Genomic DNA, 96403 nt, shown 5'->3' with positions numbered 1-96403 from the left:
GAGTGCTGCTTGTAGTCAGGCAGCGTGTGCTGATGAAATTGACCGTTGCGATCCCGAGGCACTTGCACTTCAATTGGGCCAAATTGCGTATCAACTTTGCGGAAATAAGCACCATTTCTAGAGTTGCCAGTATTCCAGCCATTTCTGGCATAGGGATCATAGCCCAGAAAGGCAGTCAATTCAGCTTCTAACAAGTTATTAACAGCCTGTTGTAGCTCTTTGCGCAATAAATCATTTATTTTGTCTGGATTGAATAGAGCTTGAGCAAAATCTTTGGTAAAATCATTCATGAAGGAGTTCTTCTTTCTGTATGTTTTTTTTTGTTCAAACCAATCATACGAGAAAGGAACTCCTTTTTCTAATGTTTAAAGAAATAAATTTAAGGAATCAGTCATCCTTACACAAACTATTTTACAGTCTCTAGTTCTCGCAATAAATCAGGATGAAGATAATTTTCTACATCATATTCATAAATATTATAGTTTTTAGTATGAAAAATTCGTTTGCGACTAAAGGGTGCTTTTTCGTGCAAGAGCGCGGTAAGCTCTTGTTCAATGCGAATGTTTTTGTGTGGATCAACTAAAATAATAATAGGTAATGCACCAGCAGGTTGAATCTCGGTATTATGTAAGACAATTTTGCGAATTTCAATTGCACCACCACCGATAGAGCATCCAGCCAATTCCACTTTCTTTTTATCATTAGACATATTTAAAATAGCAGTATTAGGGTGACCAATTGGGCTAGGACCATCTTCTTCAACAAAACGTAAATCTACGCCGCGCTGGCGTGCAATCTCAGGTGCCTTTGGTACGCGTAGATCGTCTGAGTCAAAGCCTAAAATACCTGTCGCAATAGCATAGTCTGTTCCATGACCACGGTGAGTTTGGGCGAAAGAGTCGTAATAATGAACGGTAACTTTACTCGGGGTACCGCCAAAAAGTTTGTAACCAGCGCGTCCAATAGCGACGGCTCCGGCCGTATGTGAACTTGATGGTCCCACCATTACGGGGCCAATAATGTCAAAAACACTTTTATACCGATTAGTCATTTTAATCCCTGCTTTGTAAGTTATTCTGTTTTTAATTATAACGAATAATAAAGAAGATTAAGAAAGTTTTTTGCAATTTTAGCCGAAGTTTTGTCATAATAATATGAAAAGTGAAAGAGGTTGGTTAAATGACTAAAGAAAAAGCAGAATTAAAACAAAATTTGGAGCATCTAGCTGAGCAAAAGGGCAGCCAGCAGGCAGTTTCTTACCAAGACTTGTTTACACCACAATTGATGCAAAAGTATACTAGATTTGCTACTATTGACTTTTTTGTCAGAGAATTGGGCGTGAAAGACTTTACGCAAATTGAGCAGATGGCGATAGATCAAGTCGATGAATTTGTTAAAAAAGAGACCAAGTTTGCTAGCTGGGAAGAAATGCAACAAAAGGCAGTTAGCGAGTACATGATGAAGTTATTTTAGCAACAAAAAGCGAGTTAGTATTAACTTTAAAACTAACTCGCTCTTTTATTTACTATGTTAGGTGAATGACTTGAGCACCTAATTCATCAATAAAGCGCTGATCATGTTCAATTACTAGCATAGTAGGATGATATTTTTTAATTAATTGAATAATTTGTTCTTGGTTAAAGACATCTAAATAGTTCAAAGGCTCATCCCAAAGATACAAATTTGCTGGTTCAAGTAAGGACTTGGCTAAGTAGACCTTTTTTTGTTGGCCTGAAGACATTTGATTAATTGAATTAGTGAATATATCACGTTCAGTACCTAATTTGTGTAAGATATTGAGAAAATCGGCATAGTTAAGGTGATGCTTTTGGGCAAAATCTTTTAATGATAGGTTATTAGATTGTTCAATCTGTGATAAATAGGAGATTGAAATCTTATCAGCTGAATGCAATTTGCCAGTAATTGTTCCAGCAAAAGTATTAGTAATTGCCTTAAACAAACTAGATTTTCCTATACCGTTTTTACCAGTAATCACAATTTGGTAACCACGCATTAAATCAAAGGTAGTAGGTTGGAAAAGGGGAAGCTTGTCATAAGCAAGGCTAACTCCTTTAGCAGTAATTAGATGTTTATGATGGTCGGGGACAAAATTCATGGCTAGGTCATTGTCTGCTTCAATATTTTTTAAAAGACCTTTTCTTTCTTCGATATTTTTATCTAATCTTGCTTCTACATTTTTGGCAAGTTTCATTTTTTTGGCGGCTTTGTGTCCCATGAATCCTTTATCGTAAACTGTACTTCTATGTCGAATATCGCCTTTCATCTTGGCTCCCGCATTTTTGTTGCTTTCGGAACGCTGGGCAAAAGTTTGCATCTTTTGTTGACTGGCATGGAGATTTTTAATTTGCTTTTCTAACTTTGCATTATAAGCGATATTAGATTCATCCTCTAATTCCTTTTGTTTTTCATAACGAGTATAGTTTCCTTGTTCCAGCCTAATTTTTTGCATTTCAATTGCTAGAGTGTGATCGACAACTTTATCTACAAAATTTCGATCATGGCTGATTACAATTAATCCCTGTTTTTTATTATGCAGATATTGTGCTACTTGATTTCGTGTATCTTCATCGAGGTGATTCGTTGGTTCATCTAGTAGGGCAAAAGAATGTTGATTAATAAAACAAAGCGCCAGTAAAATTTTTGTTTGTTCACCGCCACTAAGTGTTGAAAAGGGCTGCCAAATGATATTTTCTTTAGCATGAAGCAGATTTAATTCTCGTTTTAACTCCCATTCCTCAAAATTAAACTGTTCTTGTAAAGCATAAATAGTAAGGTTATCGGGATCATTAATTACCTGAGGATAGTAATTGAATTCTAAATCACTTTGAATAGTTCCTTGATATTCGACCTGTTTTAGCAGCATTTTCATAAAAGTGGTTTTGCCGCGACCATTACGACCGATTAAGCCAAGTTTCCAATTAGAATCGAGATTTAGGTTTAAATTATCAAAAATTTTATCCTGACCGTCATAGGCAAATGAAACGTTTTTTAGTGAAATTGTAGACATAAAAAAGCACCGTCCTCTCAAACTGTGCTTATGATCTGAGAAAATGGTGCCTGATAGATTAGTCCAAGTTGGCTAATCTATAATTATTCTTAATTTAAATTAAAGAAAATCACGCAGACTAATTTCTGATCACAAGCAAAAAGTACATCCTTAAACTGATAGAATGCATTATTTTTTACTTAACGAAAATCAAAAATTAAAAACGCATCGGCGTGAGTCCTCCTATTACTTGAATTGATTAATCTGGTAATACTTTACCATCAAATATAATTATTTGTCAATATTTTTATGATAATTCATTTGCAAGCGTAAGGCCTCGTAAATTGGTTTTCCACCTAAAATGTCCAGAATGTAGTAAGCAACGAAAGTAACAATAATCATTGGCAATACTTGCTGGACAGTTCCAATCATTTCAGTCAGCAGCATAATTGCTGTGAATGGTGCTTTTTCTATTGCACCAAAATATGCGGCCATGGAAATCACTAGGATATGAGGGAAGTACGTTGGCAAAATAATCTGCGATTTTATCATAATATTGGCGCAAATTATTCCCAATAATGCCCCAAGAACTAGGATAGGCATGAAAATACCACCAGGTACGGAAGAACCATATGAAAGCATTGAAAAGACAAACCGAATTATCAAGAATAAGATCGGTAGTAAAAGAAAGTCCCATGATCCAAAGGCTTTGACATTCCAATTCAAATTAAATAAATTATCAATTAACACATGTGAACCACCGAGTAAGTGGGCATTAAATAGACCAACTGGAATAATTAAAATTAAAGGAATGATACTGTGATAGGCAATGTCATTAAGTTAAGCTAATGACATTGTCAAACTGAAACTGGTCTTTATTTTGGCTTAATTATTTTTCGAATTGTTTGCCCCAAGCCCATGGATCTTCGTGCCAGGTCTTCAAGACATCATATTGCGAGCTAGAAATATGACCTGACTCATTTTCCTTTTTGAGTAATTCAGGGTAGGAAAGAAGCGGAGCATATTTAACATTAGCTTTAGCAAAGTTTTCTTTTGCATCTGGCAAGTAGTAGGTGAAAATTGAAGAAACGCCAATGACGTTGCCGCCATCTTTTTCAGTTGCTTTAACTGCATTTAAAACGGAACCACCAGTGGTGATTAAATCATCGATTAAAACGATCTTATCATCTTTGCTGAAACGGCCTTCAATTTGGCGGCCTTTGCCATGATCCTTTGGCTTAGGACGAACATAGATCATTGGTAAGTGCAGTTTATCTGCAACCCATGCGGCATGGGGAATACCGGCGGTAGCGACGCCACCAATAATAGTAGCCTCAGGGAATTCTTTGGCGATTAAATTAGCTAAATCACCAGCAATCATATCGCGTAATTCTGGATATGAAACCGTTAACCTAAGGTCGGTGTAAATTGGAGAAAGCATCCCACTTGCGTAAGTGAATGGTTTGTCAGGTGAGATAGTGATAATTTTTTCTTGAATAAGTTGACTGATAATTTGATCCTTATGCATTTTAGTTAAACTCCTTTTTAATTGCTTCATATGCAGCTTCTGGGTCACTGGCTAAAGTAATTGGCCGTCCAACAACAATAGCGCTTGAGCCCCATTCTTTGGCTTGCGCTGGTGTGGCCACGCGAGATTGATCGTCTTTAGCATTGCCAGCAGGCCGAATTCCCGGTGTGACATATAAAAAGTCATTGCCAACTTTTTCGTGTAATTCTTTTACTTCAAGTGGTGAACAAATAACCCCATCTGCTCCAGAGTGCTTAGCCATTTTTGCTAGCGAAAGAACTTGCTCTTTCATTGACAGTGCGCAATTTTGTTCATGTGCCAATACTTCATCAGAAATCGAAGTTAATTCGGTTACTGCTAGTAACTTAGGCACGCTTTTGCCAGCAGGTGTACCCGCGATTAAACCGTCTTTAGCTGATTTGATCATTTGACTTCCGCCTAAAGCATGAACGGTAGTAAAAGTAATTCCTAACTTAGCTAATTGTTTAGCCCCGTTATAAACGGTATTAGGGATATCATGCAATTTTAGATCCAAGAAAATCTTATAACCTTGCTCAGCTAAGTCTTTAACCACTTGGTTGCCAGCGTGATAGAATAATTCCATACCGACTTTGATAAAGACGTTTTCTGGTTTGCCTAATTTAGACAAAATCTTATGCAGTTGCTCTTCATTGTCAATATCTAATGCAACAATTACAGGTTTCATTTTTCCTCCACAAAAAAAGTCTATCTTAGCGCAGAGAGACACCAAGGATAGACTTTTCCTAGATAATTTAAGTCAATATTTTGAACTTGCGGTCTCTCTGTACCGTTTAAAGTTTGATCAAGGTGAAGTTTAACACCTCAAAAGTAAAAATACAAATAAAATTTTTGCTTGGAAAAAATTATAATCACGTGTAGAATCATTTCTTGAAAAAATAAAGAGTGTCCGTGAGCATTCATTTTGGAGGAAAATTATGGTTAATACACATGTAAAATTACCAGGTTTAGATTTGAAAAATCCAGTTATGCCAGCAAGTGGAACTTTTGGCTTCGGCGATGTGCCTGCAGCTAAGAAGTTTGATTTAAATGATCTTGGAGCAATGGTTATTAAGACAACTACGCCACATGCAACCATAGGTAATCCGCAACCACAGATTGCCGTTTTAGATGATGGGATTTTGAATTCGGTTGGTCTTACTAATCCTGGTGTGGACAAGGTGATTAGTGAAAAGTTAGAACCATTGAGAAAACAATATCCAGAATTACCGATCGTGGCTAGCGTTGGCGGTGATAGTGAAGCAGATTATGTTGAAGTAGCAAAAAAGCTGTCAAATTCTGGCTTGGTTAATGCTTTAGAAATTAATGTTTCTTGTCCTAATGTGGCCCAAGGTGGAATGAGCTTTGGCGTGCATGCCGATGTGGTTGAAGAATTGACTAGAAAAATTAAAGCAGTTGTCAATATTCCAATTTATGTGAAGTTAACACCAAATGTGACTGATATCACTGTAATTGCTAAAGCTGCCGAAAAGGGTGGTGCCGATGGCTTATCGATGATCAATACATTGCTAGGGATGCGAATTGACGTGAAAAAACGCAGACCACTGTTAGGCCATAATATGGGCGGTTTATCAGGTGAGGCTGTTAAGCCAATAGCTATTAGAATGATTAGTCAAGTGCGTCAAATTACTTCTTTGCCAATTATTGGCATGGGTGGCATTGCTTCGGCCAAAGATGTGGTGGAATTTATGTTAGCAGGTGCTAATGCCGTAGCGGTTGGTACTGCTCATTTTAAAGATAGTATTGCTTCTAAGCATATTGCAGATGCCTTGCCGCAAGAACTTGAAAAATTAGGCATTGAAGATATCAATGAATTAGTTGGTCAAGTAAAATTTAATTAGAGCTTGACAAACGTTTTTAATTACAGTAACTTTAAAGCAATGAATGTCCTTTAAAATTAGTCCCGTGAGGCTAGCAAGGCAGGCTTAACTTAAGTTTCGACTTTACTAAAGCTCCTAGTCTCAGTTGAGATTGGGAGCTTTTTTCATGGGCAGAATTAGGAGGCTATAATGGCAAAAGAAATCTGGGATGCACTAGCAATGAAGCGTGCTTTAACCCGTATTACTTACGAGATCATTGAACAAAATAAAGGAACCGATGATTTGGTTTTGGTAGGGATTAAAACGCGAGGCGTTTACTTGGCTAAACGAATTCATGACCGTATTCAGAAATTGGAAGGCGTTGATGTACCAGTTGGTGAATTGGACATTACCTTATATCGGGATGATCGTCATGATGCTAGTTTAAAGCAAGATCCAGTTGTCAATTCTGATCAAGTTGATGTTAATATTGATGACAAGCATGTTGTTTTGGTTGATGATGTTATCTATACTGGACGAACAATCAGAGCGGCGATGGATGCTTTGATGCACGTTGGTCGCCCAAGTTCAATCAGAGTCGCAGTGCTAGTTGATCGTGGTCACCGTGAATTGCCAATTCGTGCTGATTTTGTTGGTAAAAATATTCCAACTTCTGCCAATGAACAGGTTGCTGTTAATGTAATTGAGAAGGACGGCAAAGATTCAGTTGAACTGAAGGCTTTACCAAAATAAAAAGAAGATAGTTAAATATCCAACCATTTAATTGACTCCAGAGAGGGCCAGAAGGGTTGATTTCTTTTCGTGTACACGGGAAGACTCTAGGCCTGGAGCAATTAAATGCTTCAGGCTTTTTTGTATAGAAAGAATAGAAAATGGAAAATTTAAATCTTGTTAATTTACCACATTTTGTGAGTGTTGAAAATTTGGATAGTAATGAAGTAGAGGCCTTAATCAGGAGAGCTGAGTACTTCAAAAAAGGCGGTGCAACACCACGTTTAACTAAGCCAGTTTATGTAACTAATATGTTTTTTGAAGATTCATCTAGAACACATACGAGCTTTGAAATAGCTGAAAGAAAACTAGGTTTGACAGTTATTCCTTTTGATCCGGCTCATTCGTCTGTTAATAAGGGTGAAACCTTATATGACACTTCATTAATTATGAACGCCTTAGGTGTCAACTTAGAAGTGATTCGTCACTCACAGAATGAGTATTACAATGATTTGATTAACTTAAAAGAACATCAACATTTAAATATTGGTGTGATTAACGCTGGAGATGGTAGCGGTCAACATCCTAGCCAATGTATGCTCGATATGATGACTATTCATGAACATTTTGGTCACTTTAAAGGCTTAAAGGTTGCAATTGTTGGTGATATTACTAATTCTAGGGTTGCAAAAAGTGACATGGAACTTTTGACTAGGTTGGGCGCTGAAGTTTACTTCTCAGGTCCAAGTTACTGGTATGATAAAGAATTCGATCAATATGGTAAGTATGAAGAAATTGATCAATTAGTTTCAAATATGGACGTGATGATGCTCTTACGGGTTCAACATGAACGTCATGCAGGCGATCCTAATGAAAAGACTTTTAATGCTAAAGCATATCATGAAAAATATGGTATTAATCATCAACGCTATAGTGCATTGAAGCCCGACACCATCATCATGCATCCGGGTCCAATTAACCATGATGTTGAACTTAGCGGTGATTTAGTTGAAAGCGATAAGTGCATGTTTGTCAGACAAATGCAAAATGGTGTGTTCATGCGTATGGCAATGATCGAGGCAGTATTGCGCGGTAGACGACTTGGAGGATTAGAATAATGGCAACAGTAATTAAGAATGGCACAGTTTATCAAAATGGTCGTCTAATTAAAGCAGATGTTTTAATTGAAGATCAAAAGATTAAAGCAATAGGGACTAACTTAACGGCAGATAAAGAGATTGATGCAAGTGGCAAGCTAGTTAGTCCTGGACTGGTTGATGTCCACGTTCATTATCGTGATCCCGGACAAACTTACAAGGAAGATATTAAAACCGGTAGTGAAGCCGCTGCTCATGGTGGTTTTACTATGGTAGGGGCAATGCCTAATGTAACGCCTGTACCTAATACGCCTGAGCTAATGCAAAAAATGGTACAAGAAAACAATGAAAAAGGTGTGGTTCATATTTTTCAATATGGACCAATCACTAATGATGAAACTACTGATGTCATTCCTGATTATGCAGCATTGAAAAAGGCTGGTGCTTTTGCCTTAAGTAATGATGGTCATGGAGTCCAAACTGCTCAAACGATGTATTTGGCAATGCAAAAAGCCAAGGAAAATAATTTGATCATTGCTACTCATGCACAAGACGATTCGCTTTTTAATAAAGGGATCGTGAATGAAGGACCTAAAGCCAAGGAATTAAACTTGCCGCCAGTAACTGAATTAGCAGAAACAACGCAAATTGCTAGAGACTTGCTTTTAGCACAAAAAACGGGCGTCCATTATCATATTTGCCATGTATCAACTAAAACTAGTGTAGAACTGGTTCGAATGGCTAAGGCGCGTGGAATCAATGTTACCTGTGAAGTAGCGCCACACCATATTTTATTAACAGATGACGATATTCCTAAGGACAACGGTTATTATAAGATGAATCCGCCATTGAGAAATAAGGAAGATCAAGCGGCGTTACTAGTGGGACTACTAGACGGTACAATCGATTTAATTGCGACTGATCATGCTCCTCATGCTCGCAATGAAAAAGAAGGTGGCATGAAGGGCGCAGCCTTTGGTATTACTGGTAGTGAAACAGCATTTTCTACTTTATATACTAAATTTGTCAAAGAAGAAAAAGTCTTCACCTTGGAGCAGCTTTTATCATGGCTCTCCGATAAACCAGCTAAAACGTTTGGCTTAAAAAATGCCGGGGTACTTGAACCAGGTAAGCCAGCTGATATTGCGATTTTTGACTTAGACCATGAAACTGAATTAAAAGAAGAAGACTATAAGTCAAAAGGCGTTAATACACCATTTACGGGCGACAAGGTGTATGGTGAAACTGTAATGACCATGGTTGATGGTCAGGTTGTATACAGAAGGGATGAACAATAATGCGGTATTTAATCCTAGAAGATGGTAGCATCTATGCTGGCGAGGGTTTTGGCGCTGATTGCGAAACAGTTGGTGAAGTTGTATTTACAACAGGGATGACTGGTTATCAAGAAGCAATTACCGACCAATCTTATGCCGATCAGATTTTGGTTTTCACTAATCCTTTAATTGGAAACTATGGTATTACCTTGGCAGATTATGAGTCACTTGAGCCAAGGATCAAAGGCGTAATTTGTCACCAGGTTGCCCGTCATCCTGATAATTGGCGAATGCAGACAACCTTACCAAAGTTTTTGGAGCATTTGAACATTCCAGGTATTCAGGGAATTGACACGCGTGAATTAGTTAAAAAATTGAGAGTTCACGGTACATTACGTGGTAAGATTGCAGATTCAAAAGAAAATGCAGAAAAAATTGCGGCAGAATTAAAGATTAAGAATGTAACTCAAGGTGTAATTAGCCGAGTATCAACCAAGTCACCATATCCAGTTCCTGGTTCGAAACGCAATATTGTGGTTATCGACTTTGGAATTAAACACAGTATTTTGCGTGAACTAGCAGAACGTGATTGTAATTGTATTGTTTTACCATATACAGCTACTGCCCAAGAAGTATTAAACCTTCATCCAGATGGTGTTCTTTTGAGTAACGGCCCTGGTGATCCAGAAGAAATGGTAGAGGCAACTAAAATGGTGCGTGAAGTAGAAAAGCATGTTCCTTTGATGGGAATTTGTATGGGACACCAAGTCTTTGCTTTAGCTAATGGGGCTAAAACTTACAAGATGAAATTTGGGCACCGCGGTTTTAATCACCCTGTACGAGAGATTGCAACTGGTAATATTGGTTTTACTTCACAAAACCATGGTTATGCTGTGTCTGCAGATTCAATTGACAAGGATAACTTAATGATTACCCACGTTGAAGTCAATGATGGGACGGTTGAAGGGTTACGTCATAAGAAATATCCTGCATTTTCAGTGCAATTTCACCCTGATGCAACACCGGGTCCTCATGATGAGGTTTCATTATTCGACGACTTTATGTCAATGATTGATCAGAGAAAGGAAGAAGAGCGTCATGCCTAAAAGAACAGATATTCATAAGATTATGGTGATTGGCTCAGGTCCAATTATTATTGGTCAAGCTGCAGAATTTGATTATTCTGGTACACAGGCATGCTTGGCTCTGCGCGAAGAAGGCTATGAAGTAGTTTTAGTTAATTCCAACCCAGCTACGATCATGACTGATACAACAATTGCAGATAAGGTGTACATTGAACCTCTGACAGTTGAATCGATTTCACGAATTATTCGTCAAGAATATCCTGATGCTATTTTGCCAACACTTGGCGGTCAAGTGGGCTTAAACATGGCTATGGAACTTGCCAAAACAGGAATTTTGGATGAATTACACATCGAGCTTCTAGGTACTAAGCTGCAATCTATTGAACAAGCCGAAGACCGTGAAAAATTTAAGGAATTATGTAAGTCATTAGGTGAACCAGTTCCACCTTCTAAGACAGTTAATACAGTCGAAGATGCCTTAGCTTTTGGAGATGAGATTGGCTATCCGATCATTGTTCGTCCTGCCTTTACGATGGGTGGTACCGGTGGTGGTATCTGTAATAATCATGAAGAATTAGCAGAGATTGCCAAAAATGGATTGGAACTTTCTCCTGTAACTGAATGTTTGATTGAAAAATCAATTGCGGGCTATAAAGAAGTAGAATTTGAAGTAATGCGCGACCATGATGACAATGCAATGATTGTCTGCTGCATGGAAAACTTTGATCCGGTAGGGATTCACACTGGTGATTCAATTGTCTTTTCACCAAGTCAAACTTTATCTGATAAGGAATATCAGATGCTTCGTGATTGTTCACTGCGTTTGATTAGGGCTTTGAAAATTGAAGGGGGATGCAACGTTCAACTTGCTCTTGACCCAAATAGCTTTAATTATGATGTAATTGAAGTAAATCCGCGTGTTTCAAGATCATCTGCTTTAGCTTCTAAGGCAACTGGTTATCCAATTGCTAAGATGGCTGCCAAGATTGCCGTTGGTATGACTTTGGACGAAATCAAGAACCCTGTAACTGGTACTACTTATGCCGAATTTGAACCAGCTCTTGATTACGTTGTCTGCAAGATCCCTCGCTGGCCATTCGATAAGTTCCCTAAGGCTGACAGAGTTTTAGGTACTCAAATGAAGGCTACCGGTGAAGTTATGGCCATCGGTAGAACTGCAGAAGAAGCTATGCAAAAAGCGGTAAGATCACTAGAAATTGATGAAAAAGATCTTTACTCACCAGAAGCACACGTAGCTAGTGATGACCAATTAGAGCAAAAATTAGTCAAAGCTCAAGATGATCGTCTCTTCTATTTAGCTGAGGCATTTAGACGTGGTTATTCAGCTGAAGATATTCATGAATTAACGAAGATTAATTTCTACTTTTTAGATATCGTGCAACATATGGTTGAATTGGAAAAGACACTTGAGGAAAATAAAGATGATGTTGATGTATTGCGCTTAGCTAAGAAATATGGCTTTAGTGATCCAACGATTGCCTCTTTGTGGAATGAAACTGCAGATGAGGTAAGAGCATTTCGGAAAAAGCATGGCATCATCCCAGTCTACAAGATGGTTGATACATGTGCTGCTGAGTTTGAATCAAAGACACCATACTTTTATTCAACTTATGATGCTGAAAATGAATCACATAAGACTGGTAAGAAGTCGGTGATCGTTATTGGCTCAGGTCCAATCAGAATCGGTCAAGGTGTTGAATTCGATTATGCGACTGTTCACTGTGTCAAGGCCTTGCAAAAGATGGGCTACGAAGCAATTGTTATCAATTCTAATCCTGAAACTGTTTCAACTGACTTCTCTATCTCAGATAAATTATACTTTGAACCATTAACTTTGGAAGATGTCTTGAATGTCTGCGACTTGGAAAAGCCAGAAGGCGTGATTGTTCAATTTGGTGGTCAAACCTCAATCAATTTGGCTCATGGCTTAGAAGAACATGGCGTCAAGATTTTAGGCACTAAAGTAGCTGATGTTAACCGTGCAGAAGACCGTGAACTGTTTGATCAAATCATTAAGCAACTTCATTTGAATCAGCCTCAAGGTTTAACTGCAACTACTCATGAAGGCGTACTTGAAGCTGCTGATAAGCTAGGCTATCCAGTTTTAGTCCGTCCAAGTTATGTTTTGGGTGGTAAGGCGATGGAAATTGTCTACACCAAGGCAGAGTTAGAAGAATACTTGCAAGACCACGTTGATATTGCAGCAGACCACCCAATCTTGGTTGATGATTATCTTGATGGTCGTGAATGTGATGTTGATGCAATTAGTGATGGTAAGGAAGTTCTTTTGCCAGGAATCATGGAACATATTGAGCATGCCGGTGTCCACTCTGGTGACTCAATGGCTGTTTATCCACCACAAACCTTCTCTGATGAAGTTAAAGAAAAGATTACTGATGTCACTAGAAAGCTTGCTTTGACTTTGAACTGTGTCGGCATTATGAACATTCAATTCATTGTCAGAGATGGTGAAGTTTACGTAATTGAAGTTAACCCTCGGGCAAGTAGAACAGTGCCATTTTTAAGCAAGATCACGGGTATTGAAATGGCTCAGGTCGCTACCCGAGTAATTATGGGCGAAAGTTTGGCTGAACAGGGCTACGGTGATGGTCTTGCCCCAGAGCCAGACATGATCTCTGTTAAAGCACCAGTCTTCTCCTTCAGCAAATTATCGGACGTTGATGCATATCTCGGGCCAGAAATGAAATCGACAGGTGAAGTAATGGGGAGTGATCACACTTTTGCCAAAGCTCTCTACAAAGCTTTTGCAGGTGCTAAGATGCAATTGCCTGAAAATGGTAATGTATTACTTACCATCGAAGATCGAGACAAAGAAAAGATTTTACCAATTGCCAAGAGATTTGCGCGGATTGGCTACAGAATCTTTGCTACTAAGGGTACAGCTGATTTCTTGCGTAGTCATGATTTGCATGTTGATCCAGTAACTAAAGTGCATGAAGATGAAGACGCCAAGGATAATATCTTGAATGAATTAAGAAATGGCAAGATTGACTTGGTTATCAATACGATGGGTCACGATATTGAAAAGAATTCTGATGGCTTCATCATTAGACAGGTTGCCATTGGTCAAAATGTACCATTGATTACAGCACTTGATACTGCAGATGCTTTGCTTACTAGCTTGGAGAATAGATCATTTGCTACTGATGCTTTGAAGTAGGATAGTTGAATAGATAAAAATAATGCATTTCTCTATTGAAGTAGGAGAATGCATTATTTTTTATGCAAAAAATAATTTTCACAAGTGAGCTAATAATTCTGAGATAAATAAACGATAGATAGCATTCAATCAAGATATTGTGAAAAAAATATGTATCACAAACTTTATTATAGAGCCATGATTAAGAATATTTCACTATCTTTTGTAAGCGAATACATTTATAATCTGAGATAAGGAAGTGAAGTGTTTAGGGGGAAATAAAAATGTGGATTTCGTTTTTATTGGCTTTAATTCCAATTATTTGGCTTATTTACTCTTTGGCAATTCGAAAAATGCCTGCTATTAAAGCATGCAGCATTGGACTATTAATTACTATCGTATTGGCTATACTGGGATTTAACCTCTCTATAGTTGACATTTTGACGGGTGCTTTAGAGGGCATTCTGATGGGGCTATGGCCAATTGTTTATGTAATCGTGGCTGCACTGTTTACTTATAATGTAAGCAATTATTCAGGTGGAATTAAAATTATTCAAGATACTTTGTCGTCAATCACTACTGATCAGCGTATTTTAGTTTTGATTATCGCATGGGGATTTGGCGGATTCTTAGAAGCAATTGCAGGTTTTGGGACAGCAGTTGCAATTCCCGCTGGGATATTAATTGGATTTGGTCTTAATCCGATTAATGCCGCCATAATTTGTTTAATTGCTAATACTACACCAACTGCCTTTGGTGCAATTGGATTACCAGTGATTACACTGAGTGACGTAACTAATTTGCCCGTTACTCCATTATCATTTGTTATTACTTTACAACTTGCATTATTAATTATTATAATTCCGTTTTTATTGGTGATTCTAACAGGTGGCGGAGTTAAAGCTATCAAAGGAGTGGGATTAATTACCCTGATGTCTGGTTTGTCATTTTCAATTCCGCAAATTTTGGTAGCAAAATTTGTTGGTCCAGAGTTACCAGCAATTGTTGGTTCAATTTGTTGTATTTTGACTACAGTTCTGATGGCAAAATTATATCATCATCAAGATAATGACATAAAAGAGAATATTGAGAAGCACAGCGCTATCGAAATTTTGCGTGCAAGTTCACCATTTATTTTAGTGTTCGTATTTGTGGTTCTTGCTTCATCACTGTTTCCAAATATTCAGCATCTATTGGGAAAAGTGACTTCTTATATTAAGGTATATACTGGGAAAGATACAGAACTGTTTAAGATTAATTGGCTTTCTTCACCAGGAACATTAATTTTGCTAGCTACTTTTATTGGTGGATTAATTCAAAAAGTTAGTTTCAAGAAATTAGGACAAATCTTAAAATCAACAATTTTTGGATTATGGAAAACATTAATTACAATTTGTTCTATTGTGGCTTTAGCCAAGGTAATGGGCTACGCAGGAATGACTTCAGCAATTGCGGCAGCATTAGTAGTTCTAATGGGACCAATATATCCATTAGTTGCACCGTTAATTGGTGCTTTGGGTACGTTTATTACAGGATCTGATACCTCAGCTAATGTTCTTTTTGGTAACCTGCAATTGTCTTCAGCTAAGGCTTTAGGCGTAAATAGTAATTGGGTAGTTGGTTCAAATATGGTGGGAGCAACTGCTGGAAAGATGATCTCACCTCAGAGTATAGCTGTTGCTTCAGCTGCAATTGGACAAGATGGATCTGAATCAATAATTTTGAAGCAAGTGGCTAAATGGTGCTTACTGTATTTGGGAATAATTTGTATATTCCTATATGGAATAGGCTTTGCCGTAGGATTTTTATAAAAATAATTTAAATAACTCTTGGTGTTCTGATATATATTGATTTGCACTTGTCATCCATTAATAGTAAATCGCTTGCATTAAAAGCGCTTTCGTTGATAGAATGCTTTTTGTAACTTTTTTACATTAATAAGGGAGACAAAACGAATGAGTTATTTATTTCTGTTTATTCCGGCAATAGGATGGGGTCTTATGCCCATGTTTGTTGCTGGTGTCAAGAAGAGTAACATTTACCACCAAATTTTAGGTACCGTTCTTGGTGCATTTATCTTTGGTGCTGCAGTTACTCTCATTAAGCGTCCATCTTTTAATGCGACTACTTTTATTTTAGCAATGTTAGCTGGTGCTGCTTGGGTTATTGGTCAAGTTGGTCAGTATTACAGTTATTCCAAGGTTGGGGTTTCTGAAACTATGCCAATTTCAACTGGTTTGCAGTTGATCGGTGTGCCACTTGTAGGTGTGTTGATCTTTGGTGAATGGGCAAGCACTCAAGCTAAATTGTTTGGATTTTTAGGGATCTTAGCTTTAATTATTGGTGTAGCATTTACATCATTGACTGACAAAGGTACATCTGAGGGTGGAAAAAAGAATCAGACCACTACAATGATTGTGCTGGTATTGACTACACTTGGTTACATTACTTCAAGTTCCATTCCAAAGGCCTTGAAGGGTGACAGCGTAATGATTTTCTTTGCTGAAACCATTGGAATGTTGGTTGCAGCAATTGTTTATTTAATTGCAACTAAGCAAACACAAGTCTTTAAGGAAAAAGAAAGTTATCAAGTAATTCCTGCCGGTGTGATTTACGCAATTGCTGCTCTTGCATACATTGTTTCAGTTAAGATGAACGGTGTAAACCTAGCCTTTGTTATGTCACAACTTTGTGTTGTTATTTCTACTCTTGGTGGTATCCTTTTCTTACACGAAAAGAAGACACAAAAAGGTCTTATTTATACTGTGATCGGTTTAATATTAATTGTTGCCGGTGCAGTTTTGACCTCAGTATTTTAATGAATTTTAAATAAATATTGAATGAACTCCAACATGATAATTGTTGGAGTTTTTGAGTAAAAAAGTCATGAATAAATATAAAATGAATTAAAATATAAGTAGAAGCCAAAGAGAGGATGATTTCTATGAGTGATAATACAGTATACGTGATCGACGGTCGTCGGTATGCACGTAATGGAGAAATTGTCGAGCATAATGTGCATGTTTATAGTTCTTATCAAAATCTGATTGCTGCATTTAAGCCATTTTTGGAAGTTTCAAATAAAGAAGTGCATATGAATGGCAAAAATGAGATGCTTCAGGTTAGAATATATGATCCATCAAATCAATTTTTGACAAAATATAAATTTGATATTTATGAAAAGAAAATAGATAATTTCTTTCCAAGTACTACTGAACATATTTAGCAAAGGAATGATCCAATGACTTTTAACAAAGAAGAAAAAGAGCAAGCTTTAAAGCGGCTAACTGATGAGGAATATAACGTAACTCAAAAGGCCGCTACAGAATATCCTTTTACCGGAAAATATGATGATTTTTATGAAAAGGGGATTTACGTTGATGTAGTGTCAGGTGAGCCACTTTTTTCAAGCTTAGATAAGTATAATGCAGGCTGTGGTTGGCCTAGTTTTACTAAGCCAATTAAGAAATTAACTTACCACCGCGATCAATCGCACGGAATGGAGAGAACAGAAGTTAAAAGTCCCGAAGCTGATTCTCACTTAGGTCATGTTTTTACTGACGGCCCAGTGGATCAAGGTGGTTTACGTTACTGCATTAATTCCGCAGCATTGAGATTTATTCCATATGATCAGTTGGAACAGGCTGGCTATGGTGAATATAAGAAAATATTTGAATAAAAAATACGGCAGATACTTAAAATAAATATCTGCCGTATTAGTTTATATATTAAAAATTATTTCTCATAGAACTTAATTTCAGTATTGGCCAAATCAACTGTATAAGTTTCTTCTTCAAGTGGTCGTTTAGTCATTCCTTCATCAGTTGAGTAGATGATCAAGGCCAACTTACTACCAGATGGAAGAGTGTAGTAGGTAGGTTGAAGCAAGAAGTCTAAATCGTAGAACTTGTCAGCATCAATCTTCTCAGGTCTTTTCATGTCCTTATAGTTTTGTAAGTTCATGTGAGCCTTAGTGATCAACTTAGCCTTAGTCTTCTTGTCCGGCACAAATTCTTGCAAAGTATCAGTGCCAAATCTATAGCCAAGTTCTTGACCGCCGCGCATTAAGAACTTAGGTGTAGCGGTTAAGCGTCTTCTTTCTCCCAATTCAACTAAAGCAACAGAAATTTGTCCCTTAGGTAAGCTGCCTTTAACTCTAACTTTTACTTCAGGACGACCGACAATCGTAGTTGGGTGAATAAATTCGTCTGTTTTAAAACGCAAACTTGGTTTAGCCCATTTTTCATCACCACAGATGAACTTGTATAGCCAGTCGCTTTCTGAGATGTCAGCCTTCTTAAATTCAATGCCACCTTCATCGACAAATGATTGTTGTGCTTTGCCATTGCCATCTTGGAAAAGCTCGCCGTCATCAGTTGGGTAGTAGGTCTTCTTTTGACCTAATTCATTTGACCAATCCTTTTCTTCGTGCCACTTGTCAGCTTGCAAGTTGTCCTGGATCATGACGGTTGGCCATTGCTTGTAAGCATTGTTTTCAATCCCTAGTAATTCATGTACAAACCAAAGGTTCATCAAGTCAGTAAAATCAATAGAAACAAAGTTGTTCATATTGTAGTGAGGACCTTGGTGTAGGAAAAGATGATGCTTCATTGGCATTTTTTTGACTAGTTGCCAAATTTTATAAACATTCTTTGGCTTAACGTTCCAGTCATTTAAACCGTGAACAGAAATCCAAGAACATTTGATGCCGTCAGCGTGATGGCGGTAGTTTCTTGCTTCCCAAAAGTTGGAATATTGACCGGTTTCACGGTCTTCTTTTGTTAAAAGCTCTTTTTGCATCTTGTCGTATTCTGGTTTGATCTTTAAGTAAGAACCTGCATCCCACAAGTTTGATTGACAAGTTTCAGCCAGTAAATCAAGGTCTTCACCTTGGCAGGCTTCGGGTGCGATTACCAAACCGTGTTCACGGTAATAGTCATACCAAGAAGAAATAGCGGCTTCAGAAACCACAGTTTTCAAGCCTTTAACCCCAGTAGTGGCAATAGCAATTTGCAAAGTGCCTAAATATGAACGACCAGTCATTCCGATATTGCCATTGCACCAGTCAGCTTTAGTTTGAACAGATCTAGTACGGTCAGTGTAAGCGATACGATCGCCGTGGAGCCATTCGATAACTGCAGCAGCTGATTCAGTTTCTTCAGGTGCACCAGTAATACGAACTCCATCACTACCGCGGGTACCAATTGCTCCAGCAAAAACACTGGCAAAACCACGAGCAAGCATATACTCATTTAATGGATAAGAAGATTTATGTACTGCTTCTTCGGTAGCTGGGTGGTTAGAGTCGTCTGGCTGCTTTGCTTTAACTATTGGTGAATGAACATATTGTGGATCATTCCAATCGGCGGCATCAGATAAATTTTCGTCAACATTATGGTTACGCTTTTCATTAGCGATAATTCCGCCGAAATATGGTGAAGCAGTATAAAGGGCAGGCACTTTTAAGCCTTTGTTAGTTTCAGCTGGTCGGAAAACAGTAACTTGAATCAAGTCACTCTTACCATCATGATCAGTATCAAGATCAGTTTCAACGTAAACAACTTCACGAATTACTTTGTTGGTATCGAAGACAGGAATAGCTTTGCCATTGAAAAATTTAAACTTATTTTGTCCCCAGAATTGAGTAAAGTACCCCTTACCAGCCATTACATCGAGCAAAATTTGACCGTTTTTGGCGCGAGTATTGAGCAAACGATAAAAAGCAGAGATTAACCTTTTGACATCAGAAATGTCTTGGACAAAAGGTAAAGCATTCTTTTGCATAAAGCCGGTTGGATCGGCTAATTCGTAGTCATAATGAACATGATAGCCAAGTAATTGTAAGGCTACATTATAGAATTGAGCAGTACCAATTGATTCAGGCTTTCCTTTTAAAAAGTCAGCTAAAGTTTGCTCATTTGAAACAGCAAATTCAGATAATTTTGTTGTCTTAGCAGCGTCAGTTTTTGCTTCAGCAATTGTCATTTTAACGAGCTTGCCCAGCAAATCGTTAAAATTCCAGTCTGCATAATTTTTAGGTAAGAAATTGATGTCGATTAATTCTTTTACTTGTTGATCGAAGTCAGTTTCGACATAAGCGTATTGATTATATTTCATATTTTTCTCCTTTGCAGTTTAATTACTTTCTATTTTACTTTTAATTGTGGCTATAACCAATAGATATGAAAATTAATAAGTAAGAAATATTTTTTTAAATTGAATTCTGCCGGAAAACCGAACAAAATGAATGCTAGCTATCGGAAAATGACGGGTGTAAGAGAAACATATCCGAAAAATAAAGTTCGTGTTTTAAACATCATTGGTGATATTGGTGGTCAAACCGATGGAACAGTACCCAATGTATCATCTTTGTCATTAAAATATTTAGTGGCAGATCGTGCTAAAAGCTATCAGGTAGTGAAGTTTACTGGAAAAAATTCACGTCACTCCAAGTTGCATGAGAATCCAAAAGTAGATAAAGTATTAATCAAATTCCTGTGGAATAAATAAAGTTAATAATAGGCATGCGAACGTATGTCTATTTTTTGTGCCTTTTCTTAATCCAATTACTTGAATTATAAAATAATGCGTGTATAATATTTATCTAATTAATAAAGAAAGGGCATGGTTTTATGAAGCTATTAAAGACTAAAATCTTAACAATTCTGTGTGGCTTGCTAACATTGAACGGCTTAGCCATGTTGTTTTCAGGATTGATTATCCAAATGGACGAAGTTGCTGATTTTGATTCAGCCCAAAGTTTAGCAGTTGCTAATTCGACTAATGCCATTATTTTGGCAGGAATTATTATGATTTTGCTTTTTGGGGCATTGTTTTTCGATGGTTGGGCTAAGCTCAAGAACAGGCATGCTAAGCACGTTAAGTTAGTTTAATAGAATAGATAAGACTAGCTCTGAAGTGAGCTGGTCTTTTTTTGCCCAAAATTAAAGTCTTCTTTACCGTTTTTTTACTTTTGCATGTGATAATGAGCCAAAATTAATCAGGGGGATAGTTATGGGATTCTGGTATTATTATGTTTTGCCATTAGTGACGGCTATTTTATTCGTTTGGCTAGGAAACCGAGTTATGGTGACTAAAAAATGGATTAGCATAATTTTTTACTCATTAGCTGGAGTAGGCTATTTAATTGCATCGGTTTTTGCTGTTTTTTATATCTATGCAACAGTAGAAGAAATTTTAACGCCAGATATTTTAACAAAAATAGGTTGGCATTATTTTTGGAGTGATAATTTTATTTTTCTTCTTACCAGCACTGTTCTATTAACAATTAGCTATTTTGTACTAAAACGTGGTAGATTACGCAGATTACGGATGAAATAGGATGCTCAAAAATGATAAGATTATTTTTGGAAAAAATAGAATAATGATGGGGTGAAAAAATGACTTTACCATTTAAGGCAGTTGCTGTAGATATGGACGGCACGTTTTTAGATGATCGTAAGCAGTTTAATCACAAGGAATTTGATCAAATTTTGACTGAATTTGAAAAACGAGGAGTACATTTTATCGTGGCTTCAGGGCGTCCTTATGTTAGATTGAAGCAGGACTTTGGCAAGTTTGCCAGCAGAATGGATTTCGTAACTTTGAATGGCTCGAGATTAATCATCAAGGGTCAAGAAGCTGGCAGTTATTTGCTTAATCGCGATGACGTTTTAAAGCTAATTCATGATGTACATGTGAAATATGGTGAAATGGCTACAATGGTTTTTGGCCGAGATATTGCATATTTGCATAGCAATGTTGAAAAAGATGAACGCGACTTTTTGGCTTACTTTGCTGGTAATAGTACCGTGATTGATGACTGGAATGATTTGCCAGAACAGATTTATCAGATAACCTTTGGCATGGATAGTTCCAAGGCAGCGGAGATTGAACGTGATTTTAATTTTGAACATAATAACCAGATCTCTGCTTTTGCTTCCGCAACTTTTGCCATTGATGTTAACACACAAGGCGTTAATAAGGGTGCCGGATTAAAGCATCTCCTAGAAAAGATGGGGATGACAGGGGATGACCTGATTGCCTTTGGCGATGGGGGTAATGACATCGATATGTTGAAATTTGCCAAATATTCTTATGCAATGGCAAACGGTATGGACAAGGTAAAAAAGCAGGCGAAATATATTGCACCGGCCAATACGGAGAACGGTGTTTTCAAAGTTTTGCAAAAATATTTAGCTGAAGATAAAAAATAGCTTGTAAAATTAAATTAATATGATATAATTTTAATTAACTTATAGAAATAGAGGAAATTGCCATATGATTCGTTTACTGAATCTCTAATATTTGATTTGTTGTTTAGCAAAATACTGTCTTTGCACCTTGTTTAGTGCACCCATTTTTTGCTTGCATACCAAGTATTAGCAGTAGATGAATTGAGGGTGGTTTTCTTTATCGAAATCAACCTTTATTTGTTGCACTGTTAATAGGATGTGAGCATCCAGAACAGTGCTTTTTCTTTGCGACAAATCATGTTAGAGATTTTTTTGCTGATTATACGTTTTTGTCAAAAAAGAATGAGGAAAATAATGGGTTTAAGAGATTATATTAAAGCTAACCGTCAGCGGGCAATGTTAGTTCTGTTTTTGATTACGCTAACGCAACTGACAACTACAATGTACACCTACTTAACTAGTCCGCAGTTAAATGCAATTGCAAGTGGTAAATTCGAACTGTTTTTGGAATTAATCTTTGTACAATTTTTAATTGGACAGGTCTGCAATGTCAGTTTTAATTGGGGAAGTTTACAAAATACCAAACAAACACAGACACTTTTTCATCAGGTAAGACAGCGAATTATACGACATTATTATCAGCAGCCTGAAGACAAAGTTTCAGAGATGGAAAATCATTTGGGAAATGACTTGCAGTTAGTGCAAGAGAGTTACTATAATGTTTACTTCTATTTTGTTTGTGACTTAATTTATATTATTTTAACTATTGGTACGCTGTTTACCTTTCATTGGATATTGGTTGTCTATACGTTATTAGTTACTTTGCTTGCAGTAGTAGTGCCGAAATTGACTGAAAAATATACCAATCGAGCAACTAAAGCTGTTTCTATCCAAAATAAGCAATTTTTGCAGTTGTTAGAAAAATGGTTCAAGGGTTTAGATGAGCTGCGACGCTACCAGAATAAAGTTGTTTTGAAAAAGGTGGTGGGACAACAGAGTCAGAAACTAGAGCAGAGTGAATATCAGCGAGATAAATTGCTACATTATACTAGCTTAGTGTCTGCGATATTTAATATAGCTGGTCGTGTTGGTGTTCCATTTATTGCTGGAATTTTGTTTTTCAATCATCAGGTAAATTTAGGAGCGATTCTGACAGCGGGATATTTTGCCAATGGAATTTTTTATAGTGTAGATAGTTGCGTGAACAGATATACGCAATTAAAATCAACGAAAACTTTGCGGGATGATCTGGCTAAATTGCAAAAGTGTTTACCAGAAAAAGGGTATGATTCTTTAAAACAAATCGCTACCGTTCAAATAAAAAGCTTGTCAGTACAATATCCAAATGGTGAAAGAATTACTTATCCTGACTTTGAACTGAAGAATGGTGAAAAGGTTCTATTGACTGGTGATTCAGGTACAGGAAAATCAACTTTATTAAAAGTTTTGTTAGGGCAAATTAAGCCAAGTACGGGTGAAGTAATCTATTGCGATAAAACAGGAAAAAAGATCAAACCTGATTTACGTCAATTAGGTTATTTGGCACAGGACTTATTGATCTTTCCTGGCAGTATTCAAGAAAATATTACTATGTTTAAGCCTAAGCTTAATAAAAAAGCTGTACAAGTGATTCATAAGACGGTTTTTGATAGTGATCAAGCGCGTTTGAAAAATGGGATAGAGACACAGCTTGATCCACAACAGGAATTGCTGTCTGGTGGACAGAAACAAAAGGTAGTTTTAATGCGGGCGTTGTTGCATGAGAAGCCGATTCTGTACTTAGATGAAGCAACTAGTGCAATTGATCAACAAGCAACGACAAAAATCTTCCAAAACTTAATGCAAAGTAGAGCAACAATTTTGGCCGTTGCACACAATTTAACCGTAGAACAACGAGCATTGTTTGATCGTGAAGTTCACTTGGAGGGAAAATAATGAGTAGCAAAGAATTATTTAAACTTAATCCAATTAAATTCTGTCTGGCTATGGGACTACAGATTATTGCAGCAGTTGGCGAAGTAGTTGTAGCTTATGTGTTAACTTTGCAATTTGATGCTGCCAAAAATAGAAACTTGAGTTTATTTTTAACTTGGACATTAATCCAGCTGTCTAGCTATGTCATGGTATTCTTATTCTATAATTTGGCGGGAATCATTTGGCAAAAGTTGATTCAAAATTACCTGCATTTAATTCGGCAAGAACTAACAGATCATTATTTTGCCGATAGTCAAAAGCATGCGGTTAGTGCAGTGCAAAATCGGATGACTAATGATTTGAAACTGTTACATAATGACTATTTAGATTCGTTCCGCTATGTAGTAGGGATGCTAGCCGGTATTGTCGGTGTAGCCTTTAGCTTGGTGACTTTTCAGTGGAGTTTGTTAGTTGCTTGTTTAATTTTTGCCGCAATTCAGATTTATTTACCTAAATTACTGGATAAGCCATTACAAAAAGCTACTGAAAAGGTATCAGTAGCTAATCGAAAGTATTTGAAGACTTTAGGTGATTGGTTAATTGGCTTATCAGAAGTTCGTCGCTATTTGGCTAGCGATAAGCTTTTTAAGACTATTGCTGAAAATTCAGGACGCTTGGAAGCAGCAAATATTGAGAAGGAAAAAGTAGATCAGGAATTAGATTATCTGAATCAATTGGCTTATTCATTAGGAGATGTGCTAATCTTTCTTTTAACTGGATTTTTGGTAGTGAATAATTGGGCTGCTTTTGGTTTGATTGCCAGCATTGGCAACTTCAATGGAGCACTATTTGGTTCTTTGCAAGGAGTTGCTAATTATGGTGGAAGAATGCGAGCAACGAAGAAATTGCGAGAAGAGATTTTTGTAGCTAGAAAGAAAATTCAGTCTGAACAGAAAAGTAATTTAGAACAAGCGGTTAGTTTTTCAATCCATAATTTAGCTATCGATTTTAGAAACGGTGAGGCCGTGACTTTCCCAGATTTCCAAGTTAAAGCTGGAGAAAAAATTTTACTAACAGGTGATTCAGGTACAGGAAAATCAACTTTACTCAAATTGATTTTAGGTGAATTGCAAGCCAGTCGCGGCAAGATTCAATACTTTAATCAAAAGGGTGAAAAGATTCAACCTGATTTAGCTGAAATTGGCTATTTGCCGCAAGATCCAGTGTTATTCCCAGTAACGATTGTTGAAAATATTACGATGTTCAATTCAAAATTGCTAAGTCGAGTTAAATCAGCCATTGAAAAAGTTCAATTTGCAGGAGATATTGCTAAGTTTTCGGCCGGCATTGAGACTAAGATTGACCTTGATCAATTGAATATTTCTGGTGGTCAGAGGCAGAAAATTGTTTTAGCTAGAAGCATGGTACACCAGAGTAAGTTGATTTTGATTGATGAGGCGACAAGTGCAATTGATCAGGCGGCTACGATGAAAATTTTGCGTCAGTTGACTAAGACGGATGCAACGATTGTATTCATTGCTCACAACTTTAATCAAGAAATGCATCAATTGTTTGATCGTGAAATTCATTTAAAGAAATAAAAACAAGCTCATAACCTTAAAGTTACAGGTTATGGGCTTGTTTTATTATAGCCAAATTTGTTCGAAAATATCTTCTTTAAAACCGCAAGTTAAATTACTGTCATCAACGACTAATGGCCGCTTGATTAACTTACCATTTTTTGACATCATATCTGCAGCTTCTTCAATCGTCATTGTTGGCACTTTTTCTTTCAAATTTTCTCTGCGGTAATCTTGACCGTGTGTATTGAAGAAATATTTTAGACCACGATCTTGATATTTGGTCATCCATTTTACCAAGTCTTCTTTTTTCGGTGGCTGTTCAACTAAATCTTGAAATTCGTAGTTGACCTGATGGTCATCCATCCACTTGCGTGCTTTGCGTGAGGTAGAGCAACGTTTATAACCATAAAATTTAATCATTATTTTCCGTCCTTATTTTTGTAAAAATTTTCTAAAAAATTCAATTTCTTCATCATTTGCGATATCAGCTAGCTCGTCTTTTTGATCAACAAAGAACACATGACCGCGAGGATTGTCTTCATCACCATAGGACTTGCAGATGGCGTGAACACCGCGACCGAGCAAGAAGCCAAAGAGGGTAAATTGCATGTCATGCAAAAAATCCTTGTTAGCCGTGATTAAAAAAGTCGGCAAGAAATTGTGATTGATATATTTTTCAACGTCGAGTTGTTCATGATACTTGTTAACTGCATTTTTAGTGAAGTAGGCGCTAGCCATGCCATCTAAATTGCTTGGGGTTAACATGAAGGAAGCAGCACAATTCAAGCCGACAGCCCTAAATTTTAAGTTCAATGGTTTGTAAGAAAATAACTTGGCATAATCTGGATTAGTCAAAATAGTGACATACTGCTCAGCCATTTGACCACCGGCGCTGTCGCCAACGATAAAAACGTTGTTGCGATCTAGACGATATTCTTCAGCGTGCTCATCAACCCAATGCATGTAGCGATCAACATCGTCTAATTCATCAGGGAATTCCGCGTTTTCTGGTGCAAGACGATAGTTGGGATTGATGAAAGCAAAACCGCGCTTAGCTAAACCCATTCCATAATATTGGTAGATTTCTTTAGTACCATAAACCCAACCACCGCCGTGAATATTGATGATGACAGGGAAGGGAGCTTCGTGCTTTTTGGGTAAATAAACATCTAAAGTATGCCACTTTTCATCTGGACCATAAGGCAGATTATCAAGACGTTCAACTTCAGGGATGTCGTGAGGTAAGCCACTGTCACGTTTGGTGTCATGCTGATATGCACCATCTCTAAAGTCAGTAACAAACTTTTTGATTTTATCTTTAAGTTCCATAATTGTTCTCTTTTCTAGTAATTATCTATGTTAACTCAATTATACTTTAATTGAATTTGAAAAAATAAAAACTTTTTTCAAAAATCCTCTTGCATTTTAATTAACGTTTCCCTATAATAGTTTATGTTCTGTTGAGGACATACAAACATACAAGATGGTCTGGTAGCTCAGCTGGATAGAGCAACAGTCTTCTAAACTGTGGGTCGTGGGTTCGAATCTCACCCGGATCATAAATTAAGCCTGTAAGCATTGGTCTTACAGGCTTTTTACATACCTTAGGTATCTATGTGCTAAATTTTACTACAAAGACAATATTTTTTTGCATTTGATATTGTATGATACAAATATATGACAATTATTAACTTAATCTTACATTATTAGTGAATCAGTTGACTAAAGTTTGGAACGAGCTTATCCTAAAATTGATTTCCAAAAAATAGGATCGACAAGTGTGAACGACAACTATTTTTAACATTATCGGAGGAATTAAGATTGACTACAACCAAAAAAATCATTGTTAGATTGGCATGCGCGACTGTTCTTGGTACGGCAGGGGTAGCGCTGACACAAGTAAGTAGACCACAAACTGCAGTTGTGAACGCTGCAACTACCTCTGTTGCAGCCCGCGCACTTGGAGTTGATGTTGCTAGTTATCAAAACGCTGACTTGTCAAGTCATGCGCAAGCTGGAGCACAATTTGCAATTGTTAAAGTTAGCGAAGGTACTTCCTATCGTAACCCTAAGGCATCAAGTCAAATTTCAACGGCTTTATCAAATAATATGATGCCAATGGCATATCACTTTGCTACTTTTAGTTCAAATGCAAGTGCTGCTGCTGCAGAAGCAAATTATGCAATTCAAACTGCACAAGCATTTGGACTACCTAAGGGCTCATATATTGCTTGTGACTATGAAACGGGCTCAGGCAATAACATTTATGGTGGTAAAACGCCAACGGCTAATGCAATTATTGCTTTTATGGACACTATAAAAAATGCAGGCTATAAGCCACTTCTTTATGCTAGTTCATCAGTTTTACAAAATAATATTGATACTAATAGTGTAATTGCCAAGTATCCTAACTCATTGTGGGTCGCTTCATACGCTATTTCAGGTAGAATTGATAGTCCAAACTTCAATTACTTCCCATCAATGAATGGCGTTTCAATTTGGCAATTTACTGATAATTGGAAGGGATTAAGCGTTGATGGAAATATTGCTGTTTTACCATTATCAATTGACGGTAATGTAACTTCCAACAATGGCGCAATTTCACAAGCTCCAGCTACCAGCAACACCAATTCTGCTAGCTCTTCAAATGCTTCATCAAATACTTCGAATAAGAGTACTTCATCAGATGATGATAAGGGTTCAGCAACTGCTGGCTATGTGATGAAGAAATCATATATCTATAATAAAAAGGGTGAGCGTCAAAGCGGCTACTATGCAGCTTATACTAATATTACTCATTATGGTGTAGTGACTCTTGATAATGGTAAGACTGCCTTAAACATGGGCAATGGTCGTTACATTATGGCAAGTAATGTTTTAGGTAATTCACGTGTACTTAAGCACAATGCTTATGTATATAATAACAAGGGAAACCGCGCTAACTGGAGAGTGCTTAGAAAAGGTACGCCAATTAAGACCTATGGTTCACGGATGCGCGTTAATGGTAAAAGCTGTTACCGAATCGGACGTAACATGTACGTTAAGGCGGCTAACTTTTAATTAAAAAATTGAATTTATCAAGAAGGAATTAAGCTTAAAGGTTTAATTCCTTTTTTCATGCCGTTTTTTGTATAATTAAAAGTATTCAGGAAACGCCTGAATTAATTAACTAATAGGGATGAAATAAACTTGAAAAAAAGAGTTATAGCAATAATATTGATGCTACTGACTTTAACGGGTTGTACTATAAAAAGTACTACGCCTAAGAAGGCTAAGTCGTCAGTTAAAACGGTTAAAGTCGATAAACAGCAATCTAAGGAAAAACAGGCTAAGTATCAAGTGATAGACCAAGTTTGGCGAATTCAACAAGATGGCGTTGATATTTATGGTCATATATATCTACCACAGGGTTTAGCTGGTAAGAAGAAAGCAGTAATTTTGGCTCACGGATTGGCAGGAAATTACCGTGATCTAACCAGTTATGCTAAATATTTAGCTAGTCGTGGCTATGTTGCCTATACTTTTGATTTTCCTGGTGGAGCTAAGAATGGTCAAAGTAGTGGTGTAGATCAATTAAAGATGTCAATTTTTACAGAAGAAAAGAATCTACAGCTGGTATTAAATACAATTAAAAATAGGACTGATGTTGACCATAAACAAGTGTCTTTGCTAGGCGAGAGTCAAGGTGGAGCAGTTGCCGCAATGCTCGCAAGTAAATATCCGCAAGAAGTAAAGTCATTGATTTTGCTTTACCCTGCCTTTTCGATCACTGATTATGCGCAAGCGGCTTTTAAATCAGAAAAACAAGTGCCAGACAAGCTCAACCTATTTGGCTTCACAATTGGTAAGGCCTATTTTGAAAACTTGTTCAAGTATAACTTGTTAAAAGAAGCAACTAAGTATCATGGTCCAGTTTTAATAATGCATGGTACAAGTGACATGATTATTCCAGATTCTTATTCAATTAAGGCTAATAAAAAATTTAAGCACTCGAAATTATACTTATTTAAGGGTGCAGGTCATGATTTTAAAGGTAAATATCATAGTCGAGCAGATACTTTAATTGATAAATTTTTGCAGAAAAATGGGAAATAAATAATGAAGAAGAAATACCTTGGTTTAGTGGCTTTATTAAGCCTATTGAGCGTTTTTGCTATTTGGGGTCAAAGCGTTAGAGCTGATGTTGATTATGATATTGATAATGTTAGAGCCATAGCAAGAGTTAATAAAGATGGTTCACTGACAATGCATCGAACAATTAAGTATTCATTTGATAGTGATGCTCGCGGCGTTTATTATAAGCAAAATCTGGCTGTAAAACAGAAGTTGAGCAACATTCAGGTTAAGGTCGATGGACAAAATATAAAGGCCGCAACAACGGGCAAAAATAATACGTATAAATTGCAAAAGCAGGGCAATTCTTATAATTTTAAGGTTTATCATCGAATTAAGGAAAATGATAAGGTTAAAGTTGAGTATTCTTATCTAATTCACCGGGCAATTACTAATTATCTTGATACAGCTGAGCTGAACTTTAAAATAGTTGGTAATGGTTGGGATACTGACTTAGATCATGTGCGTGCTGAAGTGATTTTTCCTGGGGCAGTTAAGGGGCTAAAAGCTTGGGCTCATGGGCCACTAAGTGGTTACACTCAGGTTTTGCCAAAAGAGGGCAAAATTATTATGACTGCTGATGATGTTGCAGGAGATAGTGGTGTCGAAGTACGTGCGATTTTTCCAACTACGGTAACTAGTGCTAATCAGAATATTGTTAAAGAAAATAAGAAAAGAGCAATTGAAAAACAAGAAGCAGCATTAGCAAAAGAAGCTAATCAGAAGCGTCAGCGTAAGCAGATGCTTAGTATAGGATTGATAATCATTTCAGTACTTGTCGGTTTTGTGGTGGTAATTAGAGGCTTTTTTATTAAAAAAGTTGGGGTTAAGCCAAAAATAGAGCGCGATTTAGTACATAATTATGAAATTCCAGATATATCACCTACTACTGCGCAAATTTTGGATAAAGCTGATAAACCAAATGTTAAAGCATTTGCAGCTTATTTGATGCAATTAGCTGGTAAAAATAAAATTAAGATCGAAAAATATCAAACTAAACATTTAAAGCGGACTAATTATCGAATTACTTTAGTAGATGATAGTGTTTTGACTGATGACCTGTTAGACTTTATTTTTAACAAAGTTGGTGATGGTAAGTCATTTACAACGAAAGATTTGCGGGATTATACTTCTAAAAAATTGGGTAGGCGTTTTGATAAATGGTGTGACGGGCAATATAAGCAAGTTGAGGATAAGGACTTGCTTGATAAAAAATATAAAAAGCAGCGTAGCAACTTCCGAACGGGGATGCTCATGGGAATGATTGCTAGCTTTGCGATCTGGGTAATTAGCTTAATGATGGCAAATAATATACCCAGTTTTGTGATAATAATTGGAATCATGATGATCGTCTTAGAAGTTGTTGCATTCATAGTGGGCAATTCTCGTTTAAGTATTTATACCCAAAAAGGTGCACTTGAGACAGATCAAGTTCGCGGCTTTAAGAAAATGCTAGACGATATTGGTCAATTCAAGATGAAAGACGTCGGTGATCTGATTTTATGGGAAGACATTATGCCGTATGCTGTAGCGTTTGGTCTATCCAAAAAGGTATTGAAGCAGCTTAAGATTGAATTTGCAGATGAATTAGATGCTGCACCAGTTCTGTTTTATAGTGGATTCTATAGTAGCAGTAGTGACAGTTTTGAGCATAGTTTTGAACGTAGCTTCTCTTCAGCCGTGTCTACTGGTTCATCTTCAGTTTCTGGAAGCTCAGGTGGATTTTCAGGTGGATCGTCTGGCGGCTTTGGTGGTGGCAGCGGCGGTGGTGCTTTTTAGTGAGAAATTTTTATACTATAATTAAACTAAAAAAGGAGGGTTAAATTATGCCATTTGTACATATTGAATTAATTAAAGGTCGCTCAGATGAGCAGATTACTAACTTAATGAAGGATGTTACTGAAGCAGTGCACAAGAATACTGGTGCGCCTAAGGAACACATTCATGTAATTATTAACGAATTAGGTAAGCATACTTATGGCCAAGGCGGCGAGTGGAGAGCTTAATAATTAGGAATTGTAGTAAAAGACGACTCGATTGTGAGTCGCCTTTTTATATAGTTAAATAGATAAACTTGTATTAGAGCCTTAAAGCTATGTGTGCATAAATGAATTATTTATTTAGAATCCCACGTAATATAATGATGTTGATGTCTAGATATTTACGAGGAGGATTTGCCCTAGCTGGAGCTGCAAAGCTATTGAACTTTATGCAGCGAGCTGATGAAATGGATGCCGCACAATATAATCGTCGTGCGAATAAGATTAATAAAATGCATTTATTACGAACAAACCAGGTGCCGTTTTTATCTATAACAAACGTAGCCAAATTTTGAATAAAAAGTCAGGTTGGGTTCCAATGGGCACAATCTTGCGTCGACCAAAAGGCCTTTATACCATTAAGGGTAAAAAGTACTATTACTTTGGTAAAGGATTGTTCTTCCCAAAGAGTGGGACAGAACCCTATAGAATTCCTAAAAAGCATATAAGTACAGCAGGTGAAAATTTCGCTAATTGGTTCAATTGGCTTAGAACTCGATAAATAGAAAAATTAGGAAGCAGGCAATATAAAGATTGTCTGCTTTTTGCGTAAAAAATTTAATCACTAAAACGATCAATCAATTAACACTACTTCATAAAAATTAGTATAATTATGTTCGTTACTATTAGTAAGTTATACAATAAAAGTGGTGAGAATAATGTATGATTATCGAAATAATATCAAAATAATTTTAAATAAAACTGAGGCTGATGATAAAAGTCTCGAAAATAGTTTAAGTGCGATTAAAGCTATCCTAAATATGGCCGAAGATAATACAGCTGAAAAATCTGAGACTAAATCAGTAACTCAACCTAAGAATAAAATTGCAAATACACAATCAATTGCACAAAGAAATGCAGATTTAAAGCAATTTAAGCAATTATTGATTGGGCTGACAGCCTTAATTGAGACTCCAGGTGATGAAAAAGCTAAAAAGAGTTCACTTGATGCTTTACACAAGTTGACGTTTGTTCCAGGCGTTGGCAAGCGCTATAGCAATGTTTTGGGTAAATTGGATCAGGCAATTCAAAAATCTAAGACAACTAAAGAAGCTGTTAACAAGAAAATTTTTGAAGAAGCAATGAAGTCCAAAGAGCAACCTAAGCGCGATTATCGTAAAGGACGCCGCTATACTGTTATTCGGGCTTTATCAGGCTGTAATTTGATTAATGATAGTGGTCAAATTGTTTACCGTATTAAAGAATCACAAATTCACTCTTTGAATTTAAAGAGTGGTGACATAGTTGAAGCTGTTGAAAATCGAGATAATCCAAATTATGAAGCAGAAGTCTTGCGCGTGGTGGGTTATCGCAAATTGCGCATGCGTGATTATGACCCAATCGAAGAATTCCGGTATGCTGTGGTCCGCGGCAAGGCCAATCAATTAGCTATCACTAGAAATATTAAGGGCGAAAAGTTGCGAATTCGCGGTAAGGATATCACGATTCCGGTTGATTCAAGTTATTATCAAGGTGAAAATATTCATGTTGAAGATGGTTCAATTGTAGATCTAGCTTGGTATACGGGTGATGTTCGCATTAAGAAAAATCCTGCTGAGGCAGTACAGATTCGTTGGATTTATCAAGTTGATCCGCCTAAGAAATCAGATCTGTCGTATCAAAAGAAAAATAAGTCAAAGAAAGAAGAAACAGAAGAGTTAACTAAACTCGACATGAATTTGCACTATCAGCGGGTGGGAATTGCGATTGGTGATAATCAAAATGAAGGAATATTAGAAGGGATTGTTTCGCGCTATAATGGGATCCCAATTCCAATAGATGCTTTTGAAGGCAAGAAGAAGGTAATGGAACGGCAAATCAAAGACTTAGATATTGTAATCTTGATGACAGCTTATGCTGCTCATGATGCTACTTGGAATATTCAGGAATTCGCTTCAAAGTATGGTGTTAAATTTGCCGTTTCTTCATCTAAAGGCTACCGCTCTTTTGAGCGAGCATTATATCGAGCTGAAAATGGTTTACCTGCTTATGAAGGAACGCAATCAATCGATTATAAAGAAGTTAAAAATAAATAATTTGTTAACATTATTTTGTTTGCTTGAGCTAACAAATGATTTTTCGTTAAAATAGTACTAACTAAAAGAAAGGACGCTTAATAATGAAAAACATTAAACAACGTTCCTGGATGAGATGGTTGGTATTCTTAGCAGGACTTGAAATAATCGCAATATCAATCAATCTTTTTTATGGACCGATTAATATTGCAGCTGGTGGCTCAACGGGTATTTCTATTCTAGTCGATGCGGTCTGGGGGATTAATCGATCAATTACAGTATTTGTAGTGAATGGCTTGATGCTGATTTTGGCGGCAATCTTTTTAGGCAAAAAGACTACCCAAAATATTGCATTAGGTAGTTTGCTCTTACCAGTTTTGATGGAAGTTACGCCTAGCTTTAAAGCAGTGAATAATGACCTACTAGCCGTAATTTATGGTGGTGCATTAATGGGACTTGGAGTTTCGCTACTTTATCGCGTTAATGCCTCAAGTGGTGGGACAACAATTCCGCCGATGATTCTGAAGAAATATTTTTATTTAAATCCTGCAACTACACTTTTATGCATTGATATGGTAATTATTTTCTTGAACATTTTTGTCGATGGTTGGAATGCTTTCTTCTTAGCAGCATTTTCTCAAGTGGTAACTGCCATTACGATGCGCTACGCGGAGACCGGTTTTGATAAAAAGTATCAAGTCAGAATTATGAGTAATTCAGATTTAAACCGAATTCAAGATATGCTTAAAGAAGATTATCAAGGCCTGACGATTTATGATGTTATAGGTGGATATAGCGACGAAAGCAAGCGTCAATTATTAATCGTAGTTGATCCACGTGAATATGGGCCACTTATTTCTAAAGTACATGAGATCGATCAGGATGCGTTTATCATTACCGAAAATGTTGCAAAAGTGCATGGCGGTCAATGGCGAATGTAAAAAAATAATTGATCTTAGTCTAAAAGCGTTGTATGATATAAGAGTTGTATTTGTGGAGACCTCCACATCTGCAACCGCACGGCTTGAGGTTAGAAGTCTTCTTATGTAAGAAGCACCCCAGTTCGGCGAGTCTAAGTATTTTTTTCGGAGGTGTACAAATGTACGCAATTATTAAGACCGGTGGTAAGCAATACAAAGTTGCAGAAGGCGATAGCGTATTTGTAGAAAAGCTTGATGCTGAAGAAGGTAGCTCAGTAACTTTTGACGAAGTTATCCTTGTTGCTAATGGCGATGACGTTAAGGTTGGTACTCCATTAGTAGATGGTGCTAAGGTAACTGCTAAAGTTGAAAAGCAAGGCAAGGAAAAGAAAGTTGTAACTTTCAAGTACAAGCCTAAGAAGCACTCACACAGCAAGTATGGTCACCGTCAACCTTACACTAAGGTTACAGTTGAAAAGATTGAAGCTTAATTCAGAGGTGAAATGAATATGAACATTTTAGGTATGAAATTATACGCTCACCACAAGGGTGGTGGTTCTACTGCCAACGGTCGTAACTCAGCTGGTCGTCGTTTAGGCGCCAAGGCTGGTGACGGTCAAACTATCCACGCAGGTACTATTATTTACCGTCAACGTGGTACTAAGATTCACCCAGGCAAGAACGTAGGTCAAGGTGGAGACGACACTTTATTTGCACTTGTTAACGGCGTTGTTAAATTTGAACGTCTTGGCAAGTACAAGAAGCAAGTTTCTGTATACCCAGCTGAAGAAGCTAAGTAATTCAGAGATTAACATGAAAAGGCGAGTAGCATAAGCCACCCGTCTTTTTTTATGGCTTTTTCCGCCCAGAAACATGTATAATTAAACCAATATCATACAAAAAGAGGGTCTCTGAGATGGAAAATAGGCAAGAATTATTATCCTTAATTAACCAGCGAATTGAGCATGTAACTGATTTAATTAAAGAAGCAAATGCAGATGCATTGATTATTTTTAATCAAGCTAATTATCGATATCTAACCAATTTTACAGGGGAAGAAGCACAATTAATTTTGACTGCTAGTGGCGAACGAGTACTTTTATCAGATTCTCGTTTTGCTGGACAGATTAAAGCACAAGCACCTGGCGAAATGGATGTTGTAATGAAACATTCTAGTGATTATGAAGAACTTACTAAGGCCTTGAAAAAAATGGACGTCAAGAGGGTCTTAGTTGAAGGTGAATTCGTTTCAGCGAGTGAATATGAAAAACTTAAGCAACTAAATCCAGAACTTGAATTTGTGATGGTTGAAGAATTGGTTGAACGAGTACGTAATATTAAAGATGATCTTGAAATTGCAGCATTGCGCAAAGCAATTGATATTTCAATGGAAAGCTTTAAAGGTATTTTGCCGATGATTAAGCCTGGCGTTAAAGAACGTGCAATTGGTGCTAAATTGGACTACCTATTTAAAGTTAATGGCGGCGATGGCCCTGATTTTGATACAATTGTAGCTTCCGGTGTGCGTTCGGCTTGGGCTCATGGCGTTGCTAGTGACAAAGAATTAGCCGAAGGCGATATGATTGTCATTGACTTTGGTAGTTTTTATCATGGCTATGCGGCCGATATTACTAGAACCGTTGCCTTAGGTGAAGTTGATGCTGAAATGCATAAGATTTATGATATTGTGCATGAAGCACAGCGCCGCGGCATTGCCGCGGCAGTTGCAGGTAATACTGGATATGATGTTGATAAAGCAGCACGTGATTATATTACAGAACAAGGTTACGGTCAGTATTTTGGACACGGTATCGGTCACGGCATTGGTCTTGAAATTCACGAATTGTGTCAACCAGCTTTACCTTTTAGAACTACTAAATTGGTCAATAATATGGTTCATACCGTAGAACCAGGAATCTACTTGCCAGACAAGGGCGGTGTTAGAATCGAAGACGATATTTTGGTCCATGATCAAACGCCTGAAGCTTTATCCACTTTGCCAAAGGATGAATTGATTTCCCTATAATAGCTATTTAATTTATCGTATTTATGGTAAAAAAGCTTCAAGATTGGTAAGATAATAATTGTAGAAATGAGGGACTTAATATGACAATGATTTCAGTAAACGAATTCAAGAATGGCTTGACTATTCAATACAACAACGATTTATGGCGCATTGTTGAATTCCAACACGTAAAACCAGGTAAGGGTAGTGCCTTTGTACGTTCAAAGCTTAAGAGTTTGAGAACTGGTGCTGTACAAGAATATACTTTCCGTTCAACTGCTAAGGTTGAAACTGCAGACATTCAAACTAAATCAATGCAATACTTGTACAATGATGGCTCAAGTTATGTATTCATGGATACTTCTACTTACGATCAATTAGCAATTCCAAATGAACAAATTGGCGATGAAGCTAATTACTTATTGGAAAACATGATTGTTAACGTAGTTATGCACGAAGGTGAAACTTTAGGTATCCAATTGCCTAACACGGTTGATTTGAAGGTTGCTAAGACTGAACCTAACATCAAGGGTGATACTTCATCAGGTGGTGGTAAGCCAGCTACTATGGAAACTGGTTTAGTAGTTAACGTACCATTCTTCATTAACGAAGGTGACGTTTTAACTATTAACACTGCTGATGGTACTTACGTATCACGTGCAAATAAGTAGTTTATTTGAGGTAACAAAATGGCAGATAGTTCAAAAATTCTTTTAAGTGGTGAAGAAAACAGCGAGCAAATTAAAATTGATCCAAGTGTTCTAGAAGTTATTTTGGGTATTGCTGCAGAAAAAGTTGATGGTGTTGCCGGAATGCGCGGCAGTTTGAAATCAGGCTTAAACTGGGTTTTCGGTCGTGAAGATCATGGTAAGGGCGTAAATATTAGTGTTGATGACGATAATAAGCTAATTGCTGATATTTATGTTTATCTTGAAAGCGGCGTTAACGTTCCTAAGGTTGCAATGACGTTGCAAAAGAAGTTGAAGGCACAATTATTGCAAATGACTGATCTTGAGCTGAAGGCAATCAACGTTCATGTTGTCGGTTTAGTTTTCCCAGAAGATGAGAATACTGACCAGACTACATCAGAGCTGTTTCCGGAGGACGAAGAAGAAAAATAATGAACCAACACGAAAGTCGAAAAGTTGCTATGCAAGCCGTTTATTTGGCTAATCAGGAGCCAGATTTAACTGCCGAAGAAGTTGAAGCAAAAGTCGTTGCAACGCTTAATTTAAAACAGCTTTCTGCCTATTCTAAGAAGTTAATCGAAGGCGTACTAGAAGATCGCAAAAATTTACAGTCTGAACTAACTAGTCATTTGAAAAAGGGCTGGCGTCTTGAACGTGTAAGTCAAACTGTGGTAGCTATCATGGAAGTCGCTTTGTTTGAAATCAATCATAGTGATGAGATTGATGCTAAGGCAGCAGTTAACGAAGCTTTAAATTTATGTGACGAATTTGCTGAGCCTAAAGAGAAACCATTTATTAATGGGATGTTAGCAAACTTTGTTAAATAGCGATGAATAGCCGGCAGTTTTGCCGGTTATTTTTTTACAAAAGGAGTACGGGCTTTATGGGAAAGATTCTTGATGGTAAAGCATTTGCAAATGAATTAGGGCAAAATCTTAAAGAAAAAGTTAAGAAATTAAAAGAAGAGGGAATAACGCCACATTTTTGCGTAATAAATATTGGGGATGATCCTGCTAGCAAGATTTATGTTCGAACAAAAAAGCGGCGGGCTGAAAAGATGGGAATTATCCAGGATATTTATCAAATGCCCGCTGATACTAAACAGGAAGAAGTTTTAGCATTAATTGATAAGCTAAATGCTGATCCTGAGATTAACGGCTTGATGGTACAGTTGCCAGCACCTGAACAGATTGATGCAGATGCCTTGTTAAAAAGGATTGACCCTAATAAGGATGTCGACGCCTTAACGCCTGCGAATATTGGTCAACTTTGGATGGAAAATCACTTTGTTGAACCGGCTACTGCAGAAGGCATTATTGCTTTATTGAAACATTATCAAATTACGCTGGCTGGTAAGAGAGTTGTAGTTATTGGTCGAAGCAATATCGTAGGCAAACCAGTAGCGGCATTAATGTTAGAGGAAAATGCTACTGTTACTGTTTGCCATTTGTATACTAAAAATCTGGCTGAAATTACACGACAAGCCGATATAGTAGTTTCAGCAACAGGACAAGCATTTTTGGTAACTGCAGATATGGTTAAAGATGGGGCAGTGGTCGTTGATGTGGGCATGAATCATGTTAATGGCAAATTAGTCGGAGACGTTGACTTTGATAATGTTAAAGAAAAAGCCAGCTATATTACTCCGGTTCCTGGCGGTGTAGGTCCTCTTACAGTACAATTCTTAATGGAAGCAGTTGTTAAATTGACTAGGAGACAAAATGGCCGAGAATAAATATTTAACGGTTACTGATTTAAATTATTATATTACGCAAAAATTTAAGAATGATCCTTACCTGCATAAGGTCTTCTTACAAGGTGAATTGTCCAACTTCCGTTATCGGCGTAATTCGCACCAGTATTTTTCACTAAAAGATGAAAAATCTAAAATTAATGTGGTGATGTTCCGTTCCTTCTTTGATAAGGTGAAATTTAAACCAGAAGAAGGAATGAAGGTTTATGTGGTTGGGTATGTCAGCGTGTATGGCCCACAAGGATCATATCAGTTCTATGCTGAACAAATGGAACCGGCAGGATTAGGTGCCTTATATGAGCAATTGAAGCAGTTGCAGGCCAAATTAGCCAAAGAAGGTCTGTTTGATCCAGAGCATAAGAAGAAGTTGCCTCATTTTCCTGATCGAATTGCAGTAGTTACTAGTGCTTCTGGGGCAGTTATTCACGATATTATGGTTACAGCTAATCGGCGTTTCCCGCATGCTGAGATTGATTTGTATCCTGCGCAAGTCCAGGGTGATACTGCAGCGGATTCATTAGTGAGAGCAATGCGCCAGATTGCCGCTCAAGGCGACAAGTATGATGTCATGATCATCGGTCGTGGTGGTGGCTCACTAGAAGATTTGTGGCCATTCAATGAAGAAGAGGTTGTGCGGCAAGTTTACGCAATGCAGATGCCAGTAATTTCTTCAGTTGGTCATGAAACGGATACTACCTTGTGTGATTTGGTGGCCGATGCGCGTGCAGCAACACCAACTGCTGCAGCAGAATATGCTACGCCTAATACATTGGACAAAATTGCGCATATTAAGCAATTAACCAGCCAGTTGGTAGCTAGCATGCAAAATATTATTCGTTCGAAACGTGAGCGCTTAAGTCGGGTGCAGAATTCTGTCATCCTGCGCGAGCCGACTAGACTGTATGATCAGCAGATTCAACAAGTTGATCAATTAAAACAAAGGCTGCAAAATAGTATGCAAAATCGGTTGACCCATTCTGTCCAAGGTTATCAACTGTTGAAGCAGCGTTTGTTTAGCGTTAGTCCAGATAAGAGAATCGGCCAGATGCAGCAACAAGAGCATTTTTTACAGCAACGACTGATTGATAATATGCAGCACTATTTGAAAAATAAACGCAATAGTTTTACCCAAGTAATGCAGCAGTTGGATGACTATAGCCCTTTGAAGACGCTAGAGCGAGGTTTTGTTTATTCAACTGATGAACAAGGGAAAACCATTAGTTCTGTGAAACAAGTTCAAAAGGATGATCATTTGCGATTGCATTTTAAAGATGGACAAGTTGACGCAGTGGTTACAAAGGTAAAGGAAGAACAAAATGGCAGTGAAGAAAAATAATTTTGAAGAACAATTAACTAATTTGGAACAAATCGTGCAAAATTTGGAAAACGGAAATGTTCCGTTGGAAGATGCCCTAAAAGAATTTCAGGAGGGCGTAAAGATTAGCCGTGATTTAGAAAAGAAGCTCAACAGTGCTGAAGAAACTGTGGCTAAGTTGATTGATAGTGACGGCACAGAACACAAATTAGATCCAAATAACGCATCAGCACCAGAGGAATAAATATGACAGCATTTACTTATTTTAAAGATGAATGGACCCCAGTAATTGATGATTATCTGGCTAAGCATTTGGCTAGTGAGGTTGAAGATCAAAAGATCAGTCAGATTATGGCCTACTCAGTGATGGCTGGCGGCAAGCGCTTGCGTCCGTTATTGTTTTTAGCTACGTTAAATGCTTTAGGCAGAAAGATTGAAGAACCTGAAATTAGGATTGCCTGCGGGATTGAACTGATTCACACTTATTCCTTGATTCATGATGACCTGCCTGCCATGGATAACGATGACTATCGGCGCGGTAAGCTGACTAGCCACAAAAAATGGGGCGAGGCTGAGGCAATTTTAGCTGGGGATGCGCTCTTGCCGATGGGAATTCAATGGATTGCGGAAGGCAGTAAGTCGGCGAAATTGGTAGATTTAATTACCAAAGCAGTTGGCCCTAATGGGATGGTTGGCGGTCAATATTTGGATATTGATTCAACTAACAATGCTAGTGTTGCGGGTGATGCCAAGTTTATCAATAAGATGGAATGGCTGAAGACCGGTTGCTTAATTCAGGCTAGCGTTGAGATGGCTGCAGTTTATGCAGGAGCTAGTGATATTGAACAGGTAAAATTAGTCGATTTTGCCAAAATTTTTGGTCGTTCATACCAAATCTATGACGACTTGGTTGATGTCGTTGAAACTAGTGCAGAAGCTGGTAAGGCAACCCACAAAGATCAAGCTGAAGGTAAAAACAATACTTTGACTTTATTGGGAATTGACCAAAGCCGCAAAGAATTAACTGATTTGATCAAGCAGGCACAAGATGATTTGCATGGGCTCAAAGGCGAAGTACTTGCTGGCTTCTTAGATCTTTATCAAAAGGTGTTATAAATGGCAAAACAAAGAGCAGATATTTTATTAGCAGAACAAGGAATTTTTCATTCTCGTTCAGCTGCCCAAAGAGCGATTATGGCGGGGCTGGTTTCTGATCACAATCATCAACGAATTGATAAGAGCGGGACTAAGTTTCCTGAAGGGGAAAAGTTTTACGTGAAAGATGATGGTAAGAAATATGTTTCGCGTGGCGGCTTTAAACTGGAAAAAGCTCTTAAGGTCTTTGACATTGATTTAACAAATAAAATTTGTTTAGATATTGGTGCATCAACTGGCGGTTTTACTGATGTTGCTTTACAAAACGGTGCTCAGATGGTCTATGCCTTGGATGTTGGCTACAACCAGTTAGCTTGGCAATTGCGGGACGACCCGCGTGTAGTGGTGATGGAAAAGCAGAATTTCCGCTATTCGAAGCCGGAAGATTTTGATCAAGGACTGCCAGATTTTGCAATGACCGATGTGTCCTTTATCTCGTTAGATTTGATCATGGCACCGATGTATGCAATTTTGAAGAATCAATGTGATGCCGTTTGTTTGATTAAACCACAATTTGAAGCTGGCCCTGAGAATGTCGGTAAACACGGTATTGTTCATGATCATGAAGTGCACAAGGCGGTAATCGAGCACACCATGCAAAAGGCATTGGAGATCGGCTTCAATGTTTTAGGCGTTGATTATTCACCAATTAAAGGTGGCAAAGGCAATATTGAATTCTTGATTCATTTACAAAAAGACGAAGCAAATGGTGGCCGCAACTTATGGCAAGGGAGCCCAGCTGAAGTGGTTGAGCGCGCCGTAAGTGGTCTATAGGAGTGAAGCTATGCTAGTTGAGCTAGATATCAAAAACTTTGCAATTATTAAAAGCTTAAAGGTTCGTTTTCAAGAAAAAATGACGGTAATCATCGGTGAAACTGGTGCTGGTAAGTCAATTATTATTGATGCTGTTTCATTACTGATGGGTGGTCGCGGTCAAAAAGAAATGATTCGTTCGGGTGAGTCCAAGGCGATTATTACTGGCTTGTTTGAATTGGATGATCAAAAAGAAAAGATCGCGGAATTGTGTGATCAATATGGTTTGCCGCACGATGACGATCAGCTGGTGATTAGTCGTGAATTAGCTGTCAAGGGCAGAAATGTAGTCCGGATTAACGGGCAATTGACGACGATTAATGTTTTGCGCGAGATTGGTAGCTATTTGGTTGATATTCACGGCCAGCATGATCAGCAAATTTTGATGGATCAGGACCGGCAGATTGACCTAGTTGATAATTATGCCCCTGCTTCTTTTAAGGCAGATTTAGCCACTTATCAAACTGATTATGCTCAATGGCAAAAGCTAACCAGTCAATTGCGGCACCTGCGTCAAGATGCCCAAGAATTAGCTCAGAAGCAAGATATTCTGCAGTTTCAGAATAATGAATTGGAAGCAGCCGACCTTGAGGATCCACAAGAAGATGAGAAACTTGAGGAAGAATATAACGAACTAAATAATTATCAAAAAATTGCGGATACGGCGAATTACTTCATGCAATTGTATGATGACGATGAGCATGGAATTGCGACTTTATTGGGGGATGCCCAGAATGCTGCAACTGATTTAACTGAATTTGGTTCAAAATTTAAGGATTTTGCTAAGACAGTTGATGATGGAGTTTATGCTTTAAATGATGCCCGTAGTGAATTGTCTAACTTGATGGATGCGATGGACTTCGATGAGGAACGTTTCCAATATGTAACTAATCGGTTAGATACTCTAAATTCATTGAAGAAAAAATATGGTCCGACCTTGGCTGATGTGTTTGCTTTTTATGAGAAAGTACAAAAAGAACTCAGTCAGTTTGAGACTGGTGGTCTTGATGAAGAAAAGCTGCAGGCAGAGGTAGCCAAGATTGAAGAAAAATTGACTAAAGAAGCCCGTAGCTTGCACTTGATTCGCGAGAAAGTTGCCCATTCACTAGAAGAGCAAATCAAGCAAGAACTGGCTGATCTTTATATGGAAAAAGCGCGTTTTTCTATTAACTTTGATGAGACGAAGACCTTTACTGACAAAGGGACTGACGCTATCGTCTTCTTGATTGCGCCTAATCCAGGTGAAGACTTGATGCCGTTAGTTAAAATTGTTTCTGGTGGTGAACAATCAAGATTGATCTTAGCTTTGAAGGCAATCTTCAGCCGAGTTGAACCAGTGGGTACCATGATTTTTGACGAAATTGATACGGGAGTTTCTGGCCGAGTATCGGCTGCTATCGGGAAAAAGATGCACTCAATCGGTCGCAACAAGCAGGTAATTGCAATTACGCACTCACCGCAAGTGGCTGCCGCGGGTGATCAACGCTACTTGGTAGCTAAGCAAGTAAAAGATGGTTCAACCTTTACTCAAATAGGCCCACTTAGCAAGGAAGAAACCATTACAGCGATTGCACAGATGATGGCTGGACAAGATGTAACCGATGCAGCAAAGAAGAATGCTGCAGATTTGATTAAGAGTATTAAAGATGACTAGTATTAGTAAATTTTGGCGTGATTTTTGTGTAGAACATCAAGTAAGTCCTACAGCATTAGAAGGTGCTTTTGCTTTTGGAGCTAATAGCCGGGATGCAGATATTCTTAGTGATTTGGTCAAAAGTGGAATTAAGACGGCAACGACTAGCCTGTATTCTGCGCAAGAAGATGTACCGGTTGTAGGGATGTACGCAATTGTTTTAAATGGACGAAATGAACCAGTTTGTGTGATTCAAAATAAGACTGTTGAGATTATGCCATTTAAAAATGTCTCAGCTGAGCATGCCTATTTAGAAGGCGAGGGCGATCGCTCATATGAATCTTGGCGTAAAGTACACGAGAAATTTTTTGCGCGCGAATGTCAAGAACTGGGACGAGAGTTCACAGATGAAACTGAAGTAGTGTGTGAGACATTCGAGAAAATAATTTAGTAAAGGAGCAGACGATTTTGTCTGTTTTTTTGTATGCAAAGAGAAAACTTGAAAAAGAAACAATTTTAGTGCAAACTAGATATATTACAAGTTAAGAGGAGTTCAGCATGGCAGATAAAGGTTTATTACTTGTGCTTTCTGGTCCTTCCGGCGTTGGTAAAGGAACTGTTAAAAGCGCGATTGTTGAAAACAAAGTCTTTCCATTTGAATATTCAGTTTCAATGACTACGCGTCAACCGCGACCAGGTGAGGTTAATGGCCAAGATTATTTTTTTGTTAGTGAAGATCGCTTTCAAGAGGCTATTAAAAATGGTGAGTTGTTAGAATATAATAAATATGTCGGTCACTATTATGGTACACCTCTTGCACCAGTGAAGAAGATGCTTCATGATGGCAAAGATGTTTTACTTGAGATTGATGTTAATGGGGCACAAAAAGTACGTGAAAAGATGCCCGATGGCGTGTTTATCTTTTTAACCCCACCAGATCTACATACGTTACATTTGCGTTTGGAACACCGTGGCACCGAGTCAGAAGATGTAATTCGTGGTCGAATTAAGCAAGCGCGCAATGAAATTTTGGAGATGGAAGACTATGATTATGCAGTAGTTAATGATACAGTAGCTAATGCAGTTGATCATATTAAAGCGATCGTCGATGCAGAACATGTCAGTGTTAAACGTGTAATTGATGACTATCGTAAGATGGTCAAGGAGGATTAATTATTATGAGAATTACTTACCCATCAATTGATAAATTATTGTCACGTGTTGATTCACGCTATTCATTATCTGTTCTTGCCGCTAAGAGAGCACATGAACTTGAAGCTGGTGATCCACCAACTTTGGAACATTTTAAGTGTGATAAGGCTGTTGGTAAGGCACTTGAAGAAATTGCTGCTGGTAAAGTTACTGTTGACCCAGCTCATGCCGAGGTTAACCTCGAAGATTAATTTATTGACCTTCATCCTTTGGGGTGAAGGTCTTTTTTACAGGTGATTAAATGATTGCTCAGGTTATTGTTGATGTAGCTGCACGGCAAACAGACCGTATTTTTGAATATCATATTCCAACAGAATTAGAAAAGGATATTGCGATTGGATCAAGAGTAGTTGTTCCGTTTGGTCCTCGTAAAGTGCAAGGTTTTGTGGTGGGGATCACTGATCAAAGTGAATTTAAAGGTAAACTTAAGGATTTGCTAGTTGTGGTAGATGAGATGCCACCGCTTACGCCAGAGTTGGTAAAGTTATCTGCTGATTTAGCAAAAAATATTTTTTCTTACCGAATTAAAATTTTACAAGCGATGCTACCTTGGGTAATGCGAGCAAATTATCGCAAATTGTTAGTGCCAGCTAATGATAGAGCTGCCAAAATGCCGCTGTTTCAGGGTGATCCAATTGATTTAAATAAAATTACGGATCTGGCGGAGATTAAGCAATTCCGCAAATTATTGCAAGATGATCAAGCAAAGATTGAGTATGTGGTAGAAAATCGAGCCAAGAAGAAAAAAGAAAATCAATATGAACTAGCATTAAAAAAAGAGGAATATCCCAAAATTTACAATACTTTACGTCAAAATGCGGTAAAGCAAAAAAAGTTATTGATGGATATCATTGATAATGCAGCGGATTATCCCAAAAGCCAAAGCCAGCTAGAAAAACAGCTTGGATTGACGGCGGCGAGTTTGAATTCTGCGATTACCAAAGGTTGGTTGAATAAAAAAAGTGTTGAGGTTTATCGCGATCCGTTATCCGGATTTGATGACGGAGAACATAAAACAGCGGTTACCTTAAATGGTGAGCAGCAAGGTGCTTTGAACCAGATCACCCAAGCAATTGAACAGCGCCAGGCTGAGACTTTTTTGTTGGAAGGGATTACTGGTAGCGGGAAGACTGAAGTGTATTTACACGCTATTAGCAAGGCTCTTAAACAGGGGCGAAATGCATTAATGCTGGTGCCAGAAATTTCCTTGACGCCGCAAATGGTTCGTCAGGTTAAGGCACGTTTTGGTCAAGAGGTAGCCGTTTTACATAGTGCCCTATCTGAGGGAGAAAAATATGATGAGTGGCGCCGAATTCGTCGTGGCGAGACTAAGGTGGTCGTTGGCGCTCGGAGTGCAGTTTTTGCTCCACTAGATAATATTGGTTTAATCGTGATCGATGAGGAACATGAGTCTTCATATAAGCAAGAAACCGATCCACGTTATAATGCACGTGATGTGGCTATTTGGCGTAGTAAATTTCATAATTGTCCGTTGGTTTTAGGAAGTGCAACACCATCGTTGAGTAGCCGTGCACGCGCCCAAAAAAATGTCTATCATCTTTTACGGTTAACTGAAAGGGCTAATCAAAAGAAATTGCCTAAAGTTAATTTGATTGATCTAAAGCACGTGCAGTTTGCTGGTGGTCAATTTGATTTATCTGTTGAGCTAGTAGATGCAATAAAAAAGCGTTTGGCAAAAAAAGAGCAGGTTATTTTAATGCTCAATCGACGTGGTTTTGCTAATTTTATGCTTTGCCGTGAATGTGGTTTTGTATTAAAATGTCCTAACTGTGATGTTTCTTTAAATTTGCATAAGGATACTAACAGTATGCAATGTCACTATTGTGGTCATACTGAGCCAGTGCCCACACGTTGTCCTAATTGCCAAAGCTCGCAAATTCGTTTTTTAGGTGCAGGTACACAGAAGGTACAAGAAGAATTAGAAGAGCTTCTGCCTGGTGCACGAATCTTGCGGATGGACGTTGATACAACTAGAAGAAAGGGTAGCTATAAGAAAATTCTAGATGCCTTTGGTGCTCATGAAGCTGATATTTTGTTAGGTACGCAAATGATTGCTAAAGGATTAGATTTCCCTAATGTAACTTTAGTTGGAGTAATCAATGCCGATACAGGATTATGGCTTTCTGACTATAATGCTTCTGAAAAGACTTTTGAATTATTAACTCAGGTAGCTGGCCGTGCAGGTCGTGCTGATAAGGAAGGAGAAGTCTTAATTCAAACTTATAATCCAGAGCATTATGCTATTCAACTAGCTCAAACTCAGGACTACGAACGATTTTATGGCTATGAGATGAATATGCGGCATGCTGGTAACTATCCACCATATTTTTATACCGTGCTGATTTCCATTGCTGCTAAAAAAGAACAGAATGCAGCTCGTGAGGCTTTTAGGATTAAGAGGTATTTGAATGAGCACTTGCATGAGCCAACGATTATTTTGGGACCAACGCCAAGTGCAATTTCTCGTGTAAAAAATCAATATTATTATCAAATACTGGTAAAATATAAAAAAGAACCAAATTTAAATGAATTATTACACCATGTTCAAGATTCCGCACAGGAAGCTAAGAAATATGGTTTAAGTATTTTTATTGATAATGAACCAGAGAGAATTATGTAAGGGGATGCTTTAATGACATCAATAATATTTATGGGAACACCGGAATTTTCAGTTCCAGTACTTGAAGGGTTAATTGATGAAGGCTATGAGATTAAAGCCGTGGTCACTCAACCTGATAAAAAGGTAGGACGTAAGCAGAAAATTACTAAGTCACCAGCCAAGATCGCAGCAGAAAAGCATGATTTGCCAATCTTTCAACCGGTTAAGTTGTCTGGATCAGACGAAATGCAGAAATTAATTGATATGCATGCAGATTTGATTGTAACTGCAGCATATGGGCAATTTTTACCAACTAAGTTTTTGAATTCGGTTAAAATTGCGGCAGTTAATGTTCACGGCTCACTTTTGCCTAAATACCGTGGCGGTGCACCAATTCAATATTCACTAATTAACGGTGATAAAGAAACTGGAATTACCATTATGGAAATGGTTAAGAAGATGGATGCTGGTGATATTTATGCTCAAGAAGCAATTAAGATTGAGCCTGATGATAACGCTGGCACTTTATTTAGTAAATTATCAATTGTTGGGCGGGACTTATTGCTTAAGACTTTACCAGCAATTATTGATGGCTCAATTAAAAAGGTTCCACAGGATCCAGAAAAGGTCGTCTTTTCACCTAACATCACTAAAGAACAAGAAAAGCTTAATGTTGATATGACAGCAGAAGAGGCCAACGATATGATTCGTGCTTTGAATCCAGATCCTGGTGCTTATTTGATGATTGAAGGCAAACGTTTCAAGATCTGGAAGGCAGAAGTTGCATCTGATTCATCAAGTTTAAATGCCGGCTCTGTTGTTGCTAACAAAGGACATTTTGCCATTAGTTTTGCTGATAATTCAGTACTTAACTTACTTGAAGTTCAACCAAGTGGCAAAAAGAGAATGGACATCAAGAGCTTTTTAAATGGTCAAGGTAGTAAGTTTGTCCCAGGTGAAGAAATTGTCGATCGATAAGAGTGCACGTGCAGTCAGCTTAGAGACATTGATCAAGGTCTTAGATCAAGGCTCCTATTCTAATATTAGTTTGAATAACAGCTTAAAGCACTCTAACTTGTCAATTGCAGACCAAAATTTAGCTACTAATATTGTTTATGGCACGATTCAGTATCGATTGTTTTTAGAATATCAGTTAAAAGGCTTAGTTAGGACAAAACTGACCGAAAAATATATTAAGCCATTATTGTTAATGTCACTTTACCAGTTGATTTTTTTGGATAAAGTGCCTGATCGTGCTGTACTTGATGAGGCTAATAAACTTGCTAAGCAATATGGCAAGCGACATTCAGCTGGCTTTCGGTTGGTAAATGGGATTTTGCGTTCGTTTACTAGGCGCGGGGTGATTTTACCAGCTGAAAATAATCCAGTTAAATATTTAAGTGTCAAAGAAAGCGTACCTGAATGGTTAGTTCAATATTTAATTGATAACTGGGGCCTAGACAAAGCAAAATCAGTTTTAAACAGTATTAATGAGCCAGCTAAAAACAGTGTACGTATTTCAAAGTTGGCAGATAAAGAGCAAGTTTTTGCCCAGTTAGAGCGGGATAACTATCAACCACAATGGTCTAAGTTATCAAGCGATGATGTGATTTTGAGTCACGGTGGCATTAGCGAAAGTGATTTGTTTGAAGAAGGCAAGTTAACAATTCAAGATGAGGCTGCCAGTTTAGTTGTAGAGGCTTTTGACTTTGAACAAGATGAGCATGTGCTTGATGCTTGTTCTGCTCCCGGTGGGAAAACCGTGCAAATTGCCGAAAGCATTGTTAATGGTGATGTGACTGCCTTAGATATTCATGATAAAAAATTACGTTTAGTACGAGATAATGCCCAGAGAATGCACGTTGCAAATAAGGTAAAGACTAAGGCATGTGATGCACGTAAGGCTACAGAGATTTTTGCGGCGGGTGAATTTACAAAAATTTTAGTCGATGCCCCTTGTTCTGGGCTTGGATTATTGCGTCGTAAGCCTGAAATTCGCTATACTAAGAGACAACGGGACTTACAAAATTTACAAAAAATTCAATTGGCAATCTTAACTGCAGTAAGTTCACTCTTAAAAAAGAATGGCGAGTTGGTTTATTCAACTTGCTCAATTTCAATGGAAGAAAATGAAGAGGTAGTTAAGAAGTTTTTGCAAGCACATCCTGACTTTGAACTAGTTCCATTTAAGTTAACTAAACTTGAATCAAAGACAGGGATGTTGAAAATAATGCCTGATCTAGATGGCAATGATGGATTTTTCATTGCTAAATTTAAGTTACGAGGTTAGATTTTTGATTGAAACAGCATACGCTTCGAGTATTGGTAAGGTACGGAAAAGCAATCAAGATTTTGTAAAAGTTTTTAAAAATCAAAAGGGAATTGTCTTAGCAATTGTCTGTGATGGTATGGGCGGCCATCAAGGTGGTGACGTTGCTTCAACAATGGCAGTCACCCATTTAGGACATAATTTTAGTATGACTGACTTTGCAGATGCTAATCTTGCTCATAAATGGCTTGATGTGCAATTAAATTCTGAAAATGAAACAATTTTAAAGACTGCTGATAAGTTTCCTGACTTAAATGGAATGGGGACAACGATTGTATTGGCGTTTGCATTTGATAAAAATGCCTTAATTGCTCATTTAGGTGATTCTCGGGCTTATAGTTATTCTGAAGGTAAATTTGTCCAATTAACTGAAGATCATTCTTTGGTTAACGAATTAGTTAAGATGGGTCAGATTACTAAAGAACAAGCTAAACACCATCCCCAGAAAAATATTATTACGCAAGCATTAGGCGTCTCAAGTACGATTGATCCTGAATTTGATGAGATCAAGATGGGGGGAAACGACATTATTTTGCTCTGTACTGATGGCCTAACCAATTCACTTAGCGATCCACAAATCCAACAAATTTTGGCAACTAAGGAGCTTAGCTTAAGAGAACGTTGTAATAAATTGATTAGTGAGGCCAATCGATTAGGTGGTGGTGATAATATTACTGTCTGTCTAATTTGGAACAAGGAGGACGAGAGCAGTGATCGATAAAGGTTATCTGCTTGGGGAACGTTACCGCATCATCGATACCTTAGGTGAAGGCGGAATGGCCAATGTCTATCTAGCGGAAGATATTATCCTGCAACGTAAGGTGGCAGTTAAAATTTTACGCCTTGATTTGCAGAATGAACCGCAAACCCAAGCTCGTTTTCAAAGAGAGGCATTAGCTACAAGTGAATTAAGTCATCCTAATATTGTTTCTGTACTTGATGTAGGTACCGATCATGGTTTGCCATACATGGTAATGGAGTATGTTGATGGTCCTAATCTAAAAGAATATATTCAAAAAAATTCACCTTTGGATTTAAATGAAATTATTCGAATTATGGATCAGATATTGAGTGCAGTTGCATTAGCTCATAAGCACAATGTTATTCATCGTGATCTAAAACCACAAAATATTTTGATGGATAAGCGCGGCAATATTAAAATAGCTGATTTCGGAATTGCCGTTGCTTTGAATCAAAGCTCGATTACACAAACTAATTCAGTAATGGGCTCAGTTCATTATATGTCTCCTGAGCAAACGCGTGGCGGAATGGTTACTAAACAATCTGACATCTATTCCTTGGGAATAATTTTATATGAATTGATCACAGGAACTGTTCCGTTTAACGGTGATACACCAGTGGCAATTGCACTGAAGCATGCGCAAGAACCAATTCCTTCAATTCGCAAGAAAGATTCAAGTGTACCACAAGCGCTGGAAAATGTTGTTTTAAAGGCAACCGCGAAAGATCCACGAGATAGATATGCTACAGCTCAGGAAATGAAAGCAGATTTGGATAGTAGCTTGGATCCTGAACGGGCAGATGAACCGGTTTTTGTACCATATCATGGTAATAACGATGATAAAACAATTGTATTGCCTGGATTTAAGCCACAAAAGGAAGAAAAAGAAGTGGTGGAGCCAGCAAAAACCGAATCAGTAGAATCAAGCAAGCCAGTAAAGAAAAAGACTTTTTTACAGAATGTCAAAAGTCACAAATGGTGGTGGCTGATCTCAATTATTGCCGCGGGTTTAATCATTTTTATGATGATTTTCGCTTTAAGTGGTACTGGAAATAAACGACAGGATGTTAATATTCCTGATGTAACTAATATTGCAGAAAAAGCAGCTGAGAGTAAACTTGAAGCAGCAGGCTTACAGGTTGGAAAAATTATTAGGCGACAATCAGATGATATAAAAAAAGGCCGGGTTATTGCGACAAAACCAACTGCAGGCAATAGTCTAGAGCGGGGAAAGAGCGTTGATTTAATTGTTTCCAGCGGTTCTAGCATGGTTAAAGTTCCTGATATGGTTGGGAAGAACTATGCCGAAGCGGCAGAAAAATTAGAAAATATGGGCTTTGATGTAGTTAGAGAGGACCAATATTCTAATAAAGTTGACGAAAATCAAGTTATTTCTCAAAGCATTGCTGCAGGTGTAGAGGTTAAGCCGACCCAGACTACAATTACGTTGATAGTTTCACGTGGCAAGCAGGCTAGATCACATTCAAATATGGTTACCTTGAAAGACTTAAGTAATTATTCTTTGAAGAGTGCTCAAGACTATGCCAAAGAACATGGCCTGACTTTACAAATCAATCAAGAATATTCTGATGATGTTGAGAAGGGCTTAGTAATTTCGATGGAGCCAGGTCCGGGTACTAAGGTTGAGCGTGGTTCAACTGTTACCATCAAGGTCTCGAAAGGTCCAAAGGAAGACAAGGAAACTACTGTAACTAAGACCTTTACCGTTGACTATGTTGGTGATGATCTTTCTAAGAGTGAGAAGCCTGATAATGATAAAGGAAGCAATAACTCTGAGTCAGAATCCGTTAATGGCAAGGGTGATCATGTCCAGATCTATATTAAGGATGATGATCATTCCTTGAACAATATTTATCGTGACTTGTATATTAAGCATGATATGAGTTTCTCGATTCCATTTAACATTAGAGAAGGTAGTGGACAATTAAAGGTTGTTCGCAATGGCGATACAGTTTTGAATGAAAAGGTGACTAAATAAATGAAACTAGCGCAAGGAACCGTCGTTGGTTTGATTGCTGGTTATTATGATGTAGAAACCGCTGCGGGTATCGTGAGAACGCGTGCTCGCGGCGTTTTTCGTCAAAAAAAGCAAAAACCGGCAGTTGGCGATCATGTGGAAATTCAGATAGATGATAAAGGAATGAGCTATCTGGTGAAAATTTTGCCGCGGATTAATCGAATTGGGCGACCAGCAGTTGCTAATGTAAGTCATGTTTTGTTAGTAATTTCTGCAGTAGAACCGGATTTTTCTGTAGAGCTGTTAGATCGTTTTTTGACTTTCTTTTCTTGGCAAAAAGTTGGTGTAACAATTTACTTGTCTAAAGCAGATTTGCTATCAGAAGCAAAGTTAAACACAATCAAGCAAGCTTTAGCATATTATCAAAAAATAGGTTATCTTGTTTTCACTGATTATCATGAAATGCAAATTCAGATTCCTAAAATGATTGAAAAAAATCAAATTTGGACTTTAGCAGGACAGTCAGGTGCTGGTAAGTCAACTTTGCTTAACCATTTAAAAAAAGATGCTAATCAAGCGACTGGTGCGATCTCAACTAGCTTGAATCGTGGGAAACATACTACTAGAAAGGTCGAACTTTTTAAGTTAGGCGCGGGCTTTTTAGCAGATACGCCAGGTTTTTCGTCAATTGATTTGACACCAATCAAGTTGAATGAGTTATGTAATTACTTTGTTGAGTTTAAAAAGGCAAGTATTCACTGTAAGTTCCGCGGATGTCAGCATTTGCAGGAGCCAGGCTGTGAAGTAAAGAAGTTACTTGAAGCCGGAGAAATTCTGGCAAGTAGATATGAAGATTATTTGGCTATGCGGACTGAGATTAGTGAAGGTCGCATACCGGAATATTTAAAATAGAGGTAATAGCTGATGATGATTGCACCCTCAATTTTGAACGCAAATAATATTGATCTTAAAAATGATATTGAAAATGCAGTCCAGGCCGGAATTAGCCGTTTTCATATTGATATTATGGATGGACATTTTGTGCCTAATTTATCTTTTGGACCGCAACTAATCAAAGATTTCAAGCGTGAATTTCCGATGACAGATGCTGAAATTCACTTAATGAGTGATGCCCCAGATAAGTTGGTACCAGCTTTTGTTAGTGCAGGAGCAGATTTGGTCGAACTACACTATGAAGCAATGGACAAGCCTAAGTTATATTATTGGTTCGATTATTTAGCTTCTAATGGCGTTGATGCTGCTTTGGCAATTAGTCCAGATACACCAGTTGAAGTGGTTGAACCGTATTTGCCATTACTGAAACAAGTATTAGTAATGACGGTCAAGCCGGGATTTGGTGGACAGAGTTTTCTTCCTGAATCAGTTAGTCGAATTAAGTCAGTTAGAGAGATTGTCGGCTCTGATTTTGATATTGAGGTCGACGGCGGTATTAATGATCAGACTATTAAATTAGCTGAAAATGCTGGCGCTAATATATTTGTTGTTGGTTCATACTTGTATGAAAATGGTGATGTTGGCAGTCAAGTACATAAATTAGAAAAGATTATTAAGTAATGAAAGCATATGCATTGTTGGGCGGTCCAACTGAATTGTGGCCTGAAGATATTGAAGAAAAGCTGGCTCAAGCTGATTTAGTTATTGGGGTTGATCGTGGTGCCTTGTTTTTAGAAGAACTGGGAATAATACCTGATGTGGCAGTAGGTGACTTTGATTCTTTACACGAAAATGACTTAAGCCAAATAGAAAGTAATGTTCAAGACATTCGTTATTCTAATCCTGTCAAGGATTGGACTGATTCTGAGCTAATGTTGCAGATTGCTTTTGAAGATTATCATGTGGATGAATTAGTGATTTTTGGTGCTACAGGTGGAAGATTGGATCATTTTTTGATCAATCTATTAGTGTTGCTAAATCCTGAAATGAGATTATATGCGAAAAAAGTAACGTTGATTGACCAACAAAATCTAATTTGCTTTTTTAATGCAGGCACGCATGTTGTTGAAAAAAGAAAAAATTACTCTTATATTGGTTTTGCAGCTTTAACAGCAATCGAAGATTTTAATATTATTGGTGCAAGATATGAGTTGAAGCACTATTCTGGAAACTATCCTCGTGTTTTTTCATCAAATGAATTTTTGCCTAATAGTAATGAATTCAGGATTAGCTTGCAAAATGGTATGATTGCAGCAATTTATTCTAAAGATATTAATCGTTTTCATGATTTATAGGTTAAAATAGAACTATAGAAAAGAAACAAGGGAATTCAAATGAAATATATTGACTTTGAAAAAGATATTGCTGGTTTCGAAAACGGTCGCTACGAAGCAAGACTTGACCGTGCAAAATAAAATGTAGAAGACTACATGCATAAGAACCACGTTCACATTTTTGATAAAAAGAAGAAGGAAGTAGCTACTATCCAATGGCTTAGTTAGAAATGTAACTTATCAAGATTTGGGCTTGCCAACTAAGTTGGATGAAATGATTACTGAGTATGCATACACGCCAATTGATGAAAGAATGGCCGACGAAATTCCTGATGACGATAAGCATCACAATATTATGAAGTAAAGTAAAACGGTAAGAAGACAAAATAAAATGGTCTTCTTACCGTTTTTTATATAAATCATTAAAATAAGTAAAAAAATAAGCTTGCAAGATCAGTGATCTAACAAGCTCTTGGTCTATTAGGCACGAGTAACTTTACCAGACTTTAAAGCCTTGGTTGAAACCCATACGCGCTTTGGCTTACCGTCAACAAGAATGCGAACTTTTTGAAGGTTTGGCTTCCAAGCACGACGAGTTGAGTTCAATGAGTGTGAACGTTTGTTACCGAATGTAGTCTTCTTACCTGTTACGTAATCTTTTGCCATTTGCTAAACCTCCTTTATTTGTGATGTCATACTTAATTAGATTATCATATGTTTTCGCGCAATTCAATACTAAAAGGATTTTTTCAGGTGTATTTTAATTATTGATTATGTCGTTACTATGATAAAATAATAAACGTATATATAGATAATAAGACGGAGGACGAAACATGGCTGTTAAGATCAAGACAAAAGATGGTTTGATTGATATTTCAAACGGTGTAATCGCAACTGTTGTTGGTGGCGCAGCTACGTCTAACTATGGCGTTGTAGGTATGGCATCAAAGAATGCCATTCGCGATGGATTTGACGGGATTCTTAATCGTGCCAATTATAAGCGCGGTGTTGTTGTCAAGTCAGAAGATAACGAAATTACGGTTGATGTGTACATTATTGTTGGTTATGGTTTGAAGATTTCTGAAGTAAGTAAGAATGTTCAAGATAGTGTTAAGTTCAATTTGAAGAATCAATTAGGAATAGACACTAAGGCCGTTAATGTCATTGTACAAAGCGTTAAGGTACTTGACGAATAACACAAGCGGAGGTTTTAAATAGTGGTTTTAAATGAGATAGATAGTAAGCAATTTAGAGATATGGTACGTGTTGCCACTCATCGAATTGGTAAAAATGCGGAGTTTGTTAACTCTTTGAATGTTTTCCCAGTTCCTGATGGTGATACTGGTACTAATATGAACTTAACCATTGAAAGTGGTGCTAAGGCTGTTTCGGAAAATCCAAGTACTAGTGTTAGTGATTTAACTGAAAGCTTGGCTAAAGGTATGCTAATGGGTGCCCGTGGTAACAGTGGGGTTATCACTTCACAATTATTCCGTGGCTTTTACAAGGCTACCCAAGGGATGAAGACCTTAACTGCACAGGAATTAGCAAATGCTTTTTCAAATGGTGTTGCTACTGCTTATAAGGCTGTAATGAAGCCAGTTGAAGGTACTATTCTTACTGTAGCTCGTGTTGCTGCACAAGCCGGTGCTACTAAAGCCAATGACACCGACGATGTAACTGAAGTAATGAAAGCTGTAGTTGAAGGTGCTAAGAAGGCTCTTAAGTCAACTCCAGATTTATTGCCTGTTTTGAAGCAAGTTGGTGTAGTTGACTCAGGTGGTCAAGGCCTTTTGTTTATCTATGAAGGCTTTTTGGAAGGCTTAATGGGTGAAAACTTTGCAGATCAATATCAACCTGACGAAAATGAAATGGATGAAATGATCAATGCAATGCACCACCAATCTTCAGTTCAAAGCCAATTGGCTACTCAAGATATTAAAAATGGCTACTGTACTGAAATCATGGTTGATCTTGATGCCGATGTGCCAAATAAAAAGAAGTTTGATTTGGAAGAATTTAGAAAGCACTTGTCTGGCTTGGGCGATTCATTATTAGCTGTTTCTGATGGTGAAATTGCTAAGGTTCACGTTCATACTGAACACCCTGGTGATGTTTTCCAATACGGTAGTCAGTTTGGTCAATTAGGCAAGATCAAGATTGATAACATGAGAATCCAACACGAAAGCATCGTTGACCAAGATGAAGAACAACAAGAAGCAGTTGATTTTGCAGTGATCGCAGTTGCTTCAGGTAACGGTATTCGTAAGTTGTTTGAAAGTGAAGGGGTAAATCGTATTATCTCGGGTGGGCAAACGATGAACCCATCAACTCAAGACTTTATTGATGCAATCAAGAAGTCTGGTGCGAAGAAAGCTATTGTCTTGCCAAACAACGGTAATATTGTTATGGCTGCTAAGCAGGCTGCTGAAGTTAGTGATATTCCGGTTGGTATTGTACCAACTAAGACTATTTCTCAGGGGTTAACCGCAATGCTTTCATTCAATCCAGATGCATCTGTTGATGAAAATGTGGAAGCTATGACAGAGGACTTAGATACGGTTGTTTCAGGTGAAGTTACTCAAGCTACCCGTGATACTGAAATCGATGAAGTAGAAATTCATAAGAATGACTACTTGGGAATTGTTGATGGCAAGATTAAGGTTGACAATGCTGATTTAATTAAGACTACTGTTGATATGATTGAAAAGATGCTGGATGAAGATTCAGAAATTATCACAATTATGTTTGGCCGTGATGCTAGTGAAGAGCAAGCACAAGAAGTAGTTGAACAACTTGAAGCCAAACATGATGATCTTGAATTTGAAATTCATGATGGTGGTCAACCTGTATATCACTTCTTAGTATCAGTTGAATAACAATGATTGATAATGCATTATTTGCTCCTGTCACAGACTTAAAGGGTGTAGGGACAAAGACTGCAGCTGCACTAGGAAGCTTAGGCATTTATAGTATTTATGACCTGCTCTTTTACTTTCCTTTTCGTTATGACGAATTACAAACGTTGCCGCTTGATCAAATCATGGATGGTCAAAAAGTAATGCTGAAGGGAATAGTAGCTACTGAAGCATTTGTTAGTCGGTTTGGCTATAAGAAATCTCGCTTAAGTTTCAAGATGAGAATTGACCATGATGTGATCATGGTCAATTTTTTTAATCAGCCGTGGTTAAAAAATAAAATTGAGATCGGACAAGAAGTAGCTATTTATGGTAAATACAATGTTGCCCGGCAAAGTTTGTCAGCCTTTAAATTTGTAGCAGCAAAAGAAAACGATAGTGGTATGGCGCCAATCTATCCGGTTAATAGACATGTTAAACAAAAGAAACTAGTTGATCTAATTAATTTAGCCATTGATGATTTTATTGATCAAGTACAGGACATTGTCCCAGAAAAGCTACGACAAGAATATCGTTTATTCAATGATCAAATGATTATTGAAAAGATGCATCACCCCAAGAATAGTCATGAGGCTGAACTAGCTAAGAGAAGTGCAATTTTTCGTGAGTTTTTTATTTTTGAATTACAATTAGCTTTATTGACCCGTAATGATGGTAAACAAATGGGTTATGCAAAGAAATACGATCTGACAGAAATTGCTCAATTAACTAAATCTCTGCCATTTGAATTATCAGATGATCAAAAGCATGTGGTTAATGAAATCTTTGCTGATATGCATTCTGATGGTCAAATGCGGCGACTTTTGCAGGGTGATGTTGGTTCTGGAAAAACTGTTGTAGCCGTTTATGCGATTTTTGCAGCCATTACAGCTGGCTATCAGGCGGCTTTGATGGTGCCAACAGAAATTCTGGCAACTCAGCATTTCAAAAAAATCGATGAATTGTTGCGTCCTTTAGGTGTGCGAGTAGCTCTTTTAACAGGCAATACAAAAACACTGGAGCGGCGTGAGATCTACCGTGAATTAACTGATGGCACGATTAATGTGGTAATTGGCACTCATGCTTTAATTCAAGATAGTGTTATCTTTAAAAAATTAGGTCTAGTCATTATTGATGAGCAGCACCGTTTTGGTGTAGGACAACGACAAGCTTTGATTAATAAAGGCGATCAACCAGATATTTTGGCAATGACTGCTACGCCAATCCCGCGGACGCTGGCTTTGACAGTTTATGGTGATATGACAGTCTCTGAAATACATCATTTACCAGCCGGAAGAAAGCCAATTATTTCCACATGGAAAACAAGTAGTCAAATGAAGGAAGTCTATCGACAAATGCAAGAGCAGCTAAATCAAGGCTTTCAGATTTACGCTGTGACACCATTGATTACCGAGTCAGAGACGTTAGACTTAAAAAATGCAGAAGAATTGCATGAAAAATTAAGCCATGATTTTCCTAATCACAAAGTAGTCCTGCTTCATGGTCAAATGCCAGGTGCGCAAAAAGATGAGATTATGACTGCATTTGCAGCTGGTGAGATCGATATTTTAGTAACTACCAGTGTGATTGAAGTTGGAGTTGATGTGGCTAATGCCAATATGATGGTGATTTATAATGCTGATCGTTTTGGCTTAAGTCAATTGCACCAACTGCGTGGTCGAATTGGTCGAGGACAAACACAAAGTTATTGTGTCTTTCTAGCTGATCCTAAGACCGATTCAGGTAAAGCAAGAATGAAAATTATTGCGTCGACCAATGACGGCTTCAAATTAGCTGAAGAAGATTTAAAGATGCGCGGTGAAGGTGATTTGTTTGGTAAGGCTCAGTCAGGATTGCCAGAATTTCGTGTGGGTGATGTAGTAAATAACTACAATACATTGGTCGTTGCGCAAAAAGAAGCACGAGCTTTGGTTGCGGCTGATCCTGATTTATCAGATCCAGGACATAAGGCACTTAAGCAAGTGCTAGAATATAAGCAATTAGAGCAAAACAGAATTTAGAAAAGATTGTGGTGAATATATGAGAACAATTGCAATTGATGCGATGGGTGGCGAAAATGCCCCAGATGCAATCGTTAAGGCGGTTTTACAAGCTAAAGCTGAAATGCCTGAGACTAAATTTTTATTATTTGGTGATAAAGAAGCATTAAGAAAGTTAATCCCTGAAGATCAAATTAATGATCAATTAGGTGTGGTCCCAACAACAGAAGTTATTGCTGACGAAGACGAACCTGTTAAGGCAATCAGAAAAAAGAAAGATTCGTCAATGGTTGTGGCAGCTAACTTCGTTAAGGAAGGAAAAGCTGATGCGTTGCTTTCCTTAGGCAATACTGGTGCATTGCTTGCTTGCGGAATTTTTATTATTGGCCGAATTAAGGGAATTATACGCCCAGGCTTGATGCCCACTTTACCTGTTCAAAATAGTGATGATGGCTTTAATATGGTCGATGTCGGCGCTAATGCCAAAAGCAAGCCAGAATATCTTTTACAATGGGCCGAAATGGCTTCGTACTATGCTGAGAAGATTCGCGGCATTAAAAATCCGCGAGTAATGCTCTTAAATAATGGAGCTGAAAGCGACAAGGGTGATGATGTTCACCAAAAGGCCTATGAATTGCTTAAAGAAAGTAATTTGAATTTCTTAGGTAATATTGAAGGTAATGAATTGCTATTAGGCAAGGCAGATGTGGTAGTAACCGATGGCTTTACCGGAAACGCTGTACTTAAGAACATTGAAGGAACCTCTAGCGTCTTGCTTCATTTATTAAAAGATAGTTTATTAAATGGCGGTGTAATGACCAAGTTAGGTGCCTTAATGGTGAAGGGCTCGTTATCAAGCTTAAAATCTAAATTTGATACGGCTAAATATGGCGGTGCAGTTTTACTAGGCGTTAATGCACCGGTAGTTAAAACCCACGGTAGATCAAATGAACGTCCAATTTATTTCACTCTTAAGCAAGTAGATAAAATGATTAAAGAAAAACTTGTTGCAGATTTTAGAGACGAATTCGCTGAAAAATAGTACAATGTTTTATTAAAAAGGAGAAGTTTTATGTCAGAAGAAGAAATTTTTAATAAAATCAAAGACATGATCGCTGATAATTTTGATGTTGATAAAGACAAGATTACTGAAAACACTAATTTTATGGACGATTTAGATGCTGATTCAATTGATTTGGTTGAATTTATTTTACAATTGGAAGATGAATTTGGCGCAGAAATTCCTGACGATGAAGCTGAAAAAATTAAAACAATTGGTGATGCTGTTTCATATATTAAGTCTCATCAAGGATAATTTTCTAAAAAAAGCCGTGTCGTGATTTGCATATGACCGGCTTTGTGTTTATAATTAGAAAATAAATAGAAAAGATTAAATGCTTTTAATAAAAAAGCTCGAGATGGAGGAATGACCTTTGGAGAAGCAGAGTGATCTTTTATTAGATATTCAACACCTGCATACGGCATACCGTTTGCAAGGGAAATTCTATGATGCGGCAGACGATGTTAATCTGACTCTGAAGCGCGACGAGATTTTAGCCATCGTTGGTGAATCTGGTTGTGGTAAGAGTACAATTGCCTCAAGTATCATTGGATTGTACGACCATAAAAATACTAAAGTAACAGGGGACATTCTTTACAATGAATTAAACCTAGTTGGCTTGAATGAATCACTTTTCAATAAGATTCGTGGGGACAAGATCGGAATGATCTTCCAGGACCCGTTAGCCAGCTTGAACCCATTGATGCGTGTTGGTGACCAAGTTGCTGAAACTCTTTATTACCACACTGATATGGACGAAAAGGCACGTCACGCACGTGTCATTGAATTGTTTAATCAAGTAGGAATGCCAAAGCCTGAAGAAATGTACGAAATGTACCCACATGAGTTGTCTGGTGGGCTTCGTCAGCGTGTTGTAATTGCGATGGCGATTGCATGTAAGCCTGAAGTTATTATTGCCGATGAACCAACAACAGCTTTGGATGTTACTATTCAAGCTCAAATTTTGGATTTGCTTGAAGATATTCAAAAACAATCTCACTCAGGGATTATTTTGATCACTCACGACTTAGGTGTTGTAGCAGAAACTGCTGATGAAGTTGCAGTCATGTATGCTGGTCAAATTGTTGAAAAATCTGATGTAAAGACAATTTTTGAAAACCCACTTCATCCATATACTCGATCATTACTTAACTCAATGCCTCAATCAGACGATACGGATGAAGACCTTCACGTAATTCACGGTACTGTGCCATCACTTAAGAATATGCCACGTACTGGAGATCGATTTGCTGCAAGAATTCCTTGGATTCCTGCTAGCGCACATGAAGAAGAACCTAAGGTGCATGAAGTTGCGCCAGGTCACTGGGTAAGATGTACTTGCTGGAAGTCATTCCACTTTGAGGATGAAAAGACAGCAAGTGGGGAGTAGTTTATGGCAAAAGAAATTATTCAAATCAAAGATTTAAAGGTCTATTACCCAATTCGCTCTGGATTTTGGAACAGAATTACTGATTATGTCCGTGCCGTTGATGGGATTAATTTTTCAATTGGTGAAGGTGAAACTTACGGTTTAATCGGTGAATCTGGTTCTGGTAAATCTACTACCGGTAAGGCGATTGTTGGGGTTGAAAAAGTTACAAGTGGTCAAATCATGTATAAGGGTTTGGACGTAACTAAGGCAAGCAACCGTAAGAAGCTTGATTATAATAAAGATGTTCAAATGATCTTCCAGGATTCAATGTCAAGTTTGAACCCAAGAAAGAGAATCGAAGACATTATTGCTGAGCCAATTAGAAACTTTGAAAATTTAACTACAGATCAAGAACGTGATCGTGTTCAAGAATTGCTTGATATTGTGGGGATGCCTAGTGATGCCATTTACAAGTATCCACACGAATTCTCAGGTGGTCAACGTCAAAGAATTGGTGTCGCACGTGCGGTTGCTACTAATCCCAAGTTGATTGTAGCTGATGAACCAACTTCTGCTTTGGACTTGTCAGTTCAAGCACAGGTGTTGAACTTTATGAAGCACATTCAACAACAATATAACATTGCTTACTTGTTCATTTCTCACGACTTGGGTGTCGTTAAGCACATGTCAGAAAACTTGGCAATCATGCACCGTGGTCGTTTGGTTGAATTAGGTAGCCGTGAAGAAATTTACAAGCACCCAATTCATATCTATACTAAGCGTTTGCTTTCCGCTATTCCTCAAGTTGATGTTAAACATCGTGAAGAACACAAGAAACATCGCGAACAAGTTGAAAAGGAATTCCAAGAAAATCAAAGCAAGTGGTACGACAAGGATGGTCGTGTATATCCATTACAACAAGTAGCACCTAAGCACTGGGTAGCTTTGCCAAAAGATATGGCCCACGAAGCTAAACTTGAAGAATTAGAAGAAAAGGAGAGTGATTAAGCATGTGGAAAACGATTTTACGGCGTTTGTTAATCATGATCCCTCAATTGATTATCTTGAGTTTGCTGGTCTTCCTTTTGGCTAAAATGATGCCTGGTGACCCATTCAGTGGATCAATTAACCCTAACACCGACCCTAAACAAATTGAAGCCTTAAAACGGGCTGCAGGTCTGTTTGATCCATGGTACGTGCAATACTTTAGATGGGTGGGCAACTTGTTCCATGGTGATCTTGGTACAAGTTACATCCAGCACGTTCCTGTAACTTCATTGATTGCCGACCGTGCAAATAACACCTTCTGGTTATCACTTTTAACTACTATTTTGACTTATAGTATTGCTGTCCCTCTTGGTATTACTTCAGGTCGTCACCAAGACGAATGGCAAGATACTAGTGTTAGAATTTTTAACTACATCACCTTGGCTACCCCAGGATTCGTATTCTACATCTTAGGTTTGTGGCTCTTCGGTTTCACCTTGGGTTGGTTCCCAATTTCTGGTTCTGTTTCAGCTAGTGCCTCTGGTTTCTGGGGCGTACTTGGCAGTAGAATCTATCACATGATTTTGCCAGCAATTCTGTATGCCTTGATTACTACTACTGGTACTGTTCAGTACTTAAGAACTGGGATTGTTGATAACAAGGTTGAAGACTACGTAAGAACCGCTCGTAGTAAGGGTGTGCCTGAAAATGTCGTCTTCAACAAGCACATTTTACGTAACTCATTATTGCCAATCGCTGCCTTCCTTGGTAACACTATTACCGGTTTGCTTAGTGGTTCAATGATCATTGAAAGTGTATTTAGTTACCCTGGTATGGGTAAGTTGTTCCTTGACTCAATTGGTCAACGTGACTACACTACTTTGACTGCTTTGATTTTGATCTTTGGTATCTTGACTCTAATTGGTAACTTATTGTCAGATATCATTATGAGTATCATTGACCCACGTATTAGAATTCAATAGGGAGGAGAGAAAAAATGGCTGATAAGAAAGAAAAAGCTACAAAGAAAGCTACTAAAGAAGACGCAAAGCAAAAGGCTACTCTCCCACCTTCTGGATTCAAGGTGGCTATGCACGAAATTGTGCGTTCAAAGTCTGCTTTAACAGCTTTGATTATCATTATTGTAATTTTACTGTTCACTTTTGGTGGTTCATTATTCTTAAACCGTGCTCAAGTAACTGAAATGAACATTGCCGATTCATATTATGGTTGGGGTGAAGCAGGCCACCTGTTAGGTACTGATGATGGTGGTCGTGACATTCTGAAGCTGCTCATCATGGGTGGACGTAACTCAATCATGATTGGTATTTCAGTTACTGTAATTACTGAAATTGTTGGTTTGGTAGTTGGTTTGGTTTCAGGTTACTTTGGTGGAGCAATTGACTCAGTTATCATGAGAATAGTTGACTTTATCCAGATTTTGCCACAAATGCCAATTATTATTGTTTTGACTACTGTTATTCCTAACTACAATGCCGTAACTTTGGTATTCTTGATTGCGATGTTTGGTTGGACGGTCACGGCACGTTACTTCCGTTCGTTCGTCCTGTCGCAGCGTGGTCGTGACTATGTTTTGGCATCTAAGACTTCAGGTTCATCTAACTTTAAGATTATGTTCCGTGAAGTTTTGCCAAACATTACTTCAATGATTATCATTGACGTTGTTTTGAGTATTGCTGGTAACATTGGTATTGAAACTAGTTTGTCATTCTTGAACTATGGTTTACCAAGTACTACGCCATCACTTGGTACTTTGATTGGATTTGCTAACGACCCAGTTAACGTTATTAACCGTCCATGGTTGTGGCTGCCAGCTACTATCTTACTTTTGGTAATTTCCTTGAGTATTAACTATGTTGGTCAAGCTCTACAACGTGCTGGTGACGCAAGACAGCGTGAAAACTAATAAAGTAATAATTAAATTAAAACAGCTCTATCGCAAGGTAGAGCTGTTTTTGCATATTTATAACTAAATTCTTATTGAAAGTAAATAAAATATAAATTAAAAATAATCTCATAAAACTATTGCATTTTTAATTTATGGTGGTATGATTTAATCATCAACTTGATTCAAATAACTATTGAAAATGAATTGTATCCTAGATGGGGGAAACAAAGTATGAAATTATCAAAAGTATTGGGTTCAGTAGGAGTCGTTTCTGCGGCAGCATTAGCGTTAGTTGCTTGTGGTAACAAGAGTGAAAGCAATAATGCTGGTGCTAAGGATGCACAAAAATTCCCAGCATCCACTCCTAAGAAAGCTACTAAATAAGGTGGTAGTGTATCAGTTGCTCTAGAAACTGATACTCCGTTTACTGGGATTTTCTCAGATGAATTAGCAACTTCTGCAATTGACTCAAGCGTTGCAGCTCCAGGTGAAGAATCATTATTTGACACCGATGATCATTACAGAATCAATGACAAAGGTGCCGCAACTATGAAGATTGACAAGAAAGCCAAAACTGTAACTATTACAGTGAAGAAGGGTGTTAAGTGGTCTGATGGTCAACAAGTAAATGCTAAGGATCTTGAATATCCATATGAAATCTTAGCTAACAAAAAGACAGCAGCTCAACGTTATGATTCTACTCTGGAAGAAATTAAAGGTATGAAAGAGTATCATGAGGGTAAGGCAAAAACTATTTCAGGGATTGAAATGCCAGATGGTGAAAAGGGTCGCACTATTGTAATTCATTATAAAGAATTAAAGCCTGGTATGTACTTCTCAGGTAATGGTTACTTCTGGGAATCAGCTGCTCCATATCATTATTTAAAGAACGTTCCATTTAATAAACTTCAATCAAGTGATCAAATCAGAAAGAAGCCATTATACTTTGGCCCATTTAAGCTTGATAAGCTTGTTCGTGGTCAATCAGTAACTTGGGTTCCTAACAAATACTACTGGAGAGGTAAACCAAAGTTGGATAAAATTACCATCTCTGTAGTAAACACTAACTCAGCTTCTCAAGCTATCAAGAGTCACAAGTTCGACATTGCTGGTGTAATTAATTCACAATGGGATCAAGTTAAGAATACTAAAGGTGTTAACTGGGTTGCTCAGGTTCCACTTGCATATAGTTATCTTGGCTTTAAAGTCGGTAAGTGGGATTCCAAGACTGGCAAGAATGTAATGGATAAGAATTCTAAGGTTGGTAACAAGAATTTAAGAAAAGCTATCGGCTATGCAATGAACTTAGATGCTGTTAACAAGCGTTATACTCATGGCTTAAGCTTTAGAATTAATACTTTGATTCCTTCAGGCTTTGGTAAGTATCACGACAGTAGTATTAAGGGCTTCAATTACAACTTAAAGAAAGCTAATGAATTGCTTGACAAGGCTGGCTATAAGAAGAAGGGTAAGTGGCGTGTACAACCAAATGGTAAGCCATTAGTTCTTCACTACGCTTCAATGTCAGGCTCTCCAAACGCAGAAGCTATTACCCAAAACTACTTGCAACAATGGCATAAGATCGGTCTTAATGTTAAGTTAACTGGTGGCCGTTTGATGGAATTCAACTCATTCTATGACAAGGTGCAACACGACTCTAAAGATATTGACTTCTTCTCTGCAGGTTGGAGCTTAGCTTCTGAGCCATCACAAGCATCTATGTATGGTGAAACCTCACCAATGAACTATGAGCGTTTTGCAACTCCTGAAAACAACAAGTTGCTTGCAGAAATGGACTCTCAAAAAGCATTTGATACTAATTACCGTATTAAAGTCTTCCATGAATGGCAAAAGTACATGTATGATGAAGCATTTGTAATTCCAACTAATAATTCTTACAGTATTTCTGCAGTTAATAACAAACTTACTGGTTACTCAACCAAACCATCACAAAATAACAACGGTCACCAATTATGGTACCAAGTTGGTTACGCTAAGTAATTCATTAATCATTAGTAAAACTAAACTCCAAAATTCTAAACATAAACAAATTCCTTATATTAAATTCTAATAACTAACTAATAGAAAAGACAGGTATCTTAATCCGAATACCTGTCTTTTTCATGCTATTGTTATATTTTTATAAGAGTGATAAACTTAATAAGTCAACTTGCTTCAGGTAATGGAGGAATTTTACTAATGAAAAAGGCAAAACTTTTTGCTGGTATTACACTGTTATCAGGTGTAGCTCTTACCTTAGCTGCCTGTGGTAAGTCAGAATCTCATTCTGATGAATCAAAGACTGCTTCTAAGTTTAAGGAAGCTGTTCCTACTAAGGCTACTAAGAATGGCGGTACTGTTAAGGTTGCTGTTGAAGCTGATACCCCATTTACTGGTATCTTCAACGACGAACTTTCAACTTCAGCTACTGATACTGAAGTTATGCAATATGGTGCAGAATCACTTTTTGGTACTGATGATCACTATGTTTTCAATGATAAAGGTGCTGCAACAATTAAGGTTGACCAAAAAGCTAAGACCGTAACTGTTGAAATTAAGAAGGGTGTTAAGTGGTCAGATGGCAAGCAAGTAACTGCTAAGGACTATGAATACGCTTATGAAATTATTGCTAACAAAGACACTAAGTCACAACGTTACACTTCAAGTTTAGCTGATTTGGAAGGCTTGCAAGAATATCATGAAGGTAAGTCAAAGACTATCTCAGGCTTTGAAATGCCAGATGGCGAAAATGGTCGTAAAGCTGTTCTTCACTTTAAGACGATGAAGCCTGGTATGAACACTTCAGGTAATGGTTACATTTGGGAAGCTGCTGCTCCTTACCACTACTTGAAAGATGTTAAATTCAAGGACTTAATGTCAAGTGATAAGATTCGTAAGAAGCCATTGTTCTTTGGTGCTTACAAATTGCAAAAGGTTGTTCGTGGTCAATCAGTAACTTGGGTTCCTAACGAATACTACTACAAGGGTAAGCCAAAGCTTTCAAAGATTACTGCTACAGTAATTAACCCTAACTCAGTTGCTCAAAGTATTAAGTCAAGAAAATTTGACGTTACTCAAGTAATCAACTCACAATGGAAGAACATCAAGGATACTAAGGGCGTTAACTTTATCGCTAAAATTCCACTACAATACTCATACTTAGGCTTTAAGGTTGGTAAGTGGGATGCCAAGAAGGGCGAAAACGTAATGGACAAGAATTCTAAGATGAATAACAAGGCCTTACGTCAAGCTATTGGTTATGGTATGAACGTTAACCAAGTTTACAAGCGTTACTCATTTGGTTTATCATTCAGAGTTCCAACTTTGATTCCAAAACAATTTGGTGATTACTTTGACAAGGATATTAAGGGTTACACTTACAATATTAAGAAGGGTAATGAAATCTTGGACAAGGCTGGCTACAAGAAGAAGGGTACTTACCGTGTACAACCTAACGGCAAGCCTTTAACTATTCACCTTGCAGCCATGACCGGTAGCTCAACTGCCGAGCCAATCGTTCAAAACTATATCCAACAATGGAAGAAGATGGGCTTGAACGTTAAGTTAACTAGTGGTCGTTTAATCGAATTCAATTCATTCTACGACAAGGTTCAAAACGATGATCCATCAGTAGATATGTTTATTGGTGCATGGTCATTATCAAGTGAACCATCACCTAATGACTTGTATAGCGAAAAGGCTCCAATGAACTACTCACGTTTCGTAACTCCTGAAAACACCAAGTTACTTGACGAAATGGATTCACAGAAGGCCTTCAACCACAAGTACAGAGTTGAAAAATTCCATGAATGGCAAAAGTACATGTTTGATGAAGCTTACGTAATTCCTATAGCTAATAGTTACTCAATTACTGCCGTTAACAAGAAGCTTACTGGTTACTCACTTAAGCCATCGGATTCAATGGGTAATGGTTTCCCTAACTGGTACAATGTTGCTTACGCTAAGTAAAGCAATTATTTAAAATTACAAAAGACTGTTTCTAAATTTTAGAAGCGGTCTTTTTTCTGTGACCCGAAAACTGGTATAATTTATAGGTATAAAAAGGGGCATTTTTATGGTAAGTACAAAGTTTTTAAAAAAATTAAAAGACGATTATAATATCGAATTTAACAATGAAAAGCTATTAGAAGGAGCATTTACGCATTCTTCATATTCAAATGAACATCCCAATGATGGAATTCGCGATTATGAAAAACTCGAATTTCTTGGTGATGCTGTGCTAGAATTAGCCGTTTCGAATTATGTTTATCTTCATTATCCTAAGTTGAATGAAGGTGAATTAACTCGTTTGAGATCTAATATTGTCCGAACTGAAGGATTTTCAGAATTCGCCATTGAATGTGGTTTTCAAGATGAGATTCACTTGGGCAATGGTGAAGAAAAAGCTGGAGCACGACACCGCAAAACTTTACTGGAAGACGTGTTTGAAGCTTTCAATGGGGCACTTTTCCTTGATCAAGGGATGCCAGCAGTTGAACATTTTTTGCATTTAACAGTTTATCCATTGATTGATAAGGGTGAATTCGATGATTCACGCGACTATAAGACAGACTTGCAGGAAGTATTGCAGCAAGATGGTCCTGTGAATATCGAATACACCGTTATTAGTGAATCTCAATTACCTTCACACTTTGTTGTTGAACTAAAAATTAACGGAAAAGTTGAATCAAAAGGTGAGGGTCACAATAAGAAAGCAGCTGAACAACAAGCTGCTAAGGTCGCTTTACAAAAATTAGAAAAATAAGGGGATGAAAAAGTGCCATTAACAGAATTAGTGCTCGATGGTTTTAAATCATTCGCTGATAAGACAACTATTCATTTTGATGATGGAATTACCGGAATCGTTGGTCCTAATGGTTCGGGGAAAAGTAACATTACTGAAGCCGTACGTTGGGTAATGGGTGAATCCAGTGCTAAGTCACTACGTGGAACGAATATGAAGGATGTCATCTTTGCCGGTAGTCAATTTCGCAAGCCGCTCAATAAGGCGGAAGTTACTTTAGTTTTTGATAATAAAAAGCGTGAGTTGGCTTTTGATTCAGATCAGGTCTCAATTACTAGAAGAATTCTGCGATCAGGTGACAGTGAATTTTTAATTAATAATCAGCAAGTGCGGATGCGAGATGTGCGGACACTCTTTCTTGATTCTGGAATTTCACCTAATAGCCTAGCAATTATTTCTCAGGGTCGAGTTGATCAAATCTTGAATTCTCGTCCTGAACAAAGAAGAGTAATCTTTGAAGAAGCTGCTGGTGTTTTGCATTTTAAACAACAAAAAGAAGCTGCCAGGGCGCAAATGGAGAAAACCAAGGATAATTTAATTAGAATCAATGACTTGGTTAAAGAACTTGAAGGTCGATTGGAGCCGCTGCATGAGCAAAGTTCGCTGGCTAAAGAATATCAATTTCAAAAGAAGGGACTAGATCAGAAATTAAAAAGTCTATTAGCTTTTGAAATTGAGGATTTAAACCGGCAAAAAGAAGAAGTCCAAAAAGCAGCAGATAGGAACCAAATCCTGTTAACAAAACTGGATAATGAAGTAAAAGGTTCGCAAAGTGCTGTTTCTGAAAAACGGGCAGAATATCAAAAAATTCAAAATGAGCGAGAGCAAACGCAGAGTGAATTATTAAAGCTAAGTGACCAATTATCACAGATCAATACTAACTTGCAGATCGCACAGCAATCACAACAGTTTAATAATTCAACTAGGGTAGAAACTCAACGTCAAGTTGAAGAATTGAAAAATAGCTTGGTTAAGCTAAAGGATGAATTGTCTGAACTGCAGCGGAATAAAAAGCAACTTAAGCAGGAGCAAGATGCTTTACAAGAGCAGCATGATCAATTGACTGGTGAATTGCACGATGATCCAGAAGAATTGAGTAAGCGACTAGAAGATTGTCGTAACGACTATATTCAACTTTTACAAGATCAGGCTACAACTAATAATCAGATTGTTAATCTGAATACTGAATTAAAACGTAGTCAGGCAGACACTACATATCAAAATAGTGATGTAAGCAAGCAGCTAACCGATGCTCGGACTGAACTGGAGAAGCTGAGAACTGAAGGCAAGCAGCTGACAGTTAAGCGGCAAAAGGAAAAAGAAAAATTTGCGCAAGTTAATGATCAAAATAATGATTTAACTAAACAGATTAATCAGATTCGGCAAGACGTTAACGCAGAGCGCAGTCAATTAGAGAAAGTTGAAGCGCGACATGAAGCTTTAGTAAATATTCAAAAGCGGCATGAGGGTTATTACTACGGTGTACGTAATGTTTTGAATCATCTATCTGATTTCCCTGGTGTGATCGGGGCTGTGGGTGAATTGATTACATTTCCAGTTGAGCTAGAAGCTGCAATGACGACGGCTCTTGGCGGTGGCGTACAGGATTTGATTACTGAAAGCAGAGTTAGTGCTAGGGATGCAATTAATCAATTAAAGCGTAGTCGTAGTGGACGAGCTACTTTTTTACCATTAGATGGCTTGCGTCAATACACTATTCCACAGTCAACTATCACTACTTTGCAATCTTTTAGTGGCTTTAAGGGCGTAGCAAGTGATTTAGTTGAAAGTAAAGCCGATCAAGATATTACTGCTGCGATTAATTATTTGCTGGGTAGTGTGATTATCGTTGATACGATTGATAGTGCAATGTCAATTTCACGTCGAGTTAACCGCTATCGGATTGTTACCTTAGATGGCGATGTGATTTCCCCAGGTGGTTCGATGACTGGTGGTCAAAGAAACCAACGTAATAATTCACCACTGCAGACGGCAACTGAAATTAATCAGTTAGAGAAGCAATTACAGACTTTACGACAAAATTTGGCTGAAGATCAAGAAAGGTTAGATGAGCTAGTTACTCAAGGTGAAAAAGTTGCGGCTAAATTGCAACAACTGCGTGATACTTTGCAGGAGACTAATCAAGCGATTAATGAAGCTGCTATTTCTTTCCAAAATCAAGAAAAGGAAGTAAAGCGGCTAACTGATGCTAATAGTTTATATAAATCTCGAGTAAAAGAACAACAAGATCGGATTGCTGCTTTAAAGAAAGAAATCACTCAGGCTAATGATCAGCAGGAACAATTGGCTAAGCAAAATGAAGTACAAAAGGGCAAAATGAATGACTTGCAAGAAAAGATTAAGAACTTCAATAGCTTAAGTCAACGTGTACAAGAGGAATTATCAAAGCTTGATCCTCAAATTGCAGTTTATACTAATAAGTTGGAAAACTTAGCTAGTCAGGAAAAAGAAAAAAATAGTCAGATCACTAATAATCAGAAGCAAACTGATAGCTTAGAGCAGAAATTAACTGAATTAAGTCAAAATGGTGAATTATCAGTTAAGAAGAATTCTGATTTACAAACACAAAAAGCTGAAATTAAGCAAAAGAATGAAACTCTGCAAAAGAAGCTGAATGAACTTAGTGCGCAATTAGGACAAGTTGATGCGCAGATTAATCAACTTGACCAAGTTGCCAGTCGTAATTATGATTTACGCAAAGATGCAGCAATTGAACAAGAAGATTACTCAGTAAAGATTGCGAAGTTTAATTCCGCAATTGATCAGCGCTTGTCAACTTTGAGTGAAGAGTATGCCTTAACGTTTGAAGCTGCTTTAGAGCAAGCAGAAGGCGAAAATACTGAAGAAAAGCGCAATGAACTGGCTAAAAGCGTGAAGTTGCATCGCATGTCAATTGAAGATATTGGCCAAGTAAATCTTGATTCTATTCAAGAATATGAAGATGTGAAAAAGCGCTATGACTTTTTGAATGGTCAGCAAAATGACCTGTTAAAAGCTCGTGATGACCTTGAAAAGTCAATGAACGAGTTAGATGAAGAAGTTAAGACGCGCTTCAAGAGTACCTTTAATCAAGTAGCATCTAGCTTTAAGAGTATTTTTCCAGTTGTCTTTGGTGGCGGTAAAGCTAGATTGGAACTCACTGAGCCTAATAATTTGCTAGAAACTGGAATTGAGATTATCGCACAGCCGCCTGGCAAAAAGCAGCAACGTTTAAGTCTGCTTTCTGGTGGTGAACGCGCGTTAACCGCAATTACTTTGTTGTTTGCCATGTTGCAGGTTAATCCGGTACCATTTTGTGTACTTGATGAAGTAGAAGCTGCCCTGGATGATGCAAACGTTACTCGTTTTGCGCAATTTTTGCTTAAATACGATATGAAAACCCAATTCATCGTGATCACGCATAGACGAGGGACGATGCGGCAGGCTGACCAACTATATGGTGTGGTTATGCAAGAATCTGGCGTTTCGCAAGTATTGTCGGTATCATTAAAAGAAATGAAGAATAAAAATGAGGTGAAATAGTTGGGTTTATTTGATCGAATAAAAAAATCACTCTTTGGTAAAAAAGACGAAGAGGATGAAAACAAAAAAGAAGAAAAACAGACTGAGCAAGAAAATGAAGCTAAGCCTGAATCAGAAGATAATGATCAAGAATCTGAAAAAGTAGTTGATGAAGCTAAATCGAAAATTGAAACTACTGATGAAGAAGAACAAACAGTAGAAGCACAAGAAGACTCTGAGGTAGAAGCTGAATCTGGTGATGAAGAAAAAGCAGTAGATTTAGATTCTAAACAACAGCCTGAAGAAGTTAAAGTAGAAGAGACTACTGAGACTGAAACAGAAGAACAAGTTGAAGAAACTGAAGTTTCTGATGAGGAGCCAACAGAATCACAAGAACAGCTTTATGAAAAGGGGCTAGAAAAGACTAACAAGGGATTTGGTGCAAGACTTAACGCCTTTTTTGCCAAGTTTAGAACAGTTGATGAAGATTTCTTCGATGATCTAGAAGACTTATTAATTGAATCTGACGTTGGCTATGAAACTGCTGAACAATTAACTGATGAATTGCGTGAAGAGGCTAAATTGCAAAATGCTAAGTCACGTGATGACTTGAAGCGAGTAATCGTTGAAAAGTTGGTTGACCTTTATGATAAAGGCGGCAATAGCGAAGATGAGCAATTGACGTATAATGCTGAAGCTAAACCTAACGTTTATCTATTTGTTGGTGTTAATGGTGCAGGTAAAACTACTACAATCGGTAAGTTAGCCAAACGTTTTAAGGATGAAGGAAAGTCAGTAATTTTAGCTGCGGCCGATACCTTTAGAGCGGGTGCCGTTGAACAGCTAGTTGAATGGGGAAAACGTGTTGACGTACCCGTAGTTACTGGTAAAGAAAAGGCTGATCCTGCTTCTGTTGTTTATGATGCAACTGAACGGGCAATCAGGGAAAAAGCTGACTATCTTTTAGTCGATACTGCGGGACGCTTGCAAAATAAGAAGAATTTAATGGCTGAATTGGAAAAAATTCAAAGAACAATCAAGAAGCTTTTACCAGATCAGCCAACAGAAACCTTGCTTGTGTTAGATGGTTCAACCGGGCAAAATGCGCTTTTGCAAGCCAAAGACTTTGACAAGACCACCAAATTAACTGGGCTTGTTTTAACTAAGTTGGACGGCTCATCTAAGGGTGGGGTAGTTCTAGCTATCCGTAACGAAATGAATTTGCCGGTTAAATTGGTTGGCTTAGGTGAGAGAGCTGAAGACTTAGCTGATTTTGATGCTGCAAATTATGCGATCGGTCTTTTCCACGGCTTGGTCTAGTGATAAAGTTAGAGATGTAAATATAGTTTTATAAGGAGAATTTTATGAAAGAATATAGTGCTTGTACTACTATCTTAGTTGGTAAAAATGCCTCGATTGATGGCACCACTATGATTGCTCGTAATGATGACACTTTTCGTCCAATTACCCCACAAAAGTTCATTATTGAGCCAGCCCGTCATGGTGAAAAGAAACATATTAAGTCATGGTTAAACAAGTTTGAAATGGACTTGCCAGAAGATGCGCAACGTGTACCAGCTGTTCCTAATGTTGACTACAAGCATCGTGGCTACTACGATGAAAGTGGAATTAACCAAGAAAACGTTGCAATGTCATGTACTGAATCAACTTATGGTAATGAGAGAACTTTAGCATTTGATCCACTTGTTAAAGATGGATTAGATGAAGACTGCATGCAGACTTCTGTTTTGCCATACATTCATTCAGCTCGTGATGGTGTGCAATATTTAGGTAAGTTAATTGCTAAGTACGGTTCACCAGCTGGTAACTCAGTTTTATTCAGTGATAAAGATGAAATTTGGTACATGGAAATTGTTACAGGTCACCACTGGGTAGCTGAGCGCATTCCAGATGATTGTTACGCTGCAACTGGTAATCGAGTTGCGATTGAACAAGTTGACTTTGATAATCCTGATTACTTCATGTGGAGTGAAGGTATTCAAGAATTTGTTGAAGAACACCATTTGAACCCAGATCATGAAGGCTGGAACTTCCGTCATATTTTTGGTACCTATACTGAACAAGATCGTCACTACAACACCAACCGTCAATGGTATATTCAAAAATTGTTCAATCCCGAAATTGAACAAAACCCACAAGATGGCGATATTCCATTTATTCGTAAGGCAGCTAAGAAGATCACTAAGGAAGATATTCAATTTGCTTTAGGTTCACACTACCAAGATACCCCGTATGATCCATTTGGTAAGGGTACGGATGAAGAAAAACATTGCTACCGTCCAATCGGTTTAAACCGTACGCAAAATGCTCATATTTTGCAAATTAGAAGTGATGTTCCAGCAGATCGTGCGGCTATTATGTGGTTATGTATTGGTGGTCCAACTTTCACTCCATTTGTACCATTCTTTGCTAATATGAATGATACTGATCCTTCATATAACAATACCTCAATGGATTACAATATGAATGATGCATGGTGGTATTACAAGTCATTTGCAGCTATCGTTGAAAGTCATTACCCACAATTTGTTCAGCTTGATACTACTTATTTAACTGAACTTAACCGCTACTTCAGAGGTCGAGTTGAAGAAATTATTGCTAGTGCAGAAGGTAAATCAGGTGATGAGTTAACTGAATATTTGACTAAGGAAAATCAAAAGACTGTTGCCCATACTCGTAAGGAAACTGAAAAGCTTTGGGGTCAAATGATGATTGAATCGATCAACATGTCCAAACTTACTTTCAATATGGATGAAAATCTTTAATAAATTCAAAACAGCTCGAAAAAGGGCTGTTTTTTATAATATGTGAAATGAAAGGAATATAGACAATGGCAGAAGGTACTATTGGCTCATTTTTTTACTAAGATTAACAATGAAGTTGAAAAACAAATGAATGACGATTTAAAAAATTGGTATTAATGCTAATGAACTGTTATTGAATTAAATCATCATCAGCATGGCAAAACTTTTGAAAAGTTGGCGAAAGAATTGCATGTAACTAATGATAAGGTCAAATCTTTGACAAAAAAATTGGCTGCCAAAGATTTGTGAAAGAAAGTTGAAAAGCACCGTGCAGAAACTGACCAAACTATTACAGGGATGCTCAGTAAAGATGAAACTCTTGGCTTGGTTAATGTACTGAAAAAGATGCTTAAGTCGAGTGAAGACAATAAGTAATGTAAAAATAGTAGAACTCCAGAAGTTAATTACTTTTGGAGTTTTTTTATGCAAAAATTATTGACAAATCTTTAATATAATATTACTGTATTAAGTAAATAGGACAGTAATATTATTAGTGAAAGGATAAAAATGTCAGAAATTTTAAGAGTGGATCAAGTAACTAAGACTTATGGTAAAAAAGGTGAGAAGCAATACCAAGCTTTAAAAGGAATTAGCTTTGCCATTGAACAAGGTGAATTCGTTGGCATTATGGGTGCTTCTGGTTCAGGAAAGACAACTTTATTGAATATCTTGTCGACGTTAGATAAGCCAACTAGTGGACATGTTTTAGTCAATAAGCAAGACATTACTGCACTTAAGAACAATCAAATGGCAGATTTTCGCGGAAAAGAAATTGGCTTTATTTTTCAAGATTTCAACTTGCTAGATAATTTGACTAATCGCGAGAATATAGCCTTGCCATTATCGCTTCAAGGAGTGAAGGCAAAGGAGATTGACGGAAAAGCAATGGCGATTGCCAAAAGATTGGGAATAGAATCTATCTTGGACAAATACCCAGCTGAAATTTCTGGTGGTCAAAAACAGCGTGTTGCTTCAGCTCGAGCATTGGTCCATAATCCGGCAATTTTATATGGTGATGAACCTACAGGAGCTTTAGATTCACAATCAGCTACGGAATTATTGAAAACAATGGCAGACTTGAATAAGAATGATCAAGTTTCGATTCTGATGGTAACGCATGATCCTTATTCAGCTTCTTACGCTCAAAGAATTTTGTTCATCAAAGATGGAAAAATCGGCAAAGAAATTAAAAAAGAAAATAAAACCAGAGAAGAATTTTATCAAGATATTATTGCTGAATTAGGTAGACGTTAGAGGGAGGTATAGACGTGCTTTGGAAATTATCACTAACAGGGCTAAAAAGTCGCTTTAAAGATTATGCTGTTTTGTTTTCGGGGCTAACTCTAGCTGCTGCAATCTTTTATATGTTTATGACCATTGCAATTAATCCAGCTTTTCTTAAGGGTTCAATGGCCATTGCTTTTTCAATTACCCAGATGGTCTTTATTTTTGGGATAGCGCTATTAGCTATTATTACCCTAGTCTATATTGTTTACGCAAATAGTTTTTTGCTTAGTATGCGTAAAAAAGATTATGGTATTTATATGATCCTAGGAGCGAGAAATAGTAAAATTGGCCGTTTAATTTTTACAGAGACGGTTGTTATTGGTTTACTCGCTACTGCATTAGGAATTTTAATTGGTATCGGCTTGACTCAAGTTGTTTCTCAGTTATTAATCTCTCAATTGGGTTTGCAGCTGCATAAATTCTTAGGCTTTTATTTACCGGCTATTTTATGGACAGTTGTTTTCTTTGTAGTTTTATTCTTCTTGGCTGCAATTTGGAATCGGCATAAATTGGTAAGTACTAGTGTAATCAAGCTTTTGCATGAGGATCAAAAACCAGTTAAGTTACGTAATAACCGAATCTGGAAAGCAACTGAAGTAATTCTAGGCCTTGCCCTTCTAGCCATTGGCTACTGGGCAATGTGGGATTACCATCAGTTGCAAATTAAATCGGTTGAAATTGGTTTTGTCACTATTTTGGCTGGTTCATATTTTGTATTTGATTCTGTATTTACTACAGTTATCAATGCTTTACGGAAAAATAAAAAGTTTAAATACAGTAAACTGCATTCTTTTACCTTAGGTCAGCTAAAATTTAGGTTAGGTGATTACAATAGAGTTTTAACTGTTATTTCCTTGCTTTTTGCTCTAGCATTAGGTGCGATAACTGTTGGATTAAACTTTAATAATATGACAGAGACTGCTCTTCAGGCAACATATTATGATGCTGTGTTGTATAAAAGGGATGCTAAAGTTAATCAACAACTTAAAAAAGTTGCCGTTAGAAAACAAACGACTTTGAATTATAAGGTCAATGGGAAAAAGAAGTTTCCTGTTCTATATGTTACTGACCAAGAAATTGCTAAGAAAAAAATCAAATTCCAATCTGGTCGAAAGAACGGCGACCAAATGAATTGGAAGACAAAGACGATTACAGTTGCAGGTGTAAAGAATAAAAAACAAGAGATGAATTTCCAACTTGCTAGTTTAACACCTTATTCTGATTATGAGGTTAAAGTTGTAACTCCAGTTGAATATGTGAAGATTCCTGGAAAAAACAAACAAGTAACCTTGCTATTAATCAATAACTTTAGAAGTAATTTTAATAATATTGAAAAATTGCAAAAGATGTCACTTGACCAGACAGTTACTAAGGATGCACAAGGAGTTTATGTTTCTCTGAATAATTCTAAATCTGCTCAATATCGCTTAGTAGCAAGCGTTGCTTCAGGTTTTGAATTTATGGGCTTTTTCTTAGGCTTAGCTTTCTTAGCTATGTTAGCTTCAACCTTAATGTTTAAAGTGCTATCAGGAGCAAACAGTGATCGTCCTCGATATGAAATGTTGTGGAAGGTCGGATCAAGACGTAAGTTATTAAAGAGCTCGATTAAAGCGGAGATTGGTACCTTGTTCGCTTTACCGGCTGTCTTGGGTGTGATTGATGTATTATTTGGACTACAATTTTTCAAAGGGATTTTAGCTAATCCATACGATAAAATTTGGATTCCATTTACGATCTTTTTAGTATTGTATTTGCTTTATTACTTAATTACAGTAAAACTCTATGAAGGAATTGTATTGAAAAAATAATGGTACGAAAAAAGATCTGCAAAATGCAGATCTTTTTAACTGTATTTAGATTAATTTTATTTATTTTGCTTATTTAAAATTGAATGACGAACACCATAGCTAAAGTAAATGATTAAGCCTAAAATAAACCAAATACCAGCATAAAGTTTAGCTTGGTAGTCAAGCCCTAAGAAGACAATTAAAGTAGCCATGAAACCTAAAGCAGGTAAAACTGGATAAAATGGCATCTTGAATGAAGGATCATCAATGTCTTTTCCTTCACGTGGACGCAACTTATAAATACCTAAAGAAACAAACATAAAAGCAATTAAAGTACCAGCTGAAACCAATTGTGACAACATAGAGAAGGGGAAAAATGCTCCAAGTAAAATTGCTACGATTGTTAATGTCCATAAAGCATTATTAGGTCGACGATCTGCATTCAACTTGCCCAGCCATTTAGGAAGCATCCCGTCACGGCCAAATGAATAGATCAATCTTGAACCGGCCATACTCATCCCAATCAAAGCAGTGAACATCCCTAAAACAGCAATGGTTTGAACAATGATGGCAACAATTGGATGACCAGCAAACCGTAAGGCTAAACCCACTGGTTCAGCGGAATTAGCATACTTCTGATAAGGCATAATTCCAATTAAAACTAAACTAACTCCGACAAATAAAGTAACAGCAATAGCAAGTGAGCCTAAAATGCCGCGAGGCATAGTTTTTTGTGGATTAATTGCCTCAGCTGAGTTAGCGGCGATTGAATCAAAGCCAATGTAAGATAAGAAAATCATTGAAACACCAGCATAGATTCCTTGCCAGCCACCGAATGGACCGTTAGCAGTCATCTTGTATTTCGGTATAAATGGGGTGAAGTTAATTTTTTTAATTGCAAAAACGCCAACGGCAATAAAGAGTAGAATGGCTAACACCTTTAATACAACTAAGGCATTTTCAACGCGAGCTGCCCTTGAAACACCATGACCAATTAATAAGGCAACTAACAAGATTGAAACTAAAGAAATGATATCAATAATACCACCGTTATTGCCAAAGGCGTTAGATAATGACGCGGGTAGTTTCCAACCTAATGGTGCGATTAGAGCTCTAAAGTTAGCAGAAAGCCCCGAACCGACGAAAGCCAAAGCAATGAAATATTCTGCTAGAAGGGCCCATCCTGCTACCCAACCCCAGAATTCTCCTAAAACTACGTTGATCCATGAATAAGCTGATCCTGCAAATGGCATTGCAGCAGCCATTTCTGCATAGGCAAAAGCCACTAAACCAGCAGCGATTGCTGCTAAAATAAAGGAAATCGCTACTGCAGGGCCGGTATGCTTAGCTGCAACTTCACCAGGTAGAGTGAAAATTGAAGCGGAGACGATTGTTCCAACACCTAGAGCTAAGAAGTCCTTTACTTTTAATGAGCGAACCAGGTGTCCATCTTTATTTTCATAGACGCGTGGATCTTCTTTACTGTTCATTCTCTGCCAAAGATTCACAACGCAACTCCTCCTTATGTTAAAATATATCCATCTAATTATAATTAAAAATACGTTAAAAAATCAATTACTACATATTTGAAATTCCACTTTTTTTAGAAATTGTTATCTAAGATAGGTTAATCTAGCACTAGCTTATGACCTTTGTTATACTAAAGACTGGTGAAAATCAATGGATGAACTAACTAAAAACGAGGAGCTAGGCGATTTATATGCCTACTATGGCTCTTTATTAACCCAGGGGCAACAATCTTATTTTGAAGACTATTACTACAATGATTTGTCTCTAGGCGAAATCGCTGCTAATCATCAAGTATCTCGTCAGGCTATCTATGATAATCTCAAGCGGTCAAGTAAAATTCTTCAGAACTATGAAGAGAAATTGCATATGAAGCGCGACAACAATCAGGTTGAAGATGTCTTGGCAGATACGCTTTTATCTTTAGATAATGGTGATAGTGAAGCTGCTAAAAAAGAAATAACCAATTTATTAAATCAATTGAGGGGAGAATAGCCCATGGCTTTTGAAAATTTAAGTGAAAGAATTCAAAAAGCATTAAAAAATTTAACTGGCAAAGGTAAGGTCTCAGAAGAAGATATTAATAAGGCTAGTCGTGAAATTCGACTTGCTTTGTTAGAAGCCGACGTTAACTTTAAGGTCGTTAAGGACTTTATTAAAACCATTAAGAAAGAAGCCCTTGGCAAGGAAGTTCAGGAAAGTTTAAACCCAGGTCAACAAGTAATTAAGATCGTTAATGAACAGTTAACGAAGATGATGGGTGAAGAAGCAGTTCCTTTAAACAAGTCTAAGCATATTCCAACTATCATTATGATGGTTGGTTTGCAGGGTACTGGTAAGACTACTACTGTGGGTAAATTAGCCTATCATTTGCAAAAGACCGAAAAGGCCCGTCCGCTGTTGATAGCTGGCGATATTTATCGTCCGGCTGCTGTTGATCAATTGAAACAAATTGGTGATCAGTTAAAAGTTCCAGTATATAGTGAAGACGGAGAAAAAGACGTAGCTAAAATTGTTCAAGATGGACTTGCAGAGGCTGAAAAGAACAAGAATGACTATGTTTTGATCGATACAGCTGGTCGTTTAGAAATCGATGAACCTTTAATGGAAGAATTAGAGCGGGTAAAGAAAGTAGCCCATCCTGATAACATTCTTTTAGTCGTTGATGCCATGACTGGTCAGGCGGCAACAGATGTAGCCAAAGGCTTTGACGAACGCCTTGATGTTACGGGCGTGATTTTGACTAAGTTAGATGGTGATACTCGTGGTGGTGCAGCTCTTTCAATTCGTGCGGTAACTGGTAAGCCGATCTTATTTACTGGTCAAGGTGAAAAATTAAGCGATTTAGATGTTTTCCATCCAGATAGAATGGCATCCAGAATTTTAGGTATGGGTGACATGCTTTCCTTAATTGAAAAAGCCCAACAAGATTATGATGCTAAGGAAGCTGAAAAAGTCGCTGAAAAGATGCGGGAAAATACTTTTGACTTCAATGATTTTGTTGATCAATTGCAACAAGTTCAAAAAATGGGGCCTCTTGACCAAATCATGAAGATGATTCCGGGACTAGCTAATAATCCGCAATTAAAGAATCTAAATGTTGATCAAAAGCAAATTGATCATACTGAAGCAATTGTTTATTCAATGACTCCTGAGGAACGAGAAAATCCTGATATGCTTAATCCAAGCCGTCGCCGAAGAATAGCTGCTGGTTCAGGTCGTCCTGTAGTTGAAGTCAATAGGATGATTAAGCAGTTTAAGCAAATGCGCGACATGATGAGTAAAATGTCTAAAGGAAATATGAAGGGCTTGAGCAATTTGCCTGGAATGGATTCGCCAATGGCTAAGATGGCAATGCGCCGAATGAATAAGAATTTCAAGAAAAATAAGAAGAAGCGTTTACGCAAGGTAAAAAGATTCCATTCTTAAAAAATAAACTGTTAAGGGAAAATACTTTACACCTGTTAAGTTTGGTGGTATATTATTAATCGTTAAGTTTTAGGAGGAAATTAATTTATGTCAGTTAAAATTCGTATGCACCGTGCTGGTGCCAAGAGAAAGCCATTTTACAGAATCGTTGTTGCAGACTCACGTATGCCACGTGATGGTCGCTTCATCGAACAAGTTGGTTACTACAACCCAGTTTCACAACCAAAGGAATTGAAGCTTGACGAAGACAAGATCTTTGAATGGTTACAAAAAGGTGCACAACCTTCAGACACTGTTAGATCACTTCTTTCAGGTGCTGGCTTGATGGCTAAGTTGCACGATGCAAAATACAACAAGTAATTTTGCTATTAATTAAGAGCTTGATGCCGTGTGCTTCAAGCTTTTTTTATACCTAAAGGAGAAAAAATGGAATATTACGATGTTGCTCGGATTTTAACTACGCACGGTTTGAATGGTGAAGTTAAAGTTAGTGTAATTACTGATTTCCCTGAAGATCGTTTTGCTATAGGGATGCATTTGGCAATCAAAGATGAAACTTCTCAAGTTTTAACTGTGGCCAAGAGTAGACCTTTTAAGCAATTTTGGTTAGTTCAATTTGCAGAGATTACTGATATTGATCAAGCTGAAAAATTAAAAGGAAAAATACTAGTTGTTAGTGAAGCCGACCGCGGTGAACTACCTGAAGGCGTTTATTACTATAAGGACATCTTTGACTGTGATGTCATTGATGAAGAATCCGGTAAGCGCTTGGGTAAAATCACTGATATTGAATCACCTGGTGCTAATGATATTTGGCTAGTCCATGAAGATAATGGTAAAGAGTATTGGATTCCTAATATTGCATCGGTGGTTAAAAAAGTAGATGTAGCTAATAAAAAAGTCTATGTTGAGTTATTGGAGGGCTTACGCGATGAAGATTAATGTATTGACACTTTTTCCTGATATGTTTGCTCCTTTGCAAGTTTCAATGTTGGGACGTGGGCTTGAAGATAAAAAATGGGAGCTTAATTTAGTTAATTTTCGTAATTTCACTACCGATGTACATCATCATGTTGATGATACGCCCTATGGTGGTGGCGCTGGGATGGTTTTGCAAATTATGCCGATCAAAAAGGCACTTGACTCGTTACCATCCACAGGTAAGGTAATTATTACTGCACCACAAGGTAAAACTTTTAATGAAAAAATGGCGCAAAGCTGGGCCCAAGAAGATGAATTAACCTTTATTTGCGGACATTACGAGGGCTTTGATCAGCGGGTTTATGACTTGGCTGACGAAACTGTTTCAATCGGTGATTATGTTTTAACTGGTGGTGAATTGCCAACAATGAGTATGATTGATGCTACAGTAAGACTTTTACCTGGTATTTTGGGCAATGCAGCTAGTCCAGTTGAAGAAAGCTTTTCACATGGGTTGTTAGAATATCCGCAATATACGCGTCCAGCAGATTTTGAAGGGCAAAAGGTGCCAGAAGTATTAACTTCGGGTAATCACCAAAAGATTGCTGAATGGCGGCATAAAGAGGCTCTTAAGGCGACTTATTTACATCGCCCAGATATGCTTAAAAATCGTGTTTTAACAACTGAAGAAAAGAAAATGTTGGCAGATATTAAAGCAGAGCTTGATTAAGCAAGCTCTACTTGATATACTATTCATCGTGGCGTGACCACAATGAATAAGTTTAGGGGTGTTCCGCTGGCGTTGGTACGTTGATGAATGCCGAAGAAGGAGAAAAGTATATTATGGATCCATTAATTCAAGAATTAACTAAAGAACAACTTCGTGACGATATTCCTGCATTCCGTGCAGGTGACACTGTTACTGTTCATGTACGTGTTGTTGAAGGTACTCACGAACGTATTCAGTTGTTCGAAGGCGTTGTAATCAAGAAGAAGGGTACTGGCATCGGTGCTACTTACACAGTTCGTAAGATTGCTTCAGGTGTTGGTGTTGAAAGAACCTTCCCAGTTAACGACCCACGTGTTGCTAAGGTTGAAGTTAAGCGTCATGGTCGTGTACGTCGTGCTAAGCTTTACTACTTACGTGAACGTCACGGCAAGTCAGCAAGAATTGCTGAAGCACGTCGTTAATCATAACGTCAATCATAAAAAGGTCAGTTCCAGTGGAACTGGCTTTTTTTCTACCCAAAAGTTGTATATAAAATGCTATGATGGAGTTATGGAATGAATGAGGTGAAATAAATGAAGTTCAATTGCAAATTTGCACTTGTGGCAGCAACCGTATTGACAGTAACACCTATATTATCTTTTCCCAATATCACGACTACGGTACAAGCAACGACGAAGAAAGCCCAAGCAGCTAAGAATACAATCCAGGTAAATAAAGCACCAATAATTTATGATCGTGCAGGTAATTATAATTCGAAATATCATCAAAATATCAAAGCTGGTACTCGTTTAAAATATAGTGGCAAGACTTATATTATTCAGCAGCGCTTTGCAGCTGGGATTCCTGTGCCAACTAGTCGAATTATTGGTGGTAAGCTTTACTATTCGATTGGTAAAGGAGGCTATGTTAAAGAAAGCGATGTGTTAACCTGGCTTGGTAACACAAATACGGTCAAGTTACATTTTCGGCACAAGAAAAATTATATTTATGATAAAAATGGTAAAAAATTAGTTAGCTATAATGGTGGCAAGAATTATTTTACTAATAAACAAAAACCAAAAATTGAGGTACCATACTATAATTCGCCTAAGCAATTATTTAATATTGGTAAGGGCGGTTATATTGATGCCAGCCAAGTAACTACTTTGAATGGCAAGGGAACCGTGTTTTTAAATAATAATGCACCTATTTATGATGCAACAGGCAAGCAAGTCAAGAATAAAAATCTAAAGCAAGGCACGGTTTTAAACTATTATGGTAAACCTAAGAAAGCGGCTGCTAATACTCAATTTTATTATTATCAAAATAAAACTAAGATGACTTTACCTGCAATTCAACAAGGTGATCATACTTATTTTCAGATTAGTAAAACACAATATATCAATGCGGCAGACGTTGCTTTAGTAGATGGTAAGACGTTGTGGGATAAAGGACCTGTGAGTGTGTCTTTAATAAATGATGCATATGCGTATACTGCCAAATTTAAGCAAAATAAAAAGGTGCTTTATCGTGCTGGCGCTAAACTAACGGTTGATAGAACCAAAATAGAAGGTGAAAAATCACCTCAACTTTATTTACATGTTAAAGGTACCAAAAACTATCTTTATTGGGGTAATGAAAAAGACTATGGCGCATCACCATTAGATTATCGTCACGGTTCAACTAATTTAATATTGCAGACACTGTTGCATAATTAGTCTGTGTGTAATACTTTTAAACTGATATCATAAAGGACTATTATCTTAGTAGAAGGTGATAGCCTTTTATTTTAAAAAGATCACAATGATAAAATGGCTGTATTGTAGTAATGATGAAAAAAGATTGTGAAGAAATTCAACTGTGAAACGGTTGTGAAACTAAGACAAAAATCACAAAGCTGGCAGATATCTATTACTAATCTTGATATAAAGGGATTTGTTATTGTGAAGCTATTTTTGTAAAAAATAATATTAAATGTGGAATTAGCGTTAGAACCAATAGTTATCCACATTTGTAAATGTCCCCAGTAAAGTCGAGTAAAACAAAAATTTAAAAGAAGATGGAAAAATGGATTATCCGAAAAAACTGATTGACGAAGTGAAAGAACGATCTAAAGGCATGCAGCTAGAAGGAATTAATTCTGGCTCGGGTCCCCAACATCCTTTATTAATGATTGTCGGTGAAGCTCCTGGTCGAAATGAAATTGTTAATAATATTCCCTTTAGCGGGGATGCGGGTAAGGAATTGGATAAATCATTGAAGCAGATTGGTCTGACACGTGATCAGGTATATATTACATCTGCTGTGAGAAGTCGACCTTTTGCAATCAAAAAGGTTTTTAGCAAGCGTGAAAATAAAGAAGTAATCAAATATCCCAATCGTAAGCCAACCAAAAAAGAGATTCTAGCTCATGCGCCTTTCTTAGATTTTGAAATTGGCTATGCTCAACCAAAACTAATTGTTGCCTTGGGTAATACAGGATTAGAACGTCTTTTGGGGTCTGGTCATAAGATTTCAGCTGAACATGGTCAAGTAATTAAAAATACACCAATTTTACGTTTAAATGAAACTAAAGACGGCTATATTTGGTCAAAAGAAAGATACACTATTTTCCCAGAATATCATCCTGCCGCTGTTTTTTATAATCGCAAGCTAACAGATGATATTATTAAAGATTGGGATAAAATCAAGCCGTATGTAGAAAAGGAAAAATCTGAAAATGAGTAATGAAACTTTTTTGATTCCAATTAGACAAAATAATGATTTATCGGATATCGCTTTAAATGAATTACGCATGGATCTAGATGAGCATGCCTTACATCAACGTTATTACACTGATATTGCTTATTTAGCAGGAAATAGTCGTAAGTATAGTCTAAATAGTGTACAAACCGTTGCGAGCCCTTTGATAGGTAAGAAAATTTTATTTTTGGGTTCTTCCGTTACTTTTGGTTTTGGCGCTTTGGGTGAAAGCTTTGTTGATTATCTTTGGAAGCGTGATGGCGTTGCTGCAATTAAAGATGCAGAAAATGGTACGACCTTAGTTGATGAAGATACTTATAAGCCAAACGATTCTTATGTTGCTCGTTTTAGAGAAGAGTTGACCGAATCACAACCTGATGTTTTTGTCTTACAACTTTCAACTAATGATGCAAATCAAAATAAAAAACTAGGCAAAATTACTAATCAAAACTTTGACACCAAAACCATTACGGGAGCTTTGGAATATATGATTTCAACGGCTCAAGCAAGGTGGAAATGTCCAATTTTAATTTATACTAATCCTTATTTTGCTAATCCGTTATACAAACAGATGGTTGAACGAGTACACGAACTGTCTCAAAAGTGTCACATTGAGATTCTAGATTTATACGATCATCCTGATTTTCAGCATCAAGACGCTTTGTATATGGCTGATGAAATTCATCCAACTCGTGCGGGTTATCTAAAGAAATGGTTACCATTATTTGAAGAAAAAATAACTGAAATTTTGGCATAAAGAAAGACCTAGATAAATTATCTAGGTCAAAATTGAAATTAGTCAATGTTATTACGATACAAGCTAACTACCTTACCCAAAATTGTAACTTTAGGTAAAATGATTGGAGCCATTGTATCATTTTCTGGCTGTAATCGGTAGTGATCCTTTTCTTTGTAGAAACGCTTAACTGTAGCTTCATTTTCTTCAGTCATTGCCACCACGATTTCACCATTGTTGGCAGATGATTGTTTGCGTACGATTACGCTATCACCGTTTAAAATGCCAGCGTTAATCATACTTTCACCGTGGACTTTGAGCATAAAGAGTTCACCAGCATCACTTTTTAAGTCTGGTGGGAGTGGAAAGTAGTCATCAATATCTTCAACTGCCAGAATTGGTTGTCCTGCAGTAACCACACCGATAACTGGAATTTCCTTTGGCTTGATACCTAACTCTTTTTTACCCTCACGGGTAATTTCCAAAGCACGAGGTTTTGTAGCGTCTTTTACTAGCCAGCCCTTTCTTTCAAGGCGAGCTAAATGACCATGGACAGTGGAAGTAGAAGAAAGACCAACTGCAGAACAGATTTCTCTAACTGTAGGTGGAATGCTCCGTTTCTCAACTGTATCGTAAATATATTGCAAAATTTCTAGTTGCTTTTTATCGCTTGTTTTTCTTGGCATTTTTAATTCTCCGTTTGTATTTATGGTACTTAATATTATAACCTAATTCTACCAGATAATGTCAATATTCTCAAACAGGCGTTCTTAAGAAGTTATACTTTTTTTATGATAAAAAATAAGGTAGACTAATGATTGTTAATGTGAGGTGGAACTATTATGGATAATAAAGATGCAATGAGTAAAGAAGAAGAAAAAAAGGTAACAGATCGAATTAATGAACTTTACCATAAGAAAGAAAAAGAAGGATTAACTCCTGAAGAAGAAGCAGAAAGAAAAGAACTGCATAAGAAGTTTTTAGCTAACTTTAGAGCAGCTTTTAAACAAGATGTTGAAAACATGGTTATCTTGGATAAGAATGGTAAAGAAGTTACTTCAGAACGAGCTAAACGTGCTCAAAGAAAAAAAGGACTTAGAAAAGATTAACTAGCTCTTTTAATAAGTTAGAGGATTATGATAAAATATAAATGTTAGTTAGATGGAGGATTTAATAAGATGAATTTAGGTTTAGCAATTTTTTTGATCATTGTTGCGCTCTTGGTTGGTGCAACAGCGGGTTTCTATGGTGCAAGAGCATACATGAAGAAGTACTTTAAGGAAAATCCTCCTATTAGTGAAGATATGATCGTTGCTATGATGTCTCAAATGGGACAAAAGCCTTCAAATAAGAAGGTACATCAAGTAATGAACATGATGAAACACCAACAAAGGTAATTAATTTAGATTATTTTTGGAAAGAGGCGAAGGATTTTCTTTGTCTCTTTTTTTGTGCAATTTTTAAAATGAGGTGAAATATGGGAATATTTAGCAAACTAGGTTGGTTTTTTAAGGCTGAAAAAAAGCGCTACATTATTGGGATTACTTTCTTAGCGCTGACTTCCTTAGCCAATTTAGTACCACCGCGCGTATTAGGTTTGATGGCTGATCAACTTGATCAAGGACATATTTCCTGGGGCCAATACGGAATGCTGATCATTGCCGTTTTAGCCGCAGCGCTCACTCTTTATATTTTGCGCTATTTCTGGCGTAAGCAAATCTGGGGCGGAGCGGCAGAATTGGAACGGCAGATGCGGTCAAAGTTATTCGATCATTTTATGATTATGGACCGAACTTTTTATCAGCGCCATCGAACGGGTGATTTAATGGCACATGCCACTAATGATGTTTCCGCTATTCAGAATGTAGCTGGAGACGGTGTTTTAACTTTAGTTGATTCTTTAGTTATGGGGCTGTCAACAATGATCGCAATGATTATTTTTGTTGATTGGCGTTTAACAATTGTCGCTTTATTACCGTTGCCATTTTTGGCTTTGGGAGCTTGGAAGCTAGGCGATCATCTACATGATGCTTTTGATAAATCACAAGCTGCGTTTTCAAAGCTGAATAATAAGACACAAGAATCCGTTTCGGGTATTAAAGTGCTTAAAACTTTTGGTCAGGGTAAAGAAGATACTGCTGCTTTTGACAAGATGGTCGATGAAACGATCAATATTAATAAAAAAGTTTTTGTCTGGGATTCCTTATTTGATCCACTGGGAACAATAATTATCGGTACTACGTATGTGATCACGATTATTTATGGGGGACTATTAGTAACTAACAAGATTTTATCAATTGGCCAGTTGGTTTCTTTTATCGCGTATATTTCTAACATGGTTTGGCCAATGTTTGCTATTGGTTATTTGTTTAATATTCTAGAGCGTGGTAGTGCTAGCTATGATCGAGTAGAAAAATTGCTTAATGAAAAGCCATTAATTACTGATGCTCATGCAAATCAGAGTATTACAGTTAAAGATTTGCAAGGTGATTTAAAATATAATATTAAATCATTTGCCTATCCTGATGAACCAGAGATTCCAGTTTTACAGCAGGTTAACTTTACTATAAAGCCAGGCCAAACTTTAGGCTTAGTTGGTCGAGTCGGTGCCGGTAAGACGACAATTATTCAATTGCTTTTGCGAGAGTTTGATCAATATGATGGGCAAATTACTTTAAATGGTAAGGATATTAGAACAATTCCACTGAAAGTATTACTTAGCCAAATTTCTTATGTACCACAAAATAACTTTTTGTTTTCAACTAGTATTGGTCGAAATATTGCTTTCTCTTCTGAAGAAGCGAAAAAAGAAGATATTACAACAGCAGCTCAAAAAAGTGATTTACACGATGATGTTTTACAAATGCCTAAAGGCTATGAAACATTAGTTGGTGAAAATGGGTTATCGCTTTCAGGTGGTCAAAGACAGAGAATGTCGATTGCCCGTGCGTTGTTAAAAGATAGTCAGATCTTGATTTTGGATGATGCCTTATCAGCAGTTGATGCGAAGACTGAAACTGAAATTTTATCATCATTAAGAAAAGAGCGAGCAGATAAGACTACGATGATTGCAGCTCACCGCTTAACTTCTGTCATGGATGCGGATCTGATTTTAGTTTTAAAAGATGGGCGAATCGTTGAACGAGGCAATCACCAACAACTTTTAGACGAAGATGGTTGGTATGCAGAAATGTGGCGTAGACAAGAGTTACAAGCAAAGGTGGGTGAAGATGTAGATGAATAACGAAGAACAACATGAATCCGTCTGGTCGAAGACAATTCCGTTTAAAGAACAAGTTGACATTTTTAAACGACTAATGGGCTTTGTGGAGCAATTTAAATTTGAAATGATCATTGCTTTAGTTGGAGCTTTCGTTGTCAGCATAATTAATATTCTTTTACCAAGGGGGTTGCAATATTTCTTAGATCATTTCTTGTTACACCAAAATACAACGGTGCAAGTGATTCTTTTTGCAGGATTATTGTATGCTTTAGGCTCTATTTTAAAGGCAATTATCCAGTTTACTTATCAATATTTCTTTGCCTTAGGCTCAGAGAAAACATTAGAAAGTGTCAGAAGAGCGCTTTACCGTAAGTTACATAAATTAGGGATGCGTTATTTTGACCAAACTCCAGCTGGTTCAATTGTTTCAAGAGTTACTAATGATACAATGACTTTGAGCAATTTTTTGACTGTTCTATCAACTTTTGTAATTGGTGTTTTCTCTGTAGTAACAGCATTAGTAGCGATGTTTACTACTAATGTAGTTGCTGGCTGGTTAATTTTGCTTTTTATGCCAATTCTGTTATTTGTTATTTGGCTTTACTCTCAAAGAAGTTCGCGACTTTATCGTAATTATCGTGAACGCCTTAGTCGAATTAACGCTAATTTGAACGAATCAATTGAAGGAGTCTCTGTTATTCAAGAGTTTAATCAGGAAAAACGGATGACCCACAATTTTGAAGGCGAAAATGGTGGGTTAATGAATACTCGTTTTAATATGATTCGGGTTAATTCACTATTATTGTCGCCTTTAACCTCATTGCTTTATTCATTAGCCTTGGCTGTTTCATTGATGTATTTTGGTTTTCCATTACGTGAGACTTTTGTACCAGCCGGTGTGGTATATGCTTTTTCACAATATATTTCACAGCTGTTTAACCCGATTTCAACTATGATGGACCAAATGACTTTCTTCCAAGATGGGATTGTTGCGGGTAAAAGAATTTTTTATATTTTGGATGATACGCAATATGAACCTAAACAAGATGCACAAGCCGGCTTAACAATTAGCAAAGGGAAGATTGAATTTAAGCATGTGAGTTTTTCATATGATGGCAAGCATGAAATTTTGCATGATATTTCTTTTGTGGTTAACCCAGGCGAAACATTAGGAATTGTTGGACATACTGGTTCAGGAAAAAGCTCAATTATTAATGTGATGATGCGCTTTTATGAATTTGGTCAAGGTGAAGTTTTAATCGATGATGTTGATATTCGTAAATATCCTAAAGAGGAGTTACGCAAAAAACTTGGATTAGTTTTGCAAGAGCCATTTATGTTTTATGGCGATATCGCTTCTAATATTCGTTTATATAATAAGCAGATTACTGATGCTCAAATTAAGGCTGCGGCTAAAGCAGTTCAAGCTGATCAATTTATTGAAAAAATGCCAGGTAAATACTATGCAAAGGTAATTGAAGGTGGAGAGGAATTTAGTCAAGGGCAACGGCAACTAATTTCTTTTGCCAGAACTTTAGTCACAGACCCTAAAGTTTTAGTATTAGATGAAGCAACTGCTAATGTTGATACCGAAACTGAAACTTTAATTCAGCAAGGTCTAAAACGGTTACGTAAAGGACGGACCACTCTAGCAATTGCCCACCGGCTTTCAACTATTGCCGATGCTGATCAAATCATTGTTTTGGATAAAGGACGAATTATTGAGCGCGGTACTCATGAAGAATTATTAGCGCAAAAAGGCTATTACTATAACTTGTATACTTTGCAAAATAATGAAAATAAGGATAATTAATTTTGAGGACGTTTGTTTAGTAACGACGTCCTTTTTGCTATAATAATGAAAAAGTATTAAATAATTATGAATATTTGTAAGGAGAAAAAATGAGAAGATATTTTGCCGTTCGTGGTGGAGCTGGCGATGTTGCACAACCAGATCTTAATGCCAAACCACAAGATAATTTGTATTTAGCTGTCAATTCAGAATGGTTGTCTAAAGCTAAAATCCCTGCAGATAAGACGTCTGCTGGGATTAACTCTGAACTAGATCAACGAATTGAAGATCGGGTAATGAAAGATTTTGCTGATGTTGCAGCGGGTAAAGAAAGAATGCCTGATATCAAGGATTTTGGAAAAGCAATTGCTTTATATAAAATTGCCAAAGATTTTGACAAAAGGGATGCTGAAAAAGCTAATCCAATTCAAAAAGATTTACAAAAGTTATTAGCTTTGAGTAGCTTTAGTGATTTTGAACAAAAGGCTGCTGATTTATTTATGGGTCCATATACTTTGCCATTTGTCTTTGATGTTGATGCTGACATGAAGAATACTGATGTAAATGTGCTTCATTTTGGTGGACCAAGTACATTTTTACCAGATACTACGACCTATAAAACAGCTGATGCCAAAAAACTCTTGGATATTTTACAAGATCAAAGCATTAATTTGTTAATGATGGCCGGGGTTGGTAAGAGTGAAGCACGTACTTATGTTGCCGATGCTTTAGCTTTTGATCAAAAATTGGCTAAGATTGTTAAATCAACCGAAGAATGGTCAGATTACGCAGCAATCTATAATCCAGTAAACTATGCTGAATTTATTGCAAAATTTAAGTCATTTAAGATGGCTGACTTTATGGCTGCTGTTTTGCCAGTTAAACCAGAGCGTATCATTGTAATGGAACCACGTTTTCTTGATCATGCTGAGAGTTTATTAAACGCAGCTAATTTTGCCGAAATTAAAGGCTGGATGTTGGTTAAATACATTAACAATGTAGCTAGATTTTTGTCTCAAGCTTTTCGAGAAGCAGCATTTCCATTTAATCAGGCAATTACTGGTACGCCACAATTGCCAACTCAAATTAAACAAGCTTATCGTTTAGCAAATAGTGCTTTTGATGAAGTAGTCGGCATTTTTTATGGGCAAAAGTATTTTGGAGCTAAGGCCAAAAAGGATGTTGAAGACATGATTCGTAAGATGCTCAAGGTTTATGAGGAAAGAATCAAATCAAATACCTGGCTTTCTGCTGAAACGAAAAAGAAGGCAGTAGTTAAGTTAAAAGCCTTGGTCTTAAAGATTGGTTATCCAGATAAGATTGAAGAAATCTTTGATTTACTGCAAGTTGATCCTGAAAAGAGCCTCTATGAAAATGAGGTAGCAATGTCGACAGTGCGTACTAAATATATGCTGGCTAAATTAACTAAGCTGGTTGATCGTTCGGTATGGTTAATGCCAGGTAATTTAAATAATGCCTGCTATGATCCACAAAGAAATGATTTAACTTTCCCAGCAGGAATCTTGCAGGCACCGTTTTATGATATTAATCAATCGCGCGGTGCTAACTATGGCGGTATTGGTGCAACTATTGGTCACGAAGTATCACATGCTTTTGATAATAGTGGTGCTAAGTTTGATGAACGAGGAAATATGAATAATTGGTGGACTGATGCAGACTTCGCTGAATTTAATAAACGAGTTGGCCAAATGGTTGATATTTTTGATGGTTTGCAATATGGTCCAGCTAAAGTGAATGGTAAGCAAGTTGTTGGTGAAAATATAGCTGATTTAGCTGGACTTGCCTGTGCTGTCCAAACTGGAAAAGATGATGGTGCCGATTTAAAGGATCTTTTTGAAAACTATGCTCGTAGCTGGATGCAAAAACAACGTCCTGAAGCAATTAAGACTGAAGTTCAAACTGATGTCCATGCACCACAACCAACTAGAGTAAATATTCCGGTTCAATGCCAAGATGAATTCTATGATGCATTTGGCGTTAAGAAGACAGATGGCATGTGGCTTAACCCAGAAGATAGAATTACAATCTGGTAAAAATAACAAGAATCTATATTGGCTTAAGTGAATAAGATGAAGATAACCCATTAGGTTATGTAGCATTGACCTTTGATAAGCTTAACCACCAAATTTTAGGTGGGGCAGTAATGTCTACTTATGATTTAACAGGTCAAGGAAATGTCCTTAGTTTAGCTATTAGCCAAAGACTTACTTTAGAAGATCTTGCAGAACAAGATTTCTTCTTCTCGCCAAGTTTTGACCGTCAATGTAGTCTACTTAACTTGGCGGCCCAACATGCCTTAGGCTGGGCTAAATTCTAATTTAATGAAAGTAGGTCTCAATATGAAGTATCCAGAAACAAAAGAAAAGTTAAATGAATTAGTCATTAATTTATTGCATATGCACATGATTGTTCGCCGTCACCATTGGTATATGCGCGGCAGTCAATTCTTGAAGTTGCACCCATATCTTGATGACTTAATGGATGAACTAGATGATCAGATTGATGGTCTTGCAGAAAGACTAATTACCATCGATGGTTCACCTGTTGCCACTTTAAGGGAAGTTGTTCAATTAAATAAAATTCCTGGTGAAAAGGGGAGTTGGGACTTCACTAATACACAAAGACTTGAAAAGATCATTTCAGGCTATCGTTATTTAGATAAGCTCTATGAAGAAGCGCTTGAAGCTTCTGATAAAGAAGGAGATTACTCGACTAATGATATTTTGACTGGTTTCCATACTGATCTTGAAAAGCGGCTTTGGATGTTAACGGCTGAACTTGGTCAAGCTCCAGATATTGATGCATAAGTCGTAAATTTAGAGAAAATAGCGAATCTGTAGTGGTTCGCTATTTTTTATGGCAAAAAGCTCTATCACAATTTACGTAAGCACCTGAAATTTGGACTATAATTTCGAGGCTTTTGTTATGTCTAAATTATCTGAACGAGACATTAATTATTTCTGAAACTTGCGAACTCTGTTCGCGGGTGTGTCATTGTTTCATAGCTTCTGCTTTAGTTTTACGCTTTCCTTCAGGTCTTTGTCTGTGTTGCAGGTTTATCCGTCATTTGGCCCGACTAGACATCTGTACGCGCACATGAAAAAATTGATAGTCAATTCCTTCGTTAATAACGTCACTATTAGTGATACACAAGAAAAATGCTACCAAATCAGTCAGATTTAGTAGCATTTTTTTAGATTAACTAAAGTAAATTTTAGAAAAGATATTTATTAGGCAAGACAGTTAGGTAATGTTTATTTTACAAACCCTGCACTAAACCAGTTAGTTGCGCTTGGTTTAAGGAGACTGTCAAGAAGTTTGTGTAAATAATCTCTCTCGTTGATTGACTTTTTTATT

At 37.4% G+C, this 96403-nt stretch carries 88 protein-coding genes, 1 tRNA gene, 4 pseudogenes and 1 other annotated feature; of the genes and pseudogenes, 81 read left to right on the top strand and 12 right to left on the bottom strand.

Annotated features, from left to right (window positions below):
- On the bottom strand, positions 1–290 hold a 290-nt coding region (locus CP366_RS01935; RefSeq protein ID WP_195922840.1), incomplete at its 3' end, for a transposase.
- A gap of 116 nt (positions 291–406) precedes the next feature.
- Positions 407–1051, bottom strand: coding sequence for a serine dehydratase beta chain (locus tag CP366_RS01930; RefSeq protein ID WP_089145990.1), 645 nt, complete (start codon positions 1049–1051; stop codon positions 407–409).
- 128 nt (positions 1052–1179) lie between these two features.
- On the opposite strand from CP366_RS01930, the gene CP366_RS01925 reads away from it, so the two are divergent.
- The gene (locus CP366_RS01925) at positions 1180–1473 is read left to right on the top strand and encodes a hypothetical protein (RefSeq protein WP_013086563.1); all 294 of its coding nucleotides are present in this window, start codon (positions 1180–1182) and stop codon (positions 1471–1473) included.
- Positions 1474–1525: 52 nt separating this feature from the next.
- On the opposite strand, the gene abc-f is transcribed toward CP366_RS01925, so the two are convergent.
- From abc-f to pyrF, 4 genes and pseudogenes are all read right to left on the bottom strand, one after another.
- On the bottom strand, positions 1526–3028 hold the full coding sequence (gene abc-f, locus CP366_RS01920; RefSeq protein ID WP_089145989.1) for a ribosomal protection-like ABC-F family protein: 1503 nt from the start codon (positions 3026–3028) through the stop codon (positions 1526–1528).
- A gap of 270 nt (positions 3029–3298) precedes the next feature.
- Positions 3299–3832: pseudogene (locus CP366_RS01915) on the bottom strand (chloride channel protein); the annotation flags it as partial.
- 64 nt (positions 3833–3896) lie between these two features.
- Entirely contained in the window at positions 3897–4535 is a 639-nt protein-coding gene (pyrE, locus tag CP366_RS01910; RefSeq protein WP_005723271.1) for an orotate phosphoribosyltransferase, read from the bottom strand.
- Position 4536: 1 nt separating this feature from the next.
- Positions 4537–5241 (bottom strand): orotidine-5'-phosphate decarboxylase, encoded by a 705-nt coding sequence (gene pyrF, locus CP366_RS01905; RefSeq protein ID WP_089145987.1) that lies wholly within the window; start codon positions 5239–5241, stop codon positions 4537–4539.
- Between the two features lie 250 nt (positions 5242–5491).
- On the opposite strand from pyrF, the gene CP366_RS01895 reads away from it, so the two are divergent.
- From CP366_RS01895 to msrB, 10 genes are all read left to right on the top strand, one after another.
- On the top strand, positions 5492–6415 hold the full coding sequence (locus tag CP366_RS01895; protein WP_023488811.1) for a dihydroorotate dehydrogenase: 924 nt from the start codon (positions 5492–5494) through the stop codon (positions 6413–6415).
- 168 nt (positions 6416–6583) lie between these two features.
- A complete protein-coding gene (pyrR, locus tag CP366_RS01890) occupies positions 6584–7126 on the top strand; it encodes a bifunctional pyr operon transcriptional regulator/uracil phosphoribosyltransferase PyrR (protein WP_089145986.1) in 543 nt (180 codons plus the stop codon).
- 140 nt (positions 7127–7266) lie between these two features.
- Positions 7267–8223, top strand: coding sequence for an aspartate carbamoyltransferase catalytic subunit (locus tag CP366_RS01885; protein ID WP_005728145.1), 957 nt, complete (start codon positions 7267–7269; stop codon positions 8221–8223).
- Entirely contained in the window at positions 8223–9500 is a 1278-nt protein-coding gene (locus CP366_RS01880) for a dihydroorotase (protein ID WP_005719454.1), read from the top strand. The genes CP366_RS01885 and CP366_RS01880 overlap by 1 nt, the downstream gene beginning before the upstream one ends.
- Positions 9500–10585 (top strand): carbamoyl phosphate synthase small subunit, encoded by a 1086-nt coding sequence (locus CP366_RS01875; RefSeq protein WP_005719452.1) that lies wholly within the window; start codon positions 9500–9502, stop codon positions 10583–10585. The genes CP366_RS01880 and CP366_RS01875 overlap by 1 nt, the downstream gene beginning before the upstream one ends.
- A complete protein-coding gene (carB, locus tag CP366_RS01870; RefSeq protein WP_054832865.1) occupies positions 10578–13766 on the top strand; it encodes a carbamoyl-phosphate synthase large subunit in 3189 nt (1062 codons plus the stop codon). Before CP366_RS01875 ends, carB begins: the two co-directional genes overlap by 8 nt.
- A 263-nt stretch (positions 13767–14029) precedes the next feature.
- Entirely contained in the window at positions 14030–15556 is a 1527-nt protein-coding gene (locus tag CP366_RS01865) for an L-lactate permease (RefSeq protein WP_089145985.1), read from the top strand.
- 144 nt (positions 15557–15700) lie between these two features.
- The gene (locus tag CP366_RS01860; protein WP_023488805.1) at positions 15701–16564 is read left to right on the top strand and encodes a GRP family sugar transporter; all 864 of its coding nucleotides are present in this window, start codon (positions 15701–15703) and stop codon (positions 16562–16564) included.
- A 125-nt stretch (positions 16565–16689) separates the two neighbouring features.
- A complete protein-coding gene (locus CP366_RS01855; protein ID WP_005726124.1) occupies positions 16690–16971 on the top strand; it encodes a hypothetical protein in 282 nt (93 codons plus the stop codon).
- A 15-nt stretch (positions 16972–16986) separates the two neighbouring features.
- A complete protein-coding gene (gene msrB, locus CP366_RS01850) occupies positions 16987–17424 on the top strand; it encodes a peptide-methionine (R)-S-oxide reductase MsrB (protein ID WP_005719441.1) in 438 nt (145 codons plus the stop codon).
- A 56-nt stretch (positions 17425–17480) separates the two neighbouring features.
- On the opposite strand, the gene CP366_RS01845 is transcribed toward msrB, so the two are convergent.
- Complete coding sequence (locus CP366_RS01845) at positions 17481–19862, bottom strand: Xaa-Pro dipeptidyl-peptidase (RefSeq protein ID WP_023488802.1); 2382 nt, start codon at positions 19860–19862, stop codon at positions 17481–17483.
- 96 nt (positions 19863–19958) lie between these two features.
- On the opposite strand from CP366_RS01845, the pseudogene CP366_RS01840 reads away from it, so the two are divergent.
- The 6 genes and pseudogenes from CP366_RS01840 to CP366_RS01815 all read left to right on the top strand — a co-directional run.
- Positions 19959–20255, top strand: a pseudogene (locus CP366_RS01840) (alpha/beta hydrolase); the annotation flags it as partial.
- 122 nt (positions 20256–20377) lie between these two features.
- Positions 20378–20638 carry a hypothetical protein gene (locus CP366_RS01835; RefSeq protein ID WP_005719435.1) on the top strand — a complete coding sequence of 87 codons (261 nt, stop codon included), beginning with the start codon at positions 20378–20380 and terminating at the stop codon, positions 20636–20638.
- A gap of 121 nt (positions 20639–20759) precedes the next feature.
- Complete coding sequence (locus CP366_RS01830) at positions 20760–21086, top strand: hypothetical protein (RefSeq protein WP_005721964.1); 327 nt, start codon at positions 20760–20762, stop codon at positions 21084–21086.
- Positions 21087–21145: 59 nt separating this feature from the next.
- On the top strand, positions 21146–21961 hold the full coding sequence (locus tag CP366_RS01825; protein WP_089145984.1) for a Cof-type HAD-IIB family hydrolase: 816 nt from the start codon (positions 21146–21148) through the stop codon (positions 21959–21961).
- Between the two features lie 333 nt (positions 21962–22294).
- Positions 22295–23875, top strand: a complete 1581-nt coding sequence (locus CP366_RS01820) for an ABC transporter ATP-binding protein (protein WP_023488800.1) — start codon at positions 22295–22297, stop codon at positions 23873–23875.
- Positions 23875–25455 carry an ABC transporter ATP-binding protein gene (locus tag CP366_RS01815; protein WP_054832867.1) on the top strand — a complete coding sequence of 527 codons (1581 nt, stop codon included), beginning with the start codon at positions 23875–23877 and terminating at the stop codon, positions 25453–25455. The genes CP366_RS01820 and CP366_RS01815 overlap by 1 nt, the downstream gene beginning before the upstream one ends.
- A gap of 45 nt (positions 25456–25500) precedes the next feature.
- On the opposite strand, the gene CP366_RS01810 is transcribed toward CP366_RS01815, so the two are convergent.
- Positions 25501–25857, bottom strand: coding sequence for an arsenate reductase family protein (locus tag CP366_RS01810; protein WP_005721969.1), 357 nt, complete (start codon positions 25855–25857; stop codon positions 25501–25503).
- A gap of 12 nt (positions 25858–25869) precedes the next feature.
- Positions 25870–26766: an alpha/beta hydrolase gene (locus CP366_RS01805; protein WP_005721971.1), complete on the bottom strand. Its 897-nt coding sequence runs from the start codon at positions 26764–26766 to the stop codon at positions 25870–25872.
- A gap of 156 nt (positions 26767–26922) precedes the next feature.
- On the opposite strand from CP366_RS01805, the gene CP366_RS01800 reads away from it, so the two are divergent.
- The 31 genes from CP366_RS01800 (at position 26923) to CP366_RS01645 (ending at position 55017) form a co-directional block, all read left to right on the top strand.
- Positions 26923–26996, top strand: a tRNA-Arg gene (locus CP366_RS01800).
- Positions 26997–27258: 262 nt separating this feature from the next.
- Positions 27259–28497 carry a GH25 family lysozyme gene (locus CP366_RS01795; RefSeq protein ID WP_089145983.1) on the top strand — a complete coding sequence of 413 codons (1239 nt, stop codon included), beginning with the start codon at positions 27259–27261 and terminating at the stop codon, positions 28495–28497.
- A 159-nt stretch (positions 28498–28656) separates the two neighbouring features.
- Positions 28657–29532, top strand: coding sequence for an alpha/beta hydrolase (locus CP366_RS01790; RefSeq protein ID WP_023488797.1), 876 nt, complete (start codon positions 28657–28659; stop codon positions 29530–29532).
- 3 nt (positions 29533–29535) lie between these two features.
- Positions 29536–31329 carry a DUF2207 domain-containing protein gene (locus CP366_RS01785; RefSeq protein ID WP_089147620.1) on the top strand — a complete coding sequence of 598 codons (1794 nt, stop codon included), beginning with the start codon at positions 29536–29538 and terminating at the stop codon, positions 31327–31329.
- Between the two features lie 47 nt (positions 31330–31376).
- Positions 31377–31556, top strand: coding sequence for a 2-hydroxymuconate tautomerase (locus tag CP366_RS01780; RefSeq protein ID WP_005719430.1), 180 nt, complete (start codon positions 31377–31379; stop codon positions 31554–31556).
- A gap of 325 nt (positions 31557–31881) precedes the next feature.
- Positions 31882–32091 carry a hypothetical protein gene (locus tag CP366_RS01770; protein ID WP_005719427.1) on the top strand — a complete coding sequence of 70 codons (210 nt, stop codon included), beginning with the start codon at positions 31882–31884 and terminating at the stop codon, positions 32089–32091.
- A 157-nt stretch (positions 32092–32248) separates the two neighbouring features.
- The gene (locus CP366_RS01765) at positions 32249–33625 is read left to right on the top strand and encodes a DUF2325 domain-containing protein (protein WP_089147619.1); all 1377 of its coding nucleotides are present in this window, start codon (positions 32249–32251) and stop codon (positions 33623–33625) included.
- An 83-nt stretch (positions 33626–33708) separates the two neighbouring features.
- The gene (locus CP366_RS01760) at positions 33709–34545 is read left to right on the top strand and encodes a YitT family protein (protein ID WP_023488793.1); all 837 of its coding nucleotides are present in this window, start codon (positions 33709–33711) and stop codon (positions 34543–34545) included.
- 62 nt (positions 34546–34607) lie between these two features.
- Positions 34608–34688: a sequence feature (ribosomal protein L21 leader region), on the top strand.
- Positions 34689–34703: 15 nt separating this feature from the next.
- Positions 34704–35015, top strand: coding sequence for a 50S ribosomal protein L21 (gene rplU, locus CP366_RS01755; RefSeq protein ID WP_003627604.1), 312 nt, complete (start codon positions 34704–34706; stop codon positions 35013–35015).
- Positions 35016–35033: 18 nt separating this feature from the next.
- On the top strand, positions 35034–35324 hold the full coding sequence (gene rpmA, locus CP366_RS01750; protein WP_005721978.1) for a 50S ribosomal protein L27: 291 nt from the start codon (positions 35034–35036) through the stop codon (positions 35322–35324).
- A gap of 116 nt (positions 35325–35440) precedes the next feature.
- Positions 35441–36550 carry a Xaa-Pro peptidase family protein gene (locus tag CP366_RS01745; RefSeq protein WP_098043573.1) on the top strand — a complete coding sequence of 370 codons (1110 nt, stop codon included), beginning with the start codon at positions 35441–35443 and terminating at the stop codon, positions 36548–36550.
- An 80-nt stretch (positions 36551–36630) separates the two neighbouring features.
- Positions 36631–37200 (top strand): elongation factor P, encoded by a 570-nt coding sequence (efp, locus tag CP366_RS01740; RefSeq protein ID WP_005719407.1) that lies wholly within the window; start codon positions 36631–36633, stop codon positions 37198–37200.
- 18 nt (positions 37201–37218) lie between these two features.
- On the top strand, positions 37219–37650 hold the full coding sequence (locus CP366_RS01735; RefSeq protein ID WP_005719405.1) for an Asp23/Gls24 family envelope stress response protein: 432 nt from the start codon (positions 37219–37221) through the stop codon (positions 37648–37650).
- Positions 37650–38045, top strand: coding sequence for a transcription antitermination factor NusB (gene nusB, locus CP366_RS01730; protein ID WP_005719403.1), 396 nt, complete (start codon positions 37650–37652; stop codon positions 38043–38045). Before CP366_RS01735 ends, nusB begins: the two co-directional genes overlap by 1 nt.
- 56 nt (positions 38046–38101) lie before the next feature.
- The gene (locus tag CP366_RS01725; RefSeq protein ID WP_005723155.1) at positions 38102–38953 is read left to right on the top strand and encodes a bifunctional methylenetetrahydrofolate dehydrogenase/methenyltetrahydrofolate cyclohydrolase; all 852 of its coding nucleotides are present in this window, start codon (positions 38102–38104) and stop codon (positions 38951–38953) included.
- Positions 38940–40307, top strand: coding sequence for an exodeoxyribonuclease VII large subunit (gene xseA / locus CP366_RS01720; protein WP_089147618.1), 1368 nt, complete (start codon positions 38940–38942; stop codon positions 40305–40307). The genes CP366_RS01725 and xseA overlap by 14 nt, the downstream gene beginning before the upstream one ends.
- The gene (locus CP366_RS01715) at positions 40288–40530 is read left to right on the top strand and encodes an exodeoxyribonuclease VII small subunit (RefSeq protein ID WP_005723152.1); all 243 of its coding nucleotides are present in this window, start codon (positions 40288–40290) and stop codon (positions 40528–40530) included. The genes xseA and CP366_RS01715 overlap by 20 nt, the downstream gene beginning before the upstream one ends.
- 2 nt (positions 40531–40532) lie before the next feature.
- Positions 40533–41402: a polyprenyl synthetase family protein gene (locus tag CP366_RS01710; protein WP_013086538.1), complete on the top strand. Its 870-nt coding sequence runs from the start codon at positions 40533–40535 to the stop codon at positions 41400–41402.
- Complete coding sequence (locus CP366_RS01705) at positions 41403–42215, top strand: TlyA family RNA methyltransferase (RefSeq protein WP_005723149.1); 813 nt, start codon at positions 41403–41405, stop codon at positions 42213–42215. It begins immediately after the preceding gene.
- A gap of 10 nt (positions 42216–42225) precedes the next feature.
- Positions 42226–43908 carry a DNA repair protein RecN gene (recN, locus tag CP366_RS01700; RefSeq protein ID WP_089147617.1) on the top strand — a complete coding sequence of 561 codons (1683 nt, stop codon included), beginning with the start codon at positions 42226–42228 and terminating at the stop codon, positions 43906–43908.
- Positions 43901–44338, top strand: coding sequence for an ASCH domain-containing protein (locus CP366_RS01695; RefSeq protein WP_005719391.1), 438 nt, complete (start codon positions 43901–43903; stop codon positions 44336–44338). Before recN ends, CP366_RS01695 begins: the two co-directional genes overlap by 8 nt.
- Before the next feature lie 107 nt (positions 44339–44445).
- Positions 44446–45060: a guanylate kinase gene (gmk, locus tag CP366_RS01690; protein WP_005719389.1), complete on the top strand. Its 615-nt coding sequence runs from the start codon at positions 44446–44448 to the stop codon at positions 45058–45060.
- A 5-nt stretch (positions 45061–45065) separates the two neighbouring features.
- The gene (gene rpoZ / locus CP366_RS01685) at positions 45066–45290 is read left to right on the top strand and encodes a DNA-directed RNA polymerase subunit omega (RefSeq protein ID WP_003547927.1); all 225 of its coding nucleotides are present in this window, start codon (positions 45066–45068) and stop codon (positions 45288–45290) included.
- A 50-nt stretch (positions 45291–45340) separates the two neighbouring features.
- Positions 45341–47740 (top strand): primosomal protein N', encoded by a 2400-nt coding sequence (priA, locus tag CP366_RS01680; RefSeq protein ID WP_089145977.1) that lies wholly within the window; start codon positions 45341–45343, stop codon positions 47738–47740.
- A 12-nt stretch (positions 47741–47752) separates the two neighbouring features.
- Complete coding sequence (fmt, locus tag CP366_RS01675) at positions 47753–48697, top strand: methionyl-tRNA formyltransferase (protein WP_089147616.1); 945 nt, start codon at positions 47753–47755, stop codon at positions 48695–48697.
- Positions 48648–50009 carry a 16S rRNA (cytosine(967)-C(5))-methyltransferase RsmB gene (gene rsmB, locus CP366_RS01670; RefSeq protein ID WP_089147615.1) on the top strand — a complete coding sequence of 454 codons (1362 nt, stop codon included), beginning with the start codon at positions 48648–48650 and terminating at the stop codon, positions 50007–50009. The genes fmt and rsmB overlap by 50 nt, the downstream gene beginning before the upstream one ends.
- Positions 50010–50013: 4 nt before the next feature.
- The gene (locus CP366_RS01665) at positions 50014–50769 is read left to right on the top strand and encodes a Stp1/IreP family PP2C-type Ser/Thr phosphatase (RefSeq protein WP_005719381.1); all 756 of its coding nucleotides are present in this window, start codon (positions 50014–50016) and stop codon (positions 50767–50769) included.
- Positions 50759–52789 (top strand): Stk1 family PASTA domain-containing Ser/Thr kinase, encoded by a 2031-nt coding sequence (gene pknB / locus CP366_RS01660; protein ID WP_035443735.1) that lies wholly within the window; start codon positions 50759–50761, stop codon positions 52787–52789. The genes CP366_RS01665 and pknB overlap by 11 nt, the downstream gene beginning before the upstream one ends.
- Positions 52790–53680, top strand: a complete 891-nt coding sequence (gene rsgA, locus CP366_RS01655) for a ribosome small subunit-dependent GTPase A (protein ID WP_005726269.1) — start codon at positions 52790–52792, stop codon at positions 53678–53680.
- A 12-nt stretch (positions 53681–53692) separates the two neighbouring features.
- Positions 53693–54343, top strand: coding sequence for a ribulose-phosphate 3-epimerase (gene rpe, locus CP366_RS01650; protein ID WP_005719376.1), 651 nt, complete (start codon positions 53693–53695; stop codon positions 54341–54343).
- The gene (locus CP366_RS01645) at positions 54343–55017 is read left to right on the top strand and encodes a thiamine diphosphokinase (protein WP_065989486.1); all 675 of its coding nucleotides are present in this window, start codon (positions 54343–54345) and stop codon (positions 55015–55017) included. The genes rpe and CP366_RS01645 overlap by 1 nt, the downstream gene beginning before the upstream one ends.
- 459 nt (positions 55018–55476) lie before the next feature.
- On the opposite strand, the gene rpmB is transcribed toward CP366_RS01645, so the two are convergent.
- Complete coding sequence (gene rpmB / locus CP366_RS01635) at positions 55477–55662, bottom strand: 50S ribosomal protein L28 (RefSeq protein ID WP_005719372.1); 186 nt, start codon at positions 55660–55662, stop codon at positions 55477–55479.
- Positions 55663–55829: 167 nt separating this feature from the next.
- Between rpmB and CP366_RS01630 the strand changes: the two genes are divergently transcribed.
- From CP366_RS01630 to CP366_RS01545, 17 genes and pseudogenes are all read left to right on the top strand, one after another.
- A complete protein-coding gene (locus tag CP366_RS01630; protein WP_005719370.1) occupies positions 55830–56192 on the top strand; it encodes an Asp23/Gls24 family envelope stress response protein in 363 nt (120 codons plus the stop codon).
- Positions 56193–56213: 21 nt separating this feature from the next.
- Entirely contained in the window at positions 56214–57875 is a 1662-nt protein-coding gene (locus CP366_RS01625; RefSeq protein WP_005719368.1) for a DAK2 domain-containing protein, read from the top strand.
- Positions 57876–57877: 2 nt separating this feature from the next.
- Entirely contained in the window at positions 57878–59914 is a 2037-nt protein-coding gene (gene recG, locus CP366_RS01620) for an ATP-dependent DNA helicase RecG (protein ID WP_089147614.1), read from the top strand.
- 19 nt (positions 59915–59933) lie between these two features.
- A complete protein-coding gene (gene plsX / locus CP366_RS01615; RefSeq protein WP_089147613.1) occupies positions 59934–60935 on the top strand; it encodes a phosphate acyltransferase PlsX in 1002 nt (333 codons plus the stop codon).
- Positions 60936–60965: 30 nt separating this feature from the next.
- Entirely contained in the window at positions 60966–61208 is a 243-nt protein-coding gene (gene acpP / locus CP366_RS01610) for an acyl carrier protein (protein ID WP_057726637.1), read from the top strand.
- 118 nt (positions 61209–61326) lie between these two features.
- Complete coding sequence (locus CP366_RS01605; RefSeq protein ID WP_005723130.1) at positions 61327–62343, top strand: ABC transporter ATP-binding protein; 1017 nt, start codon at positions 61327–61329, stop codon at positions 62341–62343.
- Between the two features lie 3 nt (positions 62344–62346).
- Positions 62347–63333: an ATP-binding cassette domain-containing protein gene (locus CP366_RS01600; RefSeq protein WP_023488745.1), complete on the top strand. Its 987-nt coding sequence runs from the start codon at positions 62347–62349 to the stop codon at positions 63331–63333.
- Positions 63334–63335: 2 nt separating this feature from the next.
- Entirely contained in the window at positions 63336–64295 is a 960-nt protein-coding gene (gene opp4B, locus CP366_RS01595) for an oligopeptide ABC transporter permease (RefSeq protein ID WP_023488744.1), read from the top strand.
- A gap of 14 nt (positions 64296–64309) precedes the next feature.
- Positions 64310–65239: an ABC transporter permease gene (locus tag CP366_RS01590; RefSeq protein WP_023488743.1), complete on the top strand. Its 930-nt coding sequence runs from the start codon at positions 64310–64312 to the stop codon at positions 65237–65239.
- A gap of 213 nt (positions 65240–65452) precedes the next feature.
- Positions 65453–67222, top strand: a pseudogene (locus tag CP366_RS01585) (oligopeptide ABC transporter substrate-binding protein).
- 198 nt (positions 67223–67420) lie between these two features.
- Entirely contained in the window at positions 67421–69190 is a 1770-nt protein-coding gene (locus CP366_RS01580) for an oligopeptide ABC transporter substrate-binding protein (RefSeq protein WP_089145967.1), read from the top strand.
- A 106-nt stretch (positions 69191–69296) separates the two neighbouring features.
- On the top strand, positions 69297–69986 hold the full coding sequence (gene rnc, locus CP366_RS01575) for a ribonuclease III (RefSeq protein ID WP_089147612.1): 690 nt from the start codon (positions 69297–69299) through the stop codon (positions 69984–69986).
- A gap of 12 nt (positions 69987–69998) precedes the next feature.
- On the top strand, positions 69999–73568 hold the full coding sequence (gene smc / locus CP366_RS01570) for a chromosome segregation protein SMC (RefSeq protein ID WP_089147611.1): 3570 nt from the start codon (positions 69999–70001) through the stop codon (positions 73566–73568).
- Entirely contained in the window at positions 73569–74867 is a 1299-nt protein-coding gene (gene ftsY / locus CP366_RS01565; protein ID WP_089147610.1) for a signal recognition particle-docking protein FtsY, read from the top strand.
- Between the two features lie 44 nt (positions 74868–74911).
- Positions 74912–76333, top strand: a complete 1422-nt coding sequence (locus tag CP366_RS01560; protein ID WP_089147609.1) for a C69 family dipeptidase — start codon at positions 74912–74914, stop codon at positions 76331–76333.
- Positions 76334–76879: 546 nt separating this feature from the next.
- Entirely contained in the window at positions 76880–77626 is a 747-nt protein-coding gene (locus CP366_RS01550) for an ABC transporter ATP-binding protein (RefSeq protein ID WP_013086514.1), read from the top strand.
- A gap of 14 nt (positions 77627–77640) precedes the next feature.
- Positions 77641–79467, top strand: a complete 1827-nt coding sequence (locus CP366_RS01545) for an FtsX-like permease family protein (protein WP_089147608.1) — start codon at positions 77641–77643, stop codon at positions 79465–79467.
- Between the two features lie 56 nt (positions 79468–79523).
- On the opposite strand, the gene CP366_RS01540 is transcribed toward CP366_RS01545, so the two are convergent.
- A complete protein-coding gene (locus CP366_RS01540; protein ID WP_089147607.1) occupies positions 79524–80954 on the bottom strand; it encodes an APC family permease in 1431 nt (476 codons plus the stop codon).
- Positions 80955–81126: 172 nt separating this feature from the next.
- Between CP366_RS01540 and ylxM the strand changes: the two genes are divergently transcribed.
- From ylxM to CP366_RS01495, 9 genes are all read left to right on the top strand, one after another.
- Positions 81127–81468 carry a YlxM family DNA-binding protein gene (ylxM, locus tag CP366_RS01535; protein WP_023488733.1) on the top strand — a complete coding sequence of 114 codons (342 nt, stop codon included), beginning with the start codon at positions 81127–81129 and terminating at the stop codon, positions 81466–81468.
- Positions 81469–81471: 3 nt separating this feature from the next.
- Positions 81472–82902 carry a signal recognition particle protein gene (gene ffh, locus CP366_RS01530; protein WP_023488732.1) on the top strand — a complete coding sequence of 477 codons (1431 nt, stop codon included), beginning with the start codon at positions 81472–81474 and terminating at the stop codon, positions 82900–82902.
- A gap of 87 nt (positions 82903–82989) precedes the next feature.
- Positions 82990–83262, top strand: a complete 273-nt coding sequence (rpsP, locus tag CP366_RS01525; protein ID WP_003547870.1) for a 30S ribosomal protein S16 — start codon at positions 82990–82992, stop codon at positions 83260–83262.
- 66 nt (positions 83263–83328) lie between these two features.
- Complete coding sequence (gene rimM / locus CP366_RS01520; RefSeq protein WP_023488731.1) at positions 83329–83844, top strand: ribosome maturation factor RimM; 516 nt, start codon at positions 83329–83331, stop codon at positions 83842–83844.
- Positions 83834–84553, top strand: a complete 720-nt coding sequence (trmD, locus tag CP366_RS01515; protein WP_061204789.1) for a tRNA (guanosine(37)-N1)-methyltransferase TrmD — start codon at positions 83834–83836, stop codon at positions 84551–84553. The genes rimM and trmD overlap by 11 nt, the downstream gene beginning before the upstream one ends.
- Positions 84554–84666: 113 nt before the next feature.
- Complete coding sequence (gene rplS, locus CP366_RS01510) at positions 84667–85014, top strand: 50S ribosomal protein L19 (RefSeq protein WP_005722007.1); 348 nt, start codon at positions 84667–84669, stop codon at positions 85012–85014.
- A 111-nt stretch (positions 85015–85125) separates the two neighbouring features.
- A complete protein-coding gene (locus CP366_RS01505; protein WP_089147606.1) occupies positions 85126–86250 on the top strand; it encodes an SLAP domain-containing protein in 1125 nt (374 codons plus the stop codon).
- Between the two features lie 349 nt (positions 86251–86599).
- On the top strand, positions 86600–87259 hold the full coding sequence (locus CP366_RS01500) for a uracil-DNA glycosylase (RefSeq protein WP_065989468.1): 660 nt from the start codon (positions 86600–86602) through the stop codon (positions 87257–87259).
- Positions 87252–88031, top strand: coding sequence for an SGNH/GDSL hydrolase family protein (locus tag CP366_RS01495; protein ID WP_065989466.1), 780 nt, complete (start codon positions 87252–87254; stop codon positions 88029–88031). Before CP366_RS01500 ends, CP366_RS01495 begins: the two co-directional genes overlap by 8 nt.
- Before the next feature lie 38 nt (positions 88032–88069).
- On the opposite strand, the gene lexA is transcribed toward CP366_RS01495, so the two are convergent.
- Positions 88070–88696 (bottom strand): transcriptional repressor LexA, encoded by a 627-nt coding sequence (lexA, locus tag CP366_RS01490; protein ID WP_005719307.1) that lies wholly within the window; start codon positions 88694–88696, stop codon positions 88070–88072.
- A gap of 156 nt (positions 88697–88852) precedes the next feature.
- On the opposite strand from lexA, the gene CP366_RS01485 reads away from it, so the two are divergent.
- From CP366_RS01485 to CP366_RS01455, 7 genes and pseudogenes are all read left to right on the top strand, one after another.
- Positions 88853–89119 (top strand): DUF896 domain-containing protein, encoded by a 267-nt coding sequence (locus CP366_RS01485; RefSeq protein WP_013086506.1) that lies wholly within the window; start codon positions 88853–88855, stop codon positions 89117–89119.
- Positions 89120–89188: 69 nt separating this feature from the next.
- The gene (locus CP366_RS01480) at positions 89189–89407 is read left to right on the top strand and encodes a YneF family protein (RefSeq protein ID WP_057726609.1); all 219 of its coding nucleotides are present in this window, start codon (positions 89189–89191) and stop codon (positions 89405–89407) included.
- Between the two features lie 80 nt (positions 89408–89487).
- The gene (locus tag CP366_RS01475; protein ID WP_089147605.1) at positions 89488–91254 is read left to right on the top strand and encodes an ABC transporter ATP-binding protein; all 1767 of its coding nucleotides are present in this window, start codon (positions 89488–89490) and stop codon (positions 91252–91254) included.
- Positions 91247–93046, top strand: a complete 1800-nt coding sequence (locus tag CP366_RS01470) for an ABC transporter ATP-binding protein (RefSeq protein ID WP_165518598.1) — start codon at positions 91247–91249, stop codon at positions 93044–93046. Before CP366_RS01475 ends, CP366_RS01470 begins: the two co-directional genes overlap by 8 nt.
- 89 nt (positions 93047–93135) lie before the next feature.
- Positions 93136–95079: a M13 family metallopeptidase gene (locus CP366_RS01465; RefSeq protein ID WP_065989460.1), complete on the top strand. Its 1944-nt coding sequence runs from the start codon at positions 93136–93138 to the stop codon at positions 95077–95079.
- 35 nt (positions 95080–95114) lie between these two features.
- Positions 95115–95363: pseudogene (locus CP366_RS01460) on the top strand (FAD-dependent oxidoreductase); the annotation flags it as partial.
- Between the two features lie 22 nt (positions 95364–95385).
- Entirely contained in the window at positions 95386–95853 is a 468-nt protein-coding gene (locus CP366_RS01455; RefSeq protein WP_025006478.1) for a DNA starvation/stationary phase protection protein, read from the top strand.
- The last annotated feature ends 550 nt before the right edge of the window (positions 95854–96403 follow it).

The organism is Lactobacillus sp. UMNPBX15, from assembly GCF_002553785.1.
Lineage (GTDB): Bacteria > Bacillota > Bacilli > Lactobacillales > Lactobacillaceae > Lactobacillus > Lactobacillus crispatus.
This window is presented reverse-complemented; position numbering and strand designations above follow the sequence as displayed.

Bases quoted from the DNA above. Each gene is read 5' to 3' on its own strand.
- CP366_RS01930 (WP_089145990.1), bottom strand. From the start codon at position 1,051: ATGACTAATCGGTATAAAAGTGTTTTTGACATTATTGGCCCCGTAATG.
- CP366_RS01925 (WP_013086563.1), top strand. From the start codon at position 1,180: ATGACTAAAGAAAAAGCAGAATTAAAACAAAATTTGGAGCATCTAGCT.
- abc-f (WP_089145989.1), bottom strand. From the start codon at position 3,028: ATGTCTACAATTTCACTAAAAAACGTTTCATTTGCCTATGACGGTCAG.
- pyrE (WP_005723271.1), bottom strand. From the start codon at position 4,535: ATGCATAAGGATCAAATTATCAGTCAACTTATTCAAGAAAAAATTATC.
- pyrF (WP_089145987.1), bottom strand. From the start codon at position 5,241: ATGAAACCTGTAATTGTTGCATTAGATATTGACAATGAAGAGCAACTG.
- CP366_RS01895 (WP_023488811.1), top strand. From the start codon at position 5,492: ATGGTTAATACACATGTAAAATTACCAGGTTTAGATTTGAAAAATCCA.
- pyrR (WP_089145986.1), top strand. From the start codon at position 6,584: ATGGCAAAAGAAATCTGGGATGCACTAGCAATGAAGCGTGCTTTAACC.
- CP366_RS01885 (WP_005728145.1), top strand. From the start codon at position 7,267: ATGGAAAATTTAAATCTTGTTAATTTACCACATTTTGTGAGTGTTGAA.
- CP366_RS01880 (WP_005719454.1), top strand. From the start codon at position 8,223: ATGGCAACAGTAATTAAGAATGGCACAGTTTATCAAAATGGTCGTCTA.
- CP366_RS01875 (WP_005719452.1), top strand. From the start codon at position 9,500: ATGCGGTATTTAATCCTAGAAGATGGTAGCATCTATGCTGGCGAGGGT.
- carB (WP_054832865.1), top strand. From the start codon at position 10,578: ATGCCTAAAAGAACAGATATTCATAAGATTATGGTGATTGGCTCAGGT.
- CP366_RS01865 (WP_089145985.1), top strand. From the start codon at position 14,030: ATGTGGATTTCGTTTTTATTGGCTTTAATTCCAATTATTTGGCTTATT.
- CP366_RS01860 (WP_023488805.1), top strand. From the start codon at position 15,701: ATGAGTTATTTATTTCTGTTTATTCCGGCAATAGGATGGGGTCTTATG.
- CP366_RS01855 (WP_005726124.1), top strand. From the start codon at position 16,690: ATGAGTGATAATACAGTATACGTGATCGACGGTCGTCGGTATGCACGT.
- msrB (WP_005719441.1), top strand. From the start codon at position 16,987: ATGACTTTTAACAAAGAAGAAAAAGAGCAAGCTTTAAAGCGGCTAACT.
- CP366_RS01845 (WP_023488802.1), bottom strand. From the start codon at position 19,862: ATGAAATATAATCAATACGCTTATGTCGAAACTGACTTCGATCAACAA.
- CP366_RS01835 (WP_005719435.1), top strand. From the start codon at position 20,378: ATGAAGCTATTAAAGACTAAAATCTTAACAATTCTGTGTGGCTTGCTA.
- CP366_RS01830 (WP_005721964.1), top strand. From the start codon at position 20,760: ATGGGATTCTGGTATTATTATGTTTTGCCATTAGTGACGGCTATTTTA.
- CP366_RS01825 (WP_089145984.1), top strand. From the start codon at position 21,146: ATGACTTTACCATTTAAGGCAGTTGCTGTAGATATGGACGGCACGTTT.
- CP366_RS01820 (WP_023488800.1), top strand. From the start codon at position 22,295: ATGGGTTTAAGAGATTATATTAAAGCTAACCGTCAGCGGGCAATGTTA.
- CP366_RS01815 (WP_054832867.1), top strand. From the start codon at position 23,875: ATGAGTAGCAAAGAATTATTTAAACTTAATCCAATTAAATTCTGTCTG.
- CP366_RS01810 (WP_005721969.1), bottom strand. From the start codon at position 25,857: ATGATTAAATTTTATGGTTATAAACGTTGCTCTACCTCACGCAAAGCA.
- CP366_RS01805 (WP_005721971.1), bottom strand. From the start codon at position 26,766: ATGGAACTTAAAGATAAAATCAAAAAGTTTGTTACTGACTTTAGAGAT.
- CP366_RS01790 (WP_023488797.1), top strand. From the start codon at position 28,657: ATGCTACTGACTTTAACGGGTTGTACTATAAAAAGTACTACGCCTAAG.
- CP366_RS01785 (WP_089147620.1), top strand. From the start codon at position 29,536: ATGAAGAAGAAATACCTTGGTTTAGTGGCTTTATTAAGCCTATTGAGC.
- CP366_RS01780 (WP_005719430.1), top strand. From the start codon at position 31,377: ATGCCATTTGTACATATTGAATTAATTAAAGGTCGCTCAGATGAGCAG.
- CP366_RS01765 (WP_089147619.1), top strand. From the start codon at position 32,249: ATGTATGATTATCGAAATAATATCAAAATAATTTTAAATAAAACTGAG.
- CP366_RS01760 (WP_023488793.1), top strand. From the start codon at position 33,709: ATGAAAAACATTAAACAACGTTCCTGGATGAGATGGTTGGTATTCTTA.
- rplU (WP_003627604.1), top strand. From the start codon at position 34,704: ATGTACGCAATTATTAAGACCGGTGGTAAGCAATACAAAGTTGCAGAA.
- rpmA (WP_005721978.1), top strand. From the start codon at position 35,034: ATGAACATTTTAGGTATGAAATTATACGCTCACCACAAGGGTGGTGGT.
- CP366_RS01745 (WP_098043573.1), top strand. From the start codon at position 35,441: ATGGAAAATAGGCAAGAATTATTATCCTTAATTAACCAGCGAATTGAG.
- efp (WP_005719407.1), top strand. From the start codon at position 36,631: ATGACAATGATTTCAGTAAACGAATTCAAGAATGGCTTGACTATTCAA.
- CP366_RS01735 (WP_005719405.1), top strand. From the start codon at position 37,219: ATGGCAGATAGTTCAAAAATTCTTTTAAGTGGTGAAGAAAACAGCGAG.
- nusB (WP_005719403.1), top strand. From the start codon at position 37,650: ATGAACCAACACGAAAGTCGAAAAGTTGCTATGCAAGCCGTTTATTTG.
- CP366_RS01725 (WP_005723155.1), top strand. From the start codon at position 38,102: ATGGGAAAGATTCTTGATGGTAAAGCATTTGCAAATGAATTAGGGCAA.
- xseA (WP_089147618.1), top strand. From the start codon at position 38,940: ATGGCCGAGAATAAATATTTAACGGTTACTGATTTAAATTATTATATT.
- CP366_RS01715 (WP_005723152.1), top strand. From the start codon at position 40,288: ATGGCAGTGAAGAAAAATAATTTTGAAGAACAATTAACTAATTTGGAA.
- CP366_RS01710 (WP_013086538.1), top strand. From the start codon at position 40,533: ATGACAGCATTTACTTATTTTAAAGATGAATGGACCCCAGTAATTGAT.
- CP366_RS01705 (WP_005723149.1), top strand. From the start codon at position 41,403: ATGGCAAAACAAAGAGCAGATATTTTATTAGCAGAACAAGGAATTTTT.
- recN (WP_089147617.1), top strand. From the start codon at position 42,226: ATGCTAGTTGAGCTAGATATCAAAAACTTTGCAATTATTAAAAGCTTA.
- CP366_RS01695 (WP_005719391.1), top strand. From the start codon at position 43,901: ATGACTAGTATTAGTAAATTTTGGCGTGATTTTTGTGTAGAACATCAA.
- gmk (WP_005719389.1), top strand. From the start codon at position 44,446: ATGGCAGATAAAGGTTTATTACTTGTGCTTTCTGGTCCTTCCGGCGTT.
- rpoZ (WP_003547927.1), top strand. From the start codon at position 45,066: ATGAGAATTACTTACCCATCAATTGATAAATTATTGTCACGTGTTGAT.
- priA (WP_089145977.1), top strand. From the start codon at position 45,341: ATGATTGCTCAGGTTATTGTTGATGTAGCTGCACGGCAAACAGACCGT.
- fmt (WP_089147616.1), top strand. From the start codon at position 47,753: ATGACATCAATAATATTTATGGGAACACCGGAATTTTCAGTTCCAGTA.
- rsmB (WP_089147615.1), top strand. From the start codon at position 48,648: ATGGTCAAGGTAGTAAGTTTGTCCCAGGTGAAGAAATTGTCGATCGAT.
- rsgA (WP_005726269.1), top strand. From the start codon at position 52,790: ATGAAACTAGCGCAAGGAACCGTCGTTGGTTTGATTGCTGGTTATTAT.
- rpe (WP_005719376.1), top strand. From the start codon at position 53,693: ATGATGATTGCACCCTCAATTTTGAACGCAAATAATATTGATCTTAAA.
- CP366_RS01645 (WP_065989486.1), top strand. From the start codon at position 54,343: ATGAAAGCATATGCATTGTTGGGCGGTCCAACTGAATTGTGGCCTGAA.
- rpmB (WP_005719372.1), bottom strand. From the start codon at position 55,662: ATGGCAAAAGATTACGTAACAGGTAAGAAGACTACATTCGGTAACAAA.
- CP366_RS01630 (WP_005719370.1), top strand. From the start codon at position 55,830: ATGGCTGTTAAGATCAAGACAAAAGATGGTTTGATTGATATTTCAAAC.
- recG (WP_089147614.1), top strand. From the start codon at position 57,878: ATGATTGATAATGCATTATTTGCTCCTGTCACAGACTTAAAGGGTGTA.
- plsX (WP_089147613.1), top strand. From the start codon at position 59,934: ATGAGAACAATTGCAATTGATGCGATGGGTGGCGAAAATGCCCCAGAT.
- acpP (WP_057726637.1), top strand. From the start codon at position 60,966: ATGTCAGAAGAAGAAATTTTTAATAAAATCAAAGACATGATCGCTGAT.
- CP366_RS01600 (WP_023488745.1), top strand. From the start codon at position 62,347: ATGGCAAAAGAAATTATTCAAATCAAAGATTTAAAGGTCTATTACCCA.
- opp4B (WP_023488744.1), top strand. From the start codon at position 63,336: ATGTGGAAAACGATTTTACGGCGTTTGTTAATCATGATCCCTCAATTG.
- CP366_RS01590 (WP_023488743.1), top strand. From the start codon at position 64,310: ATGGCTGATAAGAAAGAAAAAGCTACAAAGAAAGCTACTAAAGAAGAC.
- CP366_RS01580 (WP_089145967.1), top strand. From the start codon at position 67,421: ATGAAAAAGGCAAAACTTTTTGCTGGTATTACACTGTTATCAGGTGTA.
- rnc (WP_089147612.1), top strand. From the start codon at position 69,297: ATGGTAAGTACAAAGTTTTTAAAAAAATTAAAAGACGATTATAATATC.
- CP366_RS01560 (WP_089147609.1), top strand. From the start codon at position 74,912: ATGAAAGAATATAGTGCTTGTACTACTATCTTAGTTGGTAAAAATGCC.
- CP366_RS01550 (WP_013086514.1), top strand. From the start codon at position 76,880: ATGTCAGAAATTTTAAGAGTGGATCAAGTAACTAAGACTTATGGTAAA.
- ylxM (WP_023488733.1), top strand. From the start codon at position 81,127: ATGGATGAACTAACTAAAAACGAGGAGCTAGGCGATTTATATGCCTAC.
- ffh (WP_023488732.1), top strand. From the start codon at position 81,472: ATGGCTTTTGAAAATTTAAGTGAAAGAATTCAAAAAGCATTAAAAAAT.
- rpsP (WP_003547870.1), top strand. From the start codon at position 82,990: ATGTCAGTTAAAATTCGTATGCACCGTGCTGGTGCCAAGAGAAAGCCA.
- rimM (WP_023488731.1), top strand. From the start codon at position 83,329: ATGGAATATTACGATGTTGCTCGGATTTTAACTACGCACGGTTTGAAT.
- trmD (WP_061204789.1), top strand. From the start codon at position 83,834: ATGAAGATTAATGTATTGACACTTTTTCCTGATATGTTTGCTCCTTTG.
- rplS (WP_005722007.1), top strand. From the start codon at position 84,667: ATGGATCCATTAATTCAAGAATTAACTAAAGAACAACTTCGTGACGAT.
- CP366_RS01505 (WP_089147606.1), top strand. From the start codon at position 85,126: ATGAAGTTCAATTGCAAATTTGCACTTGTGGCAGCAACCGTATTGACA.
- CP366_RS01500 (WP_065989468.1), top strand. From the start codon at position 86,600: ATGGATTATCCGAAAAAACTGATTGACGAAGTGAAAGAACGATCTAAA.
- CP366_RS01495 (WP_065989466.1), top strand. From the start codon at position 87,252: ATGAGTAATGAAACTTTTTTGATTCCAATTAGACAAAATAATGATTTA.
- lexA (WP_005719307.1), bottom strand. From the start codon at position 88,696: ATGCCAAGAAAAACAAGCGATAAAAAGCAACTAGAAATTTTGCAATAT.
- CP366_RS01485 (WP_013086506.1), top strand. From the start codon at position 88,853: ATGGATAATAAAGATGCAATGAGTAAAGAAGAAGAAAAAAAGGTAACA.
- CP366_RS01480 (WP_057726609.1), top strand. From the start codon at position 89,189: ATGAATTTAGGTTTAGCAATTTTTTTGATCATTGTTGCGCTCTTGGTT.
- CP366_RS01475 (WP_089147605.1), top strand. From the start codon at position 89,488: ATGGGAATATTTAGCAAACTAGGTTGGTTTTTTAAGGCTGAAAAAAAG.
- CP366_RS01470 (WP_165518598.1), top strand. From the start codon at position 91,247: ATGAATAACGAAGAACAACATGAATCCGTCTGGTCGAAGACAATTCCG.
- CP366_RS01465 (WP_065989460.1), top strand. From the start codon at position 93,136: ATGAGAAGATATTTTGCCGTTCGTGGTGGAGCTGGCGATGTTGCACAA.
- CP366_RS01455 (WP_025006478.1), top strand. From the start codon at position 95,386: ATGAAGTATCCAGAAACAAAAGAAAAGTTAAATGAATTAGTCATTAAT.